Source organism: Vibrio sp. RM-41-2B (assembly GCF_024744415.1).
Lineage (GTDB): Bacteria > Pseudomonadota > Gammaproteobacteria > Enterobacterales > Vibrionaceae > Vibrio > Vibrio diabolicus.
The window spans coordinates 1-115343 of sequence record NZ_JAMQWD010000014.1; the positions used below are offsets into that span (position 1 = coordinate 1).

Sequence of the window (115343 nt, forward strand, 5' to 3'; positions counted from 1 at the left end):
AGGCAGTTGCTTTTTACTGAAGCCATGAATCACAACAACCAAACCTAAAACATAAACCCCTAGAAGTCCTAGAAACTCATAAGGATATTCAAATATCAAATCAATCATAAATAAGTCCTGTGTGAACGTGCCAAAGATTGGCTGCATACATGTTCCGCTTCCTCGAAGCGATTTTCGCAAGCTCAATATCACTTCTTGCGGCGAGCGGTCTAACTAGAGGTTGCCCATCTGAATAGCATTATTGTTCCCCAAATACAGAAGCCCCAGAACAACGTCCAAAGAATATTTACCAGCATAACTATATCTGAACAGGAACGTTTTGCTGAAGAATGTCGGTTGGCTTTTCGCGTTGGCCGCAAGTGAAGATCCTTTCTGAATCTTCCCAAGTTACCCGATAGACACAATCTGAAAGAACCTCGAACTGGTAGCCGATATCAACCAAATCTGTATGGTCAAAGCTGAAAAGCTTATCCGTACCATCATAAACATCGATGTATATCTTGTAGAAAGTCAGGTCACGATTTAGCTCTGCCATTGATTTCAACCTAGTTCTAAACGCTATTTGCTTAGCGTACCCAGTGATAAAAAAATCGTAACCATCTAAAGGACCAAAACCGGAACTGTTCTTTTTCTTGGGTGAAGTCTCCGTTCCTTGAGCTGTTGGCGTGCCAGCTGGAATTTCTACGTTAACATTTTGCTGCTTTACTGGTTCAGGTGCTTTTTCGGGTTCAGGCCACCAAGCCCAAATATTAAAGACCAGACCAAGAGACAATAACAACGCACTCCCGACGACAGGCCAACGTTTCCAAAAAGGCTTTATGTCCTTTGCTTGTGCTTCTTGCACATGCTTGTTGGATTGAGAATGACTTTTGTAAAACGGGAAATACTCCGACTTATAAGATCGTATCGAAGTGTTTACCACCTCACCATTGCAACCATCTTGAACCTTTTTAGTGTATGAGTTGCTGGAGCCCATTGCGGTGTTTTTGGTGCAGCGATAAGTAACTTCAATCATGTCTTTAATATCGCGATGCACCTTGCGTATGTTCTGAGTCAGCAAGATAATATCGACACCATAGTGACGATGTATCGAAAACCACTCAAGAATCGCAGCCGGAAGCCCACGAGATGGCAGGCTCATATGAGCCTCATCAACAATGTACAAAGGCCCCTGTCCTTTCTCGTTTCGCCACTCATCTGAGTAATCTTCAATCTGACTAAAAGGCCGACTTGTAGAGCCAAAATCCGTCAACCGACCATCAACTATCTTGATTAAGTCGCGAACATCCTCACCGAATATCTTTACGAACCAATCAACATTAAGCGTAATGTTGGTAATAACTTTACGCCCTTCCTTGATAGCTGGAATGATGTGATAAGCAACGGCCTCGTAAGTCTTACCGCCTCCTGGTCTACCTGCTATTGCATAAATCATGAGCCTAACCTCGTAAACGGAATCAGTTGAAGCATTAAGCGAACCGTGATTGCTGCAAGAATGATAGAAAGACACTGAGGCAAACCAACCGCAGCCATAACCCAAGAGACTGTTGGAGGAATTGAAGTCATATACTGACTCATATCGACAGGCGCAAAGAGCGCGAACACGCCAGAAAGCAGCATGTTAACCATCTCCATAACCTGCTCGACAGCCCAGAAAAATAAGTCCTTGAGCATGTTAAAAAGCGAGACTAAAAGCTGATATAAAAACACCAAAAGCTTGTTAAACAAGTCAACTAACCAATCCATATTATCCCCCGAAGATGATGCGACGCGCTGCAAAGATGGACGTCATAATGAGAACCGCACGAACGAAGCCGAAAATCCAATCAAAATTAATGTAATCCTCGAAACTGAAGTTACCGAAGAATGGAACCGGAAGAACGAAAGAAGGACGTTGAGCGTTGGACAAGTCTATGTTGCCAAATGAATTAACAAAGTCATCAATCACATTGGTTTTTAGATCATTAAGTTGACCAGACACCAAACCGCCTAACCCATCTGGATAAGCAGATTCATAAAAGCCCGTACAATTGCCAGCCTCAATACAAGTACCCCCCGTACCAGCGCCGGACGTATCAGTGTTGGCAATACCATCCAGTGTTTCAGAAATACCAGCGACATCCTCAGCAATACCATCCATTGCGCCAGCAATTTGCTCAACATCATTACCAACGCCGTTAATCGCATTGGTATTTTTGTTTACCGCTGTCGTTATGTCAGCATTGGCCTGTTGAATCAGAGACTTTGTTTTACGATAGATTTCATTGTCGTTAGCTTGCTGCTTTTGAATGGCCTGCGTATTGGTAACAACTGAAGCATTAAGCGCAATGATTTGATTCTGAACGTCAGCACTTGCCTGATTAATGTCGATGTTCATCGCATTGAGCGCCTTGTTTACATCCTTATTCATTCCCGTTATTGCGCTAACTACTGCCGTATCTGTCGATTCATCTGTTGGAGGGTCCTCAACATCAGGTTCATCTGTTGGAGGGTCAGGAACGACAACATCATTGTCTGAATCTGGTAAAACGCTAGGGTCTTCGATGTCGCCGCCTGTTGGGTCGTCTGGGTCATGAGTTGGGTCTGTATCTGGTTTTTCCTCAGTGTCCGGGTCTTTATAGCTTTTACATTCAGGGTCAGAGCAGAAAGATGGACCACTAGGAACATTACAAGCAGGGCCAATAACCGTATAGCTTGCGTAGCACCAACCAGACTCACCGCACCAAGAACTAGAGCGGTCAATAGCAGCGCCACAGCCGCCACCAATAGAAGAGCAAAGGTAAGATGAAGGCGATGAACTTCCCCATACACTGGACATCCAACGTACACTATCGGATTGACCTTCAACATCTGAACAATCACGGCCGTTACATTCAGATTCCCATGACTCAGTTTCATTGCTACAGGAATGAGAAAATTGCTTGCCCTGGGATTCACATTGCGTACGAGCTGAATCAATGGCATCAAGTGTTGATTGGCGTTCACAATAAGGAAGAGATGATTCACATTGACCCGTAAAAGGATTAAACGTTTCACCATCGTCACATATTGCAGAACGCTCGTAGATATTACCAGAAAAGCGCGTGTTAGCCGCATCATACGCCTCAACACCATATCGACCGCCACCTTGAAAATAAACACGCTGTCTAGTTACAGGTGGATTGTGAGTACAGGTAGACACCTCTGCAGCAAAATTATCAGCCAATTCAGAGTGTGATAAACCATACACGTTATTCCTACCACAAGAGGCCCTAGCATCTACCATGTAGTAAATAGTTTCAGTAGCAGAAAAAGCACTAAACGAAACACTCAAAAGTATCACCAGTGCCGCAATGCTTTGTTTAATACTCATGTATAAACCTCATTAAAAAAGGGGACCGAAGCCCCCTATCCTCTAAAGTTTTGAGAGGCCACAAATCCAGCCATGCCACCCAAAAGCACAAAGACGATGAGAATGACATCGTGAAGAATGGCCAACATAAACTTAAGCCTTATTCACAGCACGCTTAGCAAGAGTGATAGATTTGTAGGCCATAGTGATGCCAACAATGATTAGGCCAGCTGCGCCGATTTTGGCGGCAACGCCAGCAAGGTCGATTGCACTAAATGGGTCAGCACCTGACTCAGTTGCGAAAGCAGCACCAGAGAAAGCAGCCACAGCAACAGTAGCAGCACCACGTTTTGCGAATTTCTTCGCTTGATTGATGTATTTCATAAGTACCTCAGAGAAGTTTGATTAAACGTAAAGCCATCTTGATGGCATAGGTAGACATGAAGCCCCCAAAGAACACCAAGGAAAAACCAAGGCCGAACATTTGGGTAGCTTCAGGGCCAGTAACCTGAGTGAAATCCATCAGCGAACCATATTCTTGAGCCGTAACCATGACGTAACCGCTACAAGAAGCAGCATCAACTTCAGGAACGACAGCAATAAAACCGTCAGCGTTTGGAAGTGCGCACACAGGCATAATTAAAAACCTTACTTAGCTTTATCAGAGACAGGATTGTCGAACAGGCTGCGAATGACTTTGAAATCGCAAACCAAGTTACGTCGAGGGTCTTCTGGGTCAGGTTCGTATTCGAACTCAACAAGAGCCGGACACATAGTTGTTTCGAATTTAGCGAGAAGTGCATCGTTTGGCGCAAATGGAACCTCGACAGATTCAATACCAAACGCAATTTGAGAGCCGTTTTCGTTTTCCCAAGGCTTCAGAGCCTTACCAGCAAACAAACGACCAATTTCATATTTTTTACCAGATTGCTTACCAACGCCTTTTGAGTAAGTGCCACCTGTTAGAACGTAACGAACAGCCATGCTAATTCTCCATTATCTCTTTGATTATGTGTTTGTATGTATCAGGCAAGTTGAGCAAATCACCCTGCGTATCCTCAGATATGAGCAACCCGAAAACTTTCTCCAAGTCACCATCCAAGTACTTAGCAATATCCGCTAACGTGCGGCCAACTTGACGACGAGCCCAACGAATGCGCCCGTGCATATCGAGCGCAACTTGTTTCTTTTTTGTAACCACCTTTACTGGAGAGCTGGATACGATAGATGCGCTATACGCACAAATTCCGGCGAAGTAACCGCTGATATTGAGAAGCACATCGATTGGCATCTCCTTCAGCTCACACTCACTTCTAAACCAAAACATATCGAGCCCAAGCTGAGCAGCCTTGTTATAAATACGCCAGTAAATACGAGATTTGCGATTGCCAACCTCGAATGATTCATTGATAACCTTGCCGGACGGTTCAGCGAAATAACGCTCACCTGCACTAGGGCCGCAACCCCTATCAGATGTGCGAAACGCATTATCGGCATAAGCTTTTTTTGCATACTCACGACCGAACAGGCCGTGAAAGTCATCGACTGCAAGGTCGATTCGAGATAGACGGTTACAGTCGAGAAGCTCTAACCACCAATGCAAACGGAATGCACTTGTGTGCTCAAAAACGTGTTTGCACCCTAGCCCCTCGATTTGGAAATAACAGGTTCCACGGTTGCCACCCAAAGCAACAAATCCAACGTGCTTATTAGAGTGTTTGGTCATCAAGTGACATGAATCCTCGTAACCGTATAACCCCTTACCACGCCAAGGCGACATGCGAAGTCCAAGAACGTGCAAGCAAAAAACCTCCAAACGTTCCATCATTGCAACGTTCCATTGTTGTTTGTATCGCTCGATTAACTTTTCTTTTTGCTCAGGAGTTTTAGCCATGCGGTAATTTGGCTTAGGGATTGGAGCCCAGATAGCAGAAGAAAGATCTGACTTGTGAGCGTGACGCAAAGATGAGTAAGGGATTGTCCAAGACAGGTAATCAACAAAAACAAAAGGACTCGCCTCAGTATCGATTTCCAATTCTTCAGGGGTGAATACTTGTTTTTTCATGTTCTCTGAAAACCTGTCAAGAGTAAATTTATTGCATATCTTGGGTAAATATTTTTACCTTGTCAAGATACTGTATGAAAAAACACTCCTTATAATGAGAAAAAACATGGACTCAATAAGGGGTTTAACATGCTAAATGAGAACATTAAGAGACTCCGAGAGGAAAAAGGAGTCACTCAGCTTGAAATGGCTAAATCTGTCGGAGCATCGGCAAAAACCGTTATGAACTGGGAATCAGGCAAGACTGAGCCAAAAGCATCAGAGCTAGTTTTAATAGCTAAAAGACTTGGGGTATCAGTTAATGAAGTACTTGGAAGAGAACAGAATCCGCACGAAAGACTGATAGAGAAAATTAGTTCAGCGATTGGAGATTTCAACGACGCGGAGATCGAATCACTGTCGATAATGGTCGAAGGTTTGTATTTGAGGAATCAAAGCAACAGAGCTAGAAATAATTTCTCCTCAGATAAGACTCGCTAACGCTCAAACACTGGCGCGCTACGCTTGCGAATACACGGAGAACACTGATGGTTCAGTGGAATTTACCCCCGTAATACTAGACGGGGGTTTGGCTCCGCTTTTAGGTCCCTCCCGCTAAGCGGGCCCCTCCCAAAATGCTCGCTAACCGACGAAGTTATGACGATGAAGAAAATCATATTATCAATGGCCTTAATGAGCTCAAGTTCATTGGCAGACCCGACGATGGGCGAAATCATTGGTCGTGAAGAAGATCCAAACCAACCACTTGAAGAAGTCTATGGCAAGGAACGCATAGACAAAATCAGAAACGGTGATGATCTCTGCATGTATGAATACAAAACCGATGAAAGCGGAAAAATAAAAAGTATCAAACTAGAAGGAAGACCAGAAGACTGCAAAAGCCTCATAAACTACTTCATGTTTAAACACAAAGACAAACTAAAATGACATACTCAACGTTTGGTATGTCATTTCATTAGTGCAGCATTATGTGTGTTATGTTACGGGCTCTCACTTCAAAGCGATTCTCTTTCCTGGCATGTACGGCAAGCCGACAATGAGCAAGTCTCTCGCCCACCCTTTGTGCGTTCTAGGCCAAAGGCGAACCACTCAACATAACACTCACCCATAATGCGCACTGTGATAGTGGTTCCTGTGGACTTGCAATCACTAAAGCCAATCCGGCACAAGCCATTGAAATACCTGATAATCCAAGCCCATTAAACTTTTTTGCAATTCCTTCCCATACTGCTTTTATCTGCGGATTATCATTGCGATCAGCGTGACAACCCAACAATGCAATCTCAGGGTCTAAACCTGATTGCTCCGCAAGAAAAATTGCTTGTGTATCAGTCATATAACGCTTTCCTTTGCGGAAATCACTGATTCTTTGCGGCGGCACATTCATATCCGCTGCAATTTGTTTGTCTTGTACGTAACTTTGAGCCTTTTTGTAGGCATCTAATAGTTTGTTCTGATACATACCGCTTCCTCCGTTTCCGTCAGTTTAGCTTATCAATCACCATTTTTGGTGTCTTGCGCTAACCAATTTTGGTGATTACGCTAATAACCAAATTTGGTTACTCACTTAAATTAGCTTGGTGTGGTTATGCTTACGGAACAAATCAAATCCCTTATCGAAAATGAATGTGCGCTTAGTCCTCGACTTACTGGCGTGTTCTTCCGTAAGCACCTGAATCAATCTATGTATGATGATGACGGCCAACTCACTGAGTTCGCCATTCAATGTCATCACTACTTTAACGAACTCAAACGCGCTGCTGAGCAAAAAGCCTTTCATGCTCGTCTTGAACAACGTCGTCTTCAACACGAACAACAACAAGAATCAGTTAAACGCGTTAATCAGTCCGTAAAGAAATCCGCTAACCAATCACGAGCTCAGTTCATTGGCTCTTTGCGCTTTGAACTCAATCAAGGCGTTCTGATGGTTCGCTCAGTTTCCCGTTCAATGCCAACTCCAACCAAATGGATTCGTCGCTATCTCAAGAAACTTGGCGTACATCGTATTGGTAAGTCTTTGTCTAACGGGGTTTTATTTTCTGGTGACGCTGTCACTGAAATCCTTGCTTGTTTGCAAGCTAAACAGGCTAAGAACGACACCGTACCGTTTGAACTGAATATCAGCGCCCTGCCGATTTTAGCTTGGTTTCGTTCGCCACTCAGCTTTGGCACTCCAACATTGGAGGCTCAGTACTCATGAACGAAGCTCAAATCATCTATTACGACTTGCTACCTGACTACACGGTTTCTGTGTTGGTCAAAGGTTGCGACGAATGGGATTTGCTTAAATCCATGTCTCATCTTGAGTCTTGGGCTTCGTCTCAGTTCACTTCTTATGAGTTGGTGTCCATCACCAACACGACCGTTGAACAACGTATCAATTTGGGGGTGTTTGATGACTACCGCAACTAACATCCTCAAGAAGTTCGATGAGCAAAGCGTTCATATTGATTACCTGTGTTTTACGTTTGCTGTGAAAGACTTACGTCATTGTCATGATGCGGTTCGTCGATTGCACAAGCATGAGGAATACAAAGGCTTTGCAAAATCAGGGCTGTTACAGCGTCACTGTCGAGCGCCTAAGTTCCCTGCTCCACCTGTGTTTAATCCGACCGTCGCTAAGACGTCTGAAGACATTGAAGCGTACAACAAAGCCTTTGATATCTGTTATCGCAACTACTTAGAAGATTGCTTGCGCATCTTCACCAACCAAGTGCTTGGTTTGTCGCTGTCAGCACCTCGCGGTTTGGGTTTTCAGTTCTACACCGAATCCATGAAACTGACTTCGCCAGATGGTGAGGACTTCTGCGGCTTCGTTGGTATCGGCGGTAACAATGACACGGTGCATTTCCAAATCAACGGAACGGGATGCAAGCATGTATTTGCCCGTCGTCCTACGTGGTCGCTGCATGACTGGCTGACCAATGTCCTTGGTGTGCAAACTCTAGCGCGTGTTGACTTGGCCTATGACGATTACGACGGCATTTTTGATTGCGAATACGCTTACAAGGCGTGGCGCGACGACTGTTTCAGAACCGCTGAACGTGGTCGTGGTCCGGTGCTTCATGAAGACATGACCATTGCCAGTATCGGCAAAGACGGCAAACCGATTTACACCAAAGAACAATACTCGATTGGTTCGCGTACCTCACGTATTTACTGGCGTATCTACAACAAGGCACTTGAGCAGAAGCTCGCGAACACTGGCCTTGTCTGGTACCGCTCCGAAGTCGAGCTTAAAAAATGGAATGTTGATGTGTTGCTGAATCCAGCTGGCGCGTATGCCGCGCTCAATGATTTCGCAGCCTCGATTTCTACTGCAAAGAAATTCAATACCAAACCTGTCCCGACCAAACGCGCGGCGTTAGACCTGTTGGCCTCTGCGCACTGGATGCGCCGCCAGTACGGGAAAATTCTGAACTCTTTAATCGAATTCCATGAGGGTGACATTGAAACCGTGGTCGGTTCCCTTGTCCGTGATGGAACTAAATTCACCTTCCCCGATACCTACGGCAAGTTGGTGACTCACATATTGGAGACTTAACAAATGGCTAAATCCGTTTTTGTACTTGGCATGGATATCACTTGGAACTCAGCACGTGGTGACAGTGCTCAACTGAACGTGTCGCGTCCTCTACGTGAAATCAACTCAGAGAAATTCAAACGCCGCACTATCGGTGAATCCGGTGATGTGAATCCACAGTGGGACCAACCGTTGATGATTGATCATCAATACGCCCTATTACTTGAGCGTACTGGTGCTCTCGTTCCTCGCCGTGAATACCAATTGCGTTTGGAGATTAACCCAGACGATCCATTGGCAGGTGCCATTGTGACAGAACTCATTCCTGTGGATGACGACATCAAGAAACATTTTGAAGCCTCGTTAAAGGCTAAATAAGGAATTTCGTTATGCCTGTGTGTGCTTTACCTAACGCGGACGGTTTTCTCGCTGTCGTTCCTGACATTGAAGCGGCTTCATGCAGTGGTTATGTCATGGTCACGGCTCAAGAATATGACACGTTAATGAGCTACACACAGCTGACTCCAGGAGAGATATCTCAAGCGTTCAGCTTGGGCTTCACCTTGGTGTTCGTTGGCGGATATCTCTCAACTTACGCCATCAAAATGGCAATACGTTTAATAAAACTACTTTGAGGAATCTGTTATGAAACGTCTAAACGCGCTTAAAAAGTTCGGTAAACAAGCGGTGGCAACCGTCACTGTTGCGGTGCTTTCTGTCCCTGCTATGGCGGCGGAAGGTGGTGCCGCTGACCCGTTCTCCGCTATCGACTTATCTGGTGTGGCAACCAAAATCGGCGCGGCAGGTCTGGTGATTGTCGGCATTACTATGGCTTACAAATCCATCACTCTTGCTAAGCGTGCTGTGAACAAGGCTTAAGTTTATGTTGGCCGTTCTCCACGATGTCCAACTCATCGTCTTTGTGCTTTTGGGTGGCATTGCCGGATACGTGGCCAGCCAAAACTTTAGAGGATAAGGGGGCTTCGGTCCCCTTTTTTAATGGTGAAAACGTGAATAAATCACTCTTTTTACTTCTGTTTTCGTGCTTGTTCCTGTCATGGCATGCAAGCGCAGCTCAACCTACTTACGCTGTGAGAGATGTTATCGCTTATCCCGACTGTAAGCTGTCTAGGGGGATGAGAGTTAATCCTTATTCTTATGTCTCTTGTTATGAAAATAAGTTTGTTCGATACAAAGACTTCTCTACTAAGTCATGTTACATGGATAGCGATGAGTTCGGCTTACGTATAATGTGTAATACCGACAGCTCTTCTTTCCCGAAAATTCAAACTGTATGGTTCCGTCATGATACTGCTAAGTGTCCAGCTGACTATGAAATGATAGAAGATGGTGACGGCGTCACCTGCGAACCTATCGTTCCTGCCTGTGAGTATGGTGAAAACCCTGACGGCACCTGTATGGACGCTTGCCAGTTCAAAAAATCCATTAATGAAACCAAGCTGCTTCAATGGCTGGCGTACGTCTACGGTGAACAAGTTACTGGGGCATGTTATGGCGACTTTGGTGCAACCCGATGCGAACTAGAACGCATTCCTAGTGATACCACGCTGTGTACGGGCGTTGATTCTGGCGAATGGACACAAAACACAATCTGTCATGGAACGTTCCAGTTCAAAGGCAATCAGTGTGAAGGCGGTACACTTTTCTGGGGTAAAGATGGCCCTGACACCCCTATTATTCCTGATGACCCCATTCATGACCCTGACGACCCAACAGGCGACATCGAAGACCCTAGCGTATTACCTGACGACTCAACCAACACGGTGAATCCACCGGATACCGACGGTGAGCCAGACGTGGAAGAGCCTGACACTGATGAATCGACAGACACGGCAGTTCTGAAAGCCATTACTGGGATGAATAAGGACGTCAACAAAGCGCTAAATGACATGAACATCGACATCAATCAAGCCAGTGCTGACGTTCAAAACCAAATCATTGCGCTGAACGCGTCGATGGTCACCAACACGCAAGCCATTCAAAAACAGCAAATCAACGACAACAAGATTTACGAAAACACTAAGGCCCTTATCCAACAAGCGAATGCTGACATCACCACGGCCATGAACAAGAACACCAATGCCATTAATGGTGTGGGTGACGATGTAGAGAAAATTGCAGGGGCAATGGATGGTATCGCGGATGAAGTTTCCGGTATTTCTGACACCTTAGACGGTATCGCAAACACAGATACGTCTGGTGCAGGTACGGGTGGTACGTGTATCGAGTCCCAAAGTTGTACCGGCTTTTATGAGTCGGGCTATCCCGATGGCTTAGGTGGTTTGGTGTCTGGGCAGTTAGATGATCTTAAACACAACACCATCGACAACTTTGTGAACTCGTTTGGTGACCTCGACTTATCCAGTGCTAAGCGCCCTTCTTTCGTGCTCCCTGTGCCGTTCTTCGGTGATTTCAGTTTTGAGGAACAAATCAGCTTTGATTGGGTGTTCGGTTTTATTCGTGCGGTGCTCATCATGACGTCAGTGTTTGCGGCGCGTCGTATTATTTTTGGAGGTTAATATGGATTGGTTAGTCGATTTATTTAACAAGCTGTTGGTGTTCCTCTATCAGCTTTTAATCTCGCTGGTCAACATGCTCAAAGACCTGTTCTTTTGGGCGGTTGAGCAAATCATGGCAATGGTGAATCTGTTGCTCTCTGGTGTGTTCTCCCTATTCGCTCCGGTCGATATTAGCCAGTACATGACCAGTATTCCGCCTACGGTGGCTTGGGTCATGGCGGCGGTCGGTGTGCCTCAATGTCTGTCCATCATTCTGGCCGCTATTACGGTGCGTTTGATGCTGCAATTGATTCCGTTTACGAGGTTAGGCTCATGATATACGCCATAGCAGGAAGACCAGGTGGCGGTAAAACCTATGAGGCGGTTGCCTACCATATTATTCCGGCCATTAAAGATGGCCGCAAAGTCATTACCAATATCACCTTAAACATTGATTGGTTCGTTAAGGTATTTGGTGAAGACGTTCGAGAACTCATCAAAATCGTGGATGGCCGTTTAACGGATTTTGGTTCAACCTCGCGTCCGTTCAGTCAGATTGAAGACTACTCGGACGAATGGCGCAATGAAAAAGGACAAGGGCCACTTTATGTGGTCGATGAGGCGCACATGAGCTTGCCAAGTCGAGGCTTGGCCGCGCCCATTCTAGAATGGTACTCAATACACCGTCACTACGGTGTCGATATCATCTTGCTTACACAGAACATCCGCAAAGTGCATCGAGACATTAAGGACATGATTGAAGTGACCTACCGATGCACAAAGAACACGGCCATGGGCTCAACCAGTTCTTACACCAAGAAAGTGCAAGATGGTTGTGCCGGTGAAGTGGTGAACACCTCTACCCGATTTTATAAGTCAGAATACTTCCCGTTCTATAAGAGTCATTCGCAATCCAACAAGCAAGTGCAGGAAGCCGAAGCAAAAGACATTCGCCCGTTCTGGAAGCGTTGGCCTGTCGTCGGAACGGTGGTGCTGCTATCGCTTGGGTTAGTTTTCAATATTTGGGCTTGGTGGCCGGAGCCAGAGCAACCGCCCGACCCCGTTAAACCACAACAACCAGTACAAGCGCAGCTGCCTGACGGAACACCAACGGTAGATACGGCAGAAACCAAAGCGAAGAAGAAAAAGAAAGCATCAGGGTTCGGGCCTTTGGAAGATTACGACTTCTATATCACCGGATACGCAAAGCAAATCGCCTACGCCAAACGGCTGAAGTATGCTGCCGAACTCGACCGAGATCTGACGTTCTACAAGATATACATCGATGTGTACGATGGCCGCGACAAGCTATTCAGTTTCGATCATCTGGACTTGGTAAAGATTGGATATCAGTTCGAAGTGTTAAGCGACTGCGTATATCGAGTGACTTGGGAAGAAACAGAGAGGATCTTCACGTGCGGCCAAAGAGAAAAGCCATCAGACATATTGCAGCAAAACATGCCTGTCCATATCTAGACCGCTCGCCACAGCGTCGAAGCTAGCGCAGTCTGCGTAGACCGAGGAAGCGGAACATGTAGGACACCAAACCTTGGCACTTCCACACCGAACTTAATCATGGGGCTCTATACGAGCCCTTTTTTATTATGTGCGCGGTATTGCGAGCATTTTGGGAGGGGCCCGCTTTGCGGGAGGGACCTAAAAGCGGAGCAACCCCCCGAATCTGTATTACGGGGGTAAATTCGACGTACTCTAAACCTTTCACAAATCAAATTATTATTAATTTAACTGCATAGCGCTTTGATTAACTGCAATATCGGCATAACATACTATATGTCCTACATTGAATAAGGTTAATTTATGTATAGTGCATTTCAATCTTTAACACCTAATATCATCGGAAATAGCTCTTTAAGAGAGCCTCAAATCTGTTCATTTGAAGCATTACAAAAGTTTCATGCTGAACAGTTTGACCCTGATACATTTAGAGAGGCGGGTATCGTTTTACCTGTTGGCTGCGGTAAGTCTGGCTGTATTACACTCACTCCTTTTGCCTTTAAATCTAAACGGGCCCTCGTAATTGCACCGGGTGTTGCGATTGCCCAACAACTACAAAAAGATTTCGAGCCCTTGACTTCGTTCTACAGGAATCGCAACGTCCTAAAAAGTGAACTCCCTGAAGCTGTTGAAATTAGAGGTACTGATACCAACTTAGATGATCTAAAAGAAGCAGATGTAGTCATTACTAATATTCATCAGTTACAAGGCGTTGATAATAAGTGGTTAGATAAACTTGAAGATGATTTTTTTGATCTTATCGTTTTTGATGAAGGACATCATAGCGTTGCTCAAACTTGGAACTCATTGAAAGAGAAATTCCCCAAGGCAGCAGTCGTAAACTACAGCGCAACTCCAGAGCGTTCCGATGGGCAGATCATGTCTGGAGAGGTTGTTTATTCTTTCCCTATAGCACATGCAATCAAAAAAGGATATGTAAAAGAACTGAAAGGCGTTGTCCTTAATCCTCAGACTCTCAGATATGTGCGAAAAGAAGGAGACAATGAAGTTGAAGTCTCTCTTGAAGAGGTAATCAAACTAGGTGAAGTAGACGCTGGGTTCAGACGCAGCATCGTAACCTCGCAAGAATCGTTGAATACTATCGTAGATGCATCCATACATCAGTTGATGAAAAAAAGGAAAGAAACGGGCAATGGTAAACTCAAAATAATAGCATCAGCCTTGAATTATCATCACTGTATTCAGATAGTTGAGGCATATAGAGCTAACGGACTTAAAGCTGATTATGTCCACTCTAAACAGGACGGCAACTTAAACGATCGGATTTTATCACGGTTAGATGCCCATGAGTTGGATGTTATCGTACAAGTAAGAAAACTCAACGAAGGTTTTGACCACCCATACCTATCTGTTGCAGCAGTGTTCAGTGTTTTCAGTAACCTCTCTCCTTTTGTTCAATTCGTTGGACGTGTAATGAGAGTTATCACGCAAAATGAACCTGACAATCCAATAAACAAAGGTGTTGTTGTGTTCCATGCAGGGTCAAATATTGCAAGTCGCTGGGACGATTTCAAAAAATTCAGCAAGGCAGATCAAGAATATTACAACCAATTACTACCGTTGGAAGGCTTTCCTGTTTCGGCTGAAGGAAAAAAAACTGACTATGAAATAATACCGAAACTTGTTGATGACAATGAGATTAGCGTTCGCTCTCAGTCTGATATATCTATGTCTGAGTTGAATTTAATCGATGACCCTAAAGCCCTTAAGGCTCTTGAATATTTGAGGTCCATTGGTGCAAAAGGTAACATTGAGGACTTATTAGAAACAATTCCTAAGAGCAAAGTTCAAATTCGTAAGGCCAAGAGACAGGCTTTACCGGATCGCGTCAAAAATTCCGCTATGCGTATTATTAAACGACTTAAATTAAATCCAAATGGACACAATCTTGATAAGTCTTTCCGCCTTTCTAACCTTCCTTACGTAATATCACAAATAAACCGTGATATTAACCAAGTCGTTGGTAAGGAATCAGGGTGCAGAGCAGAACTCAATATCAAAGAGCTTGAGTTAATTGATAGTAATTATGATTCTATACTCATTGCGCTTGAAGAAAGGCTTAAGTGATGGGTATAAAGTCTTTAATCATCACTACAAAATTCACTCGAGCAAAACGTGAACATAAATGCAAAGCAAATAAGAATCATACAATTTCAAAACACGATTTTCGTCTAGAAGTCAAAAATGAACGAAATTGGGATAAATACTGTATGCATTGTGCAACCTCGATCATTAAGAAGATGGAACAGGATTCAATTGCATTGAGTGAGCAGCTTAAAGAGTTACTTTCAAGTTAAGGCCTTTGATGCTAATTCATTTGGTTTAAAGACCTCAATGTAAACCTGCGACGTTATTTTAAAAGCTCCTTTCGGAGCTTTTTGATTACACCATGTTCTTCAAAACTCTCGCATACTTCAATATTTGATGAGCAACCTTTATATCATTTGATGCACCTAACTCAAGTAGAGCAACCCCAATTAATACTTGCTGCGCAGTAACCAACTGTCCTGTTGGAAGTTCTAACCGATCATGCCTCATTACGAAGTTTTCCCAATCTTCACAGCTGCTCAGTTCCCTACCCTTATTCATTCGCATTAGGCGCTTACACTCCGGAGGAATGGATTTCCCCTTGTCCCATTCCTTGACCGTCCTCACAGTTTTTAAACAAAGTTTGGCAGCTTCTTCGACGGTTAAACCACATTCAAATTCACGAAAAATATAGTTTTTAGTCATTTCGTGATACTTCATTGAATTGTCCCTCAAAAGAGAGACATTTTATAGGATACGCATATGCAATCGCATTCAAAATAAGCGCCCATAATGCGCACTTTGGAGTTAGAAGATTAGCAGTGGCGATGTCAGCTTAGTTACACCGAATTTGGCTTTTGCGGCCTTGCAAGCTTCATCGGCTGTCTTGTATGGGCCATGAACTTCTATTTCACCGCAGCGGCCACTTGATGAGAACCAGTCATCAACTTTAAAACCATGTAGATGATTAAGTTCCTGCACTGTATCTTGGGTTACGTTCGACACCATGCACGTTGGTTCTGCATCTTGCTCATTCAAGTAACCGAACAACTGGATTGGATATTCCATTATTTCTCTCCAACTTTCCGAGTTAACAAGATCTTTGGCTGGCGTTCTTGAAGTTCGATACTAACTCTGCTGGGCATGAGCTAGTGTTTAAGTTATATCAGATAAGCAACCTAACGATTGCTTAAAGCCTTTGTATTCAAATCTCATTATATCCTTTCGATAACTTATGTTTTAAGTTATCAAAAGGATGAGAAAATTCAATGTTCTCACTTATGGGCACGTATTGTCCATCCCATAAAGTGTAATTATTACATTAGCTTTATAGGAACGTAAACTCTCTACTTTTCAATCTATACCTAGATCTTTCTTCATATGTTCACTCAACTCACTAGTGGTTCTTACATTAATTTTATGTTTGCAATGATGGATTCTCAACTCTTCACCAAATAATTTTACTAACGATTTTGTATACAAAGCACTAATATTATTTATTATTCTATACAATGTACCTTTCTGATAAACAGAGCTTTTCGAATTTTGTATTGCAGTCTTCATATTTAAATATTCTCACATTTTTAACTTTATAATTTAAAGAATTATTTTCAAGTTCGATCTTTATTATTGCTTTTATCGATTTTGAATGAGTCATTATCAATGATGCGCAATCGACAATTAAATCACCTGAATCTAACTTAGTAATTTCACGAGAGAGAATTTTTATTTTTAAATTTTCCGTTTCGTTATTTAAGTCGGTTGAGTTAATTTCTTCAGGATATTTGTTTAACTTAATATCCAATATGGTTTTATTAAGATAGTAGTCTGCCATTATTTCATGACGGCTTTTAAATATCATTGTCCCCCTCCGTTGATGCAAGTTATACTTTCCCTCCCGTTAAAAGACAACGTGACTCAGAGTTGCAAAAAGGTAACAATCATGGAATTGATGAACAATGAGCTGATCTGCTTTGCAGCCATTTGTAAACACCTCTCTCTTACAGAGGCATCAAAAGAACTTAGAAAGTCGAAAGCTCAAGTCAGCAGGCAGCTAGCGGCATTAGAAAAACAACTTGGTGTAACACTCGTCCACAGGACAACAAGAAAACTCGTTTTAACTGATCATGGTGAAAGCATTAGAGAGCTTGCCATAAAAACGTTAGAGAGCTTGCAGGAGTTAAATTACAGAGCTAACTCGTTGAGTGAATGCATTAATGGAAAGTTTAAAATTACAATGCCCAACTCTATAGCCTCTTCTATTTTTGGCTCTGTTCTTAAAGGCTTACAAGAGCGATATCCAGCAGTGAACTTTGAAATATCATCAAGTAACAATGTTGAGAATTTATTAGAAAGCAACGTAGATTTAGCGATTAGGCTTAATAATATTATTGATGACACTCTGATTGCACATAAAATCGGTGATTATAACGATGTTTTAATATCTACAGTTAACAATGCCAATAACAACACGCTATTAATCTACAAGAATCACTCGAATAAGGAATCAATTAAAAAGCAGTACACTGACGTTATCGAAGTTGATAACACCTCTATTTTAATAAACTTTGTCTCTGAGGGGGTTGGGGTTGGCGTCATTCCAAATTACCTTGTAAAAGGTAACCATATAGACAAAAATATCCAAATTTCACAAAATTTTGATATAGAACGCTCCATGTATATCGCCTACCCTTATCAAAACCCTTTACCAAGAAAGCTAGCTGAAATATCTACTTTTATTAGGTCTGAGTTATCAAAAATATTGAAAAATGAATCACTTTAGGATGGCTTTTCAGGTTTATAATTTTCCTTTGATAACTCATGAGGTCTAGCGAGAAGCTTTGTAACGTATTGTTTCAAAGAGCCTGGTTAGGCATTTATGAAAATCCCCAACTTTATGCTTGTTATCACAACATGAGATGCTATACCGTTTCATTATCAAGGCTTTGCGTGGAATAAATCACGCGGGTTAAACGATAGATTGACTTACATTAAAAATTTAATCGAAAGCAGCTTTATATTAAATTGATTTCATACCGTTCTGCGTGTATCTTCTACCCATATCCCCACAATAACCAAGGAGAATGCCATGGATAAGCTACTCGCGTCTGCACTAGAAATTAAGCAGCGAACTATGGTGACTGGCTTTTTTGCTAGAAATGGATTCAAAATTGCTATGACCGATTTTGATAATGTCACTTTTGAGCGAGAAGGTGTGCAAGTTAACGTGCATTTTGATTTACAGTCAAACGCAGAGTCTGCATCTATTTTATCCCAAGAGGCATCTGCCATTCCTGGTTAGTTATTTTGTTGTCAATCATACGCAAAGCCGAACGCAAACGTTCGGCTTTTTAATATGCGAAAAACGGGATTACAAAAGATGCGGCACAAACCTGCGTTACTGTCACTCATCCAAGTAAACAATCAATAAATCCGCTTCAACCTCATTCGCTACCCTTGGTACCGATGAAAAGAAACGGCTCAATAAATTATGATGATGACCGCAGACAACTAGGTCTATTCCCTCTTTTTTTACGATTCCCGACAATTTGATATGAAGGTCACCGATAACTGCCATCGTCTCGTGTACTGGATATAGGCATTTATCAGCGAGTTCTTGTAGCTCCTTTTGCAACTTTTGTTCTTCTTTCGGCTCCATGATCACACGATCAACATCCACATAAACGAATGAAAGTTTGGCGTTCGAGTTCTTTGCTTGAGTTATTGCTTTTTCGATAACGACTTGGCTAGATTGAGATAAATCAACAGCGACTAAAACGTGCTTGTAACTCATTCTTTCTCTCCTAGTTAGTTTTCATGTGCTTATAGTAAGTCTAGTTCACTAAGAGCGAATGCAATGTCTAAACTCATATTTCATGAAAATATGGGAGTTTGATATAAGAATGTGGAAACAGCCGAGCGATCAGCTATCTAATAGCCATTGAAGGCTCGTGAAGTCAACTAGTGACTTAGGAACCAGTTATTGATATGTGGCCCATTTTGTTCTCCCTCCTTAAGATGTACATAACTATGTAACTAACGCAAACAAACCCACGTTACGCCGTCACTACGCTTCTAAACCCTGTCAATTTCTATTGCAGCTTGTTTTATATTCCTAATTACAACGTCGCCTAGTTTAGTAAAACCACTTGGCAATAAGTAATTTTTTCGTGTAATCCATCGATCAAGATTAAGAGTTATTTCATAGACAACACTGAATTAAAGACAAGATTTAGAGTTAAAACAGAGTCCAACACTCCTATGTTCAACCTAAAACCGACATACGTCTGCGAGCACTTACTGTCTATATAACGTCAACTATATAACTATATTCAGATTTTATTTTTCTGTTACAACGTGTCTTTTTTATCTTCACAGCATAATCCTCTACTTGAAAACATACCCAATCATCATCTTGTAATTTAATTACACAAAAAGATGATCGAAACATAACCACAAGACAAAAAACCATCACAAGTTACTGATTTTATTAATTTTAATTTAAAAAATAGCATTTCACCCCATATTCGTTCAAGCCAGAACGCATCAAGGTTAACTTAAACAAGTAAAATTTTACTAACTGCTTAGTACAGAATAGAGGAAGTTGAATAAATTGAAAGGTATAGAAATAACGTTACGACGTAACTACGTTAAGGTATGAAAATATTTGAGGATAAATATGAGGACCAAAAAAACAGGGCCAAAGCCCTGATATGAATTAATTAGTTTTGTTGCTGTTGTTTTTCTGCGTACTCGGATCGAATCTGTTCGGCAACAATTTTGATGGCTTCTGCTGTACTTGTGCCCTTCGCCATCAATTCTTGAATTTTCTCTACAGCTTGTTGTTGCTCTTGGTGAGATAGAGGGGGTAAATCGTCAAACATAAAAAAGCTCCTCATTTTGAGGAGCAGACTATAACGATTCAATTAATAGGTCGCAAGGAAATTAATGGATGCCCCCATTGCGTTCTCGTTCGTGTACTGAGCAGCAATATCTAATTCGATCAACTTAAGTGGAGACAGTCCAATACCTGCAGTAATGGTACCTTCGTCGCTACTTCGAGCTAAGTTTTTCATATAACCCGCTCGCAATGCCATTTGACGCAAGATATCAAATTCAATACCAGCTCGAATCATTTGTGTATTATCATCAAAGGATGAAAAACGTTTTTCTTCATTAAGATCGTAGTCGACACTCATAGTAAAGTAATCGGCAACAACCCCTGCCCCGACCGTATATACGGGACGCATGCTGTATTCGTATGATTTTATCGTATCACTGCCATACATGAACGATTTTGTTTTAACGTCTCTTCCGATCAAGTTTTTTGCTGAAATACCGACACGATATGGGCCAAAGAACCAAAGCGCGCCCGCATCCAAGTTAAACATCGTTTCCGCTGTCTCATGTTCACGTAAGTCTTTGGTATCGAAATTCTGAAAACTCGTGGCGTAAGAGTACGTATAAATACGCTGAAGTTTAGGCGTAACACCAAATGAAAGGTGTTGATTCATAAAGTTGGTGTATTTAGCAAGTGATACACCTGCTTCAGCAACACCAATAGAAACACCTTGTACGTAGCTATCGTCTAACGGATTAGTACCTGACGTATCTACTTTTGGTTGTACGAATGATTCAGTGTATAACTTACCGTATGCAGTTGCAGATAAAAATTTATTAGGAATACCTATAGCGACAACGCCACCAAGATCAAAGTCAGTTTTTTTTCCATCTATGGCATTCATCGATTTTTTGATTTCATCGACATCGGTCAATTTGCTGATGCGTTCGATTTCATCGACAAGATCATATTGATCATCGTAGTTGCCACCAAAACTTGGCACGATCATTCCTGCATCATCGTTTCGGCGATAAATTGCAGTAAGTGCGGGGTTGAAAAAAGGAGCAGTCAGATAAGTTGCTGATACCGTACCAACACCACCCATCGCATCGCTACGAGCTTCTATCGCATAAGTGGCAGCCGAAGCAAAGTTTGCGAAAAGTGTGGTGGCAACAGAGGTGGCTAGAATTTTATATTTGGTTTTCATACTACACTTGTGATTTTGGTTCTTCCTGAACCTTTATCGGCACAAATGGTATTTCTTTAACTATTCTTCTTGGGAAAGATCATAGGTTCGGCTAATAGTTTGAGCTTGCTCAACAATTATATCGCCCTGCCAACGACGACTGTTGATACTCACTGCTAGCACGTATCTATCATTTGGGACGCCCGCAAGCTCTAGTGAATTGGGATAGTTAGACTCGTAAGTCTTTTTCCACATTTGCTCGTATTGACCATCAATGTAGTCATATAAACCAACTTCAAGTTGCGGTAATGGACAATGGGGATTACGAAGTGCGCTCTTTTCTACTTTCCAATTCTCTTTAGATGTCCAACGAACATACTGCGAAGAATTGGAATCTCCTAATATTACCCAAGTTCGATACTCTTGTTTATCTTTAGAAACAATAGTTAAGTGATACAAGCCTGCTTCAAGCTTACCCGTGAGGTTATAGCGTTTCGAATAACTACGCTCATTGGCTAATTCCGTACCGCTCGGCTGTTCTTCATAACTGAATGAACTGTCTGCGGATATAGAATCATCCACCCATCGATTAAATGAAATATTTTCGATGTCAGTTGTAGCTCTTAGCTTGATCACTAACCTAAATGTATCACGCCCAGGGCTTTGGATGGTCTGACGAATAACGTTCACGCCACTTATCCATTCAGGTAGCGTTACACCAGTGAGAGACTTGCCACAGTTTTTAGATAGTGACTGACCAAGAAGGTCATTGAGATGAGGAGTCAAATCTTTACTTGGTTCCGTTTGCCACAGTTCAACAAGAGAGTTGAACATACCGGCAAGATCATCTTCAAGTAAGTGTTGATGTGCCTGCGTTAAAGGCGTGTTGGTTTGAAACCAGTCCATTGCATGGACTGGTTTCACTAACGCTAATGAGAGAACTACGGGGAGTAGTGTTTTCATTATGACTTATGCTTTCATCTTGTAGCCAACACCGCGAAGTGTTTCAATTTCCAGTCCTGGCAGTTTTTGACGAAGCTGCAATACGTGCGTATCCACAGTACGTGTTGTTGGGAAGTGATTATAACCCCAAACGTGGTCAAGTAGCTCATCACGAGTAAACACGCGACCTAAGTTCGACGCTAAAAATAGCAGTAGATCAAACTCTGTACGAGTTAACGTAATTAGCTCATCTTTATAGGTAACTTCACGAGTTGAACGATCAATTTCTAAGTCTTTTGTGATCACTTTATCAGCGCTGCTTTGCTCTGCTGAATCCGGTGCTCGTAGCTGTGCACGGATTCTCGCAAAGAGTTCCGCTTCAGCAAAAGGCTTCGTTAAGTAGTCGTTCGCGCCGGAATCAAGGCCTGCAACTTTATCTTTTACGGTAACAAGTGCCGTTAGCAAGATAACTGGTACGTCTTTAATCTGTTTCCATTCTGGGAGACATTGTACAGAGTCACCATCTGGGAGTTGGCGATCGAGAATAACCAAGTCAGCTTTTTTCCATTGTGGTTCTACGTCTGCAATACGTTCCACATGTAAACACTCATATCCTGCTTGTTCCAGGCTTACTAACAGGCCATCAGCCAAGTTTTTATCGTCCTCAACGAGAAGCAGTGTCTGTTTCACAAGGTATCTCCAATATAAAGGTTGTAGGTGGTCCCATCAGGGACATTTTTCCGCCCATGCGGCCTACCATAGATTCAACGATTGTTAACCCAAGTCCTAACCCGCTCTTACTGACGAACGGTTTCTTCAAATTTGCCCAATCTTTAGCCGTTAGGCCACCAGCATCTCGGACTTGGAATACTATTTTTTCTTCACTAGTTGAAACATCCAATTCAACTGGTGCAATACCGTACTTAAGCGCATTACGAAGCAAGTTATCGATACAAGTTCCTAACCAGTACACATTAACTTTAGCAGCCACATCTTCATTGATGTTGAAAAGCACGGCACTATCAAATTCTTCTTCGATCTTAAATTCTAACCAGTCTGCGACAGACGGAACCCAGTCTGTTGCAAGCATTTGGTTATCAGATTGCAAATAATCTTTACTCGCTTCTGCCAATTGACGCAAACGACGTGTATCTTCACACAATCTGCGAAACTCGTCATATACGCTTTCAGGTAGATGCTCGAACTCTCGGCGAAAGCCCTCAACCGTCAGAGATAGAGATGCAATCGGTGTTCTGAGCTCATGCGTTAAAATTTGCAATACAAGCATTCTACTACGGAGCTCTTCTCGCTTACTATTCCAGCGGTATACAGCCCAACCAATCACTAGAAGAATATTTGCGATTACCAGTATGATCATACTGATCCGCAAAACTTGAGAGTGATCTTCTACATCCCAACAAATATTGCCTCGTTTAACAAAGCAACTTTTGCTTTGAGACGCTAGAGCGTACGACAGGCCCGCATTAGCGACGTTTTCTTCCCAGATATCTTTCTCGAAAACAAAGTAACGGTCACCACGTCGTAACCAGAGTTCGTTACCTTCGATAAACATGCTCGCGCCTGCAATCAAAGCATTAATGGCGTCGTCGTCCATGTTTTTCAAGCTTTCTAACAACTCATCCCCTTCCTCATTGTCACGCTCTTTAATATGCATGTATTGAGCAAGCTTGGGTTTGAGTTCTGGATACTTATCCACATAGCGTGCAGCATAAGTCCCACCACCTGGGTGAATGAGCCCACTACGCGAAAACCAACGTGGTGTCAGTTGCGTCCCTTTACAGATAGCTCTTGTAAATACTAACGGCTCAGTAATTAAAGGACTTAGTGGCAATTTACCACGACAAGTATTCGCTAAGCTGTAAAGCTGTTGTATATCTTTTAACGGATAGTCAGACGTTTGCGGCAGAAGCGAATCTGGCGCAAGTAACTTGGTAGGGTAATTTGATTGCAGAATACGAATATCATACGATTTAAGAGCTACTTCATAGTTAAATAACTCTGTAAACGTATCTATTCTTTCTGGTAGTGAATCGGAAAATGCAGGTGCCGAAAAAAGCGGCAATACAGTTGCAAAACCGAGCAAAAACTTTTTAATCAAACTGTTACCGTCACTTGTTACATTAGCCAAAACTATACATCAATCTACAAGCAATTGACATCTGCTAACAGAAGGATTTGCATTACTATAACATTGAAACGGAACAAAAAAGGGCCAGCGATTGCTGACCCTGTATAGTTTTAAATCAAGAATGGTTAGAGTGCTTTAAAAATAGACTCAACACTTTCCTTCGCATCACCAAATAGCATTGATGTATTTTCTTTGAAGAACAGTGGGTTCTGTACACCTGCGTAACCAGTATTCATTGAACGCTTGAATACCACTACATTTTTCGCGTTCCAAACCTCCAGTACAGGCATACCAGCAATCGGGCTGTTCGGATCTTCCAGAGCTGCCGGGTTTACCGTATCGTTAGCGCCGATAACCAGTACTGTATCTGTTTCAGCAAAGTCATCATTGATTTCATCCATTTCAAGAACGATATCATACGGTACTTTCGCTTCAGCAAGTAACACGTTCATATGTCCCGGAAGACGACCTGCTACTGGGTGAATACCAAAGCGAACCTCAATACCTTTTGAACGAAGTACGTCAGTAATTTCATGCACTGGATACTGCGCTTGCGCTACAGCCATACCGTATCCTGGAGTGATGATTACTGATTTTGAGTTCTTCAGCATTTCAGCGACTTCTTCTGCCGTTGTTTCGCGATGTTCGCCCTGCTCTTCGTCACCTGAAATTACAATCTCTTGACCAAAGCCACCAGCAATAACACTGATAAACGAACGGTTCATGGCTTTACACATGATGTAAGAAAGAATCGCACCTGAAGAACCAACCAACGCACCTGTTACGATTAATAGATCATTTGCGAGCATGAAACCTGCTGCTGCTGCTGCCCAACCTGAATATGAGTTCAGCATTGAAACGACAACTGGCATATCAGCACCACCAATTGAAGCAACTAAGTGGTAACCGAACGCGAACGCAATCAGTGTCATCACAATCAGAGCGAACATGCTGCCATCTGCTTTTACGAAGTAGATCATAAGAAGCGTAGAAATCACAACCGCTGCAAGGTTCATTTTGTGCTTGTGAGGAAGGTTAAGCGGCGAAGAAGAAATCACACCACGTAACTTACCAAATGCAACAATTGAACCCGTGAATGTTACGGCACCAATGAAGACACCCAAGAATACTTCTACAAGGTGGATAACATGTTCAGCATGAGTTGCTGCTTCTGGCGCATCAAGGTAACTGTTGTAGCCAACTAAAACCGCAGCTAAACCTACAAAGCTGTGCAGTATCGCAACCAGTTCTGGCATTTCGGTCATTTCTACTTTCTTCGCATAGAAAATACCGATCGCCCCACCTATCGCCATCGCAATAATGATCCACCCAAAGCCTTGAGCATCAGGGCTGAAGATCGTCGCGATCAGCGCGATCGTCATACCTGCGATACCATAGTAGTTACCGTTACGAGCGGACTCTTGCTTTGAAAGCCCCGCCAAACTCATGATGAAAAATAATGCAGCAACAATGTAAGCTGCTTGTACTAATCCTGCAGACATTGTAACTCCTATTTATCTTTGCGGAACATTTCAAGCATACGCTTGGTGACGGTGAAACCACCGAAGATATTGATGCTGGCGATCAATACAGCAATAAAGGATAGGAATGAAACGACCCCATTACCTTGCCCAATTTGCAGTAATGCACCAACCACAATAATGCCGGAGATAGCATTCGTTACCGACATAAGCGGAGTATGAAGTGCATGGGTAACATTCCAAACCACGTAGTAGCCGACAACACAAGCTAAAACAAATACAGTAAAGTGAGAAAGGAACGCTGCCGGTGCAACCGATGCAATCCAAGCAAAAGCACCTACTGCCGCGGCTACACCAATAATTTTCTTAGTTGGAGAGGTAGGTTCTTCTACTTTCGGCTCTGGTTTCGCAGGTTGCTCTTGTTTCACTTGCGGCTGCGCTGAAACCTGGATTGGTGGCGCAGGCCATGTAATTTCACCTTCTTTAACCACGGTGACACCACGGATAACAACATCTTCGAAATCAATATTGATGTTACCGTCTTTTTCTTTACACAGCAGTTTTAGAAGGTTAACAAGGTTTGTCGCGTAAAGTTGAGAAGATTGCGTTGGCAAACGGCCGACCATGTCAGTGTAACCAACAATTTTTACGCCATTATCTGTCATGATAACTTGGTCTTTCACTGTGTATTCACAGTTACCGCCATTAGCAGCTGCCAAGTCAACAATGACACTACCCGCTTTCATTCTGTCGACCATTTCTTTGGTGATCAGCTTCGGAGCAGGTTTGCCAGGGATTAGTGCCGTTGTAATGATGATATCAACATCTTTAGCTTGCTCTGCATATAACTCTGCCGCTTTTTTGTTGAAGTCATCGGACATTTCTTTTGCGTAGCCGTCACCAGAACCAGAGTCTTCTTGGAAATCCACGGTCAGGAACTCTGCTCCCATGGACTCAACTTGTTCTTTTACTTCTGGGCGAACGTCAAATGCACGAACAATAGCCCCTAGGCTACCCGCAGCACCGATCGCAGCCAAACCAGCCACACCCGCACCAGCGACCAATACTTTCGCTGGTGGTACTTTACCGGCAGCCGTGATTTGACCTGTAAAGAAACGACCAAACTCATGAGCTGCTTCAACAACCGCACGATACCCAGCGATGTTAGCCATCGAAGAGAGCGCGTCTAAGGCTTGTGCACGAGAGATACGAGGAACGGAATCCATGGCAAGAACGTTAATGTTCTTACTTGAAAGTTGTTCCATCAACTCTGCGTTTTGAGCAGGCCAAATAAAGCTAACAAGTGTTGCACCATCTTGTAGTAGTGCGATTTCGTCAATGCCTTGTTCTTCATCTACGATTGGCGCATTAACTTTTAGAATAAGACCAGATGCCCAAACTTCTTCACTAGAAACGATTTTCGCACCAGCAGCTTCATAAGCAGCATCATCGAAACTCGCAAGCACCCCCGCTTGGGATTCAATCGCGATATCGAATCCCAACTTTATTAACTGCTCAACCGACTTCGGCGATGCAGCTACTCGCGATTCACCCGCAAGTATCTCTTTAGGTACACCGATTTGCAAAACGCATACTCCTTGTATACATATCAATAAATTAGTCCCAAAACAGAGCGTCGCTCTACTCTAACTCTTTTTTATTTCTATCTGTTTACCACGCAAGACAATTGCAAACGAAAGATGGTGTTTGGGGCCACCCATTTGCACAATAACACCTTGACTAACAGCCCTGTTATTATTCTGTTTGTATCGAACGCGTCTCATTACTTCAAGTGTTTTGTAATTTAAATACTAAATTTCATTACATATAACGCTAAGTAATGAATGATTGTCGCTCTGAGCACGAAAAATAACAACGCCATGCCTTACTAGACTGAGGTCTAACCAGATCATAATTAAATGCTGACTTAACAAACATTTAAGCTCTAAAAAAGAAAGAGCCATCAGCATATACACTAATGGCTCTTTTTAAGATGATTGGAATCAAGTTGCGGTGAATTGTTAGTCGAAGATTTTATCGCCCATTTGATCGATAAACATTTGAGATTTCTTCAACATAAGTTCATTGGCATCTTGTTCCGAGCCGAGCAAATCTGAACGAATAAATCGATGAGTTTTCACTTCATCGTCGTATTGCTTTTCTATTCGACCGGCAATGCGGTATTGCCCACCCTCTGAAAGGCTCTCTTGGTAAATAAGGAAACCTTTGTACTCAACTGGTTCCACAGTTTTTACTTCAGCAGTTTTTTCACTACCACCAAACAAACGCGAAAAAAATCCCACGGTTCCTCCTTGGGTAAGCTCATCGATAGATTAAGCTTGTATCACTTAATATTGACATTGAGGATTGGTTTTTCATACCAGTCCAATTCTTTGTCTTCATCATAACTGGTATGGGTAAAAATTACAGGTACATCATGATCTCGGTTTTTACGCCGGTCTTCTTTCACCATTTCTGTCGCGTTCTTCACCGCGATATCCGCACTTTGCTTAAATTGGGTGAGCTTTTGTTCCGGAAGCGAAGATAAAAAATCAATATCATGACGAATATAGACAGGTTTAAGCTGAATAAGTGCAAGGCACGCAATATCTGCGAGCTGCTCGTTGTCATACTGCTCTACAAACTGAGGCAAACTGAGCACTTGTCCAACAAGTGTTTCCATGTAGTTATGCACATCTGAACTTATCTGCATTGGCAAATCTCCCTTGTTCTATGAAAACAAGTATAGCAACGACTTGTTTATAACAACTTATTGATTGTTCTTAATTTAATCAATCTCTCTCTTTTTGTCGTAATGTCTCCCAAAATACTTGGGAAAATGAGCAAATAGACGTATTCTTGCTAGTTCTCGAAGCATGAAAATCGATAGCAGATTAATATCTATATTGATGAAACGCTTAACCTAACCAATTATATAATCAACTATTTTCAGGCAATTTGTAATAGATGTCCTCATCATCAATGACTTCATCAGGCTTTCGATTCCTTTTCCCATTTATGTTGCTGGGATTAGTGAGTTCGAGCATGAACAACATCATTCAGATGACTCAGTCAAACTGGGGTATTGCCGCAAATTTGCCGTACATACTGTTAGGCTGTGCACTGCTCCTTTGCTATTCATTTAAGCAAGGTCGGGAGTCAATGGTGTGCTTAGCGACGTTACTGGCCTATTTCGTGATACAGCACAGGCTACAAGTTCCACTTCAAAGTGGTACAGCCTTACTTGAGCTGACCATTTTAGCCACGCTACTTCCTGTTTCTTTTCTTGCGGTATTTTTGTTTAGTAAAGACGGTTTCGACTCAAGAGCCATGTTTACTTACCTCTTGATGTTAACGATGTTCGTTCTTTGGTCTTACCTTACGTTAGCGTATTACGTTGAAGGTGGGTTTGAACAATGGACAAGCGGCATTTTATTTATCGTACCTACGGTTTCTAAACTGCCTTTTATTCTAGTTTTATATTGTGTGGGTATTGTCTGCTTCCTCGGAATTCTTGTTTTAAAGAAGAATGAAATCATCCATGCTATGACCTACTCTGCAATGGTGCTGGCGTCCGCGACGTTCATTTTCTTTGATGTGCAATACATATCTAGCACCATGTTTACCCTAACGGGATTGCTTATCATTATTTATGCTGCCTCTGCCAGCCATCAATTGGCTTTCACAGATAGCTTAACGCGGATCCCGAGTAGGCGCGCACTCGACCTTGACTTAAAACACATGGGCAAAAAGTTCACGATCGCAATGCTTGATGTTGACCACTTTAAAAAGTTTAACGATACCTACGGTCACGATACGGGTGATGACGTATTAAAAATGGTCGCTTCGCGTCTAACTAAAACTCCCGGTGGCGCAAAAGTATATCGATTTGGCGGAGAAGAATTTACCATCGTCTTTAAAGGCAAGTACGCAGATGAGTGTAAAGAGTTTTTAGAAGAAGCACGTAAATCCATTGCAGAGTATGAGATGATTTTACGTGATGAAGAATCCCGCCCAGATAACCATAAACAAGGTAAAAAAAAGCGTGGTAACGACAGTTCGAGGAGAAAGTCGGTCTTTGTTACCGCAAGTTTCGGAGCGGCCGACAGCAAAAACGGGCAAGCACCTCAGGACGTGATTAAGTTAGCGGACGAAGCGCTTTACAAAGCGAAAAAAGCTGGACGCAATTGCGTGAGGCTTCATTAATACCCCAGAGCGAAAGTTAGCTGACTAATCTTGATTAAAGAACAAGACTAAGCTTCCTCCTTTTAACGCACTGCCATAATTGATCGTTAATCCGATCCCGATATTATCTATCCAATCGGAGTCAAATGGTGGTGTCATTAACCATCCAACACTGGCTTCGTAGTAGTGCACAGTATTCATGGGTTTTCTTGTATCACCACCAATATCAACTCGATTGAAGCTCGAATACACTGACTGCACAGTATCTCCAATGTGGGTAAAATCATAAAACACCTTTATTCCATTGACCCAATACCAGCCTTCCGGATTGCCAATATCACCATTATTTGCTTTACCCCAGCCAGTGCCATAAAAATAGTGAGGAGCCGACCAGAGGTACCATTTCCCCCACGATTCATGCTCTAGGTATTTAAGCTTTGTGTTGACTTCTCCGACAACGGCCCAAGCACTGGTGTTTAGGTATACACCTTCTAGAAATGGTTTTAGGTCATTCAGTGCATTACTACGATAACTATAATCGTTTTGATAGTACATTAAGTGTGAGCCGATTGCGCCGCTAAGCGTTAGTTTGTCTGTGAGGTATTTTTCTCCAGCAAACTCAATATATCCGCCCATGACTAACTCTTTACTTTTATCTGGAATCTGTCCTTGTTGGTCTACATACACATCTTGCTCTGTACTTAAGGCATAAACTCGGCCATTTAATAGATAATGAGTTTTTATTCCCTCTTGTTCAAACAAATCAAAACTAAATGGTAGCGTTGATACTGCGATCTTCTTTCTGAGATCAACCGAATCTTGAGTACCAATGTCTTCGTTATCTATGTTGAAGTATTCGTTCGGATCGAAATCATGAAATCCTACCGTAAAGACATCGCTATCTGACAGAACGATCCCAATAGCAAAGTTCCTTTCATACTCTTTTTGTATCTGATCTTGAATCGAATTAGCCTTAGAACATAATGAAAAAAGTGACAGTGTAGCTAAGGCGTAACTATTGATAACAGCTTGTTTCAACTTGCATTTACCACCGTATGTGTATTTCTTCCTAAAGATTTTGAGGTATACAACGCTCTATCCACCGTCGCATACAAATCAGACTGCTGCTCTTTTCCCGTCGGTTGAAAAACAAAAACACCTTGTGACACTGTCACCCTACTAGACACACTAGAATACTCATGTGGGTAATCCAGAAAATACATGGCCTCTTGTATACGTTCTGCTTCTCTCTCTGCGGTTTGGGCGTCTGTGCAACCCAGTAACACCACAAACTCTTCTCCGCCATAACGCCCTACGTATTCGCCAGAGCGACAAAATGTTGCTTTAAGTTGGTTCGCAATGGCTTGCAAGCAACGATCTCCTTCTATATGACCGTAATTATCATTAAACGGTTTGAAAAAATCGACGTCCAATAAAATCAAAGCCATTGGCATGTTGTGACGGCCATGCCATGCAACCATCGATTCTAACTTATGATCGATATAACGACGGTTATAGAGTTTGGTTAAGCCATCTTCATTCGCTTGCTGGGTCAAAAGTTGGTTCACTTTCTCCAATTGAGCTGTCGCTTGTTTAAGCTCTCGTCTCATATGGGCAATACGCTGCATTGCGATAAGCTTAGAGTTCAGTACGAGTTTATCTACGGGTTTAATTAAATAATCATCACCGCCGGCCTCTATGGCTTTTGCAATCATTTCTGGCTCTTCGTGACTGCTCAGGAAAATTATTGGGATCCAGTCGGGAAAGGTTTCTCTGATATGAAGAGAGACTTCAAAACCGTTCATATCTGGCATCGATATATCGAGTAATACCAGTTCAGGATCAAAACTCTCGTAGGTGTTTAGTGCTTCTAGCCCACTACCCACCGCTTTTACAATATGTCCAAGTTGCTTAAGACGAATAGCCAACTGCATCCTATCTAGCTGAACATCGTCAACCAGGAGGATTCGCATTGATGTCCCTGTCGGTTGCATAACGCGTTCCATTTCTTATTTTGTCTTTATTAAACATATACCATACTCAAAGAGTTGTTGCATTCGACTCATAATTAAGTGCTATATTTTTGTTTAAATATCACGGAATCAATTGTCTATAACGATTACACTGAAAATTGCCCTACCAAAACATGACCAACGAACGTTAGTTCAACAAACTCACGTGTTCTGGTCATCTTGCGGACACATGGGTATAGCTATTTGATGCATTTGGTATTAATATTCCCGCCTTTTTGTAATGAGAGACACACCATGTCAGAAGCAACTAACAGCGAAAGCAAAAAAATCGATCTAGCAACCATTTCTCCTGAACTACGTAAAGTTATTGAGTTTGACGAAGTTCCAGAGCAAATGTTCGAAATGGTTACCTCTATCCATGAAGTGTCTGAAGAAGCAGTGCGTGAGTCTTGGGACGAAATGCCTGCAAGTGCTCAGAACATTCTAGATAACTTCGAGCAATTTCATGCTCTAGTTTCTGTTGGCCAAGCATTTGCTGGTATCAACGTGATGGAAGAATTCCCTACTCTTAATCTGCCAGAAAACATGACAGATGAAGATAAAGAAGAATACCGCGCTCAATTACTTGATAATGTGCTTCACAACTGCGTGAAAGACATGGTTAAGCAACTTAAGAAAGCACGTCGCGACCCACTTCTTAAACGCGAATTCAAAGAAGTGTTCGCAAAATAACGTTTTTCCGACAAAATAAAGGCCGCGTTTGCGGCCTTTTTTGATCATTAAGCGTGCGTAGCTTTAAATGATTAATGCGGCGCTAATGCCACGTCTTTTTGCGTGACACTGACACCTTTAATTTGTGCGAATACACTATCACCTGCCTTTAAGTCGAGATCATCAAGCGCCCAAGGTGTTATCGTTGCCCACAAATAACATCCCTCATCTAGCTTTAGCGATACATTAATACTCTGTTTATCATCAGCCGCGTTAAACACCTCGATTGAATCGACAGTCGCAGGCAGGATATTTCGAATAGAAGTCGCCTTAGGTTGCTCTAGCGTAATAGAAACGTCGTTGGCACGCACTTGTAAGCGAATTGGCGTCTCTGGTTCACCATCAATCTTTTGCACCCATAGTGATGCATTAGGTGCAAGGCTGACACAAGTCAGCGCATAACGCTCATGATGTTCAGCAATTCGGCCTTCAAATAAGCTGCTTTGATCCGAGAAAGACTGCCATGGACGCATAGCATGAGAAGCCCACACCTCTTCAAGCTTACCTGAACTCGTAATTTTACCTTGATCGATAATAGCGAGGTGTTGCGCGAGTCTTAAGATCTCCTGCAGGCTATGCGTGACATAGATAATCGGAATATTAACCTTATCCGACAATTCCTCCAGAAATGGCATCACCTCACGTTTTCTCGGCATATCAAGCGACGCAAGTGGTTCATCCATCAAAAGCAAGTTGGGTTTTGATAGTAATGCGCGCGCAATCGCAACACGTTGCTTTTCACCACCAGACAGTGAGATCGGGAAGCGCTTTAGTAACGGTTTGATAGACAAGAGTTCGGTGACTGCATCAAAGTACTCGTCATCTTTTTCTTTAACGCCATACAACAAATTGCCTTGAACCGAATAGTGAGGAAATAAACGCGAATCCTGAAACACGTAACCAATGCCGCGCTTGTGTGTTGGTAAGTTGACCCCCTGTTCACTATCAAACAAAACGTGATCACCAATCGCAACATGTCCCTGCTTTGGTGCAACTAATCCGCTGATGATATTAATTAACGTGGTTTTTCCCGCACCAGATCGCCCAAACAAAGCGCTAATTCCGTTACAAGGTAACTCAAGTTTAATATCGAAATCAGTATCACCAAGCATTTGTTTAAATTGAACTTTAATCGTCATTACTTTGCACCCAATCGACTTGCCGCTTTGCGATTTAGCCATTCAGAGATCATTAATGTAGACAAAGCTAGCGCGATAGAAATGATACATAGGCGAGCCGCCTGCATTTCCGCACCTGGCGTTTCAATAAAGTTGTACATTGCCAGTGGAATCGTTTGGGTCTCTCCCGGAATGTTAGAGACGAAACTGATAGTCGCCCCGAATTCACCAAGACTACGAGCAAAGGACAGCATCGTCCCAGTAATAATTCCGGGAATGGTCAGTGGTAACGTAATGGTGAGAAAAACTTTTAAAGGAGAAGCGCCTAACGTTGAAGCTGCATGTTCCAGTTTTGGGTCGACGTTCTCTAAACTTAACCGCACAGACCGAACCATCAAAGGCAAGGCCACCACAATACAAGCGACTACTGCTCCTTTCCAATTAAAGCTAAAGACTAGCCCTACATGTTCATAAAGCCACTTGCCAAGAAATCCTTGCCGCCCTAGAGAAACCAACAACAAATAGCCGATAACCACTGGCGGCAATACCAGTGGTAAATGAATTAAGCTATCTAGAATCGATTTACCGAAGAACGTTTTTCGAGAAAGTAGCCAAGCAAGAAAAACACCGAGAGGAATGAGCCAAAGTACTGCGTACGCGCCCACTTTGAGGCTTAACATTAAGGCTTGGTATTCCAGTTCTGTCACGCTTCGTTCCTATGATTGAAAGCCGGTTTATTGCAGAAAGCCATATTGAGCAAAAACGCGTGCGGCTTCGTCCGATTTTAGGTACTGGAAGAACTGCTCGGACTCAATAGAATCATTCACAACCGCAGCCGGATAAACAATAGCCGCATGCGTATCACTCGCGAATTCACCAACAATTTTGACTTTGTCGGTTAACTGCGCATCGGTTTTGTAGACCACGCCTAAAGGTGCTTCCCCACGTTCAACCAACGCCAAAGCTAGGCGCACATTCTTTGCTGGTGCGATTTGAGTTTGGATCTCTTTCCATACACCCAGTGTAGTCAGTGATTCTTTCGCGTACATACCAGCAGGCACTGACGTCGGATTGCCTAACGCAAGGCGATTTCCATGCAATGCCTTTTCCCATGCTGTTGCATCAGAGAAGTTAAATGAGGTTAATTCTGAAGACTGAGGCGCAATCAACACTAAGCTATTGCGCACCAAGCTTGTGACATTGTCACGAGAAATAACGTCTTTATCGACCAAATAATCCATCCATTTAGTATTCGCAGAAATGAATATATCCGCTGGTGCGCCGTTGATAATTTGTCGAGCGATAGAAGAAGAACCACCATAAACGGGAGTGATAGAAACGTCATACTTTTCTTCAAAGTTTTGTGCGATTTCGTCGATCGCATTCGTCATCGAAGACGCCGCATACACTTTGAGGTTCGTAGCTGCGTTAGCTGAAAATGAAATGCTTAATATTGCCGCGAGGCAAGCATGCGTTTTCCATGCTTTCATAGAGAAACTCCAATACAAGGCAAGCAAAAGAACTGGTTATTTGGGTAGAAAGTTCAATCAGTTAATGTGCTATTTAAACAAAAAATTAAGGTTCATATGTTGTTCTATCGCATCTGCAATACGATTAATTCCTTGCTCCTTTAACTCTTCAAAGTCTTGTTGTTTGATTTGAGTGCCGTTTACCCACTCTGACACCAGGCTTAAGACATCTGCCTCATCAAAGAACCCGTGAAGGTAGGTTCCCATGATTTGGCCACACTTGCTGATAGCCCCCTCTGCTTCACCGGTACTTAATGTAAGAGGTTGAATGCCCTGCACTTCACTTTGTCCTACGTGGATTTCATACCCCTTTACATTGGCTGTTTTGCCATTAAGAGAAAGCTGTGCTTGTGTATTTGTAAGCTGTTTGCTGTTAGTTAGCGTCGTGGTGATGTCTAGTAAGCCAAGCCCTTCGCTTTGACCCGGCTGGCCTTCGACGCCATTTGGATCATCAATCAAGCTTCCAAGCATCTGGTAGCCACCGCAGATACCAATCACTTTTCCACCAAGACGAATATGACGTAAGATATCTTTATCCCACCCTTGGCTTCTTAGATACTCTAAGTCGTCTCTAACGGATTTGGTCCCAGGCAAAATAACAAGGTCGGCTTTATCTATTTTCTCGCCTTTGCCGACATAACGTAGATTGATGTCGGGATTCAATCGCAACACATCAAAATCAGTATGATTACTAATCCGGGTTAAAACAGGCACAACGACATTCAGTTTTACCTCAGAGTGCAACTCTTGCTGCGCGGTGATCGCGTCTTCTGCTTCTAAATTCAAACCATGAAGAAAAGGAAGCACGCCGAGTACAGGTTTGCCTGTTTTTTCTTCTAGCCAGTCGAGGCCCGATTGCAATAAACGAATATCACCTCGAAAACGGTTGATAACAAATCCTTTTACTCGCGCTTGTTCAGATTCAGAAAGTAACGCGAGTGTTCCGTACAAATGCGCAAATACACCACCACGATCAATATCAGCAACAATGATCACCGGAACATCAGCGGCCTCCGCAAAACCCATGTTCGCGATATCGCCTTCACGTAAATTGATTTCAGCAGGACTCCCTGCACCCTCGATCATGATCGAATCAAATTCTTGAGTAAGACGAGAGAAGGAATCTAACACCGTGTCCATCGCAACTTTCTTGTAATCATGAAAACCAGCCGCATCCATATTGGAAATTGCCTTGCCCTGCAAAATGATCTGAGCACCTGTATCACTATTGGGTTTAATCAAAACCGGATTCATATGCACGGTTGGCTCAATATTACACGCCTGTGCCTGAACTGCCTGAGCTCGACCTATTTCACCGCCATCTCTGGTTACTGCACTATTTAGTGCCATATTTTGTGGCTTAAATGGGGCAACGTTTATCCCTCTTCTCGCTAATACACGGCATAAACCTGCCACAAGGACACTTTTTCCGGCATCCGAAGTGGTGCCTTGAACCATTAAAGATGGGATCGCTGATTTCATGAACATTTGTAAGGAATAGAGGAAGATGAGCAATCATAACGTCATCGTCCCCACTTACTCAAGCAAATGAATAGAATATGAATGTTGAAATCATCATTGGTTCAAACAAGCTCTGTTTTAATGAACCCATCAAAACAAACCGATGAGGATGTAACATGAAAAAGAATACAATTATCGCAACAATCGCCGCCTTAGTTATTGCTCCTTCTATCGCATTCGCGAAAGATCACGCTCAAAACCAATCAAACTTGCAATTTAATGGTCCTGTCACTGTGGAAAAATTGGACGCCTTGCTAAACGACTCCAATATGTTTACTGAAAAAGATGTAGTCGTTGAAGGTAACTTATTACGTCAAGTTCGCGCGGATAAGTTTGTCTTTAGCGACGGCTCCGGTGAAGTGATGGTGGAATTCGATGACGATATTCAGCTAAACACTCCGATTGATCACACGACTAAAGTCCGTCTGTTTGGTGAATTTGAAGGCGGAAATAAGCCAGAAATTGAAGTCGAGCAACTGGTGATCATGTAAAACAACCCCGATTGCTTTGGATATCAGCATGATGTGGTGAGCATTACAGCTAAATGGTGACGGCAAGCACTTAAAATGATAGCTTTATCAATCTTGGTCTGCTTTTTGCAGACCATTTTTTTGTTCATTTTAATCATCTTGCCCGGAGACACCATGCTAGGTAAAGCTCTAAAGGTTGCAGCCTTTGGTTTGTGCGCTGTTTTGCCACTTTCCGCACATGCAAATAATTTCAACTACAACACGATGGAATTTCGCATGGGCACTAGCCCTGGTACATTTGGTGGCGAGTTCAATACCTACTTTACAGAAAACACCCACTTCATTGCTCGCGCAGACAGTGAGTTTAGCGGAGACTGGGACATTGCTGGTGGTATTGGCTTTAACGGCCCAGCAGGCCAATTTGCGGATATTTATGGCCAAATGTTGGTACACAACATTAAAGAAAACGGCAGTGATAAAGTGGGTGACGAGTGGCGCACTGAGGTGAATATTGGTACTCGTATTTGGTTCATGCAAAATGTTGAGCTACATGCCCGTATCGGTCAAATAATGGATAACGACGATTCCAATACCGTTTATAATTTTGGCGCAAGATTCCACTCTACTCAGCAACTATCACTTGGCGCGGATTTCAAAAATAATGGTGTCTATGGCCAACAAATTGTGATGTCTGCTCGTTTTGCATTTTAATTAAGTAACTAAGCAACTGCATTAACAAGTGTGTGATTCAATAAAAATGGCCTCCGGTTTCGGAGGCCATTTTTGTTAAGTACCGATTGTTAGCCGGAACTAGTAATAAGGCATTAATTTTTGCCGGATTTTTTAGGTTTATCTTGGACATACTTTTTCGATACATCCACAACGGCGATATCTCTAAAAAAGCTTCGACCAAGTAAAATTGGAAACTTCATATGCCCACGTTCAGCTAACGTAAACTCTGTCTTTTCTTTGTGGTCACCGACAGTAATATACGCTTTTACTACCGCTCGTTTATCCACTTCTTCTGACGATGACTGCTTGATTTTAGCCCAGCGCTCTACAGGTACTTTAAACTCTTTAGTTTCTTTATCGCCCAAGTCGATCTTAAACTGAACCCAATCTTTACCATCACGCTCAAACGGAACAATGTCTGTCGCGCTAATTGATGATGTTGTCGCCCCTGTATCGACCCTAGCTTTGAAGGTTTGATCAATTTCAGGAACGTAAACCCACTCTTCAGAACCAAGAATCAACATGCCGTCTGGTGTTTTTGTTACCTTGACTGGCTTCTTAGGCTTTGGTTCCGGCTTTTTCTCAGGTTTCGCTTCTGGTTTGGGCTCCACCTCAGGCTTTGGATCTACCTCAGGTTTCACTTCTGGCTCGACTTTAACGGGCTCTTCGACCTTTGGCGACTCTGGCTCAACAGGTTCCTGCTTCGTTTGAGTTGACGTACAAGCAATTAAACTGCCGCTCATCATAAGCGGCAGAATCAGTTTCCAGTTTTTCATCCACACTCCAATTAAGCTTGAGATACTTTCTTAATTGCGTCCGCTACGTATGGAATATGAGTTTCGGTAAGTCCGGCAATGTTAATTCGACCATCGCCAACACCATAAATGCCATAATCTTCACGCAGTTGCGCCATTTGGTTTCCACTAAAGCCTAGCACAGTAAACATGCCTTTGTGACCCTCAATGAAATCAAATTGATCTGTATTATGGTTGTTTCTCAACTCGTTACACAAACTTTGACGAAGACTAACCAAACGATGTTGCATTTCACTCAACTCTTGCTTCCAAACGGAAGTCAGGTTGTCATCTTGAAGAATGGTCTTAACCAAAGCCGCTCCATGATCGGGTGGCATCGTGTAAGTAGAACGCGCTAACGTAAGTAGCTTGCCTTTTGCGTTGGCCACGTCTTGCATGTTCTTACCAACGACAATCGCCGCACCTGTGCGCTCGCGATATAGGCCAAAGTTCTTCGAACATGACGTCGTTATTAACATCTCTTCAACGTTATCTGCCATGAAGCGAAGCCCTTTTGCGTCTTCCTCTAAGCCATCACCAAAGCCTTGGTAGGCAATATCAACAAATGGGGTGAAACCGTTCTTCTGTGACAATTCCGTAATGGCTTGCCAAGCAGAAAAATCGATATCTGCGCCTGTTGGATTGTGACAGCAACCATGCAGCAATACAACATCGGAAGGCCCTGCTTTCGCAAGATCATCCATCATTTTTGCTGTGTCTACTTGTTTCGTTTCTGGAGAAAAGTAATGGTAGAACTTAACTTTAAGACCTGCCGCTTCCATCACTGGTTTATGGTTTACGTAGCTAGGGTTTGAAATCCAAACCGTCGTATCTGGCTGTGCGACCTTCATTAGGTCACCTAACATACGCAGCGCACCACTTGCACCTGGCGTTTGAATGGCAGCAACACGATCCATTGCTGACGTTCCCGTCAGTAGCAAATCGATCATGCTTTTATTAAATTCTTCGCAACCCGCAAGACCAACGTAAGATTTGGTTTTTTGAGTTTCAACAACGACATCCTGCGCCATTTGAATGGCTTTCATGATCGGCGTTTCGCCTGCGCTGTTCTTATAGACGCCAATACCAAGGTCAACCTTGTTTGGACGGTCATCGTTACGGTATGCAACGGATAGAGATAAAATAGGATCTAATACGGGAGTTGGGAGATTAGAAAACATGAAAGTCATAACCCTTTGAAATTCAAGTACCGAACCTCACGTTAACACCATCGCAAAAAATGGCGAAATGATTTTTCACTTATTTCATCAATTAGAGAACAAAATTCTGGGTTACGATAAGTTTTGTGCGCTCTATCGGTTATAAAAAGAACGATTCACTCCTCAATATACCAATCCACTCTTCCATTTTTCCTAAATTCTCTTGGCGTCATGCTCGACCACGCTTTAAAACGTGTACTAAAGTTGGCACTAGTTGGATATCCGACTATCTCTCCAATATGTTGAATCGGCCATTCTGTTGAACGAAGTAATCTAGCAGCGTATTCCATGCGCATACGTGTTAAATGTGCCATCGGGCTTCGACCAAACTGCTTTTGAGTCAGACGGTGCAAATGTGGCTCCGAACATGGATATAAAGCTGCCACTTGCTCGACACTCCAATCCTTATGGAGCTGACGCTGGACAAGATCGAATACGCGCCGAAGCCTCAATTGGCTGCGTGATATCGACTCTGAGGGCGGCATGTTTAACATCAGCTCTAACTGAGCCACGCTATGTGCACCAACCGCACCACCATAGTCAATAGGAAGATTAATACTGCGTAACAACGTTTGGATACACGCATACATCACCTCAGGTGCAGATGTGAGCTGGTAACTAATATTACTCTCTATCATTGGCCATGCTCTATCAGGAGCAAGAAAAAGCCATGCGATCTGCCAGAGTTCCTCTTCCATACCAAAACCGTTTTCAACACCTGCTGGCACCGTGATCAACGAGCCAGGCTCCAAATCATATCGACACGCCCCACTTTCTAACCAACCTTTACCGCGCACGGTGTAAAGCAGCATGTGTTTTTTTTGGTTTTTACGATAAACAGAGAAGAAGTCACGACAGGTTGCAATTCCGCACTGCACAATGCCTCTCTCCTCCAATGCCAGTACTCGACTGTGATCAATAAACTCTTGATAGGTTTTTTCTGAAATCGCGTAGCGTTCTTGTTTATCTTCCATGATTTATTGGCTCACATATACACTAGTGGAGAGTTTTACAAAGGTTTTGGATGCCTTTGAAAAATACACCGCCAAATCATAGGGATAAACTACTCGCATTAATCTTTAAGGAGAAATGCGATGCTCTTAACACGCGAATACATCGATAAAGCATTTTGGCAAAAGCTGATTGCGATTGGCCTTCCTGTTTCACTTCAATCCATGCTTTTTGCGTTACTCGGCGTCGTGGATATTTTCATGGTGAGCCAACTCGGCGAATCCGCAACGGCTGCAGTCGGTGTCGGAAACCGCATCTTTTTCTTTAACCTTGCAGTCATTTTCGGTCTTTGCGGTGCAGTAACGGTGCTGGCTTCTCAATATTACGGCTCAGGGAACCTGGCAGGAATCCGCAGAACACTGGCGCAATCTTGGTTTATTTCCATTTTAGTGACGCTGCCGTTTATTGTTCTTTATGCGATTTTTGATAAAGAGATCGTCTCTTTCATGTCAGACGATCCTGAATACGTCACTTATGCGCGTGATTATCTTGTGATTACGGGCTTTAGCCTCATTGCAACCGCGATAGTGGTGCCGATAGAAGCGGTATTGCGCTCCGTAGGCCAAACCAAAATGGCAACCAACGTTAGTATCTCCGCGATTGTCGTGAACGTCGTGCTTAATTATGTTTTGATTTTCGGTTTATTCGGCTTCCCTCAATGGGGCGTATTTGGTGCAGCCGTTGGCAGCTTTGTTTCTCGACTTTTCCAAACGGCAGTGTTGATTTACTTTTTCTGTAAACGCTACGCATACCTTATTCCGACCAAGTTCGATTGGGCGCAAGGCCGTTTAAAGCAGTATCGTCAAAAATACTTTAAGGTTTCTCTACCCATGTTGGTCCACGATGCGGTCTGGACTGGTGGGCTGATCGTTTACAGCATCATCTATGGTCAATTGGGCGTTTCAGAACTTGCGATCATCTCATTCTTATCCCCAATTGAAGGCGTACTGATTTCAACCTTTATGGGATTTGCGGTCGCTGCATCCGTTCTTCTTGGGAATGATATTGGCGCAAAACATTATGATCGGGTCGAGAAAACGGCGTGGTGGTATGTGTTAACCAGCGCAATCTTAGCCACCTTACTGTTTTTCCTTGTGTGGTTGAGCTCGCCTCTGATTCATCATCTATTGGTACTGAGCCCATTAACCGATGCAGAAATGGCACTCAACGTATGCTTAGTCATGGCGCTGGGTATGATTTTGAGAGTGTTTAACATGGTAGGGATTGGCGGCGTACTAAAGAGCGGCTCAGATATTCGCTACAGTATTTTCATTGATACGTTTGGTCAGTGGGCTATTGGTATTCCCCTTACCTATTACACTGGTATGGTACTCGGGTTGCCTTTGCATTTTGTCTTGATGTCTCTGCTAGCTGAAGAATTTGTGAAAGGCGTACTGACGACTTATCGTATCCAATCTAAACGTTGGATAAATAATATGGTCGAGGATGACCAAACGGTGACAGCGTAACTGGAAATACACTAACGAACTCACACCAAAAGGGCTCACCCGTTATGCACGTGTGAGCCCTTTTTATGTTTGGAGAATGCCTGATTAAATATCCGTAAAGCGATGAATGATTTGGTTTGAACTGCCACGCCATTCGAGATTGAGATCTTTCTTGTCTTGTTCAAACTTACCATCAATCAAAACATCGATGTATTGCACCACTTCTCTTTGCGCGTCATCCAGTTCAGCCAGCGTGTAGCCTGTCCAAACCCAGATGTCTTTACCGGGACACTCTTCTCTCACCCTTTTCACGATCTTTAAAATATGAGGCACATTAGCAGGATGAAGCGGATCTCCGCCCGACAACGATAAACCGCGACGTTTAATGCGCGTGTCATTCAAGTCATTGATGATCTTGTCTTCCGCTTCTTGCGTGAACAACACTCCCGAATCCAAGCGTTGCGTCGACTGGTTATAACAGCCACGACACTGATGTACACAGCCCGACACAAACAATGTGCAGCGCGTACCCGGTCCGTTAACAACGTCAATTGGATAATATTGGTGGTAGTTCATAATGCGTCTCTTTGTTATCGCGAAAAAGAAAATCAACCTAAAGCAGGTTGATTTTCAAAGTGTTGAATCGAGTGGTAATTAACCTTATAGGTGTTTCACTCGACGTTTCACTTCTTCTTGTTTGCCGAAGTTAAACGGACGTGCATCTGGGCTACCCAAGTAGCCACATACGCGACGTGTCACCGATACTTTGGTTGAATCGTGATTGCCACAACTTGGGCAAGTAAAGCCTTTGCTTGTACATTCAAACTCACCGGTGTAACCACATTCGTAACACTCATCAATCGGAGTGTTGGTTCCGTAGTAAGGAACGCGGGTGTAACTGTAGTCCCACACGTTTTCTAGCGCTTCTACGTTACGTTGCATGTTCGGGAACTCACCGTAACAGATGAAGCCACCGCTTGAGATTTCTGGGTAAGGCATCTCGAAGTCGATCTTGTCGTAAGGGTTAACCTTCTTCTCAACATCCAAGTGGAAGCTGTTGGTGTAGTAACCTTTGTCTGTTACGCCTTCAATCAAACCAAACTCTTTGGTGTCGATGCGGCAGAAACGACTACATAGGTTTTCACTTGGCGTTGCGTACAAGCTAAAGCCATAGCCAGTTTCGTCAGCCCATTGATTCACCGCATCTTTTAGATGTTTGATGATCGCGACCGCTTTTTCACGCAATACGGCATCATCGTAAACGTGCGCTTCAGTACCAAACAACGCGTTGATAGTTTCATGCACGCCAATGTAACCTAGAGAAATTGATGCACGGCCGTTTTTGAAGATTTCTGCAATCGAATCGTCCGCTTTCAAGCGCACACCACATGCACCTTCCATATATAGAATTGGGGCAACGCGCGCTTTTACGTTCTCTAGACGAGAAATACGCGTTTCTAGTGCTTTACGAGCAAGACGTAGACGATCATCAAGCAGTTCATAGAACTTCGCTTCGCTGCCTTTTGCGCGAAGCGCAATACGTGGCAAGTTCAAGCTAACTACACCAAGGTTGTTACGACCTTCATGGATAAGTTCGCCATCCTCTTCGTAGGTGCCTAGGAAGCTACGACAACCCATAGGTGTTTTGAATGACCCCGTGACTTCCACGACTTTGTCGTAGTTAAGAATGTCTGGGTACATACGTTTTGAAGCACACTCAAGTGCAAGCTTCTTAATGTCGTAGTTTGGATCTTCTGATTTGTGGTTTAAGCCATCTTTGATGCCGAATACAAGTTTAGGGAATACCGCTGTTTTACGGTTCTTACCTAGACCTGCAATACGGTTTTTCAAAATCGATTGCTGAATAAGACGAGACGCCCAGCTTGTACCAAGCCCAAAACCAAACGTAACGAATGGCGTTTGCCCATTTGCCGTGTGTAGTGTGTTTACTTCGTACTCTAGCGATTGGAATGCGTCGTAACACTCTTTCTCAGTGCGAGCTTTAGCGAACTCTTCTGGCTCAGCAATGTTCCACTCTTTCGCGATTTCTAAATGCTTTTCATAGCTCGTGATGACGTAAGGTTCTAACACTTCGTCGATACGGTTAATGGTTGTACCGCCATAAATATGGCTAGCCACTTGAGCAATAATTTGCGCTGTTACTGCGGTCGCAGTTGAAATCGATTTAGGCGTATCGATTTCTGCATTACCCATTTTGAAGCCGTGCGTTAGCATGCCTTTCAAATCGATAAGCATACAGTTAAACATCGGGAAGAATGGGGCGTAATCCAGATCGTGGTAGTGAATGTCACCCACTTCGTGTGCTTGAACCACATCACGAGGCAGGATGTGCGTTTTCGCGTAGTGCTTCGCCACGATACCAGCCAACAAGTCACGCTGAGTTGGGATAACTTTGCCGTCTTTGTTCGCGTTTTCGTTGATCAAATCAAGGTTACTTTCTTCAATCAAACCCTCGATTTCACGAGTTAGTGCACTTTGCTTTTCACGAGCGATGTCGCGGTCATGGCGGTATTCAATGTAAGAACGTGCTAGGGCTTTGTAAGGGCCTTGCATGAGCTCATTCTCGACTAAGTCTTGAATCTCATGGATGTGAACTTCATCGTGATCTTTTAGCTGTAACTCGACAGCAAGAGCGACATTAAGAGCATAAATGGCGACATCTTTATCTTTGTTTTCCGCTGCCGCTTCAACTGCTGCTTGGATACGATCCCTGTTGAACGGAGCTCTTGAGCCGTCACGCTTGATTACGATTGGTTTCACTTTCTTCTCCTTACCCCAGCATACTCACAGAGTTATCCACAAACACACTATATGGGGTTATTTTTTATTCTGCTAACACAATATATTGTGGCGTATTTAACGAAAAGCACCACTTGAAAACATTGATTTTGATCAATAAAGATCGGCTAGCGGACAAGAACAAATCGATCTTATTGGTACTGATCTCAGTTGCGAAGAAAACCATGAAAATTGCAAAATTGGTACGAAATCTACTTGCTTTTTTTAGAGCGCTTATAGGATAAAGGTTGGAAAGGAATACGCTAAAAACCAGGAGTGAAACAAGCCAATATGCGATCACTATTTGTTACTGCCTTATTAATTTTTAGTTCAACGTCACTTGCTCAAAACTCCATCAACTTAACCAGTTGGAATATAGAATGGCTTTCTATAAATGGAGGTAAGGTTTCGAGAACCAGTGACGATTTCGTCAAACTCAATCAATATGTGGATAAAACTCAAGCCGACATCATCGCCTTTCAAGAGGTCGACTCCAAAGCCGCCGTTCAAAAAGCCGTAGGCGATGGCTACGCGATTTACCTCTCTGATCGAGCTCAATCAAACAATAAGCACCTTCAGTTTTCTGATACCAACCAGTACACCGGTTTTGCTGTGCGTAAAGACATTGAAGTGTCTGACCCAGCAGACTTCTCAATCACGCGTGGTAATAGCAAGTTGCGCTTTGCCAGCTACATCGTCGTTAACCCAAACCAAAAGGACGAGCTTCACCTGCTCTCTGTGCATCTAAAAGCAGGATGCAGCGGAGCATACAAAAACAACCGCAATTGCCAAACACTGAGCCAACAAGGAGAAGCACTTGCGAAATGGATGAGCGAGAGAGAAAAGAAAAAGCAGCAGTACGCCGTAATGGGCGATTTCAATCACAACTTGTCGTATCAACGTGATTGGCTGTGGGCGATCATGACGCTTGGTAACGATGCACAATTGGTAACGCGAGATACCAAAGCGGATTGCAAGGTTCGCTCAAATAAGAACCCAAGAAAAACACACCAATTCCGCTCTTTGATTGATCACATTATTGTTAGCCCGCAAATAAAAGCGAAAAACGCGCATCAAACGCTGTTTAGCTCACAAGATGTTTTAGATTACAAACTGAGTGACCATTGCCCTGTAAACGCAACGGTAACGCTTAACTGAACGAACAAAATAGCCCAGCATCATGCTGGGCTATTTTATCTTCTTGTTTGTTAGATAGACGTTTAACTAGTTAACAAGAGAAACCGTTCTATCAAAGCGATCTTGGATTCAGCAGTACGACGTCACCCTGCTTCAACCCCGTTCGCACTCTCCCCAACTCTCCAAGCTGAATAAGCCGAGTTTCTACCTCACCGCTGTCTTGCACCACTTTTACGTAGTCCAATTGGCCAACTTGGTAAACCGCCTCTTTTGGCACGCGAAGTACAACATCGTCGGTCAAGGTCAACGCGACTTTGGCGTATGTACCTGGATAGATAGCCGTTGGCGGCTCAAATTGAAGCTTTACGGTATAACTGCGCGAGTTGGCATCTGCCGACGGCGTCACTTCTTTTACAGCCGCTTGCGCATTGAGGTTGTAAGACGGGAAAACAACGTCCACTTCTTTATCGTAAGTCACATAAGGCATGACAGACTCAGCAAAGTTCACCTCTATTTCCAACGAGTTTGGATTGTACATTGATAAAAGCAAAGCCCCCGGCGTCGCGGTATCACCTTTGTTGATGGGCTTTTGCGTGATCAAGCCATCAAACGGCGCAGTAATAATGCTGTAGCCAAAGGTCGTTTCCGCCTCAGAGACCGCCGCCTGAGCTTTATTGAAGTTGGCTTGCGCGGTTTGCAACGCACTTTCCGCTTGGTCAAATTGCGATTGAGGGATCAGTTTTTTGTTTAAAAGCGCTCTGACACGAGAAAACTCCTTTCTCGCCGCATTGAGCTGCGCTTGTGCAGAGGATAAAGCCTGCTCACTTTGACGAACTCGTGCGTCGAGATCATCGCTTTCTAGCCGCGCCAACACGTCTCCTTGCTTCACTCTATCGCCAACCTTCACCAATACCTCCATCACCGATGCCGTTAACCGTGCAGCGATATCGGCGTGCTGCTCTGCAACGACGACGCCCGGAAACTCTCGAACAACCGGTTCGCTGGTTAACATCAGTTGATGTGTCTCTGCGTTATTTACATCAATCTGGTTGGTTTTCGCGTCATGTTCTGTCGGCAACTTTTCTGTAAAAAATCCAGCCATATAGAGAAAAAGAAGCGCGAGTATGGCAAACAGAATCACGCCTAACCATTTGGTATCTAATTTCATTGCTCTTCCTCCATCTGAGGTAATCCATGTCCTTTGGTGTTTTGGTATGCAAGGTTATAAACCACCGGAACCACAAGCAGCGTAAAGATGGTCGAGGCGGTAATACCGAATATGATTGCCCAAGCCAAACCGTTAAAAATTGGGTCTAACGTAATCACGACGTTACCCAGTAACGTTGTACCCGCGGTCAGCAATATTGGCCGCATACGAACAACACCAGATTCAATCAACGCATCATGTAAACTACGACCTTCAGCCAGCGATTGCTGAACAAATTCAATCAAAACGAGTGAGTTACGCACCACAATCCCTGCTAGCGCAATCATGCCGATCATCGCGGTCGCCGTGAACAGAGCCGGGTTCGGGTAATTACCGATGTCACTGCTTACCACATTCAAAATCCAGAACCCCGGGATAATCCCAATCACGGTCAGAGGTATCGCCAGCATGATGATGCCCGATACCGCAGGTAAACCAGTTTGAATCAACATCACCACAAATACGCCAAGCAGCGCAGCGCCATAAGCAATGCCTAAATCGCGGAATACGTCCACTGTGATTTTCCATTCCCCCTCACCACTCCAAACCACTTCTATGTTGTCTGGCACGCTCCAAGTGAGACCAGCGCCATTGCTCAAGTACGTGCGATCTTGCCAGTGACGATGCACATCTTCCGCGTGAGTTGTATCTTGATCAGCCATCACATCGGCAATCACTTCACCCGGAACACGCCCAACTACCTCGGCGTAGACATACACAACAGGCATGAGGTTTTTATGGAAAATCGGTTTGTCCGCTGCGCGTTTCACAAAATGACCGACTTCAGACAACTGCACGATAGGCTGAGGAGCATCCACAACTGCCCCATTGGATTCTACTTTTGCTATGCCCGGACGGCCTCGCACATAAAGTTGCTCTAGTTGATTCAGGTTATCTCTGTCTTCGCGTCGGAGCTGCACTTCGATAGGTAGTGGTTCCACTTCTCTTGGATCGGCGATATAACCGAGCACTTTGGCGTTCGCGGCGGTAATCAGCGTGTTATTGATATCAGCAACAGAAACACCAGACAGCGCCGCTTTTTCTTGATCAACGATGAATTGCCATGTTTCTAAATCACCTTGGATGCTGGTATCCACCTCAGAAACCAACTGTTCTTTGCGAAGCCTATCCGCGACTTTCTCTGCTTGGATCATCAGATCTTCATAAGATGTCGCTTCATCACCGTAAACTTCTGCCGTAATGGTGGCGATAACAGGCGGGCCTGGCGGCACTTCGACTAGCTGCACGTCAGCGTCAAACTTATCTGCAATCTGCTCTAAATCCGCCCTGAGTCGTGTCACCAGTTCGTGTGATTGCATTGCGCGGCGATTCTTCTCTGCAAGAACGACTCGAAGCTCGCCTTGGTATGGTTCGCTACGCATAAAGTAGTGGCGCACCATGCCGTTGAAATCCATTGGGGAAGCGGTGCCTGCAAAGCCCGACACACTTGTCACTTCCGGCACCGTCATTAAATAGTCCGTAAAGCTCGACAGCGCGTTGGAGGTATCCACAAAGCTTGAAGACTCTGGCATGTTTAATACCAATTGGAACTCGTTCTTATTGTCATAAGGCAGCAACTTGAGTGGAACTAAGCGAAGTGCTGGTAACAATGCTGCCAAGAGGAACAACAAGGCAACCAAACCAAGGAAAAGCCACGCTTTCTTGCGGCTTTCAAGTAGCGGAATCAACACTCCACGATACAAACGATACATCGGCGAAGATTGGATGTCATAGTGGCCGTTTTCCTCAGCACCTTTGAGTAGCTTCTTGGCAAGCCAAGGCGTGATCATAAACGCGACAACGGTACTAAAGATAACGCTGATCGGAACGTTGAACGCCAGTGGCGCCATGTAAGGCCCCATCATCCCAGTGATAAAAAACATCGGCGTAAACACGATCACGATTGCGACCGTCGACATTAACAAGGCGCTACGAATTTCTGCCATGGCAAGAACAATCGCGTTGGTTCGTGTTAGATTTTTGCGTTTTAGGTAGCGTTCAATGTTGTCGATACTGGCGATCGGATCGTCCACGATCAAACCTAGCGCCAAAATCAATGCAAAGAGTGTGACTCGATTGATGGAATAGCCAAATGCCAAGTCCATCCCGAGCGCGGCACCATAGCTAATCGGAATAGCGATACCAACCACCAATGCGCTTCGCCAGTTCAAGAACAAACCGACAAACACCACGACCGTTAGAATAGAGATGCCAAGGCTTGATACCAAGTTGTTTACTTTCGCATTCGCCGTTTCGCCATAGTCACGAATGACTGCAACTTGAACTTGTGGAGGAAATTGCTCGGATTGAAGCTCCGCCAGCTTATCCCGAACAGACTGAGCCACGTTAACCGCGTTCGAGCCTTTTTGTTTAGCAACAGAAATGAACACCGCTGGGTATGCTTCATCGTGGTTTTTATCGCGATACCAAGTATCGGATGTTGCCTCACCTTCACCGTCGTAAATACGCGCGACATCTTTCAAGTAAACGGGTTTGCCATTGAGCACCGCGATAACAAGGTCGCCAACTTCTTCGGCGTTGGTCAGAAACCGTCCCGACTCCAATGTGTAATTTTGCCCGTTTACGCGAATGTTCTTGCCTTGGGTTTTACTATTACTGAGCTGAATGGCCTGTTCGAGGTCATCGATGGTTACTTTGAAGTTTGCCATCGCAACGGAATCAAGCTCTATCTGGATTTTTCTCGGCTCACCGCCAATCACTTCCACCTTGTTGGTGGCATCCAATGATTTAATGCCTAACGTGACTTGGTCTGCAATACGTCTCAGCTGATGGCGATCGAGAATGTCTGGAGCGGTGGAGTAAATTGCAGCAACAACAATGGGTACATCGTCGATTTCAACAGGCTTCACAAGCCAGTTAGTGACAGAAGGAGGAACTTTGTCTTGGTTGGAGTAGAGTTTGTTGTAAAGCTTAACCAGAGCATCTTCGCGGTTTTCGCCGACATAGAAACGGACGATGACTTGCGCAGCACCTTCCATTGACGAAGAATAAACGTATTCCACACCGTCAATTTGGCTAACAAGCTTTTCTAATGGTTCAGTGATTTGATTTTCGACTTGAGAAGCGCTTAGTCCGGGAGCCGAAACCAATACATCTGCCATTGGCACAACGATTTGCGGGTCTTCCTCTTTCGGGGTCAACCACAAGGCCGCGGCACCGACCACAAGCGCGAGTATGATCATGATCGGAGGGAAAAAGCTGTTCATCACAGACTGAACAAAACTTCGCTTTAGTTTGTCGGGCATCCTTTCCCCTCCATATCAGATTGATTGTTTACGCGTTCGCGGTTTTCACCTTCTTCGCGTTACGGTGAGTAATGATCGCCTTCGCGAACAGAGATCCAAGTAACATCGCAAGGAAGAACACCACAATGCTCACGTTGCCTAATGCCAGACTCGCAACCGCAGGGCCAGGGCAAATACCTGCCAACCCCCAACCTAAACCAAAGATCGCCGCACCAGATAACAAACGTCCGTCGATGTTCTTATTGGTTGGTGTGCAAAACGCTTCACCGCTAACTGATTGTTTTCTCGGCTTGATGATTAAAAAATAGCTTGGCATGAATACCGCGAGTGCGCCGCCCATCACAAAAGCCAAACTTGGATCCCAACTGCCAGAAATATCTAAAAATCCAATGACTTTAGCTGGGTCGATCATGCCAGACACCGCCATGCCCATACCGAATAACACACCGCTCAAAAGAGCAGAAAAACGAAAAATAGTCTTGTTCATGGAATCTCTCTTAAACTAGGTGAAGTCGAACGAATACCGTTAGACCAGCGACAGCCATAAATACACAGGTCGCCACAATAGAGCGCTTAGACAAACGGCCCATGCCACAAATGCCGTGTCCGCTAGTACATCCGTTACCCAGTCTGGTCCCGATTCCTACCAATAAACCAGCGGCAATCACCATCCCTAAAGAAAGGTTCGCGGTACTAGGAACCGCAACGCCCAACATTAGGACGCTAATCAAGCCACCAGCTATCATTCCAACCGCAAAAAGCAATCGCCACGAATAATCGCCTTTTTTCGGTGACATGATGCCATTCATAATTCCACTGATTCCGGCAATTTTCCCGTTAACCAACAACAATATAGTGGCGGAGATCCCTAACAAAAGGCCACCAAACAACGACTCCCATGGAATAACGTTTAACATTATTTACCTCTAAAATCTTAGCTACGAATTAGTTACAGAAAACGCTATGAAGCGCCTTGATTAATGACTCAACTCTCGGTTCTGACAACGAATAAAACACTTGCTGTGATGCCTTACGAGCCTTGATCAATTTGTGTTTGCGAAGCACCGTCAAGTGCTGTGAAAAGGCGGATTGGCTAAGGAACGAGTTCTTTTGTAGCTCCCCAACACCAACCTCACCTTGGGTCAGTTGGCACAACACCATTAGCCTTTCCGGATGTGCCATTACTTTTAGGAGATCAGCAGCTTCATTGGCATTGCCTTTCATTGCTGCTACATCCATATCTGTATAGCTCATGACTCACCTCTATATTAAAAACTAAGTTAGATATTACTAAAGCAACATATTTAGTCAACACTAAATTAGCAATGATGAATTTAGATAAATTAACATTAGACATTTCTAATTTAGATAATTATAGTGATGAATATCAAAGGATGGCGTTCTCAGTTTGAGAGTACGAAGGAGAAGAGTTATGACGTTAGAAAATGCAGTACGAATTTTTGCAGGCACGATGGTATTGATCTCGGTCATACTAACCGTGTTCGTTCACAGTAACTTCATTTGGTTCACCGTGTTTATCGGCGTTAATCTTATTCAAAGTGCTTACACGGGAATCTGCCCTGCTGCTTATTTTTTAAAGAAATTTGGTTTTAGATAATCTAGAGCGTAGTGACCTTTCACACTGGCTATTCGTGAAAGGTCAGTTCGCCCTAAAACTTGGAGTTAAAAATGACTAAGATCTTAATCGTCGGTGGTGTTGCAGGTGGTGCATCTGCGGCGGCGCGTGCTCGTCGTCTAAGCGAAGATGCCGAAATCATCATGTTTGAACGTGGCCCATTCGTTTCATTTGCCAACTGTGGCTTGCCTTATCACATCGGCGGCGATATCCAAGAACGCAGTAAGTTACTACTACAAACGCCAGAAAGCTTTTTAGCACGCTTTAACGTTGATGTTCGCGTGATGAATGAAGTGGTTTCTATTAACCGACAGGACAAGACCGTTACGATCAAAAACCTGTTAGATGAGTCTGAATACGTAGAATCGTACGATTTTCTGCTGCTTAGCCCAGGTGCCGGCCCTATTGTTCCGCCAATTCCAGGTCTCGATAACCCGCTCACCCACTCGCTACGTAACATTCCAGATATGGATCGCATCATCGAAACGATCCAAATGAACAAGCCAGAGCATGCGACGGTTGTTGGCGGCGGTTTCATCGGTTTAGAAATGATGGAAGCCTTCCACCAACTTGGCATTAAAACCTCTCTGATCGAAATGGCAGACCAAGTCATGACGCCAGTAGACCGTGAAATGGCAGGCTTTGCTCATGCAGAAATTCGTGACAAAGGTATCGACCTAAAACTTGGCGTCGCGCTTGAATCTGTGAAATTCGTACCTAACGAGCACGTTGCAAGTTTCTACTCTGGTGAGAGTGAGAAACACCAACACCTAGAAGGTGAATTGGAGTTAACACTGAACAACGGTGAAAAACTCACTACCGATATTCTGATCATGGCAATCGGTGTACGTCCTGAGACAAAACTGGCGCAAGAAGCTGGCCTTCAAATTGGTGCGCTAGGCGGTATTTACACGAACGAATACATGCAAACCAGCGATCCTTCGATCTACGCTGTCGGCGACGCGATAGAAGAGAAAGACTTCGTGACTGGCGAGCAAACTCTAGTGCCACTTGCAGGCCCGGCAAACCGTCAAGGCCGTATGGCAGCGGACAATATGCTTGGTCGCAAAGAAACTTACCAAGGCACACAAGGTACTGCGATTTGTAAGATCTTCGACCTTGCTGTGGCTTCAACAGGTAAAAATGAGAAACAATTGAAACGCGCTGGCGTTGAATACGACAAAGTGTACGTGCATACCGCAAGCCACGCGAGCTACTACCCTGGTGCAGAAGTGGTGTCGTTCAAAATGTTGTTCGATCCAAAATCAGGCAAGATTTTAGGTGCTCAAGCAGTTGGTAAAGACGGTATAGACAAACGTATTGACGTTATGGCTGTTGCACAACGTGCTGGTATGACGGTTGAACAACTACAGCATCTTGAACTGACTTACGCGCCACCTTACGGCAGTGCAAAAGATGTGATCAACCAAGCGGCGTTTGTGGCAAATAACATCATCAAAGGTGACGCAGCGGCGATTCATTACGATGAAATCGACAACCTGACTGAAGATCAAATTCTCCTCGACGTCCGTAACCCGGGTGAATTGGAGTCTGTTGGTTATCTTGAAGGGGCAATCAACATTCCGGTTGACCAGTTACGCCATCGTATGGGTGAACTACCAAAAGACAAAGAGATTGTGATTTACTGTCAAGTAGGCTTGCGCGGTAACGTGGCATACCGTCAACTGGTCAACAATGGTTACAAAGCTCGTAACTTGATTGGTGGATACAGAACACTCAAATTCTCGCGCTTATAACGGGATAATAAAAACAGAGAAAACCGAGGGATTGGTTTTCTCTTTTGTTTATTTACATGGACTCAAATCTAACTCATTAACCTTCTATCGCCAAACGGACTGCCGCTTGAGCATGGATAGAAGTGGTATCAAGTAGCGTAACATCGGTGTGACTTTGGTTTACAAGTAAGGCAATTTCAGTGCACCCGAGAATCACAGCTTCAGCTCCCTGCTCTTTTAGTTTTTCAATGATTTTCAGGTATATCGTTCTCGATTCCTCTTTGATTTCACCTTGGCATAACTCTTTATAAATAATGTTATGCACTATAGAGCGATCATCTTGAGCAGGAGTTATGACATCCAGCCCATAGAGGTCGGAAAGCCGTCCTTTGTAAAAGTCTTGCTCCATTGTGAATTGAGTACCTAGGAGTCCGACCTTTTGAACCTCTTTCTCACGAAGTAACTCAGCAGTCGCGTCTGCGATATGTAGTATGGGGATATTAATGCTGGCTTCAATTTGAGGAGCAACTTTGTGCATTGTGTTCGTACAAATAAGAATAAAATCAGCGCCCCCTTTTTTCTATTGAAGATGCAGCATCAGATAGAATACTTGCCGTTTCTTCCCATTTACCTTGGTGTTGAAGTTTCTCTATCTCTGAAAAATTCACGCTATACATACAAACTTTTGCGGAATTTAGGCCACCTAACGCCTCTTTGACCCCTTCGTTGATCAATTTGTAATAACTAAGCGTCGACTCCCAACTCATGCCGCCTAGAAGACCGATAGTTTTCATATAACTCTCCAATCGTTATACACCACTATGGGAGGGATGCTTTTACAAACAAAATCAACCACGTGGATAGACAGCTTTCTAGCTTTGTCACTAGTGAAAACTGGATAAACCTGCGATCAAAAAAAACGAGAACCAAAAAGGACGACTACGCGATTCTCATATCTCCTCGCAACATTGTTACCGCACTTCCAGAAAGCTTAACGTATTCCGGACTCAATAATTCTGTATAAACAACTCCACTTCTCTTAGATGCTTGAAAGCCTTTTAATTGCGCTTTACCGAGCTCTTTAGCCCAGTAAACACATAAAGCGCAATGAGCAGAACCTGTCACTGGATCCTCATCAACACCAACCCAAGGGGCAAAGTAACGAGAGACAAAATCAGCGTCAGTGCTTGATTGAGCAGTGATAACAACTCCACGACCTTTTTGTTTAAGTAACGTACTAAAATCAGGTTCGAGTTGCTCTATCAAAGACTCATCATTGATGACGATCAACTGCTTATTATTAAACTGACCATAAGCGATTACATCAACCACATCGAGCCCTAAGCCGTGAAGCAAGTCTGTGTTAATACTTGCTCGCATATCTAAAATAGGAGCAGGAAACACCAAATGAATGTCGTCATGATCAAGTTGTGCAGTTAAAACGCCGGATAGCGTAGCAAACTCAATGGTATCACCTGTACTATATAACCCTTGCTCTCTCAGCACGTGCGCCGTGGCCAATGTGCCATGTCCACACAAAGCGACTTCCGTTTCAGGTGTAAACCAACGAAGTTGCATTGTGTTTAATGACAGAAACGCGGTTTCAGATAGTGACATCTCTGCCGCTATGGCCAACATCATTTCCTCATCAAGGCTTGATTCTGTGATACACACACCTGCAGGATTGCCTTTGAACACATCTGATGTAAACGAGTCGACCTGAAAAATTTTAACTTCCACAAAATATCCTTAAGTTCTATCAACCACTGTAGAACCATTAGCAGCACTTAGTGCATTTGTACCACGTAATGTATTGCACCTGTTGTTTGAGCAGTAAACCTTTATTAACTAAGAAGAAACCACTTTTTCTCCTGATGGGATTTATTGGTATTTTGCCGAAGTAATGAACTCACCGAATGTTTCACACCAAACAACAACAGTATTGTATTCAGAAATGGAAATCCCTTGAGGAACCTCAACAACGAAGTTATTGAATGTTTTGACATCACCAACCAAGCTCATCTCAGATTTAAGGTCATTAAACGCTTGTTCCGTTTCGACAAACTTAGGAGATAGATAGAGTTTATAGTCTGGTCCGGGAGCGAGTTTTCCTACCAACGTAATGACTTCAGAACTCAAATGAATTTCTCCCTCTCCCCAATGAAAAGCGTCGCTATCTTTGAGGTCCCTCTTAAACACTGCGCTGTATTCTGCACCTTGCTTGCTCTTAGCAACTTGCTCATCGGTCGGCGCAGGCGGTGCAATAAGAATCGGTAAAGTATAGATACCTATCGCAATACCAATCGCAACAGCCACTAAGTGGCTTAACGTTAATTTAATTATACTTTTCAAGGTCATCTATCTTCTTGTTAGTTTCATCAGCTTAGATTTCGGCTCAAATACAGACATCCGTCAGGTTATACGTCTAATAGCCTAATTTCATTAATATTATACACAAGCTGGACCAATGCGCCTTAATTGCTGCCTTTTAGAGTGCTATCCAATAACCCCGTTATTAACGAAAATAACTATTTAAATTCAGCCCCCTAAGCGCCTTCGACGAAATGATCTAAAGGCAAAGTGAGCAATTAAAAACGGCTGATAATTGATATCAGCCGTTTGCTTATCTGGAATGTCGTTGTGCTGGTTTGGGAACTATTCTGCTTCCACCAAAGCGATCTTATCGGATGTCGATTTTTCCAATTTGATCGCAATAAACTTAGAGGTTGGCGTAAACGTTCTATCCCCATAACTATCTAAAGGAACCAATGGGTTCGTTTCTGGATAGTAAGCCGCCGCCTGACCTGCTGGTACGTCATAGGCAACAAGCGTAAATCCGCTCACACGCCGCTCAACGCCATCTTCCCACAATGACACCATGTCTACTTTATCGCCCGGTTCAAATCCGAGTTTACGAATATCCGCGTCATTGATGAACAGGACTTCGCGCATGCCAAATACTCCACGATAACGGTCATTCAAGCCGTAAAGTGTCGTATTGTATTGGTCGTGTGAGCGCATGGTTTGCAAAATCAAATCTGGCTTTTGGCCTTTTTCGAGTATCGCTTCGCTGATCAACTGCTTCGGCAACTCGCTAGAGCTGAACTGTGCTTTGCCGCTTGGTGTATTCCATCGACGCTCGGCTGCTGGGTTTACCAAGTGGAATCCACCCGGGTGTTTAAGCTTATGGTTAAAGTCGGTAAAGCCCGGAATGGTATCGGCAATCAAATCGCGAATACGGTCGTAATCTTCAATTGCCCACAGCCAATCAATTGGTTTTGCCCCAAGTGTAGCATTGGCAATACTGGCAATAATCGCTGGTTCTGAACGCAAATGCTCCGAACGCGGTTTTAGCTGACCAAATGAGATATGCACCATGCTGAAAGTATCTTCAACCGTCACGCCTTGTGGGCCAGTCGCTTGCTGATCAATCTCGGTACGGCCTAAGCACGGAAGAATAAGCGCATCTTTACCTGTGACAAGGTGAGAACGATTTAACTTCGTCGAAATGTGTACGGTTAAATTACAGTTTCGCATCGCGTTGTGCGTACGTTCTGTGTCTGGCGTTGCTTGTGCAAAGTTACCGCCCAAACCGATAAATACTTTCGCTTGCCCTTCTTCCATCGCTTTAATGGCTTGCACAGTGTTGTGGCCTTCACCACGCGGGACGGCAAAGTTAAATCGACTTTCAATGCGATCCAACAACAGATCTGAAGGTTTTTCATCAATGCCCATCGTACGGTCGCCCTGAACGTTACTGTGACCACGCACTGGTGAAAGACCCGCGCCCGGCTTACCAACGTTACCTCGTAACATTTGCACGTTTGCGACTTCTTTAATGGTTGGCACAGAGTGACGATGCTGAGTCAACCCCATTGCCCAACACATGATCACACGTTCTGCACGTCGATACATGCTCGCCACCATCTCGATTTCACTTAAATCAAGACCCGATTGTTCCGCGATGTGTTCCCAAGAGGTTGCGTCCACTTCAGCCAAATACTCATCAATACCTATCGTGTGTTGCTTGATGAATTCACGGTCAAATACCGCTTTGCCGCCGTTTTTCAATGCCTCGCGTTCCCATTGCAACAAGAATTTCGCGATGCCACGAAACACTGCCATGTCTCCGCCTAAAGCAGGACGCAGGTACGCGGTGTTGGTAGGCTCTGAGCCGTTGCTCAACATCTCAATCGGCATTTGTGGGTTTTGGAAACGCTCTAATCCGCGCTCTTTCAGCGGGTTTAGACAGATAACCTGTGCACCACGTTTTACCGCTTCGCGCAGAGGTTCAAGCATTCGTGGGTGGTTCGTGCCCGGGTTTTGACCAATCACGAAAATCGCATCAGCTTCTTCAAAATCATCAAAGATCACTGTGCCTTTACCAACGCCAATGGTGTCTTTCATCCCGATTGCACTGGCTTCGTGGCACATGTTGGAACAATCTGGGAAGTTGTTGGTACCGAATGCGCGCACAAATAGCTGATACAAAAACGCCGCTTCATTGCTTGCACGACCAGAGGTATAAAACTCCGCTTGGTGCGGTGAATCTAATTGATTGAGATGTTTCGCGACAAGTGCAAAAGCCTCATCCCAAGAGACTGGCACATAGTGATCGGATTCGGCATCGTATCGCATTGGGTGCGTGATACGACCTTGGTATTCCAACCAGTAATCGGTTTGAGTTGAGAGAGAAGAAACGCTGTGATTGGCAAAAAACTCAGGATCAAGCAGACGATTGGTCGCCTCCCAGTTTACCGCTTTCGCGCCATTCTCACAGAAATTGACTTTACCACTATCTGGCGACTCACCCCATGCACATCCCGGGCAGTCGAAACCGCCATTTTGGTTGGTTTTGAGCATAGTGCGAATGTTTTTAACTGCATTTTCACTGCCCCACCAACTTCTGGTTACGGCTTTCAGTGCACCCCAACCACCAGCTGGACCTTTGTATGTTTTTATTTGTTCTTTTTGGCTCACGACTTTACTCCTCGCAGATATACCAGCAAGCAGGGTGCCCGTGAAAACAAGCGCGTTATTTATTGAGATAATGCGGAAGTATTGAAGGGCTTAGTTTCTAATCCATGTATTTTTTAATCCAAATAAGTAACCACTCAACATGCTCTCACTTGTCCGAGCGTTTACTTATCTAGATTCTTGATATCGGATACCCGCCTACTGTTTCTAAGACTGTTGGATTCAATTCGCATTGTTGCGCCTTGATCTAAATCAAAGATTAAGTCGTTATTCAATATGCGTCCAATTGATAATCCTGACCGAGTGATAAACAAAATCTATGACGATTTTTCCCACTGACGTTCATCACATTTTTAATCAATACAATTTATGAGGTTAATCGTTTTCTCATTCGATTCCACCTAGTTCGCTTAACGAACTCAATAAAATCGGCACTCTTGATAATAGATAATATCTATCACACTATAGATACTTTAAATTTGACCCTAATTAATATCAGGAATAGCCTTGATTCAGATCAATTTTGAGTGTGGTTTTATTCTTGACTTGGTTTTGGTTTTCCATTTCCCAGTTAAAACGCTCCAGCGCTTAAAAAGTACGGTAGTGTTGTGCCCTTATTTAGGGGGTTCTCCCGTACATGTGACTCACAACGCAAGGTTAACAAGCCATTATGGATATCAAACAACTTAAATATCTCATCGCACTTGAACAGACCAAACACTTTGGTCAAGCCGCCGCATTGTGCCACATTACGCAGCCTACCTTGTCCATGAGAATCCGAAGCTTAGAGGAAGAACTCGACCTCGAGTTAATCCATAGAAGTCAACGATTTGAAGGATTTACTGAAGCCGGAGAACGCATTTTAGCTTGGGCGAAAACCGTCTTAGCCGCTCATGATGGATTGCAAGCCGAGGCTGCTAACTGCCGTGGTCAGTTGGTCGGTTCACTTCGGCTTGGAATGGTGCCACTCGCCAGCCAAAACCCGATGCAATTGCTCAAACCATTAGCTCAACAATTCCCTGAGTTACGCTTTCAAATACTCTCCATGACGACCGAACAGATCATAGACCAACTCAATCGCAATCAGCTTGATTTGGGCATGTGTTATGTCGATCAAGTCAACACCGCTTACTTCGATGTTATCGAGCTCTACTCGACCAAACTTGGCGTTTTATTCGATGAGCGTCATTTTGATTTTGCCGAATCTGAAGTGTTGTGGGAGTCACTCAATAACATTCCGCTAGGGCTGCTTTCGAAGGGCATGCACTATCGCCACTCGATTGATCTTAGCTTTGTGAGTAAAGGGCTAGTTCCGCAAACCGTCATTGAAAGTAACTCCACCTTTCACTTGATCCAAGCGGTCACCAGCGGACTCTGCTGCGCCATTATGCCGCTGAATTGTGGATTGGAAGAGTTGAACGATACGCTTCGCATTATTCCTATCGAAGAAGCCGCCGTTCACGCCCCACTAGGCTTGTTAAAGCGAAAACAAGAACCTTTCTCCGCGCTAACCGATCAGTGCTTCGCAGAAGCAAAAAACATATTCAATCGATAACAAGAATCCACACGTCAATGTTTGGCATACACAACGGCTTATGAGGTGATTTCATGAGATGTACTACTCAATCTTATTTTGAACTGTCCGATTTCAATCAAGCACCACCTCAACCAAGTGCGTTCAATTACCGAGAATTGATTGATGGCCGCCCAGTGCAACAAATGTCGCTGGCGAGTGAGTCCGCCTTAGCTATCAGCTACAACGGCATTAGCCAAGCGGTCATGATGGTGACGCCAGGCCACCTGGAAGACTTCGTGAAAGGGTTTAGCTTAAGCACAGGCATCGTCCACGACTTCAAAGAGATCAAAGACATTGAAATTGTTGGCGATCACGAATCTCACTATGCGGAAGTGGAAATCAGCAACCGCGCTTTCTGGGCGTTAAAAACACAACGCCGAAATCTTGCTGGCACAACCGGATGCGGCATTTGTGGCGTCGAGGCTCTTGAACAAGCTTTGCCTGATTTGGTGCCACTGACACCGTCTCTTCCTCCGCGCTCCGATGTATTCGAAGGGCTGAGAAACAAAGTCGCACAGCATCAAGAAGCCGCACGTGAATCTGGCGCGTTACACGCCGCTTTATTTGCAGATTTACAAGGCAACATCAAGTTGTGCCGAGAGGACATCGGCCGCCACAACGCGCTAGATAAGTTGATTGGCGCATTGGCCAACAATCACATCGAACCTCAAAGTGGCTTCGCAATCATGACCAGCCGTTGCAGCTTGGAGTTGATCCACAAAGCCGTTCGCGCGCGTATCCCCACTCTGGTTTGCTTATCTGCACCTACAGCGTTAACTGTCGAATGGGCAAGAAGAAACCATTTGAACCTAATTCACTTGCCAAAATACGGCTCGCCGCGTCTATACAGCCCTGCGCCTTAACACGTCAACCTAGCCGAATTCCTAATAATTTTTACAGAGACCTGTGGGTCTCTGTTGTTTGCTTCTCGTTCCCAATTGATACTTAGTGACAAGACACTATTCTCTCCAACCAAACGTGCTCACCCCTTGTCAGCACTAAGCTTATGCATATTAATCCGTTTGCATTTGAACGCTTTCCAATCGATAAGAATTCAGTCAAAAACCCATATATTAGTAAGGATTTTGTGTGACTCTTTTCACGCTTTTCCGCCTTCCTAGGCATTTCTAGGAATTTTTCCTAGCCGATCTAGGCAACCATCTCATGTGCCTCACAAAACCACTCTCTAGAATTCCGCTCAGTCAAAGGTAACAAGAGCGCATAACGGTCTCCGTTGTGTTTCTAAAACAATTACAAGAGAGTTCATCATGTTAAAATTCCTCGAACAGGTGCGGAAGCCGACCCTCGATCTTCCTGTCGAAGTTAGAAGAAAGATGTGGTTTAAACCGTTCATCCAATCTTACTTGGTCGTATTTATCGGCTACCTAACCATGTACTTGATTCGTAAGAACTTCAATGTCGCGCAAAACGACATGATCTCAACTTACGGTTTGAGCATGACAGACCTAGGTCTTATTGGCCTTGGCTTCTCCATCACATACGGCATCGGTAAAACCGTTGTGTCTTACTACGCTGACGGTAAGAACACCAAGCAATTCCTACCTTTTATGCTGATCCTTTCTGGTCTTGCAATGCTTGGTTTCAGCTTCAGCATGGGCGGCGGTAGTGCAAGCCTGTTCTTGATGGTGGCTTTCTACGCTCTGAGTGGTTTCTTCCAAAGTACTGGTGGCCCTTCTAGTTACTCAACCATTACAAAATGGACACCTCGTAACAAACGCGGCTCTTACCTAGGCTTGTGGAACATGTCACACAACGTTGGTGGTGCGGGCGCAGCGGGTGTTGCTCTTTTCGGTGCCAACTACCTATTCGACGGCCACGTAATCGGCATGTTCGTGTTCCCTTCTATCATCGCGATCATCGTTGGTTTTATCGGTATGCGCTTTGGTAGCGACTCTCCAGAAGCTTACGGTCTAGGTAAAGTAGAAGAACTTTTCGATGAAGCAGTGAGTGAAGAAGACACCGCCGCTGAAGAAAACCAGATGACCAAAAAAGAAATCTTTGTTGAATACGTTCTTAAAAACAAAGTTATCTGGCTACTTTGCTTTGCCAACATCTTCCTTTACATCGTTCGCATCGGTATCGACCAATGGTCAACGGTATACGCGTACCAAGAGCTTGGTCTGTCAAAAGAAACGGCAATCTCTGGCTTTACTCTGTTCGAAGTTGGTGCGCTTGTTGGTACTTTGATGTGGGGTTACTTATCTGACCTAGCAAATGGTCGCCGCGCATTGGTTGCTTGTGTGTCTCTTGGTTTGATCATCGTATCGCTTGAGTTCTACCAGCACGCCACTAGCGAGTTCATGTACTTGGCCTCTCTATTTGTATTGGGCTTCTTGGTGTTTGGTCCGCAACTTCTTATCGGTGTTGCAGCGGTTGGTTTTGTCCCTAAAAAAGCAATCAGTGTGGCTGACGGCGTAAAAGGTACATTCGCTTACCTAATCGGTGACAGCTTCGCGAAACTTGGTCTCGGTATGATTGCAGACGGTACACCTATCTTCGGCTTAACAGGTTGGAAAGGTACCTTCGCAGCCCTAGATACCTCCGCCATGATTTGTATTGTTTTGCTTGCTTTCGTCGCTATCGCGGAAGAGAAGAAGATTCGACACGCGAAGAAGCTTCAACTTGCACAAGACCAAGCCTAACTTCTCTGCGCGCTTTACTTCGGTAAAGCGCGCAAGATCATTAAAAAGCATGGTTCAATTCAGTATCATTAAAGATTTTTCTATTGGCTCCTGTTGGAGCTTGTTGTTGTTAGTCGTCTGCTCTATTTGGTTGTAATAATGATTCATGTTGCTCTAGTTGATGATCACGTCATCGTGCGTTCGGGTTTCGCACAATTATTAAATTTAGAAAGTGATATTACCGTTGTTGGTGAGTTCGGCTCTGTCGCAGAAGCACGCACAGGCTTGCCTGCGGTACACCCACACGTCGTCATCCTAGATATTTCCATGCCAGATGAAAGCGGCTTAAACTTTCTTAGCGAAATACCAACTGGCATTGCCTGCGTGATGCTTAGCGTGCATGACTCCCCTGCGATGGTGGAAAAATCACTAAAGCTAGGTGCAAAAGGCTATCTTAGTAAACGCTGTAGCCCAGACGAACTTATTCAAGCCGTGAGAACCAGTGCTTCTGGTGGCTGTTACCTCACATCAGATATTGCACTTAAACTTGCAACGCCTAGCGACAACACCACCTCTCTATGCCAACTGACAAAACGTGAAAACGAGGTATGTCAGCTACTTGCGACCGGGTTGGATGTAAAGTCTGTCGCGGCAGAGCTTGGCTTGAGCCACAAGACCGTGCATGTGCATCGTGCGAATGCCATCGACAAACTCGGCGTGAAAAACAACGTTGAGCTCGCCAAACTATTTTCTCAAGAGTCCTTTTAATGCGAGCTTACGCTGTTACCACCATTTGCGGACTATTTGTTATGGCTTGCGCCTGGTTCTGCTTATGGGTGATTGCCTATTACTTTGTCAATGATCCCGAGCTGGCGATCTTATTGTTTCCTTTCGCTTTAAGATTAGGTGTCGCCCTGCACACTCGCACCGCTTATTGGCCGACTATTTACCTTTCTGAGTGGGGGCTTTCCATCGCACTTGCGATGTTACTGGGTCAACCGCAGTGGCTTACCGTGCTGATTGCGAGCATTGCCAGTATCCCGGTCACTCTGATTGCGAAAAAATACTACTACGGAGACCAAAACCGCCATTTAGCCGTGATGAGCGCAGTCATTATCATTAGCGCGTTTATTAATGTGATGGCCGTTGGTTTTCACGTTCCTTCGGTTTACATGGTATGGCTGGCTAGCATTTCTGGAGGCTTGCTCGTGGTGCCTATGTGCTACCTGTTGTGGAGCTATTTGTTCCAAAGTCGTTGGTCTCCGCTTAGCTCTCTCCTACTTAGTAATGCCGTTGTATTTCAGGTGCGTCATATCGTGCTTTATGCGCTGCTTTTGATCGGCAGTATTTTGGTGCAAACCAGTTTGCCTGAAGAACTAAAACGATTTGCGCCGTTTTGTATGGCGATTCCAATCATCGTGCTTGCTCTGCGTTACGGCTGGCAAGGTGCTCTGCTCGCCACCATGCTCAACAGCATTGCGCTGATTGCGGCTCGTAGCGGCGTATCAAATCTAGAAATCACCGATTTGTTATTATCTCTCTCGGCGCAAACCATCACCGGCATTATGCTCGGTTTAGGGGTTCAGAAACAAAAAGACCTCAATCACAAACTGCGCGGCGAACTTGCACGTAATCAGAATTTGTCTCGCCAGCTTATCAAAGCGGAAGAATCGGTAAGACGCGATATTGCGCGCGAGCTACATGACGAAATTGGACAGAACATCACGGCGATCCGCACACAAGCCAACATCATTAAGCGGGTAAATAACGCCGAAACAAGCGTGGGTTGCGCGGACATGATCGAAGGGCTTTCCCTCAACGTGTACGACACCACTAAGCGACTGTTGAGCAAGCTAAGACCAAAAATGCTGGATGATTTGGACTTAAAAGAATCCGTCGAGCAACTGACGCGAGAGATGGAATTCGCCAATCACGGAACGACTGTTCAACTGAACTGGCAAGGCGATTACACCAGCCTGAGTGACACACTCAAAGTCACCCTATTCCGTTTATGCCAAGAGTCATTGAATAACGCAGCCAAGTACGCAGAAGCGCAGTTGATCAATATTGAACTGACAATTGGAGAAACGGCGGTGTCATTGATGATTCACGATGATGGTGTCGGTTTCAAAGTTCAGGACAGCATGAAAGGCATGGGCGTTCGCGGCATGCAAGAGCGTGTGCACGCGTTAGGTGGAAAAATGGTTATCTACTCCACCAGCGATCAAGTGATCGGCACACAAATCAGCATTACTTTACCTAAGGTGTAACTCAAGATGTTTGGATTTTTACGTTCACCTAAATTTACTCAACCGAGTCTAAGCAACGAGCAAATCGACCAGCGTTACCGCCATTGGCGTTTGCACATTATGTTGGGGATGTACATCGGCTACGCAGGTTTCTACTTTACCCGTAAGACCTTTAACTACGCCGCCCCAGCGATGATTACCGATCTTGGCTTAGATAAGGGCGATTTGGGTCTTATAGGCACGCTTTTCTACATTACCTACGGCTGCTCGAAGTTTATTTCTGGCACGATTTCTGATCGCTCTAACCCTCGTTATTTCATGGGGCTAGGCTTGATTGCGACAGGTCTGGTCAATATCGCGTTCGGCTTTTCTAGCTCACTCGCGGCTTTCATTACTCTGTGGATCTTAAACGCGTGGTTCCAAGGCTGGGGCTGGCCTTCATGCTCCAAGCTGTTAACTACTTGGTATTCACGCTCTGAGCGTGGCTTCTTATGGGCGATTTGGAACACCGCACACAACGTTGGTGGCGCGCTGATCCCTATTTGGGTGGGCTATTTAACGTTGCACTACAGCTGGCGTGAAGGCTTTATTCTACCCGGCATCATCGGGGTATTGCTCGGTCTATTCGTTTGTTGGCGGTTACGCGACAAACCCACAACAATGGGCTTACCAAGTGTCGGACAATGGCGCAACGACGCACTAGAACTTGCGCAAGAAAATTACGGACGTGGCCTCACCTACCGCGAAATTCTGAAATCGTACGTATTTAACAACAAATACATCTGGCTGCTCGCGTTCAGTTATGTGTTGGTTTACATCGTCCGAACCGCAATCAATGACTGGGGAAACCTGTACTTAACCGAGCAGCATCACTATAGCCTGATTAACGCCAACGCTGCTCTGTCGATGTTTGAAATCGGCGGTTTTGTTGGTTCATTGGTTGCAGGCTGGGGCTCAGACAAACTCTTTGGCGGTAACCGTGGGCCAATGAACTTGCTGTTCGCGATTGGGATTTTCTTATCTGTCTCCGCGCTTTGGCTGATGCCTCTGACCAACTTTGCATTCCAAGCGGCGGGATTGTTCTCCATCGGCTTCTTTGTCTTTGGACCACAAATGCTGATCGGTATGGCGGCAGCTGAGTGCTCTCACAAAGATTCTGCCGGCGCGGCAACAGGATTCGTGGGCTTGTTCGCCTACATGGGCGCAGCATTGTCTGGCTATCCACTGGCGTTAATTCTTGAAGAATATCATTGGACGGGTTTCTTCATCACCATTTCAGTTTGTGCAGCCGTCATTGGCCTTTTGTTGCTGCCATTTTTGCAAGCACAACCATCACGAAAACCACTCGACCCAAAACCTCGGTTGTAAATCGACTTATCGCCCTTCGGGCAAATTGGCGAGTGACCTAACCGCGCTCGCCATCCTTATTTAACGTATCTCTGCTCAATTTTTCTTCCGATTCAGTTCGGAGGGTTAACTATGGGAAAAATTCATGAATTTGAACACTATTTCATCGCATAGCTTCTTTCAAATGAACAACAAAATCCAAAACTACGCTTGGGGAAGCACCTCGTCTATTCACGATTTGTTTGGCTTTTCTAACGAAACAAATGAACCTCAAGCAGAAGTATGGATGGGTACTCACCCAAACGGCTGCTCTGAAGTTCAGGTTGAGCAAAACACGCTGCCTTTGTCTGAACTGATCAAACAAAACCAACCCGCTTACTTATCAGCAGAAACCGCAGCGAAATTTGGCGACCTGCCCTTTCTGTTTAAGATCTTAGCGGCCGAACACGCACTGTCGATTCAAGTTCACCCAAGCAAACAAGATGCCGAAATAGGTTTCGAAAAAGAGCAAAGTGCTGGGATCCCACTAAACGCGAGCCATCGTAACTACAAGGATCCAAACCACAAACCTGAGTTGGTGTACGCGCTGACAAGTTACCAAGCCATGAACGGTTTTCGCTCGTATGCCGAGATTATTGAGGCATTTAGCCTTTGCGATATCGATGAGCTACGCGCGCCTCTTGACACATTCAAACGCGAAATCAACTCACAAGGTTTACGAGATTTCTTTGTGCACATTCTGACCATGGAAGGAGAAACAAAAGAGCGAGCACTGAAACAGCTTCTTGCCCACGCTTCACGTCAATCGGAACAAGGCACTGACAGCAATGTTTTCCAGCTCATCTTGGACCTATCCACTCAATATCCCGGCGATGTCGGCTTGTTTGCGCCATTACTGTTGAATGTCATCACGCTGCAGCCTGGCGAAGCGATGTTCCTGAGCGCAAAAACGCCACACGCTTACATTAAAGGTACGGGATTAGAGATCATGGCGAACTCAGATAACGTTTTGCGTGCAGGACTCACGCCGAAACATATGGATGTTGAAGAACTGGTTAAATGCACAGATTTTGTGCCTAAGCCTTTTGACAGCCTTGTTTTAGAACCCAATGCCAATGGTTGCCAGAGCCTTTACCCCGTTCCAGTCGCAGACTTTAGTTTCAGCATTCTTAACCAACCGAATCACGACGTGCTTGAGGCAAACAGCGCAGAGATTTTGATGGCGATTGATGCCGAACTGACACTCATCAGTGATAACGGTGAGACGTTAACCGCCGCGAAAGGACAATCTGTATTTGTTCCTGCTTACGTTGGCCATTATCGCATTCAAAGTGCGGGACGTGTGGCTCGCGCCTTCAACTAGTTTTTGAACAACTGATTCAAACTAACGTCTGATCCAAGGGACTGGGTTAGACAGTTGATTCCTTTCATAGATTGAGCCAGTCCGCTTTTAAGGCACTCATGCTTACATTTTTTCGACTCAAATCCGCAGCGGCCTAAGCCATCTAAGTTCTCTACCCCCCCGATTCTTCTGTTCACTACAGCACTCATTGTCAAAACCCATTTATTTCCGGTAAATTCTCCGCTCCAATATCAAATCACTTGGATAACAAAGGCGCTCACACAGTGGTATTTGTTGCAAAACGTATAATCAACGTTGTAATCAAAGCCCCAATCACTACAATCTCTGGTTCGATTTTTCAGTTAACGTTTGTATGCCGAAGTTAAACCAAGATAACCCAGTTCAAAGCTCCGCCCTTTCCGATATCGAAACCAGCAGTAAGATTCAATCGGCATTAGAACCGAAGTTTCACAAGCCAGAGAAACGTCTCTGCTTAAGCCCTGGCCTATCGGATAAGCATTTGGCGCGCCGTTGGCAAGTATTGGAAAACGTGACCAATAAAGATCATCTTCTTGATCCTTTCACACAGTCACATTGCGACGCTTACTCCAACAACATCGAGCACTTCGTTGGTACTGTCAATGTGCCGGTCGGCATCGCAGGCCCTTTGCGCGTCAATGGTTTGTATGCGAACGATGACTTTTTGGTTCCGCTCGCAACGACAGAAGCCGCGTTAGTCGCTTCCTACAACCGTGGCGCCAATCTTATTACCGCCGCTGGTGGCGCGAGCGCATTGTTGCTGAGTGAAGGAGTGAGCCGAACGCCAGTGTTCGCCTTTACTAACCTTGCCGACGCTGGCCAGTTCGTCAGTTGGGTTGTGACCCAGTTTGACGTATTTCGTCAAATTGCGGAATCCACCACCTCACATGGCAAACTCAAAGACATCAATGTAAATATCGAAGGAAACCACGTTTATTTGGTCTTTGAATACGTGACTGGTGACGCTTCCGGACAAAACATGGTGACCATCGCAACAAACGAAGTGTTCCATCATATTTTGGCGACCAGCCCAATCAAACCAACTCAAGCATTCTTGGATGGCAACTTATCAGGCGACAAAAAACCAAACGCGCACACACTGCGCTCGGTACGCGGTAAGAAAGTATCCGCCGAAGTGACCATTCCTGCTGAGTTGGTGGAAAAATATCTGCATACAACGCCGGAGTCTATGGTTCAATTTGGCAAAATGACCACGGTGGGCGGTTTACTCAGCGGGACAATTGGCGTCAACGCGCATTACGCAAACGCCCTTGCCGCGCTGTACATTGCTTGTGGTCAAGATGCCGCTTGCGTTGCAGAGTCTGCCATTGGAATCACTCGTATGGATATGGACGCTCAAGGCAACTTGTACGCGAGCGTTACCTTGCCAAACATCATGGTTGGCACGGTTGGCGGGGGCACTGGTCTTCCAACACAAAAAGCATGTTTGGATATTTTGGGGTTGCACGGCAACGGCAATGCGAAAGCGTTAGCCGAAGTCGCAGCTGCGCTTTGTCTGGCTGGCGAACTCTCGATTGTGGGCGCATTTTGTGCCGATCACTTCTCCCGGGCTCACCATAAACTTGCTAGAAAATAATCCTTTTTACTTTGTACAAGAGAACACCCATGCGGTTTTCTCTTGTGCCAATAAAACAACTTTATTTATTAGCTCACAAATTAGTTTAAGTTGTATTGTAGACTTAATAATTACACCACTCTCACGTTGACCGCATTATTGCAGTATCATCACACATTCCTCGCTATATCACTGTTTGACCCTATTCTCACGCGATATTAAATATCAGTACGTTACCTAAATAAACATCAAAAACATCTAGCACTAAAGTACCAAATTCATAGATTGAGTTTTTTGTTAGTCACTTATAGAGACTATACTCATTCCTGCAGCTGCTTGATTTTTCTAAATTTATTATTTAGCTCAAATGAGCTTAATCACTCCCGTTAAATGGATTTAAGTCGTTCCCTCGGGTAAGCGAGTTAACTATGAGATGTCAGAAACAGAATGAACTCTCTTGTTGGGTACTAGGGTTGATTATCTTATTACTAAGTTACGTCCCTTCAGTACCAGCAGAAATGGAACTAACGCCCTCCGATCAAACCGTTGCGCGTTTTCTCTATCAGAGCACTTTTGGGCCAACACCAAGATTAATTGATGAGGTAGAAGAAGTCGGGATGGAAAGTTGGATATCTCAACAAATCAACCTTCCTGCCACCTATCATCAACCGCTCTATCGGACACCTTTTTCCAAAGGCGCACAATCCAATCGCGAAAACGCTTGGTATCAAATTGTTATTACTGCTGATGATCAACTCAGACAACGCATGGCGTATGCATTAAGCCAGATCTTAGTGGTCTCTCGCTATGGCGGTGTTCTTTCCAGTAAGCCCACGGGTCTAGTCGACTACTATGATGTATTGATTGCTAACGCTTTTGGCAACTACCGAGATTTATTATATGACGTTTCCATTCATCCTGTTATGGGCAGCTATTTGTCCATGCTCGGTAGCGCAAAAGAGAACAACACGACGGGTGCATTACCTGATGAGAACTTCGCTCGAGAGTTGATGCAGTTGTTCACCCTAGGCTTGTATGAACTGAATATCGATGGCAGTAAAAAGCTTGATCGTAAAACGGGTAAGCCTATCCCCACATATACGCAAACGGATATTCAAGAGCTCGCTCGAGCATTAACCGGGTGGAAAAATGCCGATTTAGCGTTTGTTGAACCGATGCGAGTCATCAGCCACCGACACGATGGTGGCGAGAAACGATTGCTTGGTAACACAATTCCTGCTGGTTTAACTGCGCAAGAAGAGCTTTCAAAAGTGATCGATATTTTGATGTCTCATCCAAACATGGCGCCGTTTGTTTCTAAGCTACTTATCCAACGTTTTGTAACTTCGAATCCAAGTCCGGAGTACATCGCACGTGTTGCTTCGGTATTCAATAACAATGGCAAAGGAGAAAAAGGAGATTTAAACGCGGTCATTCATGCCATCTTGCTCGATTCTGAGGCTCTAGGCATGACAGATACCCCTCCAATAAAAGTGAAAGAGCCAATACTGGTCCTAACTAATTTTCATCGAGCCGCGGGTTTTACAATCAAATCTACACGTTACGAAGACGCCACTACGATGATGAATATCGCCAATCAAGGACCTCTTCGTTCTCCTTCCGTATTTAATTTTTACTCTCCTGACTACCAACCATCTAACGAGTTTACGGAGTCTGGTATTAGCTCTCCTGAGTATGAGCTACTGAACTGGTCCGTTTATACCGATTTGGTCAACTATATGTTGACCAGCACTCGCAGAGGCGGCGGTGATTCCTACACTCTCGATCTCGGCGAGTTTTATCTTCTTTTGGATGATCACGATGCCTTAGTCGAGCTGGTTAACGCACGCTTCTTTGCTGGAACGGCCTCGGCGGAATTAAAAAAACTCATGCTCACCGTGTTAGATGAATATCGTGAGGACTATGTGCCAACAACAAAGCTCGCCTTGGTGATTTTTACCGCCATTTCCGGCGATGAATTCTATATTCAGGATTAGGAGTGGATTATGGATATTTCACGACGACATTTTATAAAAAGCACTGCATCGATGGGCGCTTTAGCTTCGCTTGGTCTACCGGGTTATTCTCTCGCGGCGCCATCTAATGACTTTCGAGCATTAATATGTGTCTATTTAGCAGGTGGAAACGATGCGTTCAACACGGTACTGCCGTTGTCTGACGCGCACTATAACCAATATGCCAAAGTCAGAGGTACTCTTTCTGTCGCCAAAGACGACATACTCCCTATCAATTTGCGTACCGCCGATAGCTCGGATAATCTGGTAGAACTTGGCTTACACCCCAAATTAAAGGCGCTGTCTTCAATTTTCGAACAAGGCGATGCCAATATCGTGCTCAATAGCGGCATTCTCAACCATCCCGTTACAAAACAAGCGATTAAGCTAGGTGAAGCGTCACTTCCCGAGCAACTGTTTTCCCACAATTCACAAACTGACGCTTGGTTACTTGGTGGTATGCAAGAATCTAGCAACTTGGGTTGGGCAGGAAGAATGTTGGACGTATTAACTTCTGAATCAGAAATAACCCCACTATACAGTGTGCACGGGAACTCGCTTTGGTTACGCGCGATGGAACACCGCCAAACCGTGCTGAAAAAAGACCGTGCGGTTCAGCTTACCGCGATTGATAACCCGCTATACAAGGGGATCTATGACCAACTGCTTTCTCATCAAACAGAGAATCCGTTTAGTGGTCACTTTAATTTGATGGTTGATGAGTCGATGATGATGAGCCGTGTGCTAAGCGAGCAACTCAATCATATTGATGACGCGCCGCTGTTCACCTCATCAACACTCGGCAAGCAGATGCAAACCGTCTATAAATTGATCGCAAGCCAAGATGTGCTAAAGCAACAACGACAAGTCTTCTTCGTTAAACACTCTGGCTACGACCTACACGATTCTCAATTAGTTCGACACCCCGTACTACTCGAAGATCTAGCGACTAACCTCTTAGCAATGTATCGTGCGATTGACGGGTTGGGGCTAAACAAGCAAGTCACCTCTTTTACAATGTCTGACTTTGGTCGACGGATGACAAGCAACGGTAACGGCACCGATCACGGTTGGGGTGGTCATCAACTATTGATTGGGGGCGCGGTGAATGGTCAGCGACCTATCGGCACATGGCCTGAACTAGTATTGGGCGGAAACGATGACTATTCTCAAGGTCGACTCATACCCCAAATTGCAGCTGATCAAGTGGGCTCAACCCTCGCGCAATGGATGGGTGTGAGTGATAACGCGGCACTGGAATACGTGTTCCCGAATATCCGCAACTTCGCTAATTCAAACCTTGGCTTTATGGCTTAAGCTGCTTTAATGAGCTCTTAATTAACGTGTCATGAAAAAGGGAGCATTTACGCTCCCTTTTCAATATCATTTCCGCTGAATGTCCGTTACGCTTCGTCGCGACGACGCTCGTTACACAGCTTAATGGCACGCTCAAGCAATTCTAGCGCGGATTGCTCACATTCAGGCAGAGCCGCATCACTTTCACCAATTGGCGTTACGCGGTCACCCCATTTCAATACTGCCGCCCCCCATGTCAAACCTGCACCAAATGCAGCAAGAAGCATGTTATCACCTGGGTTAACTCGGCCTTGCTCTACCGCTTCACACAATGCAATTGGCACCGTCGCTGCGGAAGTATTGCCGTAGTTTTGGATGTTCACAAACGCTTTGTCGTGTGGGATCCCAGATAGGTCACATAGGGTTTGAATAATACGAATATTCGCTTGATGAGGAATAACAACGTCGATTTGGTCGGTAGTTAACTGTGATGCTTTAAGCACGGTTTTCGCAGCTAGCCCCATGCCTTTTACCGCACGTTTAAAAATTTCTTGTCCTACAAAGTTGAAATCCCAGTAACCGTTGTCTTCCGCAAAGCGATCCATACAAGTACCAAACTTTGGCACGGATAGAATATCGCGACCTTTAGCGTCACAACCAATTTGAGATTGCAGTAGACCCGTTTCTTTTTCTGTTCTTGATAACACAACGGCGCCCGCGCCATCACCAAATAGAACAGCGGTATCTCGCATGGCCCAATCAATGTAGAAAGACAATCTTTCCGCGCCAATAATGATCGCGTTGCGATAGTTACCTGATTGAATCAAACGTGTGCCCGTTTCAAGGCCGTAGACAAATCCCGTACATGCGGCATTTAAATCAAAGGCCGCCGCAGAACGAATGCCCAAGTTCTGCTGTATTTTAGATGCGATGTTTGGAATAAGTGAATCCGGAGAACAAGTCGCCACAATGATTAAATCAACGTCGCTTGCGTCAACGCCCGCGCGCGCCAATGCGTGTTTGGCAGCAACGGTTGCCATGTCTGAAGTATTTACATGGCTAATACGGCGGTTTTCGATACCGGTGCGGGTACGAATCCACTCATCTGAAGTATCAAGGAAAGTGCTAAGATCATCGTTAGAGAGCACGGCAGGAGGAACACATTTCCCCCAACCTGTAATTTCAGCGTAGTAATTTGTCATCGCAGACCTATTTATTGTTGTATTTTAATAAAATTTCTTAGAACCTTAGGCTCAAATACAAACCTGCTCTGCGTTATTTCGGCAGGTTAAAAAATAAGTATACAAATAATGAGGCTGACTGGTAAGTCATGTTTTCATCAATACGTAATAAAGGAAGAAGTCATGTCATCGTTTAAAACTCGCTGCCCTTCATGCGGCGGTCTGAATCGTGTCCCTAATGAGCGTGTTGCAGAGTCTGCAACTTGCGGTAAATGTAAAAGTGCACTTTTTGATGGCGCGCCTATCGAAGGAACGCAAGATAACTTTTCTGCCCTATTACAAAGTGATACGCCTGTTGTCGTCGACTTTTGGGCCCCTTGGTGTAATCCGTGTGTCGGTTTTGCCCCTGTTTTCTCGGATGTCGCTCATGAACAAGCAGGAACGGCTCGTTTTGTAAAGATTGATACAGAAGCACAACAAGCGCTCGCTGCACAATTTGGCATTCGAAGCATTCCTACCATCATGGTTTTCAAGAACGGTCAACGCGTTGATATGATCAATGGTGCGCTACCTAAGAGTCAGTTTGATCAATGGTTAAATCAAGCACTTAATAAGTAATCCTCCACGCCAACCTCACTGGTAGGTTGGCGTTTTTATGCAACTTATCGACCTATCTATTTAACAAATATTATTTGTCGAAACGACTTAAATTAATCATTTTACTTGCCTAACTATTAGCCTCATATTCGCGCCGAATAACCCATAGATTTCATTTAACTTATAGGCGCAAAACAGTGGAAAACACAGTCGTCCCTGCAGCATCACCACGAGTTACAGTTCCAGTCGTCGCACTGTCTCTTTATGCGGTGGCTTCGGGCTATTTAATGAGCTTGATCCCTCTCATGCTCGGTGAATACAACATCTCAGCAGATTATGCGAGTTGGTTGGCGAGTGTTTTTTATGGCGGCTTATTGGTCGGCGCGATGTTTATTGAGCGTGTCGTGCGTCAAGTTGGTCACCGTAAAGCGTTTATTGGCTGCTTAGCGGCATTCTCGCTAACGATTGTCACGCTACCCGTTTTTGCTAATGGGTTAGTGTGGCTTGCTGCTCGTTTTATCGCAGGTATTGCCGTTGCGGGCGTTTTTGTCATTGTTGAATCTTGGCTAATGTCTGGCGACGAAGCATCACGTGCAAAACGTTTGAGCTTGTACATGCTATCGCTTTATGGCGGTTCTGCATTAGGCCAATTTGGCATTGGTGTACTTGGCGTCAGTGGCGGTGTTCCGTTCATTGCAATTACAACGCTGATCCTAATGGCGATGTTGGTGCTGATGTTTATTGAGTGTGAACAACCAAACAGCCATGAATCAACCGCTTTGTCATTTAAGCAAATTGCCAAGCTAAACCATGCTGCAATTATTGGTTGTGTTGTATCAGGTTTGACCTTAGGCGCGATATACGGATTAATGCCTGTTGAGCTCACTAACCGTAAAATCAACCATCAAGACATTGGTACATTGATGGCACTAGTGATCCTAGGTGGCATGTTGGTTCAACCAATGGTGACCACATTGAACAAATACATGAGCCGCACAGTGCTAATGGCGTTCTTCTGTATTTTGGGTATTTTTTCGATCGGTTTGACCTTTATTTCATCGTCAGCCGTGGTATTAGCTGCTGCTTTATTCTTTTTAGGTGCAGCTACTTTTGCCTTGTACCCAATTGCGATCAACTTAGGTTGTGAAGGACTTGATGAGCGCTTTATTGTCTCTGCCACACAAGTCATGCTGTTCAGCTACAGCATTGGCTCTGTTGCTGGCCCGGTTGTGGCTGATAAATTTATGGGCCAAGAACATGGCTTACTAGGCTACTTGTTTGCCGCTTTGGTTGCGACTGGCGTATACATGCTACTTGCAGCGAGCAAAACTAAGCAGCGTATGGCCGCTGGCCTCTAACCACGCAACTTCTACTCAACGAAAACGAGGGCATGTCGCCCTCGTTTTTTATTCTTCGCTTTTTTGTTTAGATAAACGTTTGTGACGGTTTGACGCGTTCGCTGCAGGTTTTTCCGGTACCGCGCGCTTTTCATGAAGTAAATGACGAACCGCCAAGATGGGATGTTTCAGTAGCATTCTGGGGCCAGAGTAACGCATGACCAAACGCATTTGCTCTTTCGGGTCCGGTTTATAACAGTGAATCGGACACTTGTTACACGTAGGTTTATTCTCTCCATAAGGACAGCGGTCAAGACGAACTTCTGCGTATTCAAGCAGCTCACGACATTCTGAGCACAAGTCACTTTTTGTTCCATGGTGATCGTGACAGTAAACCTCTACCATGGCTTTTACCGTCTTAAATTCAGTGGCGAGCTTGCCAAGTAAAATATCGCTCATGAGCTTCCAAAAATCACAACGTCATTGTGTAAAGTTCTAACGTTCGACCATTATCGTATTGCTGCTCAACTCGTTCAAACTCAAAGCCCAGTTTTTCGAGCAAACTTATACTACGAATATTGTCATTGTTGGTGATGGCAGCCAACTTATCGAGTTTCATTTCCTCTCGAGCATATTCCAGCACCGCGGTTGCCGACTCGACTCCGTAGCCGCAACCATAAGCAGAAGGTAAAAAACCATACCCAAGATCGTAGTGTTGCAATGTGTCACGTTTAACTAGCCCACAAATACCGATCGGCTGTCCATCGTCCTTTTTCTCTACTACGAGTAAACTCACGCCTTTAACTTTTTGCATGCGTAGCATGTTTTCTTTTATATAACGCGCCGCTTCATATTCAGTACGAATTTGTTTATCTCCGACAAAACGGTAAAAGTCTGGTTGGTTATAAAGTTCTAATATGAATGGTGCATCATCTACACTCACAAGACGTAATATCAAACGCTCAGTGATCAGTGTTTTCATTTGGACTCCATTAAAACGCTAGAGATGATTGGACATAGATACGTACTTGAATCTTGCGACCGACGTAAGGGCTTATTTAGTTGTAACTTGATAAAAAAATAACTATCCTGCCCCGCTAAATTAAAGGACCACCACCATGAACCGCAAGAAGAAAATCAATCAGATCTTAAAAGCGAAACAGAAGAAGCATAACGCTAAGCTACATAAGAGCAATAAGCCGCGTTATATCTCCAAAGCTGAACGTGCAAAAATGGAAGCTGAAGAGCAAAACCAAACTTCGGAAAGCACGGAAAATGTTGTAGACACAGTGCCGACAGATCAAGCTTAAAAGAAAAGCCGCTTTATGCGGCTTTTTTGTTTATTGTACGGAGAGAATTGACTTTAATATTCAACACTGTAGTTCAGTGTGAATGTGCGACCTCTTCCTTTGTAGTCGTAAGCTGCTGCATCGTAGTGTGCCGCATAAAGAATCTGCGCACGTTGTCCCCAAGCGGTTGTGTAGTCTTCGTCAAATAGGTTTTGAATACCAAAGCCTAACTGCCCAACAGGTAGTGTTACATTACCCAGAAGATCAAACGTGGTGTAGCCCTCCAACTTATTGTTGGCGTCATCTTCGTAATCAAACATCGTCTGACTTTGTAGACGAATCGAGTACGAATCTTGGTAGTATGCAGCCCATGCATTAGCCTTAGACGTACTGGCTTTACCTGCGCTCAAATCTTCCCATTTACCATCGGTTTTCAGCTCAGAAACTACGTAGTGTCCTGATGCCCCTAACAGGATATCGCGGGTCACCCAATAATTGATGTTTGCTTCTGCACCGTAAACACGCTGCTCGTCGTCAACATTCGTAATCAACAACGTTTTTCTATCATACTTGATGGAGTTGTCTGAAAGCGAGTAATAGCCTGCCGCCTGAAGCGCAAGAGAGTTGGTATCAAGACGGTAACCGATCTCATAGCTGTCCGTTTTAATACCTGACATTTTTGAGTCAGACACGTTAATGCTGTTGTTCAACGCATAGTGACCGTTTGCATCTACAGCATCATAGCTGCCTTGACCATAGTACTTCGCAGGATCAGCAAGTTCGAAACCTTGGGAGAAATTTGCCCAAAGTTGAGATTCATCATTAAGCTGATAAATGGTGCCCAAATTAAACAGACTTACAGAATAGTCGGTGCTGCCACCTGGTACCGCATCCGCTGATACGCCATTACCCGAGGCAATCTTCTTTTGTACGCTATAGGCAACAAAGTCATCAATCTTGTTGTCCATGTATTGATAGCGGTAGCCTGCTTGAACGGACCAATCTTGATTAATTTGATAGTCACCTTGAACAAACATTGCGTAAGACGTTACATCTACACCTGGGTAACGACCAACTTCGGCGTACGTTTTATTAATCAAGTTTCCAGAGTTGTTTGCAATGCTTGGATCGAACAGAGCTTGATTGCTCTCAAAACGGTCTAAATACGTATCAACACCATAAACAAGGTTGAATGATTCCCAGTTTTTTGCCAGTGCCAAACGTCCAGCAAAAACCTCTGTCTTTTGCTGAGAAGCACCTTGGTAATAAGGAGTAAACGTTTGGTCTTCACTTCGGTAAGACAACTCGCCAATCAGTTGATGGCCGAATACGCTGTCGTGAGCGTAGTTCGCACTTAAGAGAACTCGCTCTGTACCGTGTTCACGATCGGAATCGAATCCCTCTCGTACATCAACAAATTTATTGTTAACAATGTACAAGCCGTATGGCGAATCTTGCTGGCTGTCATAGTATTGTGCGACAAGGTTTAACTTGCTGGCATCGGAGATTTGAATCTCTGTCGATCCCATCACATCAAGCGTCGAGTTGTATTGCAGAGAACCTTGGGAAATATCTGGGGTGACAATGTCGCCATTTGCGTCAAATGCACCTTGTGTCTCGGTGTACACAACCGAACCCCTAGCGGCAATTCGCTCATTACCACCTGAGATAGACTGGGCTAATTTGTAATCAAAGTCATCGCTGCTGTTAAAACCTGTAGTGCCACTCACGTAGGATTCAAACGACAAGTCATCGGAGTAAGCTTTCTTGGTGATAATGTTGATAACACCACCTGTAGCGCCAGCCCCATAAATGGAGGTTGCACCAGATAGTACTTCAATTCGCTCGATGTTGAATGGGTCAATTGCATCAAGCTGACGACTAATTGGGCGAGAAGACTGCAGTGAGACACCATCAATCATCACCAACATCGCTCTGCCACGCAGGTTCTGGCCGTAGTTAGTTCGACCACCCGTACCAACGTCTAGAGAAGGGATGGTTGCAGAAAGAATGTCACCAAGTGTCTTGCCCGCGCGATATTGCTGAGCAATTTCCTCTTGCCCTACAAACCAAACCGTTCCTGGAATATCAGAGATCGATTTCGGCATCACACTGCCCACGACCACCATTTGTTCATCACTTGGTGTTGATGTTTGTTGAAGTTCTTCCGCAGCTATTGAGCTAACTGCGTATCCACTGCTCATCGCAAGTACGATGAGATTAAGAGAAAACGTCCTTTTTATCATTGTATTTATCTTTTTGTTGTCAACAAGAGCATGCAATGATACTTATTCTCACTCTCAAATCGAGCACTGTTACATAAGTTAACCAAATGTTAATTAGGATTATACTTGCTCATAAGCTGTCGATTTTTTTCTAAACGAGGACAATCTTCACAAAGCTTTCTGCCTTCACACTTATAGACTAAACAACAGCTTTTTCTGACCAATTTTAGCGGCTGATCCAGTGACGTCTCATAAAGTGAATGACTATTGTTGGCATCTAAACCCAATGCCTGTAACCACAAGATGGCATGCTCACGTAATGTTGTGTTGGTCATTTGCGGAAAACGCTGTTGAAGACGAATCAAACAAGCCATGATCCCATCCGACATCAATTGATGAGTGAAGCCTGGGCGAATGCGCGTCCATTGACTCATTTCTTGTTGGTAGAAATCGAACAACTCTCGAATTTGACGTCCGGCCTCTTTTATTAATTCTTCTGGCTTACCATGTATATGTGTTTCGTCAGCGAATCGATATCCAGACACAAAACAAGGCTTGAGGTGCTGCGCCATCTCACGAATGTTTGGCAACGTGTGGAAACCGTAGATAGAAATGAACGCAACATAAACAGGCTGCCAACACAACAAATCCCACGTTCTCGTCAACCAATACGCTTTTCCCGCTTCCGGATGAGCCTCAGACAACTGTTGGTAAAGGCCTTGAATGATCGGATTTATATCATTTTCGATATGAATAACTTCTTGCCCTATTTCGCCAATATCACCGTGAAGGTAAGGCGTAATCTCACTCGAAGTTTGAAATAGTTGCGGGAAAAATTGCTCAGACATGATGGTTTATTGTTGGTGTAGTCATTCTGACACCTTTATACCCAAGCACTAATCGCAATGCAAACTATTATCTTTTGTGTTCACATAACAAAAACCTATTCTCATCTGTGGTCTCTGTCTCTATTTTCAAGCTCTTTGCGCCCGTAAGGTCTGGTTACGTATGCGATGAATAGCAACAAACTCTTAAACCTCTTCGCATTTAGCGCTGACATGATCGCAAAAATACACAGCATAAAAACACCCTGATAAAACTGTGTTAACAGTTTCCCTGTGTAGCGTGAGTTATTGCCAATAATTGAATATTGCTGTTTCTTATCCAAAGGAGTGTGAACAACATGAAGTATTTTCTTTCTGAATATCGGGACAATGTAATTAAGTAATTTGGCTATATAGCCCCCTGTTTTGAATAAGGAAATCCACATGTTGTATCTTGAGTTTCTATTTTTGCTCGTGATGCTGTATATCGGCTCACGTTATGGTGGTATAGGCCTTGGGGTCGTATCTGGTATTGGTTTGGTGATTGAAGTCTTCATCTTTAAGATGCCACCAACCTCCCCTCCTGTCACCGTTATGTTGATCATCTTAGCGGTGGTAACATGTGCATCCATTCTTGAAGCGGCTGGTGGTTTGAAATACATGCTGCAAGTTGCCGAACGTGTGCTTCGTAAAAACCCAAAACGCGTCACCCTGATCGCTCCTTTTGTTACTTACTTTATGACCTTCTTGCTCGGTACAGGTCACGCGGTTTACTCCATCATGCCAATCATTGGCGACGTTGCACTGAAAAACGGCATTCGTCCAGAACGTCCAATGGCAGCCGCTTCCGTCGCTTCGCAAATCGCGATTACGGCCTCTCCAATTTCAGCGGCAGTGGTTTACTACTTGGCCCAGCTGTCCGATATTCAACACGAGATCACTCTGCTTTCTATTCTGCTCGTTACTGTTCCAGCGACGCTATTCGGTACGTTGCTGATGTCACTTTACAGCCTAAAACGCGGTAAAGAACTGGAAGACGATGAAGAATACCAAGAGCGTTTAAAAGATCCGGTGTGGCGTGAAAAGATCCTCAACACCACTGCAACGTCTCTTGATGAAGTGCTACCAACAAGTGCTCGTAACTCTGTGTTGCTGTTCATCGCTTCTATCTTGGTTATCGTCGTTATCGCGATGTGGCCGGACATTCGTACCATAGTGGATGGCGCGAAACCAATCAGCATGGCCGTTGTGATTCAAATGATGATGCTCTGCTTCGGCGGTATCATTTTGCTTGCAACCAAAACTGACCCACGTGACGTACCAAACGGCGTAGTATTCAAATCAGGTATGGTGGCTGCCATTGCTATCTTCGGTATCGCCTGGATGTCAGATACTTACTTCCAATACGCAATGCCTCAGTTCAAATCTGGCATCGTTGAGATGGTAACCAACTACCCTTGGACGTTCGCGCTTGCGTTGTTCATTGTATCGGTTGTGGTGAACTCTCAAGCAGCAACGGCTCGTATGATGCTGCCTGTTGGTCTTGGCTTGGGTCTGGATCCGGCACTGCTTATCGGCCTAATGCCTGCGGTATACGGTTACTTCTTTATTCCGAACTACCCTTCAGATATCGCGACAGTGAACTTCGATACGTCAGGTACCACTAAGATTGGTAAGTGGTACTTCAACCACTCATTTATGTCGGTAGGTTTGATTGGTGTGATTGGTGCTTGCTGTCTGGGCTACTTGTTAGGACAAATGATCATTCCTTCATAATTAGCCAAATCAACAATAAATTAGAGGCGAGTCATTGTACGTTAGCGTACAGCCTGAATGACTCGCCTTTTCTTTGTCACGTTAGTGATTACAGTAAGAAGTCATCATCAATCGCGACAAAGTTATCTGCACAATCAATCAGAGTTTGGGATGTTAGCTTAGGCACACCATAAACGGTCACCGTTTTATTGAAGCGCTGCTGAATTCGTTCCACCAGAAGACTAAAGTCCCCATCTCCAGAAACGAGAATCACTTCTTCAACTTCAGGGGCAATTTCAATCGCATCAAGAGTAATACCGACATCCCAGTCGCCTTTCGAGCTGCCGTCACGACGCTGAATGTAGGGTTTAAGCATTACCTCGAACCCAACACCGCGTAAAATGTGATGAAACTGACGCTGTTTTGGATCGTTACTCGCGATGGCATAAGCACGAGCACTCACCACCTCTTTCCCTTGCGTCGCAACATACCAAAACTGGTTGTAATCAAAATTACTGCGATACGCTTCGCGACAGGTGTAATACACATTCTGTACATCAACCAAAATGGCGATCTTTTGTTTTCTTTCCGAATTCATCTGTTTCTAGGCTTGATTTATTTGCTGCCTACCCTAAGTCAGTTTTGAAAAAAGCACAATGAGCCAATTCCACTAAACTTAACGTATAAACGGTATTTGGGTTTCTAGGGGAACTGTCATGGGCGGAAAGTTACTAGTGATACTACTTTCTTGTATCTTGTCATCGACAGCATTCGGTTATCCAGCACATTCAAAGTACTGGCCGCATCGGAGTGTGCTTTACTTCGCTCCAGAAAACGATGAATACGTCAAACAATTCTTGCTAGAAACACTTATGAATGAGTGTGAGTTGGAAGACAGAGATGTGGTCACATTAGTCATTACAGAACAAGGCTATACGTCTCCAGCTTGGCTCAAAGAAGAGTTTGATTTGAAAATGCTTGCCAAGCTGTATGAAATTGAAAAAGGCTCACATACCGCAATTTTACTGGGTAAAGATGGCCAAGAGAAATACCGATGGGGCGCAGAAACGGATTGGCCATTTATCAACAACTTGATTGATCAAATGCCAATGCGTAAGCAAGAAATGCAGAGACGTCACAGCCCCTGCAAAATCTAACCATTAGACGAACTTATTTTCTAAACCAGTCTAGTTTGTTGTACAACTGAGTCACGCTGCCAACGACGATCAATGCTGGACTGATCGCTTTCTCAGCCATTTCAGAAAGTTCGTTCAGTTTTCCTTGGAACACGCGCTGCTCTGGACGCGTACCATTTTCAATAATGGCGCATGACATCTCTGGATCTAATCCGTGAGTGATCAGGTTATCCATGATGTGACCGCTTTGCTTCAAACCCATGTAGAACACAAGTGTGTTGTTAGATTGCGCTAACGAATGCCACTCAATTTCGCGACCGTCTTTTTGCACGTGACCCGTAATAAATTGAACGCTTTGCGCGTGGTCACGGTGCGTTAATGGTATACCAGCATAAGCTGTTGCACCCGCTGCAGCGGTGATCCCCGGCACCACTTCGTATTTGATGCCGTATTCTGCAAGCTCTTCTAACTCTTCACCGCCGCGTCCAAAGATGAAAGAATCACCACCTTTTAGGCGCACAACGCGTTTACCTTCTTGTGCTTTTTGTACCAAGATTTGGTTAATTTGATCTTGAGGTACACAGTGAAAGTCCAGTTTCTTGCCTACATAGATCATCTCAGCAGATGCTCGAGCCAGTTCAAGAATGTCTTTCGACACCAATCGGTCATACACCACAACTTCAGCCGCTTGAATGGCTTTCAAGCCTTTTACCGTCAGCAAGTCTGGATCGCCCGGGCCTGCACCAACTAGAGAAACAAAGCCGCTGTTTAAAGATGAGTTCGCAGTAGTCATATCAACGCCTATCGGAAATTTGGATATAAAGAGTAACACTCACGTTATTAACTTAAGGTTTAAACTACCCCAAGGAGTTATTACTTTTTATAGCTAAATCAATACAATATCTATTGAAAGTTAAATGAGTTGAGTAGCCCTACCTTCCATAGGTAGGGCCAGATAAAAGCAGTTTATTTTGCGATTGCAGGCTCTGCGTTTACTTCTTCTTCAGCATTAATAGAAGGCGCTGTTTTCGCATGAGTTAGGTACAGTGGCAGACAAGTCATTACGAGACCACCAACGATATTACCTAGGATGGTTGGGATAAGGTTGAAGTTCAACCAAGTCGCGATACCAAAATCCGCACCTAGAATCATACCCAGTGGGAATAGGAACATGTTTACCACGGTGTGCTCGAATACTAGCGCGAAGAAGATGAAGATTGGGAACCACATCATCGCTACACGACCAGATACTGAACGTGCCGTCATGTTGCCGATCACGCCTAGGCACACCATTAGGTTACAGAAGATAGCGCGTACAAAACACGTGATCCATCCGTCCATGCCCATGTTTTCGAAACCAAGGCTACGGGCAGTCGATACAGCGACAAACTTCTTCGCTACCGCGTTGAGCTCTAGAGAGAAGTTACCGGTTAGAGAGATTGCCACTAGGTAAGCCACAATTAGAGAACCAATTAGGTTACCCAAACCTACCAATCCCCAGCAACGGAAAATACGACCCCAAGTGATACCCGGACGGTTAGCAAACTTAGCCAAAGGCGCAAGACCAAAAACACCAGTGACAAGGTCGTAACCCATCACACTGAGAATCACAAAACCCACAGGGAAAACAAGCGCCCCCACAAGGCCAATGCCCGTTTGTACAATCGCGGTAATAGCAACCACCACTGCAAGAGACAGAATAACGCCTGCCATCGTGCCGCGAAGCAGAAGATCTCGAGTGCTGGTATTAATTTTCGCTTCACCCACGTTGATCATGGTTTGCACGAATTCAGCAGGTTTAAAGTCTGTAGACATGAATGTGTCCTTATTCAAAATTGAAAGTTAAAAAGTTAAAGATTGAATAGAGAAAGGCTTCCCGTTGACACCCACTGCTGTCGACATCATCTCGCTTCCCTGTTCCCCTAAGATGACGCTTGGAAAGCCTTTGTCTATTGAATCTAAGTACTCAGTGCATTCCCTCCCCTTAAGGAGGAGGGAATGCAAACCAAGCTTATGCAGAAATTTCTACTTCACCGTTGGTTACGCGCGTTTTGTACGCTTTCACGTTAAAACGCTCGTCTTCCATGCACGCACCTGTTGTCAGGTTAAAGCGTTGCTTTTTAAGTGGGCTTGCTACCCAAAGTTCGCCTTGGTGCTCACAAATCAAACCGCGAGAAAGCACGTTTGATTGGAAGAACGGGTCTGTGTTGCTGATCGCCAGCACTTCTTCTGCTTGCGTTGGGCGGAATACCGCAACTTGCTGACCATCAACCAGTGCACAAACGCCAGTGCCCGGTACGATGTCGTTGATTTGGCAAATCTTTTCAAATGACATGTTCAACCTTCCCTTATGCTTCAGTGATCGCTACGTGTAGGATGTCGCCTTTCGCTTCAGGATGTTTCTCCGTGAAGGTCGCTGGACGATGCTGTTCGCGCTCTTGAACAAACACAACATTGTCATCGCGCTTGTCAGAGTTGATGAAGTGTGCGAAACGAGTCAGTTGTGATTCGTCGTTGATAGTCGCAGTCCACTCACACTCGTACTCGTCTACAAGCTTCGCTACGTCAGCTTCTAGTTGAGCGTTGATGCCAAGCTTGTCGTTAACAATCACTTCGCGTAGGTAGTCAACGCCACCTTCCATGTTTTCCATCCAAACTGATGTGCGTTGTAGTGGCGCAGCAGTACGGATGTAGAACATCATGAAGCGGTCGATGTACTTGATTAGCGTTTCTTTATCTAGGTCACTTGCAAGTAGGTCTGCGTGACGAGGTTTCATGCCGCCGTTACCACATACGTACATGTTCCAACCTGCGTCAGTCGCGATAATGCCAAGGTCTTTACCTTGTGCTTCCGCACACTCACGAGTACAGCCAGAAACACCGAACTTCATCTTATGAGGGGTACGAATGCCTTTGTAACGGTTCTCGATGTACGAACCCAGACCAACAGAGTCTTGAACGCCGTAACGACACCACGTTGAGCCCACACATGTCTTCGCCATACGAAGTGCTTTTGCATACGCTTGACCTGTTTCGAAACCAGCGTCGATAAGCTTGCGCCAGATCTCTGGAAGATCGTCTTTTTGAGCACCAAACAGACCAATACGTTGAGCACCGGTTACTTTGGTGTATAGGTTGTACTCTGCAGCAACGTTCGCTAGCGCACCCAATGCTTGAGGTGTAACTTCACCACCCGCCATACGTGGGATTACGGAGTAAGTGCCATCTTTTTGAATGTTACCTAGGAAGTTATCGTTGGTGTCGTGCAGCTTAACCAGTTGTGGCTTAAGAATGTGCTCACCCCAGCAAGAAGCCAAGATAGAACCAGCCAGTGGTTTACAAACTTCACAGCCGTAACCTTTACCGTATTTCTCTAAAAGCTCATCAAACGTTTTGATCTCTTCGATACGGATTAGGTGGAACAACTCTTGGCGTGAGTAAGCAAAGTGCTCACAAACGTCGTTCTTCACTTCAATACCAGATTTAGCAAGCTCTGCGTTTAGAACAGAAGTGACTAGAGGAATACAACCACCACAGCCTGTGCCAGCGCCAGTCACTGCTTTGATGTCGCCCAATGTATGGTGGCCATCAGCAACCGCTTGTGCGATCTTGCCTTTGGTTACATCGAAACATGAACAGATCACTGCGCTTTCTGGTAGAGCGTCGGCACCTAGTGCTGGTTTCTCAGCACCTGCGTGTGCAGGAAGGATCAAGGCATCTGGGTGTTCTGGTAGGTCGATTTCGTTCAACATCAATTGAAGCAAATCGCCGTAGTCAGACGTATCACCCACCAATACCGCACCGAGCAGTTTCTTGTTGTCTTCAGAAACGATAAGACGTTTGTAAACTTCTTGTTCTTCGTTTTGGTAAACGTAACTCTTACAACCTTCAGTGCGACCATTCGCATCACCGATAGAGCCCACTTTCACACCAAGCAGTTTTAGCTTCGCAGACATATCAGCGCCTTCGAATTTGCTTTCTGTGTTACCTAGTAGGTGATCAACGGCAACCGTCGCCATCTTGTAACCCGGAGCAACAAGGCCGTAGAACATGTCGTTCCAAGACGCACATTCACCAATCGCGTAGATGTTCTCATCAGAAGTCTGGCAGTGGTCGTTGATGGCAACACCACCACGAGGGCCAACTTCTAGCTCCATTTGACGAGCTAGTTTGTCTTGTGGACGAATACCTGCAGAGAATACGATGAAGTCTGTTTCTAGCTCAGTGCCGTCAGCAAAACGCATAACATTGCGTGCGTTTGTGCCTTCTGCCGCAATCTCAAGCGTGTTTTTGCTGGTGTGAACGTTCACGCCCATACGCTCGATCTTTTGACGAAGTTGGTTACCACCAGCAAGGTCAAGTTGCTCAGCCATCAGCTTTGGTGCGAACTCAACAACGTGTGTTTCTACACCCAATGCTTTTAGTGCGCCTGCCGCTTCAAGACCTAGAAGACCACCACCGATAACCACGCCTGATTTGCTGTTTTTCGCACACGCTTCAATCGCTTTTAGATCTTCGATCGTGCGGTAAACAAAACAGTCTTTGCTTTCGTGGCCTTTGATAGGCGGGACAAATGGGAATGAGCCTGTAGCAAGAATCAGCTTGTCGTATTGAACTTCACGGCCAGTGCTTGAGTAAACAATGCGGTTTTCACGGTTAATGTTAATCGCACGTTCACCGATCAACATATTGATGCCGTGTTTCTCGTAGAAGCCTTCTTTCACTAAAGAAAGTTCATCTGCAGTGTGGTGAGAAAAGTAAGAGGAAAGGTGCACACGGTCGTATGCGACACGAGGTTCTTCACAGAAAACGGTAATCTCCATATTAGAGATATCAGCTTTCTCGACTAAGTCTTCAATATAACGGTGCCCTACCATACCGTTACCGATGACTACTAGCTTCAACTTGCTCATTATAATTCCTAAGGGTTAGGTTCTTATCACTGAGCTCATTGTTAATTGTGAAAGAAAATTAATACATGATGTAAATCAATTACAATTTCAAACTACCCTAAAGGGGTAGATGAACGTTTTTATCTTGATATTGAAGAATAAAAGGTAATTTATTAACGGATGTTGGTAGTTTTTACAAAATGAGATAACCGCAGTCATGCTCACAAAGGGCTATACAGTTTTGGCTTTTACAGAATGGCAATGATTGTCGAGTTAAACCACGCTAACGATAAACCCTGCTTTGTTTAAAAACAAAGCATTCGTTTTAACCTAGCCGTTTCAAGGCTATTAAAGGTGAACAACTGAAGTGACTGAAAGTTTTAGAAAAATCAAGTCTCACAACAAAAATCTTTTACTAGCTAAGTCGCACTATAAAGACTAGAATCTGATTTAGTTCATATGGAATAAAATCCATATGATTGATACCGTAATTGACATATAGAGTGCCGTCCCATGTTTGTGAGGCGGCCTTTTATTTGGGAGTCATAAAATGTCAGAAAACAATTCTATCTACATTTCAAGCTTAGATATGAACCGAATCACGGCTTTGTTGGATAAAATGCCAAACATCGCGGCGGAGCTTGTTGAGCTAGAAGCAGAGCTAGACCGTGCGACGGTTCTTGAGCCAGAACAAATGCCAGATAATGTGGTAACGATGAACTCGACTGTAGAGTTTAAATTTGCAGGTGAAGATAGAACCATGACAAAGACACTGGTTTACCCATCTGAGCTGAAAAGCAGTGATGATATTTCCATTTTTGCGCCCGTAGGCAGCGCACTGATCGGTTTGTCTGTTGGTCAAAAACTTGAATGGCCAATGCCAAATAATCAAGTGAAGACAATTGAAATTGTCGATATCACCTACCAGCCTGAGCGTTGTGGTGCACTAAACCGCTAACCCTCAGTAGTCCCGGTGCAAAGGCCTCATTTATGACTTTGCACCAGGAGAGCCCCTCGCTTATCCCCTATTTCCTTCTTTGTTTTTCCAAGCATTTACTTTGCTGCTCTTAAGTAACATCACCGATTCTTTTGTTATTTACCGCATATTCAATACCTATATCTCCAAGCTCAATCATAGAAATTGCAAAGTATTTTTCGTATATTGTCGCTCCGAAAACGACGTAAATTATGCGCAAAATGGAAGAATATCTAACTCGAATTGCCGTCTTAGAAAAAGAAAATGAAGAGCTGAAGCGGAGGAATGCGCGACTACAAGAAAAGTTGAATGCTGCACTCGACAGTAATGGACTGTGTTTGTGGGAGCAGCATATTCCTTCGGGTACTTTGACGATATTCAATATGCAGTGGGGCAAAATGCTAGGTTATCAGCCCCATGAGTTAACCGCGACGGTTGAAACATGGAAAAACAATCTCCACCCTGAAGATTACGATCTTGCGGTGGGTGCATTTGAAGATCACCTAGCAGGCAAGACCGACCTTTATGAGGTAGTGCATCGCATGATTCATAAAGACGGCAGTGATAGCTGGGTCTACGATCGAGGGCGCATCGTCGAGTATGGTTCTGATGGCGAACCACTACGGATGATGGGTACTCATATCGATATTACAAAAGAAAAGCGTTATGAGCAGCAACTGGCCAAGTTGGCTTCGAGTGATCCATTGACTGGATTGTTAAATAGAAAAGCAATTGAGGAAAACTTTAATCATCAACCTCAAACCGAACCGTCTCAGCAGTCTGCTTTAGTGTTTGTTGATATAGATAATTTTAAAGCAGTTAACGACCAGCTAGGCCATCATACTGGCGACACCCTCCTCATCAATATCGCCAATAGCTTAACAGAGCTTGCGTCAAGCAAGTCTCAAGTTGGACGCATAGGAGGCGATGAATTTGTTATCTTAAACTGGCATTCAAGTCGAGAGGAAATATCCCAACTTTGCAATCAACTCTTAGATTCAATCATTCCAGCGATAAATCAAGACTTACATAAAGTAACGATAGGAATGAGTATCGGTGTTTGTCTCTTTAACAAAGGAAAGCAACCGTTTAATGAAGTGTATCAAAAAGCCGATCACGCAATGTATGAGATAAAGAAAAATGGCAAAAATGGCGTTGCCTATATCCAGATATAATAAGTCTCTTGTTTTTTGAGATTAATATTTCTTTAATTTGACAATTTTCTCTATGGAATTGATAGCGTCTTATTTTTAATAAGTAATTTATATAGGAAACAAAAGAAATAACAAACAATTATGAGTGTTGCATACTACACGGTGTAATATTACTACTGTCTTTGTAACTACTTTTGTTGCATACAATATTATTTCTTATTATTTTTATAAAAAACACCAGTAAAAAGTAGTTAAACATTATAATTCATAAACTTATAAAAACCGAAATGCATGGTTGAATTTTAACCACCCCTTCTGCTAATATCTCGCCTCGTGTTTAAAAGTAATAAACACACACAAATATAAAACAAACTTTATAAAACATAATGCACACTTGATAATTACTGGTTCTATTTGGGTAGATCTCGGTATTTATTTTATTTAAAACATTATGAATTTGTAATTTCATTTAATATCAAAATATTAAGTAGGTATATAAATTGAAGAAGGTCATCCTCCCTCAATTGGGCTTTGTTGCGTCAAATTTACGCTTGCTAGCTCTTGGCTTTGTAACCCTCGTGTCAGCATATTCTTTTTCATCAGAGGTTTATGCTGAGCAAGTGGCTAGTGGTGAACAAAAAACATTAGTTGTACTCGTCAATTTCCAAGAAAACCCTCAAGAGATCCCGATCTCTAAAGAAGACGCCCATCATGTTGTTTTTAATACCGTTAGCGACTTCTATTCGCAAATGTCCCAGGGGCAACTTTGGCTATCTGGTGATGTTGCTGGAACATTCACCTTACCGATATCAAACCAAATTTGCGATGATGATGCTGTAGCAGCGGAAGCCAACAAAATGGCTGAAACTGCGGGATATCAACTATCAAACTATGACCGTTTTATCTACTTAACAACCAAAACTGGATGTGCATCAGAAGGCTCTGGTAGTCAAGGAGTAACTCCCTCTAGAGCGTCAATAAATGCGGTTTTCGAGCCTCGAGTTATCGCCCATGAATTAGGACATAATTTTGGATTGCATCACGCTTCCGCACTCGACTGTAAAGACGGTACGTTAGCTGGTGATTGCCGTGTCATAGAGTACGGTGATAGCTACGATACAATGGGTAACTACGATATGGGTTACTTTAGCGCCTTCCAATTGGAAAACTTAGGGTGGCAGACCTCCCCTGCTCAAATCATTTCTAGTGATGGTGTTTACTCTATTGATGCCTATGAAGACTTTGAAAGTACTTCATCAAAAGTTTTAAAAATCCCAAGAGGCACCGATCCAATTACAGGTCAGCGCCAATGGTTTTACGTTGAATATCGACAAGCTCTTGGCTACGACAGCTTTTTACGTGACCGTTCGTACATCGTATACCGCCAAGATGTGACAGAAGGTGTGGTTGTGCGCCTAGCGACAGACGGTGATCTTAAAAGTAGCCGCTTGCTACACATGAAGCCTGACTCCACTTTCAAACAATTATTTGGGAGTAATGACTGGGAAGACCCTGCTCTTCCAATTGGTGGAACGTTCACCGATCCAAAAACAGGCGTGTCGATTACTTTGGAAAGTGCTAATGGTCAAAACGCACAGGTCAGTGTCATATTTGGTGGTGAATCCGGGCAATGTATTGCGACATCGCCTCTACTCTCTCTAACCCCACTATCAGGTCCTGATGCAAATGCTGGAGAAACGTTAGCGTATAATCTTAAAGTGACGAACCAGAACAATACAGAATGTGCAGACGCGACCTATACAACGGCTTTAAGCCTTCCTGACGGATGGAATTATGACGCAAGTGCCTTGACGGTTCCTTCCGGCATGAGTGCAGAAACGACGGTCATGGTTACGTCAAACAGCGATGCTCAACCGAACTCTTACAGCATAACCGTTGACGTTATAGATGCTGAAAATGAACAATCAGCCAAAACCGAGCTATCTTACACAGTGTTATCTGAGTCAACGTCACCACTTGAGGCGGTGAATGATAGCGTAACGATCAGTGATAAATCCGTCGTTCGCATCGAGCAGTTAAATAATGACTCGTTTGAACAATCGACCTCTCTTGCTATTACGGTCGCTAAGCCAAACAAAGGCAGCGCCCGTGTACTGAGTGATGGCTCCATTGAATACACACCTTCGAAGAAGTTTAAGAATAATGATTCATTTACTTATACGATCAGTGACGGTCAATCTTCTTCAACCGCGACGATTAGCATCACCTTACAATCGACTTCTGGTGGGAATGGTGGTGGAAACGGTAAAGGGAAACCGAACTAAATCACGCAATTCAATATGAAAAAGCCTAGAGAATACTCCAGGCTTTTTATTCACAAGACGTCAATTAGTTGCTTGGTGCAGGACAAATATCACAGTCTGCAGAAGCTGTATTCGTCGCTTGAGTATTATCGATTTTCAAGAAACCAACCGCTGTCACAGTATCACGGAAAGATTGTGTTTCTGCATTGCTAAATGCCGTTGGGATATAACTACCAGTATAAGACTGACATTGATCCGAAGCGAGTTCGATATTATCCACTACTGTCACGTCATCAGAAGCATCCTCAGGCGTACCTGAGTCATCCACCACAGAAACATTCACTAAAGTAAGTCCAGGCGTTGTGTTACATACCATTCCCGAGAAACTCACTTCTGCAATGATACCGTTTTCAGTAAGTTTGAAGCCGCTTTCACATGATTTCGTTACACTAATCATTGGAGACAAGCTCAATGACTCACATGGATCACTTGCGGTATCAGTAATGGTCGCTTGGCCACCCGGAGTCGCAGCTGCTGTGACTTTCACCGTATTAGTTAGACCATTGCTTGTACTTTCAAAACTGCCGCTGTATGAAGCACTATCACCTGAAGCAATGGCACCTAAGCTATGTGTAGTACCTGCTTCTAAATCCTCTACAACAACATCGTAGAGCGTACCGACACCATCATTAATCACGTCGCCGCTGTATGAGTAAACGTAACCATCTTCTGTTTCATTCACGACCGCTTGATTACATGTTTTGGTGATATCAACACTACACAACTCAAAGTCACCAACAACAAAGTCTTTCAACTGAGCGGTAATACTGCTTGATGCTCTTGTTTCGGCTGCAAACGAGCTAAAACAGGTGTCTGTTTGTAGAAGTTCAGTAAGGTTTACACCACCTTCAAAGAAGGTTTCTGGAGGGAAGACATTTTCGACACCACTTTTTGGCGTATACGCCCATGGTGCAGGTGAGTCAGTTGTATTGGTTGAAGCACACACATCTTGCGCGCCTGGTGAACACAGTGCATTTGTCTTAACTTTCAAACGTAAGTTTGTCGCAGCACACTGACCAGCTTGTGGATCATTGTTAGCAGCTTTCGCACAAGTTGTGTCCCATTCAAGAACCAAAATTTCAGGGCCATCGTTTGCCCCTTGCAAATAATTCACCTGAATCAAAAGGTCGCCAGCAATATGTTGACCCGTGAATGTACCGTCTGGGTTTGTACTGACCGAGTCTTGATAAAACCAAAAACCTAAGAAGGCATCACCGCTGTTACCGAAACGGTCTGCACCAAAGGTGAGTACAAGGTCATTATTAATGTTGTATGCCGCTGCATACGCATGAAGAATGTCCCCTTTATCAAGTACCGTACCAGTCTTCCAACCAAGTTCCGGTATGTCTTTGATGTCTTTATTACCACCCGTAAAGATTGTATCCGGTGTTGCCGTGTCATTCTCAAAGCTAAATACTAATGCTCCACCACTGTTTGGCGGCGTTGACCAGTCATCTGGAGCACCTACTCCAGAGTCATCTATCGCATTAGCATTTGCTTCTAACTCAAACACGCCATCTGTTGGTGTTGCAAATGCAGAGCTACCTATTAGCAAGCTTGTAAATATTGCATAAAGAAAGCTCTTCATCGTATGCCAGATACCTGACTTACAAGAATTCATAACCTACTCCTTAGAACGCTTCTAAAGCTAGACGAAGGTCCCTATGTCATTAATTGCCTTTTAAGAAAAAGTGAAAGCGAGATACAACTTTCGTTTCGAGCTCGCATAGAGCATGCCACTACTTAAGGTTATGATTTTATTAAACTAAATATTTTCAACAGCGAAGAGAATGAACAGAGTGTTCAATTTTAAAGAAAGAGAAAGAAAACAAAAGAGACAAAAAAACCTAAGATAACAAAGATATATACGTGTTCTAGGATAATGTTACAGATTGACACTTTATTGTTTACACCTGTGACAGGTGCACAAAAACGACGGTATTGAAACTGTCCACTATGAATATGAAATAGACGCTTACTCACCTGCTCCAACTAATGTGAAGGTGATGTGTAACACCTGTTTGCATAGTGTTACATCCTTTACACATCTAATTGAATACTCATTTAACTAAAACATATTCAGTAGTTTAGCGAATAAGTTTTAGCTCAACCATTTATGAAAATATAAACAAACTGTTCACCCCTCTGTACAAAAATAAAAAATAACCAACAAATACAAAAGGTTAAATATGGAACACTCTATGCTAGTCAACCGACGCAGTTTAACTCTGTGAGAAAACTATCACGTATGTGGGCTCAAGGACGTAGCGAGCCCACTTACACAAGGAGGTTTTATGAAAACCATATTTAACTCTTGGTGGAGCAATAAGAGTTACCGTTGTTCCACTTTATGTAGCCAGAATATACTTACAGCGATCAATATCAGCAGCATGTTTAAGCTGTTTACTTGGGTCATAGCGGTTAGCTTAGTGCTGAGCTCTCAAATTGTTTACGCATCCGCTGGCGACCCTTCAAGCCGAGGCGTGCAACCAATATTTGTTGAAGGGAATAACACCTGTCAACAATTACTTCCAGGGATCGATGGTTTGATAGAATACAAGCTTGAGCCAGTTACAGACGGCACTTTCGGTGATGGCATGCTTGAAGTGGTTATTGATGAACAACCTGGGGCAAAAACCTTCAGTTGGGATCAAGGTGATAGCCCTGTGATTATGCAAGCTATCTTTGTTAAAGGTGGTCCTGACGGAAACCTATATAACTACTTCACAGATGGATTATTGTATCAAGATGATGCCTTGCTACATTCACCTGTAGGGAAAAATGGTAGATACTATGGCTTAAGTCATATTTCATTCTGTTACACACCAGGCGTACCAGACATTAAAATCACTAAAACTTGTACATTTGGTGATGTTGTCAATGGTAACACTTTGAAATACAACTATAAACTCACTGTAGAAAACACCGGTGACTTTGCATTGTATGATGTTGTGGCAACAGACACTACAGCCGTTGACAACGATATGGCAGCTGGTGACCATGTGTTCAATTTAGCGATGCTCGCCGTCGGACAAACGCAAGAGTTTAATGGTTCGTTTATTATTGACCAAAACGGTATCACTAACTACGCAGAAGTAAGCGCAGCACTTGAAACTGGTGGTGGTGTTGCGGTTTCGGACAACGCAGATTGGGAATGCCCAAGCCAAAACATCCCTGGTTCATTGTCTCTAGAGAAAGACTGTAGTGTTGTCGTCGTGAATCGATTTGAAGATACAGGTATTAATGAATACGGTCTTCAAGTCAATTACAGTGGTAGTGTATGTAATACCTCCAATGTCACCATTGACGGCATTGTCGTAATCGACAACAAAGACTCCAATCCAATCCAGGTTGGTATGCTTGCGCCTGCTGAGTGTTACGACTTTACTGGTAACTACGAGCCAATCCCAGGAGATGGTGAAGGCCTTCCATTACCGGGTGAAGAGGTCAGAGCGTTTACAGATACTGTGGATGCGAGTGGTGAAACTGTCTTCGGTAATGTTGTCGTAGAAGCGATAACAGCGTCTGCAGAATGTACGCTATGTCCAACTTGTCCAGAGCCTGTTAACTGCCCTGAATAAGGTCTACTTACAACTTAATAAAACAACGCCTGACGTTAACTCGTCAGGCGTTTTCTTTCGAACTATATCGTTCTATTTATTCTTACCTTTCCCATTGTTACCAGAGTTGCCAGAATCGCCACCAGATGAGGACTCTAACTTCACTGAGACCTGAGCGGTCGAGCTGCTTTGACCATCACCTATGGTATAGGTAAAGCTGTCGTTATTTTTGAATTTCTTCTCAGGTGTGTAACGCAGGGTGCCATCTGATAACAGCTCTAGTCGCCCCTTACTTGGTCTAGTAAAAGAAACCACGCTTGCAGAGTTTTGCTCTCCAACAACATCGTTTGCCATCACATCGATAGTCACCGACTGTTTCGAAGACATAGTCACCTGATCATCAACAGCAACGAGCTCTGGTGATGGCGAGATTTCAGTGGTTACAGAGTAATTTACGGATGCTGCGGTTTGCAAACTTGAGTCCTCGCCGTGCGTCACGATCATATTCAAAGCATAGTCTTTATCACTAGCGTCCACCGAAGATACGACTGATATCATTACTTGTCCGGTTTCACCTGCTGCTAGCGTGATTGCATTGCTGCTTGCTTTCCAACCAGTTGGCACTGACGCGTTTACAGAAAAACTGCTCGCAGAACAATCTGCACTATCTTTGTTGCTAATAGTGACCTGATATTGAACCTCATCGCCGGCTGCAACCGAGTTGTTTGTTGCAGCTTTCGCAGTCACTGATGGAGCATTAACAGTACAAGTCCCGATATTACCGTTTTCAGAGCCATCAAAGACAACGCTTACTTCGGCGATGCCGTTCGCTGCACTCACCAAACTCAATGTTACACCTGAGTCTGGGTCAGTATAGCTACTACCGACCGGCATAGATGGGTCAAACCAGTCATTTCGGCCAAAAACCGCACGATATTCAGAATCAGTTTTAAAGTGAAGCAGATTACTGCTGCGCCCATCGCCTTCTACAGCGCTTCGAATGATGATGCCATCCGTAACGTCCCCACGATAGAACGAGTAAGAACGAGCATCTAAAAAGTCGTCAAACCCAATAGACTGGCGGTATTCAATGTAAAACCATTTTTTTGCACCTGTAGAAGGATCAGTACCACGAGGTACTTTTATCGTAACTGGCTGATCACTAGTCGTCTCGTAATTCGCGATGGAGTAAGTACCATTTTGAGTAACTTCCAGTGTCTTTGAAGCGTGCTCTCCCTCTAGCCATCCTAGTCGCTCGCGCTGGAAAGTATTCAAATAGCCGATGTCTGGACCACCCATTACATCATAGGTATCACCGTATTCACGCAACGTACAGTTGTCTGAAAGCGTATGTTCGCCGCAATCAAGAGCACGAGAGTGATGCAAACCAAAGTTATGTCCAAGCTCATGAGCGATATTCATCGGAGAAAAATCACCATTGATGTGCGCGCGTGAAGGCATGCCATCAATAGTTGCCGATCCAGCGACACCACATGCCGTTTTTGTCATCAAGTAAACAATACGATCGTACTCTTCAAGCTTCACTCCCGCAGCGATGGCTTCTTGATCCGCTGCATCTTGAACAGCGGTAAAATCACAAACCTGATTAGACAACCGCAAATTAAACCAACCTACGACTTTCCCAGACAGCCACATTTGATCAAAAGAGCTTTCACGGTAGAAGTCATTCACTGTGCCAAAGATTAGATTATTTGCCTCTGACAAAGTTAATGGCTGCTCATTTGGGTTTTCTTTGAAGTTCAGCAGGATAACCAATGTATTTTGCTGTCCCGTCGTACTTCCTGCTGCACTGGCGTAATGGATGCTCTGTAAACAAGCGAATATTACTAATAAAAATGACAACCCTTTATTTAGGATTGTTCTATTTATTTTAATATTTTTTATCACTGCTTCACCTAATTTTAAATTAATAACTAGTTCACCTTCCCGCCAATATAAGCAGAAATGGTAGGGTAAAATGATATAAATTTTAGGCAATAAAATGCCCTAGCCTATAAAGCCAAATATATTCCTATATACATCAACATGGTTATAAAAGGATAACCACCAAAAATATAAGAACCGGAATCATAGCAAAGCAACCGGTCAAAATTCAACCAGAGCGATAAGTAATTTAGGTTAAGTTTGTGTAATAATAAATTTGTCCATTTTTGTCAGTTACTTAAAATAACCTTATGATTGTTTTATATGAACAAACTTTGTATTCAACAATGACTTTAATAAATCACTTGCACTACAGCCAATTTAAATCATTAAAAATCAAATAAGTAGAAATTGAACTAAAACAACCTCAATTTCATCGCATGAAATTATAACCTTTAAATTCATTAACTTAATAACGAGTCATTCGAATAATATACCTCAACAACTCTTGAGTAATATTATCCATCTTTAATTGTTAAATTTACGTTAAATTAAAGTGGTGAAAAGTTTTTTGCTCACCTAGTTTTATACTCGATTAAAAGACAGACTGAGTGATACAGTGCAATATCAACTAGAGACATATAGAGAAACAAGCAGGATATATGTGCAACTTTATTTTCAGTATTGAACTAAAATCACGTGACAATATGACGCTATAGATAGCAATTCGGGAAAACTAGTTAAAGAATGATTAACTGATAATTGAGGTTGGTATTTGTACAAAAATTAATTATTCAATAAAAAATGTGTATTAGAATAGTTTGACAATACCAGATAGTAAAAAACCGGCACTAGGCCGGTTTTTAGAAATAGTGGAGGCGCCTCCCGGAGTCGAACCGAGGTCCACGGATTTGCAATCCGCTGCATAGCCACTCTGCCAAGGCGCCTTTCTGATTTTGTATCTCTGTCACCAAAGATTTTGATGGTGCCCCGGGCCGGACTTGAACCGGCACAGCGCGAACGCCGAGGGATTTTAAATCCCTTGTGTCTACCAATTCCACCACCAGGGCAACGCAATCATGCGATGGGTTAGACACCATCTGTCTCAGCGGCCTTTGCCGTGAGAACTAGGCGTACTTTAACGGATTAATTTATCTGGTCAACAAAAAATTAGTCTTTTTTATTCAAATGGTTAAAAAGCCAACTCAAACGAACAAAGGGCGATCATTTTGCTCACAAGAACATCAGCTTGTTTTGCTCTCGTTTACTTTGCTTCATCACTTCATATCAACGAGGAATCGACAAGTCGCACAAATTGACAGTATGGGTATAAACTTAACTCGTACCGCAGGGGATAAATAAGCGCTCATCATGTTTCGAAAGTCATCATTTCAATTACCGCTACACACTGATTCCGAACTCGACTTCGTAGTACCCCACTTCTTACTTACTGAATTTGATTATGCACGCTCTCTGGAACAGGGGATCGTCCATGACTTGGGTCCTGAATATACACACCAATATCGCGTCACACTGAGGCGCATACGCTCACTATGCGTACTACTTCGCGAACTGATACCTCATTTTGAACAGCGTATTTTGAAACCTCATTTAAAAATAATGATGAAGAAAACAAATAAGCTGCGTGATTTGGACGTATTTATCTTGGACAAAAGCCAATACATTGAAATGCTCCCAAACCATAAATCCTCTCTTGAGCCGCTTTTTGGCTTTATAGAATCCGAACGTGCTTACGAACAGGCAAAAGTTGCGCGTTGGCTAGCGACACAAGAATACACTATGCACTGCACTTTGGTCAGGAATAGTCTGCTGCGAAGTACACAACACGAACGAGTGGATAACAACGTACCTGCGTTACTCTTCGCAAGCCCAAAAGTCTCCGAACAATTTAAAAAGGTCGACAAAGCACGGCGCAAGATTTCGGACAAAAGTCGTGACAGCGTGATCCACTCAATGAGGATAAAGTGCAAAGCGCTGCGTTATTTGCTAGAAGGGTTTTCCGCACTCTACCCTTCCCCACAGCACAAAAACAACGTGAAACAATTAAAACTATTGCAAGACAAGCTCGGTGATTTTAACGACATTTCAAGTCAAATTGAATTTTTCACACAGATCAAAGAGGCAGTAAACCTAAATAAAAAAGATCGTAAGACCTTGAAAAAGCTGCTTAACGTGCTTAGTGAACATCACGATATCTCGCGCCAGACCATCTTAACGCACTTAGACCAATTTGAGGCTTTCATCCACGATACCAACACACAAAGTCTCTACCAGCACTAACCTAGGTTCACGTATTTTTAATATTCATTAATTACAGTCAGTCGTTAGGCTCCATAAAGAAAGATAACGTGAAACCATTAAAACGATACCAATATGAGCGCTATGCCGTACTCTGTAATCTCGCCTATCCTCGCGTCTTCAGACAAACTCAATACGGATTCGATCCTAATGGGCAACGAGTCATTAGAAATGAACACGGTAAGATTATGATTCGCGTGCTCTGGAGTAAAAAACAGAGTGAAGTGGTCGTAGTAATTAAAGGCTCACACAGTATCAGTGATTGGTTGTTAAACTTCGCGATGTGGACGAGAAGCTGTCGACGGTTGGGACTGAATTACCGCATTCACGCGGGTTTCTATCATCTTCTGTTTCAAGAAAGTTTACCGAGCCGAAATGAAGATCGGTTGGGGTTGACCGTGATCGAGCGCCTCGAAGGTATCGTTGTACCGCTCATTCTTAGGGGAAAAAGAATCACCATTACTGGTCACTCTTCAGGTGGCGCGATTGGCAGTGTTTTTGCCGACTATATTGAGAAAAAATACCCAAAGAGCATTAAACGCGTCGTGACTTTCGGTCAGCCCGCAGTTGGAGATTGGACCTTTAAAAAACGCTACCGTTTGGGGCACAAAACTTACCGGATTTGTTGCGACATCGACATCGTGACATTCATGCCGCCAGTGCCTTTTCTCTATTGGCATGTAGGCAAAATGCTATGGTTGTATAACGGGAAAATATACGAGAATACGCCAACGTTCATTCGACTTGGACGTTCTCTATTTAGTTGGTTGATGCGACCATTCTCTTATCACTTTATGAGTAAATACATCCGCGATAAAGACTTCTTTGACGAACGCTGAGCTAAGTACCCTAAAACTATGATGTACAGGCACTAAAAAGCCGGACTTAGCCGGCTTTACGTTTTTGTGGTGAATTACAGAGAGGCAATTTCTTTTTCAAGTTGATATTTGCTATCTGTGACTATGCGCTCTAACACTTCAACGCGTCGCTTCAAGTCACCAATTTGCTTGTTAAGGTTATCTTGTTCTTCTTGGCTCATTGTATTACGTTCAGATATCTCCAAGGCTCTTACTTCTTTACGATGATTCAAGATTAACTTAATTATCCCGCCCCCAAATATGGCACCGAACACAATAGCCACAACCAATACATCAGCAATAGATTCCATTCTTCATCTTCCTCTAGATAATGCTCAAATATAAGTTACTCATTTGTTATATGAATATCAAATAACGTATTGATTCACTGCAAAGTTTCATCAAAATTTGCCTGTTCTGTATCAAAATCACAAGAATGGATTACTCAACGCTAACCCAAACCGAGACAGATCCACCATTTACAGGGAACTCAGCCCACCCGTTCGCATCTGTCCAAATGTCTTCAGTTCGGATGCCCAACTTGTCGACATAGCGTGTACTTGGCTTGCCCGTAAACATCCACTTCGAGCCACCTGGTCCATCACTCATGATCACTGCCATTGAATGTGGATGTTCTGCATCGCCCTCGCGAGTCCAGCCAATTACATCCCAATGGTCGAGATAAGAATGTTGTTTGCCATACGAATAGTCTTTACGCAGTGTTACGAGCTCTTCGATGTAAGGCACTTTGACCATATTGATGTCATGCCCTTTATCACTGTACTGCGCGCCGTAGTAATCTGCATAAAACACGGATGGATAACCTTCTTCACGCAATAAGATAAACGCGTAAGCGAGCGGCTTAAACCACCAATCAACCGTCGACTCCAACGCCTGCAAAGGTTGAGTATCATGGTTTTCTACTAAGGTTACCGCTTTGACTGGATTGTCCTTCATCAGCGTACCATCCATGATTTGACGCATATCGTAGCTACCACCCGATTTAGACGCATTGTAGAAGTTCATATGTAACGGTGCGTCGAATAGAGACATGCTGCCAGAAGTTTTGGTGATAAAGTTATGCAGCTGATTCACATCGTAGTTCCAGTACTCTCCGACCGTGAATAGTTCTTTCCCTGTTTTCCAACGTAGGTGATCAATCCATTCTTGAAGATATTGGTATTTGATGTGCTTCACCGCATCCATTCTAAAGCCATCAACACCAGTCATGTTGATGTACCACTCACCCCAATCTTTCAGTTCTTGTTTAACTTCAGGATGATCCATGTCTAAGTCAGCATACATAAGGTAGTCGTAATTCCCCTTTTCAGAACTGACTTCCCAATCCCATGCCTTACCTTCACCTTTGAATTTAAAAATGGCTTTTTCTTTACCTGCATCGTCCCAGTCCACGCCATCAAAATGGTACCAAGTCCAATGGAAGTTAGAGTACTTGTCGTTGCGTCCAGGGAAATCAAACTCCACCCAAGCTTCAATCCATTTATCACCAAGTTCAATGTTGCGGTTGTTCCAATCTACCCGCTTAGTATCAACCCAAGATTTCCCATCTGCACCACCACGGTGGTTAAACACCACGTCACCATAAACCTGGATATTGTTATTGTGAGCGGCGTTGATAGCGCTAAGATACTGATCTTTCGTGCCGTATTTGGTGCGCACTGATCCTTTTTGATCAAACTCCCCCAAGTCGTACATGTCATAAACGCCGTAGCCGACATCATTACTGCCACCCGCTCCTTTGTATGCAGGTGGTAGCCAGAGCACTGTGAATCCGTTTTCTGCTAGCGTTGGAGCGTTATTTTCCACTTGAGTCCACAGTGTGCCATCGTTAGGCACATACCAATGGAAATACTGCATCATTGTGCCATTCTCAGCAGCCAATGCAGATGAACTTAGCAACAAGGTTAAAGGTAAAATAGTGCGTTTTAATTTAAATGTTTTCATTATTTTTCTCTCACGTTAAGGACTAAAATCCTCCTTTCTGCTCATACACACCAAGCATTGCCAACGGTCACGCTAGCCAAGTTGCTGCCTGTGATACAAAAAGTTCGGATTACAATCGAAGAGAAATTAGCACCAATCACCCTATACAATTATTGAGTTATTTAACATTTATAAAATCAATGACTAGTGCATTGAAAATATTGAATGGTGATCAAAACATGGGAGGAATTTAGAGAAGCGTGGACAAGTATAGAATGATGGATTTAAAACGAAGAAAGCCAGTCATTTAAGACTGGCTTTCGAAATAGTGGAGGCGCCTCCCGGAGTCGAACCGAGGTCCACGGATTTGCAATCCGCTGCATAGCCACTCTGCCAAGGCGCCTTTCTGATTTTGTATCTCTGTCACCAAAGATTTTGATGGTGCCCCGGGCCGGACTTGAAGCGGCACAGCGCGAACGCCGAGGGATTTTAAATCCCTTGTGTCTACCAATTCCACCACCAGGGCAACGCAATCATGCGATGGGTTAGACACCATCTGTCTCAGCGACCTTTGCCGTGAGAACGAGGCGTACTTTAACGGATTAATTTATCTGGTCAACAATAAATTTTATCTTTTTGATTTAAGTGCTTAAAAAGCGATCCAGACGGTACAATTGGCATTCAATTAGGCCAAGAAACACTCGTTAGCTTTCATCAACTCTAAGTCACACACATGTTGATGCCCGTAACGGCTTAGCTTGTAAACGCCTGACTAACGCGGATCGTAGTCACCACTCTCTTCAGCTCTGTAACATCTGTAACAATTGGAGCCCCTACTCTTGGCACTGTTTCACACGAAATATCATATTTTGTTACCGATAACTTTGCATCGAATGTGGTCGTACCTTTATAAAATCATTGACATTTTTTATTTTCAAAAAAAGCTCAATTCATTATCGAAAATATCAATAAATAATGATAGCTTACACTCGTTGCAGTAATTTAATGGACATATATCACATATAAGGACGTGGTTTACTTTGGCGACACACCATAAGAAAAACAAGGTATATCACTAATGTCTATCAAGAATCTTTCTATAGCGAAAAAGATATCGCTATCGTTTTTACTCATTGCCATCGTCAACATTGCGTTTGGCGTGTTTTTATCTACAGAGCTCAAAAGCATTAAATCTGAGCTTTTAAACTATACCGATGATACGCTTCCTGCTATGGAAAGAGTAGATTCGATCCGAGATCACTTGTCTCGTTGGCGCCGTGCTCAGTTTGCGACATACACTTATGAAGACGCAGACCAAATCAGAAACAAAATTGCCAGCAACATTCGCGAACGTGAAAAGATCAGCAAAGAGCTCGATTCTTACGGTGAAACGATTTGGCCTGGCGAAGAGCAACAAACTTACCAGCGCCTTATGCGTCAGTGGAAAAAGTACTTGGTCACTATGGATCAGTACAACGAAGCGATGCTAGCCAACGACAAAAGCAAGGCCCACCCTATTTTGGCGAACTCTTTACCTGCTTTCGAAGCGGTTGACTCTGAGCTCGGTGAACTGATCCGTCTACTTAAAAATGCTATGGACAGTAACAAAACTCATATTCTTTCTTCTGTAAATGGATTGAGTAACTCGTCAATTGCAAGCAACGTGATTATTCTGCTTATCATGGTAGGCATGACGTACGTGCTGACACGCCTTATTTGTGGCCCACTAAAACTTGTTGTCGAGCAAGCAAATGCCATCGCAACAGGTGACCTATCAAACGACATCGATCGTAAAGCCATCGGCAATGACGAGCTAGGTGAGCTGGCAGATGCGACCACTAAGATGCAAGATGACTTGCGCCAAGTTATCGACAACGTGATTGCTGCGGTCACACAGTTAAGCAGTGCAGTAGAAGAGATGAATCAAATCTCTGATATTTCTGCGTCTGGTATGAAAGATCAACAACTGCAAATCACACACATTGCTACGGCAATGACAGAAATGAAAGCAGCAGTAGCCGATGTTGCACGTAATACTGAAGATTCAGCGAACCAAGCTAACGAAGCAAACCGTCGTACACAACACGGTGTTCGTGAAACGCAAGGCATGGTTGACGCGATTCATGAAGTTTCAAACGTAATTGGTGCTGCGGGCGATACTGTGGCAGAGCTTGAACAGCAATCGAATAAAATTAATGTTATTGTTGATGTTATCCGTGACATTGCCGATCAAACCAACCTACTTGCTCTTAATGCAGCCATTGAAGCTGCGCGTGCTGGTGAGTCTGGTCGCGGTTTTGCCGTGGTTGCGGACGAGGTTCGAACGCTTGCAGGCCGTACGCAAGATTCAACTAGCGAAATTACGTCGATCATTGAACAGCTACAATCGCTTGCAAAAGACGCGAAATCTGCGACAGAACTTTCTAGAACCAGTATCTCAGAATGTGCAGAGCAAGGCATTCAATCAAAACAGCTGATGAGCGACATTGAACACTCGATTTCTGATATCTCAGACATGGGCACCCAAATCGCCACGGCTTGTAACCAGCAAGACTCTGTTGCAGAAGAGCTTAACCGCAGCATTGAAAACATACACTTGGCATCTCAAGAAGTATCACAGGGCTCAGAGCAAACCGCACAGGCTTGTCGTGAGCTAAGCCAGCTGTCAATTTCTCTTAAAGATGTAATGAGCCGCTTTAAACTGAGTTAAACTCAGTGGATACCTTAGTTGATATTGAATCAACCTCGATTTGCACAAATTGAGTGCAATCACTGAGGTATATTGAATCATGATCTTCAAAAACGCTCCAAAGCACTACTTGGAGCGTTTTACTTCGTCAGGTACTTTCCCCAAGTACTCAATAACATAACCAATACAAAAAACGCGTACGGAGACTTTATGCGCTTAAATAAAACCTTACTATCTCTGACTATCGCTGCTGCAACCGTTGCTCCTGCGATGCAAGCTACTGCTGCCCCTCTTCAAATTAGCAACACTGTAGTAAAAGCAGAGCAAGTTCAAGGCGCTAACGCTTGGCTGGAAATAAACTTAGGTCAGTTCCGCGATAATATTGAGCAGTTTAAATCGCACATGGATGGCAAAACGAAAATCTGCGCCGTAATGAAAGCCGACGCATACGGTAATGGCATCGCGGGCCTGATGCCAACCATTATCGAACAACAAATTCCTTGCGTTGCCGTTGCAAGTAACGCCGAAGCACAGACCGTTCGCGACAGTGGTTTTAAAGGTCAACTTATGCGTGTACGTTCGGCGGATATTGGCGAGATCGAAGCCGCAATCGACCTAAATATCGAAGAACTGATTGGCACTGCAGAGCAAGCCAAAGCACTGTCTAAGCTAGCAGATAAAGCGGATAAAGAAATCAAAGTTCACCTTGCTCTTAACGACGGTGGTATGGGACGAAATGGCGTTGATATGACAACAAAAGCGGGCAAGCAAGAAGCGCTAGAAATCGCTCAACAAGCTGGCGTTAATATTGTTGGCATCATGACTCATTTCCCTAACTACAATGCAGACGAAGTTCGTCAAAAGTTATCTTCGTTCAAAGACAGCTCTGCATGGCTGATTAAAGAAGCGGGCCTAAAACGCGAAGATATTTTGCTGCACGTGGCCAACTCTTACACTGCACTTAATGTTCCTGAAGCACAGCTTGATATGGTTCGTCCTGGTGGCGTTTTATACGGTGATCTGCCAACCAACCCTGAGTACCCTTCTATCGTGTCTTTCAAAACACGCGTGGCATCCGTTCACCATCTGCCAAAAAATAGCACTGTCGGTTACGACAGCAGCTACAAAACGAGCAAAGAAAGCCTAATGGCGAACATTCCTGTTGGTTACTCTGATGGCTACCCACGAAAAATGGGCAATACGGCAGAAGTACTGATCAATGGCCAACGAGCAAAAGTGGCAGGTGTTGCTTCAATGAACACCACTATGGTTGATATTACAGGTATCAAAGATGTTGAGCCTGGTTCTGAAGTTGTACTGTTTGGCTCTCAGCAAGGCAAAACGATTTCGGCAGCAGAAATGGAAAAACATGCAGAGGTCATCTTCCCAGAACTATACACGGTTTGGGGTGCTGCGAACCCTCGTGTCTACGTAAAATAAACCTACTCAGTTATTCGTAACAGAGCGAAAAAGCGAGCCTGGTGCTCGCTTTCTTTCTTATTTACTAATCTGTACTAGCTCGTGATGTTATCAATTAAACAGAGCTTACTATTTCTGTTGTTTTACTCTCCTTTAGCACTACCAAGTGCGACTCTCTACACTCTGTTTCTTAAAGCCGCTTGGATGGCTCAATTTTATATAGCACTTAGTGTTTGAAAGCCCCTCTAATTGATGTTAAACATGAAGTTTACAAAAGAATAACAAACACACTCGTATGGCACTGCCCCTTTGCCTGCTAGCTAGGTATCTCTATGACAGAAAATACTCAACATCTTCTACGCTCCTCCGCTGAGTTGCACGAATTTAATCGGCTTGACGTCTGGAACGGATTCACCCAACTTTTACCCCTCTCTATGTTCGTGGTCATATTTGGCCTCGCTTTCGGTGTTGCTGCCGTACAGACTGGACTAGATGTATTTCCCACTATGTTGATGAGCACACTGGTCTTCGCCGGTGCTTCACAATTTGCCACGTTAGAAATGTGGGGAGCAGAAGTCCCTCTCATTCCAGTTCTTATTACTGTATTTGCTATTAATGCTCGTCACCTCTTGATGGGAGCCACACTTTATCCATGGTTACGACAACTCCCACCAACAAAACGTTACGGTGTAATGCTGGTAGCATCAGACGCAAACTGGGCAATGGCACTCAATGCATTTGGTAGAAAAGAACCAGGTTTTGGTTTGCTTGTTGGTGGCGGCTTAGCAATGTGGTCGTTTTGGATTGTTGGCACCTGGGTCGGCATTTATTTTGGTAGCGCAATCAAAGACCCGGTGGGCCTCGGGCTCGATATGGTTATGGGATGCTTCCTGCTCTCGATGGTTGTGGCAGGGCCGAAAGACTTAAGAATCTTTGCGATTTGGGCCACAGCAGCAGCCTCTTCTATGTTGGCGTACTGGTATTTACCAGAGAATAGCCACGTAGTAGTTGGCGCCATTACTGGCGGAGTCTTGGGTGCTTGTTGGAAAGAGAAAAAAGCATGAACATCGAAACGAGCGTAGGTGGCACACTGCTTATCATCATCGCTATGGCGTTAGTCACGCTCATAACCCGTTGGGGCGGAGTGTATGTTATGTCATTTATTCCAATTAGCGAGCGGGTTCAACGTTTCATTACTGCGATGTCAGGTTCCGTATTGGTTGCCCTTTTAGCCCCACTAGCGGTTGAGGGTGATTACGGTGCTAGAGCAGCACTTTTTTCTACTGCTGTCGTCATGTTCATCGTTAAAAAGCCTCTGCCCGCAATTGCAGCTGGCATCATCGCAGCCGCCGCGGTACGCGCTCTTTAACCGTTGTTTCAACGCCGATACCAGTCATCAATAAAAAGCCCCAAAACACGAAGCCCTGATGTCACGAGTGTCATCAGGGCTTATCTTATGCTCATTATTTTAACGATGATCAACGATATTAATCACGGAGAGATAGCACATTACGCACAGCAGTTACAATTGCGCTTGTATTTGTCCATTTTGCCAATACCAGGGTTAAAGGTGTTGGTTGGATCTAGCTCGTGGTAAAACTTCTGCAGCGAATTTTCAGCTTCGTACAAGTGACCCACATTATGTTCTGCTGGGTATTTAGCACCACGGCTATTGAGGTGTTCTAGCATCAGCTTTTTCATCAACTTCGTGTCGGTCCCTTTTTTGAAAATGTAATCTTGATGGAATACATAACACATAAAGTGGCCATAATAGAGCGCTTGAACAAGGTTCTTACTCACTTCTTCTGGTAAAGTTTCTAACCACTCTTCATCATTACGTCGCAAAGCGATATCAAGTGCAACGATGTCTTCTACGTCTTTTCGGTGAATCGTCTCGTAACGAATTGCTGCACCTGCTGCTGCAAAGCGATGTAAATAAGCTTTTTTACCCTCTTCCGGCGTACACTCGAAGAAATCACAGTCATCTTCAACAGCCCAAACTTCATTGAGGTATTTTTGCGCCTCAGCAATACCACTATCACTCATTTTTAATACCAGGTGATGCTCATACTTGTCGCGGAAATCCAGCATTCGTTCTGGTAAATGTTGTGGGAACAACTTACTCGCGTAGTACAAAATGGTGTCTGGCAGGTATTTACTAACAAACGGGACGCGCTCTAAGACATTTTCTACTTTAGCTTTAAGTGCAAACATTTTTGGCAGCTTATCTGTGCCTAGCAAGTCGATGGATAAAAAGACGTCTTTGCCGTACTTCTCTGCCATGTTGAAGATATCTCGATGCAAGTATTCTCCCATCTCAGGCAAGTTCTCAAACGTAGATAAGAAATCTTTTCGCAGCTTCGTCAGTTTCGCAGGATCATTGGTGCCAAGGTAAAAAACCTGCTCTTTTTCGGGTACTGGGTAGCTATCAACTCGAACGGCGAAAACACCCAATTTACCAGCGCAGCCACTGGCTTCAAATAAACGACGTTCATCGGCATTAAAGCGAGAAGGAATGTCAGAAGTCACGTCTCGAACACGTTCATCGTATTCTTTGTCTGATGCCATTCGCTCGTCATGAATGATCTTCGCTGGGTCAAAGTTTCCTTCTTGCAGGTTTGTCAGAATTTCTTCTGGCGTTTCACCTAAACCTTCAATACCAAGGTGATTAACCAGGTGTAACTGGCCTTGCTTATCGACCTGCGCATAAATCGCCAACTCCGTGTAAGCAGGACCACGCTTGACTAACGCACCGCCAGAGTTATTGGCGATACCCCCAACCACAGTGGCACCTAATGATGAAGAACCGATGATAGAGTGCGGCGCTCGGTTCACCGCCTTCAATTCTTTTTCCAATGAGTGCAAACTTGCACCAGGCAAGCATACTGCCTGCTTACCGCCATCTAATAAGTGAATCTTCTTGATTTTGGTAATATTGATCACGACCACATCACGGTCATAATCATTACCACTTGGAGCTGAGCCTTCTGTTAAACCTGTTTTGGCAGCCTGCATAATAATAATGCAGTTTGCTTCAACGCACTGTTTAATGATCTTCCATTGTTCTACAAGAGTATTAGGAAACACGATAGCAAGCGCAGTGCCACTACCTGAGCGAAAACCCGAGCGGTAGTATTTTGTTTTAACCTCGTCGGTTAGGACATTTTCTTCCCCAACGATAGTTTTAAATTCGTCAATCAGCTGCTTTTGTTTCATATCCGTATCTCTAGTTATTGTACTTCGCTCACATCACCGTTTAGTGACGGTAATGGGCGTTTGAGCCACTATAAGCAGTCCATTTCTCGGCGTCTATGTCAGGCAGGCGAGCAACACTTAACCAATAGACAACAAACAAAATAATTCTTTTATTTTTCTGTCACTTATCTTTCACATTCGGAAAATTTAACGCAAGAAACAGACCGTTTCTTAAAAGAAACAATAGCAAAACCATTTGTTAACAGTTGTGCGCAGCATCTTGTTATCAATATTAGTGATAAAACAAGGAGAAAGCTTAAGCTTCTAAATTTATAAGAATTATTAGAAATGAAGATGGAAACAATAACTCAACACCAACATAACGATTGGTGTTGAGTTATTGTCTTAAAATCGATGATTTTGACTTTGAAAGCTGGTGTATAGATGATCAATGAAGATCTTAATTTTTTCTGGCTGTTGACGAGTGTAAGGATACACTGCATAAATACCCAAACATTTGGCGGTTTCGTCTTTGAACAGTTGAATCAGGCGGCCTTGCTTTAAGTCTTCATAAACCAAGACACGTGGCACATAGATGATTCCCTGCCCCAACAGTGCGACGTTTCTCAATACCGAAGAGTTGTTGGTACAGAGGTTACCGTCGACTGTAATTTGATATACCTCGTCTCCATCTTTAAACGCCCACTCACGCGCTCCGGTTTCTTGGTAGGAATAGACTAAACAATTGTGTTTATCCAAGGCTTGAGGTTGCTTAGGAATGCCATGTTTAGCAAGGTATTGAGGTGACGCACAAACAATCCAATTGGCATCCACCAGCTTTCTTGCGATTAGGCTAGAATCTGGCAACACTCCCGTTCGAATGGCCAAATCAAAGCGTTTATTCACGATATCGACAAAACGATTATCTAGATCCATATCGATATTGATATCAGGATATTTCTGATTAAACTCATTGATCACTTTAGGAAGAATTAACTCACCAGAGATAGTGGGTACAGAAACTTTAATGTTTCCAGATAAATTCTTACCTAACCCCACAATGGATTCTTCTGCCGTTGCCACCGCTTGATAAACGGCTTTTGCATGAGTAAAGAACGCTCGCCCTGCCTCCGTCAACGTTAACGTTCGCGTTGTTCGGTAAAGAAGCTGTACACCAAGCTCTTGCTCAAGCTTCGCGATGCGTTTACTGACAACCGATTTGGTCAATGACATGTGTCTTGCTGCAGCACTGAATGAGCCTTGCTCGATCAGGTGATAGAAAATGATGTAATCGTCGGTATTTCTCATGCGTCTTCGTCAAATCCTTTGGAGACCGACATTGTAAACGGATATTGGTCAATCTGCGAAATATCGGGTCACACTTAACAACATAACTGGTGACAGAAACAAGGGTTATACCCACAGTTCAAGAAATTGAGATGGCGTAAATTTATCAATATTCAGATACAAAAAAACCAGCTTTCGCTGGTTTTAAGTTGATGCACTTGGCATCGAGATACCGCAATTGCCATATCTGAATAATTTGGAGCGACACACGAGGTTCGAACTCGTGACCTCAACCTTGGCAAGGTTGCGCTCTACCAACTGAGCTAGTGTCGCATTGATTCTCGAAAGCCATTCACTCTCAAAAGAATAATGGAGGCGCCTCCCGGAGTCGAACCGAGGTCCACGGATTTGCAATCCGCTGCATAACCACTCTGCCAAGGCGCCTTTTTTACTTCGCTTCAGGGCTCTTCCCCGTTGCGTTGGTGGCTACTTTACGGATTGAGAGAAGATAGTCAAACAAAAATCTTTCATTTTCTGTTTGTTTGATTTCTTTTAAGCCAATTAGACCAAAGTTCGATCTTATCGGCTTAAAACGAAGCAATATAAATCTAGCTTTCTGTACGTTTTACTCAATAGAATTTCAATGTCACTTAATAATTACCGACCCGTTTAAGCAACCTGCCCACAACATTAGGATGATAAGACCACGTGTGATCAAACATCGACATCAATGCTGGGTTTCCGTATTTAGATAGGCTGATCGCGTGAAAACGGTTTTTCTTCGCTTTAAGCGCATCCACTTTGGCAAGCAACTCGTCTTGTTGTTTTGGCGCGATAAAGTCGGAAATGACCACCATATCGGCATTTTTGTACTTATCACCGCTCATCAAGTCGATAGATTTGATCAAAGTTGGCTCTAAGTCTGTACCACCATGGAAGCTATAAGTTAAAAAGTCCGCCGCCTCGCGCAGACCATCTTGTTTGGTTAGCTCGTACGTAATGTGTTCCGTCGAAAAAATAATGACATAGCAATCACGTTGCTCCGCTAATGCAATTTGCATCAGCGCATAAGCCATGGCTTTGGCGCATTGTTCAGGAAACCCGCTCATTGAGCCGGACGCGTCCACACACACAATAAACGGTCCTTTTTCGATATCTACCGCTTTGTTGTCAGGTCGGTGAGCTTTAACTTTACGTAACGTGCGCGATTTGCCCTGTGTACGGTAGTTCATAAGTCGTTTATCGACTAAGTGTTTATAGAACACGACCTCGAGTTCAGGATACGCCAAAAACATCGTTTCGTTGGGAAGTAGCTTATTTAAATCATCGCTTTCGTGAATGCCGACAATATCATCTGTCGCTTCATCACTCTTCTCTTCGATCATTTGTAGCTCTTCAGTAGGCGCGCGGTTAAGTTCGGGATCATTCACTTGCCCCGCCATACGGCCAAGTTGCTCGGCTATTTCTTGCAAGCCTTGGTGCTTCTTCAGAAACTCCGCATGGCGTTTCATCACTGTTAAGTCAGTTTTGCTCAACTTGGCAGATGCCATATCCCATAAGCGCCCTACACTTTCAGCATCACCCGACTCCGTGACCTTATCCATATTACGCATGGTCTCCATACGCTGATACAGGTCATTCAGCACTTTCTCTTTATTGGCCTCAAGCTCGCTTACTTGCGCTTGCTTAATCGCATCGGCTAGACTTTGGTACCATTGATCACAGAAGTAATGTGGGAACATGGGATTATTCATCCCCTTGTTCTTCTCCATCATTCGGCGAGCCTGCATATAAAAAGCGGAGTGCCACTCAAGCTTTTTAATCACATCTTCGATGTTTTCGAAAAACGCCTCTTCATCCCAGTGAATGACTTCTTGATATAAAGACAGCTCTTGTTGGAAACGCTCTGTCTCACATACCTTGGTAATCCGTTTTTTAACACTGCCTCGCCACTTTAATAAGTGGCCTTTGACTGAAGATTTAACGCCTCGGTTTTCTGCCATCATCATGACTTGTGAACGCGCCATTAAATCATTAACTGCACTATCGATGATGCCAGAGTCGGCTACCATCAGCGCGAGGTTAAGTCCGTCTGCACCTAGCATGTCGTCTCCTTATGAGAAAAACTGATGTAAGTTTTTAAAGCGTTGGATAACTTTCTCGCTTTCAGCTTGGATAGACTCAAGTCTCTGACTGACCTGCTGCAGACTCGACTCCATTAGGCGTGGTAATTCAGGATCAACAAAGCTATGCGGAAGCGCATCATGGAAATTCGCTTTTACCTTGCGCATATGGTGCTCTGCTTCACTGAGTTGATTTACGGCTTTTTCACTCTGCGTTAACCACTTTTGGTAAAGCTCTACATCCAAACCCTCTTGAGTCACTAAGCTCACCAGAATGCCTCGGTTTGCGATATCACGAATAACTAGGTTATTTGCGGCATCAACATCAAATCGTAAACGACACATGTTGGTGTTTTGATTGACGTAGCCATACACATCACCGTGTCCTTCTTTGATGACTCGGTCTAGTTCATCTTTTGGCACGTAAACCCAGCGGCTATCGCCTTTCTCTGATTCCGAAACCGACATGTTGCTTTGCAAAATAACCAGTTTAACTAAGTTAACGGCTGCGCCAACTTTGTAGGTCTTAGCTTTAGAGGTATCAAAGCGCATGGTTTCTTTGCGCAGAATACCTGTTGCCGCTTCAGACGTTAACGTCATGCGGTAGGCATCTTCAAGCTCATGCTGAACATCGACCAAAGACTCGCGACAGTATTCAATTTCCTGTTCGGCGTCTTGTTGGTCAAATGCATGTTTTAGGGCGAACTCTTGTACCACTTCGCGTACCACGTCTCGCGATTCAGGGCTGTTCCATAAACAATCTTGCAGCAGCAGAAGATCAAGTGGGTTGATTTCATCGCGTCCATTAAAAAACGCGCTCGCTTTTAGCAATTTCACGGCTTTCTTCCAGCGACGGTCAGAGACATACATGTCGGTATTGGCGACATCGCCAAACTGAGCTTCGACCTTGCTTTCTAACATCGTTTTAAGCTGGAAAAGCTTCTCGAATGCATTATCGGTTAACGTCAGCTTGTCGAGCTGCTGTTGCCATTGATGATACTCTTCATCTGTTATTGCTAGCCCTTCTGGCACTTGTGCCTCTTGTGACGTGCCTACCGTCAACATCGACTTAAAGTTTTGTTTATTCTGAATTCGATTCACAAACACGCGCACCAACATGCGGTCATAGAGTGCATCCAAACCACTGTCTTCATCTGGCAGTTC

105 protein-coding genes, 6 tRNA genes and 1 pseudogene (1 of these 112 running past the window's edge) are annotated in these 115343 nt (G+C 44.0%); 47 read left to right on the top strand and 65 right to left on the bottom strand.

Annotated elements, in window-relative coordinates:
- Nucleotides 1-298: 298 nt before the first annotated feature.
- The 7 genes from NB463_RS09370 to NB463_RS09400 all read right to left on the bottom strand — a co-directional run bounded on the left by NB463_RS09370 (nt 299) and on the right by NB463_RS09400 (nt 5396).
- Entirely contained in the window at nt 299-1435 is a 1137-nt protein-coding gene (locus NB463_RS09370) for a zonular occludens toxin domain-containing protein (RefSeq protein WP_053808410.1), read from the bottom strand.
- Nucleotides 1432-1746 (bottom strand): DUF2523 family protein, encoded by a 315-nt coding sequence (locus NB463_RS09375; protein WP_033905310.1) that lies wholly within the window; start codon nt 1744-1746, stop codon nt 1432-1434. Before NB463_RS09375 ends, NB463_RS09370 begins: the two co-directional genes overlap by 4 nt.
- 1 nt (nt 1747) lies before the next feature.
- On the bottom strand, nt 1748-3352 hold the full coding sequence (locus NB463_RS09380; protein ID WP_258515987.1) for a DUF1542 domain-containing protein: 1605 nt from the start codon (nt 3350-3352) through the stop codon (nt 1748-1750).
- 132 nt (nt 3353-3484) lie between these two features.
- The gene (locus NB463_RS09385) at nt 3485-3715 is read right to left on the bottom strand and encodes a phage coat protein (protein WP_053808409.1); all 231 of its coding nucleotides are present in this window, start codon (nt 3713-3715) and stop codon (nt 3485-3487) included.
- 7 nt (nt 3716-3722) lie between these two features.
- Nucleotides 3723-3968, bottom strand: a complete 246-nt coding sequence (locus NB463_RS09390) for a single-stranded DNA-binding protein (protein WP_053808408.1) — start codon at nt 3966-3968, stop codon at nt 3723-3725.
- An 11-nt stretch (nt 3969-3979) separates the two neighbouring features.
- The gene (locus NB463_RS09395) at nt 3980-4315 is read right to left on the bottom strand and encodes a hypothetical protein (protein WP_017636225.1); all 336 of its coding nucleotides are present in this window, start codon (nt 4313-4315) and stop codon (nt 3980-3982) included.
- A gap of 1 nt (nt 4316) precedes the next feature.
- Nucleotides 4317-5396: a replication initiation factor domain-containing protein gene (locus tag NB463_RS09400; RefSeq protein ID WP_033905313.1), complete on the bottom strand. Its 1080-nt coding sequence runs from the start codon at nt 5394-5396 to the stop codon at nt 4317-4319.
- Nucleotides 5397-5525: 129 nt separating this feature from the next.
- Here NB463_RS09400 and NB463_RS09405 point away from each other — a divergent pair, with 129 nt between their 5' ends.
- Together NB463_RS09405 and NB463_RS09410 are read left to right on the top strand one after the other, a co-directional pair.
- Nucleotides 5526-5876: a helix-turn-helix transcriptional regulator gene (locus NB463_RS09405; RefSeq protein ID WP_017636227.1), complete on the top strand. Its 351-nt coding sequence runs from the start codon at nt 5526-5528 to the stop codon at nt 5874-5876.
- A gap of 162 nt (nt 5877-6038) precedes the next feature.
- Nucleotides 6039-6323 carry a hypothetical protein gene (locus NB463_RS09410; RefSeq protein WP_258515988.1) on the top strand — a complete coding sequence of 95 codons (285 nt, stop codon included), beginning with the start codon at nt 6039-6041 and terminating at the stop codon, nt 6321-6323.
- 142 nt (nt 6324-6465) lie between these two features.
- On the opposite strand, the gene NB463_RS09415 is transcribed toward NB463_RS09410, so the two are convergent.
- Nucleotides 6466-6858 (bottom strand): DUF3693 domain-containing protein, encoded by a 393-nt coding sequence (locus NB463_RS09415; RefSeq protein WP_258515989.1) that lies wholly within the window; start codon nt 6856-6858, stop codon nt 6466-6468.
- Between the two features lie 126 nt (nt 6859-6984).
- On the opposite strand from NB463_RS09415, the gene NB463_RS09420 reads away from it, so the two are divergent.
- From NB463_RS09420 to NB463_RS09465, 10 genes are all read left to right on the top strand, one after another.
- Nucleotides 6985-7596: a hypothetical protein gene (locus NB463_RS09420; RefSeq protein WP_258432305.1), complete on the top strand. Its 612-nt coding sequence runs from the start codon at nt 6985-6987 to the stop codon at nt 7594-7596.
- Nucleotides 7593-7808 (top strand): hypothetical protein, encoded by a 216-nt coding sequence (locus NB463_RS09425; RefSeq protein ID WP_029851179.1) that lies wholly within the window; start codon nt 7593-7595, stop codon nt 7806-7808. Before NB463_RS09420 ends, NB463_RS09425 begins: the two co-directional genes overlap by 4 nt.
- A complete protein-coding gene (locus tag NB463_RS09430; RefSeq protein ID WP_021033877.1) occupies nt 7792-8940 on the top strand; it encodes a replication initiation factor domain-containing protein in 1149 nt (382 codons plus the stop codon). Before NB463_RS09425 ends, NB463_RS09430 begins: the two co-directional genes overlap by 17 nt.
- Before the next feature lie 3 nt (nt 8941-8943).
- Entirely contained in the window at nt 8944-9297 is a 354-nt protein-coding gene (locus NB463_RS09435; protein WP_017822035.1) for a DUF1293 family protein, read from the top strand.
- Nucleotides 9298-9308: 11 nt separating this feature from the next.
- Nucleotides 9309-9554 (top strand): hypothetical protein, encoded by a 246-nt coding sequence (locus tag NB463_RS09440; RefSeq protein WP_017447549.1) that lies wholly within the window; start codon nt 9309-9311, stop codon nt 9552-9554.
- A 10-nt stretch (nt 9555-9564) separates the two neighbouring features.
- Nucleotides 9565-9798, top strand: coding sequence for a membrane protein (locus NB463_RS09445; protein WP_017447548.1), 234 nt, complete (start codon nt 9565-9567; stop codon nt 9796-9798).
- Nucleotides 9799-10139: 341 nt separating this feature from the next.
- Nucleotides 10140-11459 carry a methyl-accepting chemotaxis protein gene (locus NB463_RS09450; RefSeq protein WP_258432307.1) on the top strand — a complete coding sequence of 440 codons (1320 nt, stop codon included), beginning with the start codon at nt 10140-10142 and terminating at the stop codon, nt 11457-11459.
- 1 nt (nt 11460) lies between these two features.
- Nucleotides 11461-11775, top strand: a complete 315-nt coding sequence (locus tag NB463_RS09455; RefSeq protein ID WP_258432308.1) for a DUF2523 family protein — start codon at nt 11461-11463, stop codon at nt 11773-11775.
- The gene (locus tag NB463_RS09460) at nt 11772-12914 is read left to right on the top strand and encodes a zonular occludens toxin domain-containing protein (protein WP_205461032.1); all 1143 of its coding nucleotides are present in this window, start codon (nt 11772-11774) and stop codon (nt 12912-12914) included. The genes NB463_RS09455 and NB463_RS09460 overlap by 4 nt, the downstream gene beginning before the upstream one ends.
- A gap of 342 nt (nt 12915-13256) precedes the next feature.
- The gene (locus NB463_RS09465; protein WP_258432309.1) at nt 13257-15041 is read left to right on the top strand and encodes a DEAD/DEAH box helicase; all 1785 of its coding nucleotides are present in this window, start codon (nt 13257-13259) and stop codon (nt 15039-15041) included.
- A gap of 315 nt (nt 15042-15356) precedes the next feature.
- Here the strand turns inward: NB463_RS09465 and NB463_RS09470 are convergent, their stop codons facing one another.
- The 3 genes from NB463_RS09470 to NB463_RS09480 form a co-directional block, all read right to left on the bottom strand.
- On the bottom strand, nt 15357-15722 hold the full coding sequence (locus NB463_RS09470) for a phage protein (protein ID WP_042765525.1): 366 nt from the start codon (nt 15720-15722) through the stop codon (nt 15357-15359).
- A gap of 87 nt (nt 15723-15809) precedes the next feature.
- Nucleotides 15810-16070, bottom strand: a complete 261-nt coding sequence (locus tag NB463_RS09475) for a hypothetical protein (protein ID WP_182018530.1) — start codon at nt 16068-16070, stop codon at nt 15810-15812.
- A 436-nt stretch (nt 16071-16506) separates the two neighbouring features.
- The gene (locus tag NB463_RS09480) at nt 16507-16863 is read right to left on the bottom strand and encodes a hypothetical protein (protein WP_258515990.1); all 357 of its coding nucleotides are present in this window, start codon (nt 16861-16863) and stop codon (nt 16507-16509) included.
- A gap of 81 nt (nt 16864-16944) precedes the next feature.
- On the opposite strand from NB463_RS09480, the gene NB463_RS09485 reads away from it, so the two are divergent.
- Both NB463_RS09485 and NB463_RS09490 read left to right on the top strand, forming a co-directional pair.
- Entirely contained in the window at nt 16945-17784 is an 840-nt protein-coding gene (locus NB463_RS09485) for a LysR family transcriptional regulator (protein ID WP_258430525.1), read from the top strand.
- 306 nt (nt 17785-18090) lie between these two features.
- The gene (locus tag NB463_RS09490) at nt 18091-18303 is read left to right on the top strand and encodes a hypothetical protein (protein ID WP_258430522.1); all 213 of its coding nucleotides are present in this window, start codon (nt 18091-18093) and stop codon (nt 18301-18303) included.
- 102 nt (nt 18304-18405) lie between these two features.
- Here NB463_RS09490 and NB463_RS09495 read toward each other — a convergent pair whose 3' ends face one another.
- From NB463_RS09495 to NB463_RS09540, 10 genes are all read right to left on the bottom strand, one after another.
- The gene (locus tag NB463_RS09495; RefSeq protein WP_012842271.1) at nt 18406-18795 is read right to left on the bottom strand and encodes a universal stress protein; all 390 of its coding nucleotides are present in this window, start codon (nt 18793-18795) and stop codon (nt 18406-18408) included.
- A 928-nt stretch (nt 18796-19723) separates the two neighbouring features.
- Nucleotides 19724-19885: a YoaH family protein gene (locus tag NB463_RS09500; RefSeq protein ID WP_005394474.1), complete on the bottom strand. Its 162-nt coding sequence runs from the start codon at nt 19883-19885 to the stop codon at nt 19724-19726.
- Nucleotides 19886-19927: 42 nt separating this feature from the next.
- Nucleotides 19928-21049 (bottom strand): conjugal transfer protein TraF, encoded by a 1122-nt coding sequence (locus NB463_RS09505; RefSeq protein ID WP_170891716.1) that lies wholly within the window; start codon nt 21047-21049, stop codon nt 19928-19930.
- A 60-nt stretch (nt 21050-21109) separates the two neighbouring features.
- Complete coding sequence (locus NB463_RS09510) at nt 21110-21991, bottom strand: DUF2861 family protein (protein WP_005394478.1); 882 nt, start codon at nt 21989-21991, stop codon at nt 21110-21112.
- Between the two features lie 6 nt (nt 21992-21997).
- Nucleotides 21998-22660: a response regulator transcription factor VxrB gene (gene vxrB, locus NB463_RS09515; RefSeq protein WP_005394480.1), complete on the bottom strand. Its 663-nt coding sequence runs from the start codon at nt 22658-22660 to the stop codon at nt 21998-22000.
- Entirely contained in the window at nt 22635-24089 is a 1455-nt protein-coding gene (gene vxrA / locus NB463_RS09520; RefSeq protein WP_005394482.1) for a sensor histidine kinase VxrA, read from the bottom strand. The genes vxrB and vxrA overlap by 26 nt, the downstream gene beginning before the upstream one ends.
- A gap of 155 nt (nt 24090-24244) precedes the next feature.
- A complete protein-coding gene (gene pntB, locus NB463_RS09525; RefSeq protein WP_005394484.1) occupies nt 24245-25621 on the bottom strand; it encodes a Re/Si-specific NAD(P)(+) transhydrogenase subunit beta in 1377 nt (458 codons plus the stop codon).
- An 8-nt stretch (nt 25622-25629) separates the two neighbouring features.
- Nucleotides 25630-27186 carry a Re/Si-specific NAD(P)(+) transhydrogenase subunit alpha gene (locus NB463_RS09530; protein ID WP_258430519.1) on the bottom strand — a complete coding sequence of 519 codons (1557 nt, stop codon included), beginning with the start codon at nt 27184-27186 and terminating at the stop codon, nt 25630-25632.
- Nucleotides 27187-27621: 435 nt separating this feature from the next.
- On the bottom strand, nt 27622-27903 hold the full coding sequence (locus NB463_RS09535) for an HlyU family transcriptional regulator (protein WP_005394488.1): 282 nt from the start codon (nt 27901-27903) through the stop codon (nt 27622-27624).
- A gap of 41 nt (nt 27904-27944) precedes the next feature.
- A complete protein-coding gene (locus NB463_RS09540; RefSeq protein ID WP_053808402.1) occupies nt 27945-28313 on the bottom strand; it encodes a late competence development ComFB family protein in 369 nt (122 codons plus the stop codon).
- A gap of 254 nt (nt 28314-28567) precedes the next feature.
- Here NB463_RS09540 and NB463_RS09545 point away from each other — a divergent pair, with 254 nt between their 5' ends.
- Nucleotides 28568-29806: a GGDEF domain-containing protein gene (locus NB463_RS09545; protein WP_258430518.1), complete on the top strand. Its 1239-nt coding sequence runs from the start codon at nt 28568-28570 to the stop codon at nt 29804-29806.
- A 24-nt stretch (nt 29807-29830) separates the two neighbouring features.
- Here NB463_RS09545 and NB463_RS09550 read toward each other — a convergent pair whose 3' ends face one another.
- Nucleotides 29831-30823 carry a Solitary outer membrane autotransporter beta-barrel domain gene (locus NB463_RS09550; protein ID WP_065646022.1) on the bottom strand — a complete coding sequence of 331 codons (993 nt, stop codon included), beginning with the start codon at nt 30821-30823 and terminating at the stop codon, nt 29831-29833.
- Nucleotides 30820-31779, bottom strand: a complete 960-nt coding sequence (locus NB463_RS09555) for a GGDEF domain-containing response regulator (RefSeq protein ID WP_074190148.1) — start codon at nt 31777-31779, stop codon at nt 30820-30822. Before NB463_RS09555 ends, NB463_RS09550 begins: the two co-directional genes overlap by 4 nt.
- Nucleotides 31780-32052: 273 nt before the next feature.
- Between NB463_RS09555 and NB463_RS09560 the strand changes: the two genes are divergently transcribed.
- Nucleotides 32053-32490 carry a DUF3069 domain-containing protein gene (locus NB463_RS09560; RefSeq protein ID WP_005394495.1) on the top strand — a complete coding sequence of 146 codons (438 nt, stop codon included), beginning with the start codon at nt 32053-32055 and terminating at the stop codon, nt 32488-32490.
- 71 nt (nt 32491-32561) lie between these two features.
- On the opposite strand, the gene modC is transcribed toward NB463_RS09560, so the two are convergent.
- The 4 genes from modC to NB463_RS09580 form a co-directional block, all read right to left on the bottom strand.
- The gene (modC, locus tag NB463_RS09565) at nt 32562-33668 is read right to left on the bottom strand and encodes a molybdenum ABC transporter ATP-binding protein ModC (protein ID WP_053808399.1); all 1107 of its coding nucleotides are present in this window, start codon (nt 33666-33668) and stop codon (nt 32562-32564) included.
- Nucleotides 33668-34354, bottom strand: coding sequence for a molybdate ABC transporter permease subunit (gene modB / locus NB463_RS09570; RefSeq protein WP_046875453.1), 687 nt, complete (start codon nt 34352-34354; stop codon nt 33668-33670). Before modB ends, modC begins: the two co-directional genes overlap by 1 nt.
- A 27-nt stretch (nt 34355-34381) precedes the next feature.
- Nucleotides 34382-35137 carry a molybdate ABC transporter substrate-binding protein gene (gene modA / locus NB463_RS09575; protein WP_012842263.1) on the bottom strand — a complete coding sequence of 252 codons (756 nt, stop codon included), beginning with the start codon at nt 35135-35137 and terminating at the stop codon, nt 34382-34384.
- A gap of 69 nt (nt 35138-35206) precedes the next feature.
- Nucleotides 35207-36658, bottom strand: coding sequence for a cobyric acid synthase (locus NB463_RS09580; RefSeq protein WP_258430515.1), 1452 nt, complete (start codon nt 36656-36658; stop codon nt 35207-35209).
- Between the two features lie 155 nt (nt 36659-36813).
- On the opposite strand from NB463_RS09580, the gene NB463_RS09585 reads away from it, so the two are divergent.
- Entirely contained in the window at nt 36814-37188 is a 375-nt protein-coding gene (locus NB463_RS09585) for a YgiW/YdeI family stress tolerance OB fold protein (protein ID WP_085343791.1), read from the top strand.
- A 153-nt stretch (nt 37189-37341) separates the two neighbouring features.
- Nucleotides 37342-37878, top strand: a complete 537-nt coding sequence (locus NB463_RS09590) for a hypothetical protein (protein ID WP_005394515.1) — start codon at nt 37342-37344, stop codon at nt 37876-37878.
- A 113-nt stretch (nt 37879-37991) separates the two neighbouring features.
- Here the strand turns inward: NB463_RS09590 and NB463_RS09595 are convergent, their stop codons facing one another.
- The 3 genes from NB463_RS09595 to NB463_RS09605 form a co-directional block, all read right to left on the bottom strand.
- Nucleotides 37992-38675 (bottom strand): ATP-dependent zinc protease family protein, encoded by a 684-nt coding sequence (locus NB463_RS09595; protein ID WP_258430514.1) that lies wholly within the window; start codon nt 38673-38675, stop codon nt 37992-37994.
- Between the two features lie 11 nt (nt 38676-38686).
- Nucleotides 38687-39874 carry an amino acid aminotransferase gene (locus NB463_RS09600; protein WP_258430513.1) on the bottom strand — a complete coding sequence of 396 codons (1188 nt, stop codon included), beginning with the start codon at nt 39872-39874 and terminating at the stop codon, nt 38687-38689.
- 155 nt (nt 39875-40029) lie between these two features.
- On the bottom strand, nt 40030-40887 hold the full coding sequence (locus tag NB463_RS09605; protein ID WP_029802109.1) for an AraC family transcriptional regulator: 858 nt from the start codon (nt 40885-40887) through the stop codon (nt 40030-40032).
- Nucleotides 40888-41007: 120 nt separating this feature from the next.
- Between NB463_RS09605 and NB463_RS09610 the strand changes: the two genes are divergently transcribed.
- Nucleotides 41008-42393 (top strand): MATE family efflux transporter, encoded by a 1386-nt coding sequence (locus NB463_RS09610; protein ID WP_258430511.1) that lies wholly within the window; start codon nt 41008-41010, stop codon nt 42391-42393.
- A gap of 84 nt (nt 42394-42477) precedes the next feature.
- Here NB463_RS09610 and nrdG read toward each other — a convergent pair whose 3' ends face one another.
- Nucleotides 42478-42948 carry an anaerobic ribonucleoside-triphosphate reductase-activating protein gene (nrdG, locus tag NB463_RS09615; RefSeq protein ID WP_005394529.1) on the bottom strand — a complete coding sequence of 157 codons (471 nt, stop codon included), beginning with the start codon at nt 42946-42948 and terminating at the stop codon, nt 42478-42480.
- A gap of 84 nt (nt 42949-43032) precedes the next feature.
- Nucleotides 43033-45153 (bottom strand): anaerobic ribonucleoside-triphosphate reductase, encoded by a 2121-nt coding sequence (gene nrdD / locus NB463_RS09620; protein WP_203342482.1) that lies wholly within the window; start codon nt 45151-45153, stop codon nt 43033-43035.
- 309 nt (nt 45154-45462) lie between these two features.
- Between nrdD and NB463_RS09625 the strand changes: the two genes are divergently transcribed.
- Nucleotides 45463-46329 (top strand): endonuclease/exonuclease/phosphatase family protein, encoded by an 867-nt coding sequence (locus tag NB463_RS09625; RefSeq protein ID WP_074189625.1) that lies wholly within the window; start codon nt 45463-45465, stop codon nt 46327-46329.
- 91 nt (nt 46330-46420) lie between these two features.
- Here NB463_RS09625 and NB463_RS09630 read toward each other — a convergent pair whose 3' ends face one another.
- Genes NB463_RS09630 through NB463_RS09650 form a run of 5 tightly spaced genes read right to left on the bottom strand, consistent with a single transcriptional unit; the run spans nt 46421 to nt 52035 of the window.
- On the bottom strand, nt 46421-47476 hold the full coding sequence (locus NB463_RS09630) for an efflux RND transporter periplasmic adaptor subunit (protein WP_029804788.1): 1056 nt from the start codon (nt 47474-47476) through the stop codon (nt 46421-46423).
- Nucleotides 47473-50781: an efflux RND transporter permease subunit gene (locus tag NB463_RS09635; protein WP_258430495.1), complete on the bottom strand. Its 3309-nt coding sequence runs from the start codon at nt 50779-50781 to the stop codon at nt 47473-47475. The genes NB463_RS09630 and NB463_RS09635 overlap by 4 nt, the downstream gene beginning before the upstream one ends.
- 28 nt (nt 50782-50809) lie before the next feature.
- Nucleotides 50810-51268: a YeeE/YedE family protein gene (locus tag NB463_RS09640; protein WP_012842252.1), complete on the bottom strand. Its 459-nt coding sequence runs from the start codon at nt 51266-51268 to the stop codon at nt 50810-50812.
- A 10-nt stretch (nt 51269-51278) separates the two neighbouring features.
- The gene (locus NB463_RS09645) at nt 51279-51698 is read right to left on the bottom strand and encodes a YeeE/YedE family protein (protein WP_048625069.1); all 420 of its coding nucleotides are present in this window, start codon (nt 51696-51698) and stop codon (nt 51279-51281) included.
- Between the two features lie 28 nt (nt 51699-51726).
- Nucleotides 51727-52035 (bottom strand): ArsR/SmtB family transcription factor, encoded by a 309-nt coding sequence (locus tag NB463_RS09650; protein WP_012842251.1) that lies wholly within the window; start codon nt 52033-52035, stop codon nt 51727-51729.
- Nucleotides 52036-52213: 178 nt separating this feature from the next.
- Between NB463_RS09650 and NB463_RS09655 the strand changes: the two genes are divergently transcribed.
- A complete protein-coding gene (locus NB463_RS09655; protein WP_012842250.1) occupies nt 52214-52399 on the top strand; it encodes a YgaP family membrane protein in 186 nt (61 codons plus the stop codon).
- Between the two features lie 71 nt (nt 52400-52470).
- Nucleotides 52471-54174, top strand: a complete 1704-nt coding sequence (locus tag NB463_RS09660; RefSeq protein WP_258430493.1) for an FAD-dependent oxidoreductase — start codon at nt 52471-52473, stop codon at nt 54172-54174.
- A gap of 76 nt (nt 54175-54250) precedes the next feature.
- On the opposite strand, the pseudogene NB463_RS09665 reads toward NB463_RS09660, so the two are convergent.
- The 4 genes and pseudogenes from NB463_RS09665 to NB463_RS09680 form a co-directional block, all read right to left on the bottom strand.
- A pseudogene (locus tag NB463_RS09665) lies at nt 54251-54947 on the bottom strand (aspartate/glutamate racemase family protein).
- A gap of 145 nt (nt 54948-55092) precedes the next feature.
- Nucleotides 55093-55893, bottom strand: coding sequence for a PhzF family phenazine biosynthesis protein (locus NB463_RS09670; protein ID WP_258430492.1), 801 nt, complete (start codon nt 55891-55893; stop codon nt 55093-55095).
- A 141-nt stretch (nt 55894-56034) separates the two neighbouring features.
- Entirely contained in the window at nt 56035-56511 is a 477-nt protein-coding gene (locus tag NB463_RS09675) for a DM13 domain-containing protein (protein ID WP_258430491.1), read from the bottom strand.
- A 297-nt stretch (nt 56512-56808) separates the two neighbouring features.
- Nucleotides 56809-59133, bottom strand: coding sequence for an FdhF/YdeP family oxidoreductase (locus tag NB463_RS09680; RefSeq protein ID WP_258430490.1), 2325 nt, complete (start codon nt 59131-59133; stop codon nt 56809-56811).
- A 667-nt stretch (nt 59134-59800) separates the two neighbouring features.
- Here NB463_RS09680 and NB463_RS09685 point away from each other — a divergent pair.
- The 10 genes from NB463_RS09685 (at nt 59801) to NB463_RS09730 (ending at nt 73233) form a co-directional block, all read left to right on the top strand.
- Nucleotides 59801-60685, top strand: coding sequence for a LysR family transcriptional regulator (locus NB463_RS09685; RefSeq protein ID WP_053808389.1), 885 nt, complete (start codon nt 59801-59803; stop codon nt 60683-60685).
- Between the two features lie 53 nt (nt 60686-60738).
- Entirely contained in the window at nt 60739-61569 is an 831-nt protein-coding gene (gene fdhD / locus NB463_RS09690; protein ID WP_053808388.1) for a formate dehydrogenase accessory sulfurtransferase FdhD, read from the top strand.
- 405 nt (nt 61570-61974) lie between these two features.
- Entirely contained in the window at nt 61975-63369 is a 1395-nt protein-coding gene (uhpT, locus tag NB463_RS09695) for a hexose-6-phosphate:phosphate antiporter (RefSeq protein WP_104970731.1), read from the top strand.
- A gap of 138 nt (nt 63370-63507) precedes the next feature.
- Entirely contained in the window at nt 63508-64116 is a 609-nt protein-coding gene (gene uhpA / locus NB463_RS09700) for a transcriptional regulator UhpA (RefSeq protein ID WP_046875403.1), read from the top strand.
- Entirely contained in the window at nt 64116-65618 is a 1503-nt protein-coding gene (gene uhpB, locus NB463_RS09705; RefSeq protein ID WP_258430486.1) for a signal transduction histidine-protein kinase/phosphatase UhpB, read from the top strand. Before uhpA ends, uhpB begins: the two co-directional genes overlap by 1 nt.
- A 6-nt stretch (nt 65619-65624) precedes the next feature.
- A complete protein-coding gene (locus NB463_RS09710) occupies nt 65625-66965 on the top strand; it encodes an MFS transporter (RefSeq protein ID WP_025575532.1) in 1341 nt (446 codons plus the stop codon).
- Between the two features lie 124 nt (nt 66966-67089).
- Complete coding sequence (gene manA, locus NB463_RS09715) at nt 67090-68307, top strand: mannose-6-phosphate isomerase, class I (protein WP_257889125.1); 1218 nt, start codon at nt 67090-67092, stop codon at nt 68305-68307.
- Between the two features lie 352 nt (nt 68308-68659).
- Nucleotides 68660-69922: a hydroxymethylglutaryl-CoA reductase gene (locus NB463_RS09720; RefSeq protein ID WP_258430485.1), complete on the top strand. Its 1263-nt coding sequence runs from the start codon at nt 68660-68662 to the stop codon at nt 69920-69922.
- Nucleotides 69923-70329: 407 nt separating this feature from the next.
- Complete coding sequence (locus tag NB463_RS09725) at nt 70330-71898, top strand: DUF1800 domain-containing protein (RefSeq protein WP_258430484.1); 1569 nt, start codon at nt 70330-70332, stop codon at nt 71896-71898.
- 9 nt (nt 71899-71907) lie between these two features.
- The gene (locus NB463_RS09730; protein WP_258430483.1) at nt 71908-73233 is read left to right on the top strand and encodes a DUF1501 domain-containing protein; all 1326 of its coding nucleotides are present in this window, start codon (nt 71908-71910) and stop codon (nt 73231-73233) included.
- Nucleotides 73234-73319: 86 nt separating this feature from the next.
- Here NB463_RS09730 and NB463_RS09735 read toward each other — a convergent pair whose 3' ends face one another.
- Nucleotides 73320-74414 carry a ketoacyl-ACP synthase III gene (locus NB463_RS09735; RefSeq protein WP_005394577.1) on the bottom strand — a complete coding sequence of 365 codons (1095 nt, stop codon included), beginning with the start codon at nt 74412-74414 and terminating at the stop codon, nt 73320-73322.
- Nucleotides 74415-74576: 162 nt separating this feature from the next.
- Here NB463_RS09735 and trxC point away from each other — a divergent pair, with 162 nt between their 5' ends.
- Complete coding sequence (trxC, locus tag NB463_RS09740; protein WP_005394579.1) at nt 74577-75011, top strand: thioredoxin TrxC; 435 nt, start codon at nt 74577-74579, stop codon at nt 75009-75011.
- Between the two features lie 176 nt (nt 75012-75187).
- The gene (locus NB463_RS09745; RefSeq protein WP_012842235.1) at nt 75188-76348 is read left to right on the top strand and encodes an MFS transporter; all 1161 of its coding nucleotides are present in this window, start codon (nt 75188-75190) and stop codon (nt 76346-76348) included.
- A 48-nt stretch (nt 76349-76396) separates the two neighbouring features.
- On the opposite strand, the gene NB463_RS09750 is transcribed toward NB463_RS09745, so the two are convergent.
- Nucleotides 76397-76786 (bottom strand): nitrous oxide-stimulated promoter family protein, encoded by a 390-nt coding sequence (locus NB463_RS09750; RefSeq protein ID WP_005394584.1) that lies wholly within the window; start codon nt 76784-76786, stop codon nt 76397-76399.
- A 13-nt stretch (nt 76787-76799) separates the two neighbouring features.
- Nucleotides 76800-77309 (bottom strand): GNAT family N-acetyltransferase, encoded by a 510-nt coding sequence (locus NB463_RS09755; protein WP_258430482.1) that lies wholly within the window; start codon nt 77307-77309, stop codon nt 76800-76802.
- A gap of 136 nt (nt 77310-77445) precedes the next feature.
- Between NB463_RS09755 and NB463_RS09760 the strand changes: the two genes are divergently transcribed.
- On the top strand, nt 77446-77637 hold the full coding sequence (locus NB463_RS09760) for a DUF2986 domain-containing protein (RefSeq protein WP_104972633.1): 192 nt from the start codon (nt 77446-77448) through the stop codon (nt 77635-77637).
- A gap of 53 nt (nt 77638-77690) precedes the next feature.
- On the opposite strand, the gene NB463_RS09765 is transcribed toward NB463_RS09760, so the two are convergent.
- Both NB463_RS09765 and NB463_RS09770 read right to left on the bottom strand, forming a co-directional pair.
- On the bottom strand, nt 77691-79862 hold the full coding sequence (locus NB463_RS09765; RefSeq protein ID WP_258430480.1) for a TonB-dependent receptor: 2172 nt from the start codon (nt 79860-79862) through the stop codon (nt 77691-77693).
- 89 nt (nt 79863-79951) lie between these two features.
- The gene (locus tag NB463_RS09770) at nt 79952-80689 is read right to left on the bottom strand and encodes a siderophore ferric iron reductase (protein WP_012842230.1); all 738 of its coding nucleotides are present in this window, start codon (nt 80687-80689) and stop codon (nt 79952-79954) included.
- Between the two features lie 420 nt (nt 80690-81109).
- Between NB463_RS09770 and NB463_RS09775 the strand changes: the two genes are divergently transcribed.
- On the top strand, nt 81110-82441 hold the full coding sequence (locus NB463_RS09775; RefSeq protein ID WP_005394592.1) for an anaerobic C4-dicarboxylate transporter: 1332 nt from the start codon (nt 81110-81112) through the stop codon (nt 82439-82441).
- A gap of 88 nt (nt 82442-82529) precedes the next feature.
- Here NB463_RS09775 and NB463_RS09780 read toward each other — a convergent pair whose 3' ends face one another.
- Nucleotides 82530-83018, bottom strand: coding sequence for a LabA-like NYN domain-containing protein (locus NB463_RS09780; protein WP_005394594.1), 489 nt, complete (start codon nt 83016-83018; stop codon nt 82530-82532).
- Nucleotides 83019-83136: 118 nt separating this feature from the next.
- On the opposite strand from NB463_RS09780, the gene NB463_RS09785 reads away from it, so the two are divergent.
- A complete protein-coding gene (locus tag NB463_RS09785) occupies nt 83137-83577 on the top strand; it encodes a DUF4174 domain-containing protein (RefSeq protein ID WP_012842228.1) in 441 nt (146 codons plus the stop codon).
- Between the two features lie 13 nt (nt 83578-83590).
- Here the strand turns inward: NB463_RS09785 and cobA are convergent, their stop codons facing one another.
- The 4 genes from cobA to nirB all read right to left on the bottom strand — a co-directional run bounded on the left by cobA (nt 83591) and on the right by nirB (nt 88469).
- Nucleotides 83591-84349, bottom strand: a complete 759-nt coding sequence (cobA, locus tag NB463_RS09790) for a uroporphyrinogen-III C-methyltransferase (protein ID WP_257897858.1) — start codon at nt 84347-84349, stop codon at nt 83591-83593.
- Between the two features lie 173 nt (nt 84350-84522).
- Nucleotides 84523-85371 carry a formate/nitrite transporter family protein gene (locus NB463_RS09795; RefSeq protein WP_046875392.1) on the bottom strand — a complete coding sequence of 283 codons (849 nt, stop codon included), beginning with the start codon at nt 85369-85371 and terminating at the stop codon, nt 84523-84525.
- Between the two features lie 196 nt (nt 85372-85567).
- Nucleotides 85568-85891, bottom strand: coding sequence for a nitrite reductase small subunit NirD (gene nirD / locus NB463_RS09800; protein ID WP_046875391.1), 324 nt, complete (start codon nt 85889-85891; stop codon nt 85568-85570).
- A gap of 13 nt (nt 85892-85904) precedes the next feature.
- Nucleotides 85905-88469 carry a nitrite reductase large subunit NirB gene (gene nirB / locus NB463_RS09805; protein ID WP_258430475.1) on the bottom strand — a complete coding sequence of 855 codons (2565 nt, stop codon included), beginning with the start codon at nt 88467-88469 and terminating at the stop codon, nt 85905-85907.
- Between the two features lie 529 nt (nt 88470-88998).
- On the opposite strand from nirB, the gene rnk reads away from it, so the two are divergent.
- The 3 genes from rnk (at nt 88999) to NB463_RS09820 (ending at nt 92863) form a co-directional block, all read left to right on the top strand.
- Nucleotides 88999-89406, top strand: a complete 408-nt coding sequence (gene rnk, locus NB463_RS09810; RefSeq protein ID WP_005394604.1) for a nucleoside diphosphate kinase regulator — start codon at nt 88999-89001, stop codon at nt 89404-89406.
- A gap of 239 nt (nt 89407-89645) precedes the next feature.
- Complete coding sequence (locus NB463_RS09815; RefSeq protein WP_258430524.1) at nt 89646-90599, top strand: diguanylate cyclase domain-containing protein; 954 nt, start codon at nt 89646-89648, stop codon at nt 90597-90599.
- Between the two features lie 479 nt (nt 90600-91078).
- Complete coding sequence (locus NB463_RS09820; protein WP_225461123.1) at nt 91079-92863, top strand: Ig-like domain-containing protein; 1785 nt, start codon at nt 91079-91081, stop codon at nt 92861-92863.
- A gap of 64 nt (nt 92864-92927) precedes the next feature.
- Here the strand turns inward: NB463_RS09820 and NB463_RS09825 are convergent, their stop codons facing one another.
- The gene (locus NB463_RS09825; RefSeq protein ID WP_047009220.1) at nt 92928-94523 is read right to left on the bottom strand and encodes a hypothetical protein; all 1596 of its coding nucleotides are present in this window, start codon (nt 94521-94523) and stop codon (nt 92928-92930) included.
- A gap of 673 nt (nt 94524-95196) precedes the next feature.
- Here NB463_RS09825 and NB463_RS09830 point away from each other — a divergent pair.
- Nucleotides 95197-96483, top strand: coding sequence for a DUF11 domain-containing protein (locus tag NB463_RS09830; RefSeq protein WP_258430846.1), 1287 nt, complete (start codon nt 95197-95199; stop codon nt 96481-96483).
- 72 nt (nt 96484-96555) lie between these two features.
- On the opposite strand, the gene NB463_RS09835 is transcribed toward NB463_RS09830, so the two are convergent.
- The 3 genes from NB463_RS09835 to NB463_RS09845 all read right to left on the bottom strand — a co-directional run bounded on the left by NB463_RS09835 (nt 96556) and on the right by NB463_RS09845 (nt 99416).
- Entirely contained in the window at nt 96556-98238 is a 1683-nt protein-coding gene (locus NB463_RS09835; RefSeq protein WP_258430847.1) for an Ig-like domain-containing protein, read from the bottom strand.
- Between the two features lie 981 nt (nt 98239-99219).
- Nucleotides 99220-99293 (bottom strand) — tRNA-Cys (locus tag NB463_RS09840).
- A 36-nt stretch (nt 99294-99329) separates the two neighbouring features.
- Nucleotides 99330-99416: transfer RNA gene (locus NB463_RS09845), tRNA-Leu, on the bottom strand.
- 301 nt (nt 99417-99717) lie between these two features.
- Between NB463_RS09845 and NB463_RS09850 the strand changes: the two genes are divergently transcribed.
- A complete protein-coding gene (locus NB463_RS09850; RefSeq protein ID WP_258431722.1) occupies nt 99718-100647 on the top strand; it encodes a CHAD domain-containing protein in 930 nt (309 codons plus the stop codon).
- Nucleotides 100648-100715: 68 nt separating this feature from the next.
- A complete protein-coding gene (locus NB463_RS09855; protein ID WP_047009223.1) occupies nt 100716-101504 on the top strand; it encodes a lipase family protein in 789 nt (262 codons plus the stop codon).
- A gap of 74 nt (nt 101505-101578) precedes the next feature.
- Here the strand turns inward: NB463_RS09855 and NB463_RS09860 are convergent, their stop codons facing one another.
- The 4 genes from NB463_RS09860 to NB463_RS09875 form a co-directional block, all read right to left on the bottom strand.
- A complete protein-coding gene (locus NB463_RS09860) occupies nt 101579-101833 on the bottom strand; it encodes a hypothetical protein (RefSeq protein WP_012842214.1) in 255 nt (84 codons plus the stop codon).
- A gap of 130 nt (nt 101834-101963) precedes the next feature.
- Nucleotides 101964-103487, bottom strand: a complete 1524-nt coding sequence (gene amyS, locus NB463_RS09865) for an alpha-amylase (protein WP_258431721.1) — start codon at nt 103485-103487, stop codon at nt 101964-101966.
- Nucleotides 103488-103795: 308 nt separating this feature from the next.
- Nucleotides 103796-103869, bottom strand: a tRNA-Cys gene (locus tag NB463_RS09870).
- 36 nt (nt 103870-103905) lie between these two features.
- Nucleotides 103906-103992: transfer RNA gene (locus NB463_RS09875), tRNA-Leu, on the bottom strand.
- A 552-nt stretch (nt 103993-104544) separates the two neighbouring features.
- Between NB463_RS09875 and NB463_RS09880 the strand changes: the two genes are divergently transcribed.
- The 4 genes from NB463_RS09880 to NB463_RS09895 all read left to right on the top strand — a co-directional run bounded on the left by NB463_RS09880 (nt 104545) and on the right by NB463_RS09895 (nt 108943).
- Nucleotides 104545-106176, top strand: a complete 1632-nt coding sequence (locus NB463_RS09880) for a methyl-accepting chemotaxis protein (protein ID WP_012842212.1) — start codon at nt 104545-104547, stop codon at nt 106174-106176.
- A gap of 189 nt (nt 106177-106365) precedes the next feature.
- A complete protein-coding gene (gene alr, locus NB463_RS09885) occupies nt 106366-107595 on the top strand; it encodes an alanine racemase (protein WP_258431720.1) in 1230 nt (409 codons plus the stop codon).
- Nucleotides 107596-107906: 311 nt separating this feature from the next.
- A complete protein-coding gene (locus tag NB463_RS09890) occupies nt 107907-108638 on the top strand; it encodes an AzlC family ABC transporter permease (protein ID WP_258431719.1) in 732 nt (243 codons plus the stop codon).
- The gene (locus tag NB463_RS09895) at nt 108635-108943 is read left to right on the top strand and encodes an AzlD family protein (RefSeq protein ID WP_124007969.1); all 309 of its coding nucleotides are present in this window, start codon (nt 108635-108637) and stop codon (nt 108941-108943) included. The genes NB463_RS09890 and NB463_RS09895 overlap by 4 nt, the downstream gene beginning before the upstream one ends.
- 140 nt (nt 108944-109083) lie before the next feature.
- On the opposite strand, the gene dld is transcribed toward NB463_RS09895, so the two are convergent.
- The 6 genes from dld to NB463_RS09925 form a co-directional block, all read right to left on the bottom strand.
- Nucleotides 109084-110790, bottom strand: a complete 1707-nt coding sequence (gene dld, locus NB463_RS09900) for a D-lactate dehydrogenase (RefSeq protein ID WP_046875379.1) — start codon at nt 110788-110790, stop codon at nt 109084-109086.
- A gap of 384 nt (nt 110791-111174) precedes the next feature.
- Nucleotides 111175-112077 (bottom strand): LysR family transcriptional regulator, encoded by a 903-nt coding sequence (locus NB463_RS09905; protein ID WP_047009228.1) that lies wholly within the window; start codon nt 112075-112077, stop codon nt 111175-111177.
- Between the two features lie 236 nt (nt 112078-112313).
- Nucleotides 112314-112389 (bottom strand) — tRNA-Gly (locus tag NB463_RS09910).
- A 37-nt stretch (nt 112390-112426) separates the two neighbouring features.
- Nucleotides 112427-112500 (bottom strand) — tRNA-Cys (locus NB463_RS09915).
- A 206-nt stretch (nt 112501-112706) separates the two neighbouring features.
- Nucleotides 112707-114161, bottom strand: a complete 1455-nt coding sequence (viaA, locus tag NB463_RS09920) for an ATPase RavA stimulator ViaA (RefSeq protein WP_012842207.1) — start codon at nt 114159-114161, stop codon at nt 112707-112709.
- Between the two features lie 9 nt (nt 114162-114170).
- Nucleotides 114171-115343 carry the 3' portion of an ATPase RavA domain-containing protein gene (locus NB463_RS09925; protein ID WP_258431717.1) on the bottom strand. The gene runs 489 nt beyond the window's last position, so only the last 1173 of its 1662 coding nucleotides appear in the window; the start codon falls outside the window, past its right edge; the stop codon is at nt 114171-114173.

Bases quoted from the DNA above. Each gene is read 5' to 3' on its own strand.
- NB463_RS09370 (WP_053808410.1), bottom strand. From the start codon at position 1,435: ATGATTTATGCAATAGCAGGTAGACCAGGAGGCGGTAAGACTTACGAG.
- NB463_RS09375 (WP_033905310.1), bottom strand. From the start codon at position 1,746: ATGGATTGGTTAGTTGACTTGTTTAACAAGCTTTTGGTGTTTTTATAT.
- NB463_RS09380 (WP_258515987.1), bottom strand. From the start codon at position 3,352: ATGAGTATTAAACAAAGCATTGCGGCACTGGTGATACTTTTGAGTGTT.
- NB463_RS09385 (WP_053808409.1), bottom strand. From the start codon at position 3,715: ATGAAATACATCAATCAAGCGAAGAAATTCGCAAAACGTGGTGCTGCT.
- NB463_RS09390 (WP_053808408.1), bottom strand. From the start codon at position 3,968: ATGCCTGTGTGCGCACTTCCAAACGCTGACGGTTTTATTGCTGTCGTT.
- NB463_RS09395 (WP_017636225.1), bottom strand. From the start codon at position 4,315: ATGGCTGTTCGTTACGTTCTAACAGGTGGCACTTACTCAAAAGGCGTT.
- NB463_RS09400 (WP_033905313.1), bottom strand. From the start codon at position 5,396: ATGAAAAAACAAGTATTCACCCCTGAAGAATTGGAAATCGATACTGAG.
- NB463_RS09405 (WP_017636227.1), top strand. From the start codon at position 5,526: ATGCTAAATGAGAACATTAAGAGACTCCGAGAGGAAAAAGGAGTCACT.
- NB463_RS09410 (WP_258515988.1), top strand. From the start codon at position 6,039: ATGAAGAAAATCATATTATCAATGGCCTTAATGAGCTCAAGTTCATTG.
- NB463_RS09415 (WP_258515989.1), bottom strand. From the start codon at position 6,858: ATGTATCAGAACAAACTATTAGATGCCTACAAAAAGGCTCAAAGTTAC.
- NB463_RS09420 (WP_258432305.1), top strand. From the start codon at position 6,985: ATGCTTACGGAACAAATCAAATCCCTTATCGAAAATGAATGTGCGCTT.
- NB463_RS09425 (WP_029851179.1), top strand. From the start codon at position 7,593: ATGAACGAAGCTCAAATCATCTATTACGACTTGCTACCTGACTACACG.
- NB463_RS09430 (WP_021033877.1), top strand. From the start codon at position 7,792: ATGACTACCGCAACTAACATCCTCAAGAAGTTCGATGAGCAAAGCGTT.
- NB463_RS09435 (WP_017822035.1), top strand. From the start codon at position 8,944: ATGGCTAAATCCGTTTTTGTACTTGGCATGGATATCACTTGGAACTCA.
- NB463_RS09440 (WP_017447549.1), top strand. From the start codon at position 9,309: ATGCCTGTGTGTGCTTTACCTAACGCGGACGGTTTTCTCGCTGTCGTT.
- NB463_RS09445 (WP_017447548.1), top strand. From the start codon at position 9,565: ATGAAACGTCTAAACGCGCTTAAAAAGTTCGGTAAACAAGCGGTGGCA.
- NB463_RS09450 (WP_258432307.1), top strand. From the start codon at position 10,140: ATGGATAGCGATGAGTTCGGCTTACGTATAATGTGTAATACCGACAGC.
- NB463_RS09455 (WP_258432308.1), top strand. From the start codon at position 11,461: ATGGATTGGTTAGTCGATTTATTTAACAAGCTGTTGGTGTTCCTCTAT.
- NB463_RS09460 (WP_205461032.1), top strand. From the start codon at position 11,772: ATGATATACGCCATAGCAGGAAGACCAGGTGGCGGTAAAACCTATGAG.
- NB463_RS09465 (WP_258432309.1), top strand. From the start codon at position 13,257: ATGTATAGTGCATTTCAATCTTTAACACCTAATATCATCGGAAATAGC.
- NB463_RS09470 (WP_042765525.1), bottom strand. From the start codon at position 15,722: ATGAAGTATCACGAAATGACTAAAAACTATATTTTTCGTGAATTTGAA.
- NB463_RS09475 (WP_182018530.1), bottom strand. From the start codon at position 16,070: ATGGAATATCCAATCCAGTTGTTCGGTTACTTGAATGAGCAAGATGCA.
- NB463_RS09480 (WP_258515990.1), bottom strand. From the start codon at position 16,863: ATGATATTTAAAAGCCGTCATGAAATAATGGCAGACTACTATCTTAAT.
- NB463_RS09485 (WP_258430525.1), top strand. From the start codon at position 16,945: ATGGAATTGATGAACAATGAGCTGATCTGCTTTGCAGCCATTTGTAAA.
- NB463_RS09490 (WP_258430522.1), top strand. From the start codon at position 18,091: ATGGATAAGCTACTCGCGTCTGCACTAGAAATTAAGCAGCGAACTATG.
- NB463_RS09495 (WP_012842271.1), bottom strand. From the start codon at position 18,795: ATGAGTTACAAGCACGTTTTAGTCGCTGTTGATTTATCTCAATCTAGC.
- NB463_RS09500 (WP_005394474.1), bottom strand. From the start codon at position 19,885: ATGTTTGACGATTTACCCCCTCTATCTCACCAAGAGCAACAACAAGCT.
- NB463_RS09505 (WP_170891716.1), bottom strand. From the start codon at position 21,049: ATGAAAACCAAATATAAAATTCTAGCCACCTCTGTTGCCACCACACTT.
- NB463_RS09510 (WP_005394478.1), bottom strand. From the start codon at position 21,991: ATGAAAACACTACTCCCCGTAGTTCTCTCATTAGCGTTAGTGAAACCA.
- pntB (WP_005394484.1), bottom strand. From the start codon at position 25,621: ATGTCTGCAGGATTAGTACAAGCAGCTTACATTGTTGCTGCATTATTT.
- NB463_RS09540 (WP_053808402.1), bottom strand. From the start codon at position 28,313: ATGCAGATAAGTTCAGATGTGCATAACTACATGGAAACACTTGTTGGA.
- NB463_RS09545 (WP_258430518.1), top strand. From the start codon at position 28,568: ATGTCCTCATCATCAATGACTTCATCAGGCTTTCGATTCCTTTTCCCA.
- NB463_RS09555 (WP_074190148.1), bottom strand. From the start codon at position 31,779: ATGCAACCGACAGGGACATCAATGCGAATCCTCCTGGTTGACGATGTT.
- NB463_RS09560 (WP_005394495.1), top strand. From the start codon at position 32,053: ATGTCAGAAGCAACTAACAGCGAAAGCAAAAAAATCGATCTAGCAACC.
- modC (WP_053808399.1), bottom strand. From the start codon at position 33,668: ATGACGATTAAAGTTCAATTTAAACAAATGCTTGGTGATACTGATTTC.
- modA (WP_012842263.1), bottom strand. From the start codon at position 35,137: ATGAAAGCATGGAAAACGCATGCTTGCCTCGCGGCAATATTAAGCATT.
- NB463_RS09580 (WP_258430515.1), bottom strand. From the start codon at position 36,658: ATGAAATCAGCGATCCCATCTTTAATGGTTCAAGGCACCACTTCGGAT.
- NB463_RS09585 (WP_085343791.1), top strand. From the start codon at position 36,814: ATGAAAAAGAATACAATTATCGCAACAATCGCCGCCTTAGTTATTGCT.
- NB463_RS09590 (WP_005394515.1), top strand. From the start codon at position 37,342: ATGCTAGGTAAAGCTCTAAAGGTTGCAGCCTTTGGTTTGTGCGCTGTT.
- NB463_RS09595 (WP_258430514.1), bottom strand. From the start codon at position 38,675: ATGAAAAACTGGAAACTGATTCTGCCGCTTATGATGAGCGGCAGTTTA.
- NB463_RS09600 (WP_258430513.1), bottom strand. From the start codon at position 39,874: ATGTTTTCTAATCTCCCAACTCCCGTATTAGATCCTATTTTATCTCTA.
- NB463_RS09605 (WP_029802109.1), bottom strand. From the start codon at position 40,887: ATGGAAGATAAACAAGAACGCTACGCGATTTCAGAAAAAACCTATCAA.
- NB463_RS09610 (WP_258430511.1), top strand. From the start codon at position 41,008: ATGCTCTTAACACGCGAATACATCGATAAAGCATTTTGGCAAAAGCTG.
- nrdG (WP_005394529.1), bottom strand. From the start codon at position 42,948: ATGAACTACCACCAATATTATCCAATTGACGTTGTTAACGGACCGGGT.
- NB463_RS09625 (WP_074189625.1), top strand. From the start codon at position 45,463: ATGCGATCACTATTTGTTACTGCCTTATTAATTTTTAGTTCAACGTCA.
- NB463_RS09630 (WP_029804788.1), bottom strand. From the start codon at position 47,476: ATGAAATTAGATACCAAATGGTTAGGCGTGATTCTGTTTGCCATACTC.
- NB463_RS09635 (WP_258430495.1), bottom strand. From the start codon at position 50,781: ATGCCCGACAAACTAAAGCGAAGTTTTGTTCAGTCTGTGATGAACAGC.
- NB463_RS09640 (WP_012842252.1), bottom strand. From the start codon at position 51,268: ATGAACAAGACTATTTTTCGTTTTTCTGCTCTTTTGAGCGGTGTGTTA.
- NB463_RS09645 (WP_048625069.1), bottom strand. From the start codon at position 51,698: ATGTTAAACGTTATTCCATGGGAGTCGTTGTTTGGTGGCCTTTTGTTA.
- NB463_RS09650 (WP_012842251.1), bottom strand. From the start codon at position 52,035: ATGAGCTATACAGATATGGATGTAGCAGCAATGAAAGGCAATGCCAAT.
- NB463_RS09655 (WP_012842250.1), top strand. From the start codon at position 52,214: ATGACGTTAGAAAATGCAGTACGAATTTTTGCAGGCACGATGGTATTG.
- NB463_RS09660 (WP_258430493.1), top strand. From the start codon at position 52,471: ATGACTAAGATCTTAATCGTCGGTGGTGTTGCAGGTGGTGCATCTGCG.
- NB463_RS09675 (WP_258430491.1), bottom strand. From the start codon at position 56,511: ATGACCTTGAAAAGTATAATTAAATTAACGTTAAGCCACTTAGTGGCT.
- NB463_RS09685 (WP_053808389.1), top strand. From the start codon at position 59,801: ATGGATATCAAACAACTTAAATATCTCATCGCACTTGAACAGACCAAA.
- fdhD (WP_053808388.1), top strand. From the start codon at position 60,739: ATGAGATGTACTACTCAATCTTATTTTGAACTGTCCGATTTCAATCAA.
- uhpT (WP_104970731.1), top strand. From the start codon at position 61,975: ATGTTAAAATTCCTCGAACAGGTGCGGAAGCCGACCCTCGATCTTCCT.
- uhpA (WP_046875403.1), top strand. From the start codon at position 63,508: ATGATTCATGTTGCTCTAGTTGATGATCACGTCATCGTGCGTTCGGGT.
- uhpB (WP_258430486.1), top strand. From the start codon at position 64,116: ATGCGAGCTTACGCTGTTACCACCATTTGCGGACTATTTGTTATGGCT.
- NB463_RS09710 (WP_025575532.1), top strand. From the start codon at position 65,625: ATGTTTGGATTTTTACGTTCACCTAAATTTACTCAACCGAGTCTAAGC.
- manA (WP_257889125.1), top strand. From the start codon at position 67,090: ATGAATTTGAACACTATTTCATCGCATAGCTTCTTTCAAATGAACAAC.
- NB463_RS09720 (WP_258430485.1), top strand. From the start codon at position 68,660: ATGCCGAAGTTAAACCAAGATAACCCAGTTCAAAGCTCCGCCCTTTCC.
- NB463_RS09725 (WP_258430484.1), top strand. From the start codon at position 70,330: ATGAGATGTCAGAAACAGAATGAACTCTCTTGTTGGGTACTAGGGTTG.
- NB463_RS09730 (WP_258430483.1), top strand. From the start codon at position 71,908: ATGGATATTTCACGACGACATTTTATAAAAAGCACTGCATCGATGGGC.
- NB463_RS09735 (WP_005394577.1), bottom strand. From the start codon at position 74,414: ATGACAAATTACTACGCTGAAATTACAGGTTGGGGGAAATGTGTTCCT.
- trxC (WP_005394579.1), top strand. From the start codon at position 74,577: ATGTCATCGTTTAAAACTCGCTGCCCTTCATGCGGCGGTCTGAATCGT.
- NB463_RS09750 (WP_005394584.1), bottom strand. From the start codon at position 76,786: ATGAGCGATATTTTACTTGGCAAGCTCGCCACTGAATTTAAGACGGTA.
- NB463_RS09755 (WP_258430482.1), bottom strand. From the start codon at position 77,309: ATGAAAACACTGATCACTGAGCGTTTGATATTACGTCTTGTGAGTGTA.
- NB463_RS09760 (WP_104972633.1), top strand. From the start codon at position 77,446: ATGAACCGCAAGAAGAAAATCAATCAGATCTTAAAAGCGAAACAGAAG.
- NB463_RS09765 (WP_258430480.1), bottom strand. From the start codon at position 79,862: ATGATAAAAAGGACGTTTTCTCTTAATCTCATCGTACTTGCGATGAGC.
- NB463_RS09770 (WP_012842230.1), bottom strand. From the start codon at position 80,689: ATGTCTGAGCAATTTTTCCCGCAACTATTTCAAACTTCGAGTGAGATT.
- NB463_RS09775 (WP_005394592.1), top strand. From the start codon at position 81,110: ATGTTGTATCTTGAGTTTCTATTTTTGCTCGTGATGCTGTATATCGGC.
- NB463_RS09780 (WP_005394594.1), bottom strand. From the start codon at position 83,018: ATGAATTCGGAAAGAAAACAAAAGATCGCCATTTTGGTTGATGTACAG.
- NB463_RS09785 (WP_012842228.1), top strand. From the start codon at position 83,137: ATGGGCGGAAAGTTACTAGTGATACTACTTTCTTGTATCTTGTCATCG.
- cobA (WP_257897858.1), bottom strand. From the start codon at position 84,349: ATGACTACTGCGAACTCATCTTTAAACAGCGGCTTTGTTTCTCTAGTT.
- NB463_RS09795 (WP_046875392.1), bottom strand. From the start codon at position 85,371: ATGTCTACAGACTTTAAACCTGCTGAATTCGTGCAAACCATGATCAAC.
- nirD (WP_046875391.1), bottom strand. From the start codon at position 85,891: ATGTCATTTGAAAAGATTTGCCAAATCAACGACATCGTACCGGGCACT.
- nirB (WP_258430475.1), bottom strand. From the start codon at position 88,469: ATGAGCAAGTTGAAGCTAGTAGTCATCGGTAACGGTATGGTAGGGCAC.
- rnk (WP_005394604.1), top strand. From the start codon at position 88,999: ATGTCAGAAAACAATTCTATCTACATTTCAAGCTTAGATATGAACCGA.
- NB463_RS09815 (WP_258430524.1), top strand. From the start codon at position 89,646: ATGGAAGAATATCTAACTCGAATTGCCGTCTTAGAAAAAGAAAATGAA.
- NB463_RS09825 (WP_047009220.1), bottom strand. From the start codon at position 94,523: ATGAATTCTTGTAAGTCAGGTATCTGGCATACGATGAAGAGCTTTCTT.
- NB463_RS09830 (WP_258430846.1), top strand. From the start codon at position 95,197: ATGAAAACCATATTTAACTCTTGGTGGAGCAATAAGAGTTACCGTTGT.
- NB463_RS09850 (WP_258431722.1), top strand. From the start codon at position 99,718: ATGTTTCGAAAGTCATCATTTCAATTACCGCTACACACTGATTCCGAA.
- NB463_RS09860 (WP_012842214.1), bottom strand. From the start codon at position 101,833: ATGGAATCTATTGCTGATGTATTGGTTGTGGCTATTGTGTTCGGTGCC.
- amyS (WP_258431721.1), bottom strand. From the start codon at position 103,487: ATGAAAACATTTAAATTAAAACGCACTATTTTACCTTTAACCTTGTTG.
- NB463_RS09880 (WP_012842212.1), top strand. From the start codon at position 104,545: ATGTCTATCAAGAATCTTTCTATAGCGAAAAAGATATCGCTATCGTTT.
- alr (WP_258431720.1), top strand. From the start codon at position 106,366: ATGCGCTTAAATAAAACCTTACTATCTCTGACTATCGCTGCTGCAACC.
- NB463_RS09890 (WP_258431719.1), top strand. From the start codon at position 107,907: ATGACAGAAAATACTCAACATCTTCTACGCTCCTCCGCTGAGTTGCAC.
- NB463_RS09895 (WP_124007969.1), top strand. From the start codon at position 108,635: ATGAACATCGAAACGAGCGTAGGTGGCACACTGCTTATCATCATCGCT.
- dld (WP_046875379.1), bottom strand. From the start codon at position 110,790: ATGAAACAAAAGCAGCTGATTGACGAATTTAAAACTATCGTTGGGGAA.
- NB463_RS09905 (WP_047009228.1), bottom strand. From the start codon at position 112,077: ATGAGAAATACCGACGATTACATCATTTTCTATCACCTGATCGAGCAA.
- viaA (WP_012842207.1), bottom strand. From the start codon at position 114,161: ATGCTAGGTGCAGACGGACTTAACCTCGCGCTGATGGTAGCCGACTCT.